The 115,343-nt window shown below is 61.7% G+C and carries 95 protein-coding genes, 2 tRNA genes, 1 other RNA gene and 1 riboswitch (1 of these 99 only partly in view); of the genes, 67 read left to right on the top strand and 31 right to left on the bottom strand.

Annotated elements, in window-relative coordinates; genetic code table 11:
• The 3 genes in view from nudC to ACR30Z_RS01545 are tightly spaced (each overlapping or abutting the next) and all read left to right on the top strand, a layout consistent with a single transcriptional unit that may run on beyond the window.
• Positions 1-845: the 3' portion of an NAD(+) diphosphatase gene (nudC, locus tag ACR30Z_RS01555; RefSeq protein ID WP_434371036.1), read on the top strand. It extends 142 nt beyond the left edge of the window; only the last 845 of its 987 coding nucleotides appear in the window; its start codon lies beyond the left edge, outside the window; the stop codon is at positions 843-845.
• Positions 842-2,974 carry an ATP-dependent DNA helicase UvrD2 gene (locus tag ACR30Z_RS01550; protein WP_144650018.1) on the top strand — a complete coding sequence of 711 codons (2,133 nt, stop codon included), beginning with the start codon at positions 842-844 and terminating at the stop codon, positions 2,972-2,974. The genes nudC and ACR30Z_RS01550 overlap by 4 nt, the downstream gene beginning before the upstream one ends.
• Positions 2,974-3,600 (top strand): M48 metallopeptidase family protein, encoded by a 627-nt coding sequence (locus ACR30Z_RS01545; RefSeq protein ID WP_434371035.1) that lies wholly within the window; start codon positions 2,974-2,976, stop codon positions 3,598-3,600. The genes ACR30Z_RS01550 and ACR30Z_RS01545 overlap by 1 nt, the downstream gene beginning before the upstream one ends.
• A gap of 57 nt (positions 3,601-3,657) precedes the next feature.
• On the opposite strand, the gene ACR30Z_RS01540 is transcribed toward ACR30Z_RS01545, so the two are convergent.
• A complete protein-coding gene (locus tag ACR30Z_RS01540; protein WP_144650015.1) occupies positions 3,658-5,085 on the bottom strand; it encodes a zinc-dependent metalloprotease in 1,428 nt (475 codons plus the stop codon).
• Between the two features lie 211 nt (positions 5,086-5,296).
• Here ACR30Z_RS01540 and ACR30Z_RS01535 point away from each other — a divergent pair, with 211 nt between their 5' ends.
• The 5 genes from ACR30Z_RS01535 to ACR30Z_RS01515 all read left to right on the top strand — a co-directional run bounded on the left by ACR30Z_RS01535 (position 5,297) and on the right by ACR30Z_RS01515 (position 10,901).
• Positions 5,297-6,433 carry a YlbL family protein gene (locus ACR30Z_RS01535; RefSeq protein ID WP_434371034.1) on the top strand — a complete coding sequence of 379 codons (1,137 nt, stop codon included), beginning with the start codon at positions 5,297-5,299 and terminating at the stop codon, positions 6,431-6,433.
• 126 nt (positions 6,434-6,559) lie between these two features.
• Positions 6,560-9,556: a UPF0182 family membrane protein gene (locus tag ACR30Z_RS01530; RefSeq protein ID WP_144650011.1), complete on the top strand. Its 2,997-nt coding sequence runs from the start codon at positions 6,560-6,562 to the stop codon at positions 9,554-9,556.
• A 136-nt stretch (positions 9,557-9,692) separates the two neighbouring features.
• A tRNA-Met gene (locus ACR30Z_RS01525) sits at positions 9,693-9,766 on the top strand.
• Positions 9,767-9,912: 146 nt separating this feature from the next.
• A tRNA-Met gene (locus ACR30Z_RS01520) sits at positions 9,913-9,986 on the top strand.
• A 123-nt stretch (positions 9,987-10,109) separates the two neighbouring features.
• Positions 10,110-10,901 carry a GntR family transcriptional regulator gene (locus tag ACR30Z_RS01515; protein ID WP_144650009.1) on the top strand — a complete coding sequence of 264 codons (792 nt, stop codon included), beginning with the start codon at positions 10,110-10,112 and terminating at the stop codon, positions 10,899-10,901.
• Positions 10,902-11,017: 116 nt separating this feature from the next.
• Here ACR30Z_RS01515 and ACR30Z_RS01510 read toward each other — a convergent pair whose 3' ends face one another.
• Positions 11,018-11,806 (bottom strand): PspA/IM30 family protein, encoded by a 789-nt coding sequence (locus ACR30Z_RS01510; protein ID WP_434371033.1) that lies wholly within the window; start codon positions 11,804-11,806, stop codon positions 11,018-11,020.
• Between the two features lie 99 nt (positions 11,807-11,905).
• A complete protein-coding gene (locus ACR30Z_RS01505) occupies positions 11,906-13,960 on the bottom strand; it encodes a TPM domain-containing protein (protein WP_434371032.1) in 2,055 nt (684 codons plus the stop codon).
• A gap of 319 nt (positions 13,961-14,279) precedes the next feature.
• On the opposite strand from ACR30Z_RS01505, the gene ACR30Z_RS01500 reads away from it, so the two are divergent.
• From ACR30Z_RS01500 to ACR30Z_RS01475, 6 genes are all read left to right on the top strand, one after another.
• Complete coding sequence (locus tag ACR30Z_RS01500; RefSeq protein WP_434371031.1) at positions 14,280-15,899, top strand: trypsin-like peptidase domain-containing protein; 1,620 nt, start codon at positions 14,280-14,282, stop codon at positions 15,897-15,899.
• Positions 15,900-16,131: 232 nt separating this feature from the next.
• Complete coding sequence (locus tag ACR30Z_RS01495; protein ID WP_144650001.1) at positions 16,132-16,935, top strand: electron transfer flavoprotein subunit beta/FixA family protein; 804 nt, start codon at positions 16,132-16,134, stop codon at positions 16,933-16,935.
• 14 nt (positions 16,936-16,949) lie between these two features.
• Positions 16,950-17,903: an electron transfer flavoprotein subunit alpha/FixB family protein gene (locus ACR30Z_RS01490; RefSeq protein WP_434371030.1), complete on the top strand. Its 954-nt coding sequence runs from the start codon at positions 16,950-16,952 to the stop codon at positions 17,901-17,903.
• Between the two features lie 5 nt (positions 17,904-17,908).
• Positions 17,909-18,688 carry a PIG-L deacetylase family protein gene (locus ACR30Z_RS01485; protein ID WP_434371029.1) on the top strand — a complete coding sequence of 260 codons (780 nt, stop codon included), beginning with the start codon at positions 17,909-17,911 and terminating at the stop codon, positions 18,686-18,688.
• A gap of 74 nt (positions 18,689-18,762) precedes the next feature.
• A complete protein-coding gene (locus ACR30Z_RS01480) occupies positions 18,763-19,308 on the top strand; it encodes a gluconokinase (protein ID WP_144649995.1) in 546 nt (181 codons plus the stop codon).
• The gene (locus tag ACR30Z_RS01475) at positions 19,305-20,708 is read left to right on the top strand and encodes a gluconate:H+ symporter (protein WP_144649993.1); all 1,404 of its coding nucleotides are present in this window, start codon (positions 19,305-19,307) and stop codon (positions 20,706-20,708) included. Before ACR30Z_RS01480 ends, ACR30Z_RS01475 begins: the two co-directional genes overlap by 4 nt.
• 82 nt (positions 20,709-20,790) lie before the next feature.
• Here the strand turns inward: ACR30Z_RS01475 and ACR30Z_RS01470 are convergent, their stop codons facing one another.
• The 4 genes from ACR30Z_RS01470 to ACR30Z_RS01455 all read right to left on the bottom strand — a co-directional run bounded on the left by ACR30Z_RS01470 (position 20,791) and on the right by ACR30Z_RS01455 (position 23,886).
• Complete coding sequence (locus tag ACR30Z_RS01470; protein WP_434371028.1) at positions 20,791-21,624, bottom strand: anti-sigma factor; 834 nt, start codon at positions 21,622-21,624, stop codon at positions 20,791-20,793.
• 1 nt (position 21,625) lies between these two features.
• Positions 21,626-22,231, bottom strand: a complete 606-nt coding sequence (gene sigK / locus ACR30Z_RS01465; protein ID WP_144650059.1) for an ECF RNA polymerase sigma factor SigK — start codon at positions 22,229-22,231, stop codon at positions 21,626-21,628.
• 190 nt (positions 22,232-22,421) lie between these two features.
• Positions 22,422-22,889, bottom strand: a complete 468-nt coding sequence (locus ACR30Z_RS01460) for a tRNA (cytidine(34)-2'-O)-methyltransferase (protein WP_144649989.1) — start codon at positions 22,887-22,889, stop codon at positions 22,422-22,424.
• A 52-nt stretch (positions 22,890-22,941) separates the two neighbouring features.
• Entirely contained in the window at positions 22,942-23,886 is a 945-nt protein-coding gene (locus ACR30Z_RS01455; protein ID WP_434371027.1) for a J domain-containing protein, read from the bottom strand.
• Positions 23,887-24,047: 161 nt separating this feature from the next.
• Here ACR30Z_RS01455 and ACR30Z_RS01450 point away from each other — a divergent pair, with 161 nt between their 5' ends.
• From ACR30Z_RS01450 to ACR30Z_RS01435, 4 genes are all read left to right on the top strand, one after another.
• Positions 24,048-24,941 carry a diacylglycerol/lipid kinase family protein gene (locus tag ACR30Z_RS01450; RefSeq protein WP_434371375.1) on the top strand — a complete coding sequence of 298 codons (894 nt, stop codon included), beginning with the start codon at positions 24,048-24,050 and terminating at the stop codon, positions 24,939-24,941.
• Between the two features lie 50 nt (positions 24,942-24,991).
• Positions 24,992-25,669: a hypothetical protein gene (locus tag ACR30Z_RS01445; protein ID WP_434371026.1), complete on the top strand. Its 678-nt coding sequence runs from the start codon at positions 24,992-24,994 to the stop codon at positions 25,667-25,669.
• A gap of 73 nt (positions 25,670-25,742) precedes the next feature.
• Entirely contained in the window at positions 25,743-26,450 is a 708-nt protein-coding gene (locus tag ACR30Z_RS01440) for a helix-turn-helix transcriptional regulator (RefSeq protein WP_434371025.1), read from the top strand.
• 4 nt (positions 26,451-26,454) lie between these two features.
• Complete coding sequence (locus tag ACR30Z_RS01435; RefSeq protein WP_434371024.1) at positions 26,455-27,687, top strand: cysteine desulfurase family protein; 1,233 nt, start codon at positions 26,455-26,457, stop codon at positions 27,685-27,687.
• A gap of 10 nt (positions 27,688-27,697) precedes the next feature.
• On the opposite strand, the gene ACR30Z_RS01430 is transcribed toward ACR30Z_RS01435, so the two are convergent.
• Positions 27,698-28,933, bottom strand: coding sequence for an NAD(P)/FAD-dependent oxidoreductase (locus ACR30Z_RS01430; protein WP_434371023.1), 1,236 nt, complete (start codon positions 28,931-28,933; stop codon positions 27,698-27,700).
• 175 nt (positions 28,934-29,108) lie between these two features.
• On the opposite strand from ACR30Z_RS01430, the gene mnmA reads away from it, so the two are divergent.
• Together mnmA and ACR30Z_RS01420 are read left to right on the top strand one after the other, a co-directional pair.
• Complete coding sequence (gene mnmA / locus ACR30Z_RS01425) at positions 29,109-30,230, top strand: tRNA 2-thiouridine(34) synthase MnmA (protein WP_244296682.1); 1,122 nt, start codon at positions 29,109-29,111, stop codon at positions 30,228-30,230.
• A gap of 94 nt (positions 30,231-30,324) precedes the next feature.
• Complete coding sequence (locus ACR30Z_RS01420) at positions 30,325-31,950, top strand: hypothetical protein (RefSeq protein WP_434371022.1); 1,626 nt, start codon at positions 30,325-30,327, stop codon at positions 31,948-31,950.
• A 10-nt stretch (positions 31,951-31,960) separates the two neighbouring features.
• Here the strand turns inward: ACR30Z_RS01420 and ACR30Z_RS01415 are convergent, their stop codons facing one another.
• On the bottom strand, positions 31,961-32,788 hold the full coding sequence (locus ACR30Z_RS01415; protein ID WP_144649976.1) for a caspase family protein: 828 nt from the start codon (positions 32,786-32,788) through the stop codon (positions 31,961-31,963).
• Positions 32,789-33,034: 246 nt separating this feature from the next.
• Here ACR30Z_RS01415 and ACR30Z_RS01410 point away from each other — a divergent pair, with 246 nt between their 5' ends.
• From ACR30Z_RS01410 to ACR30Z_RS01385, 6 genes are all read left to right on the top strand, one after another.
• The gene (locus ACR30Z_RS01410) at positions 33,035-34,663 is read left to right on the top strand and encodes an ABC transporter substrate-binding protein (RefSeq protein ID WP_434371021.1); all 1,629 of its coding nucleotides are present in this window, start codon (positions 33,035-33,037) and stop codon (positions 34,661-34,663) included.
• Between the two features lie 119 nt (positions 34,664-34,782).
• A complete protein-coding gene (locus ACR30Z_RS01405; protein ID WP_144649972.1) occupies positions 34,783-35,874 on the top strand; it encodes an ABC transporter permease in 1,092 nt (363 codons plus the stop codon).
• A 2-nt stretch (positions 35,875-35,876) separates the two neighbouring features.
• The gene (locus ACR30Z_RS01400; protein WP_434371020.1) at positions 35,877-36,875 is read left to right on the top strand and encodes an ABC transporter permease; all 999 of its coding nucleotides are present in this window, start codon (positions 35,877-35,879) and stop codon (positions 36,873-36,875) included.
• A complete protein-coding gene (locus ACR30Z_RS01395; RefSeq protein WP_144649968.1) occupies positions 36,872-38,578 on the top strand; it encodes an ABC transporter ATP-binding protein in 1,707 nt (568 codons plus the stop codon). Before ACR30Z_RS01400 ends, ACR30Z_RS01395 begins: the two co-directional genes overlap by 4 nt.
• Before the next feature lie 153 nt (positions 38,579-38,731).
• Positions 38,732-39,121 (top strand): chorismate mutase, encoded by a 390-nt coding sequence (locus tag ACR30Z_RS01390; protein ID WP_144649966.1) that lies wholly within the window; start codon positions 38,732-38,734, stop codon positions 39,119-39,121.
• 3 nt (positions 39,122-39,124) lie between these two features.
• Positions 39,125-40,159: a hypothetical protein gene (locus ACR30Z_RS01385; RefSeq protein ID WP_434371019.1), complete on the top strand. Its 1,035-nt coding sequence runs from the start codon at positions 39,125-39,127 to the stop codon at positions 40,157-40,159.
• Between the two features lie 102 nt (positions 40,160-40,261).
• Here the strand turns inward: ACR30Z_RS01385 and ACR30Z_RS01380 are convergent, their stop codons facing one another.
• From ACR30Z_RS01380 to ACR30Z_RS01355, 6 genes are read right to left on the bottom strand one after another with little or no spacing between them, the layout of a single operon-like run.
• Positions 40,262-40,984 (bottom strand): DUF4166 domain-containing protein, encoded by a 723-nt coding sequence (locus tag ACR30Z_RS01380; RefSeq protein WP_144649962.1) that lies wholly within the window; start codon positions 40,982-40,984, stop codon positions 40,262-40,264.
• Between the two features lie 20 nt (positions 40,985-41,004).
• On the bottom strand, positions 41,005-42,297 hold the full coding sequence (locus tag ACR30Z_RS01375; protein WP_144649960.1) for a DUF58 domain-containing protein: 1,293 nt from the start codon (positions 42,295-42,297) through the stop codon (positions 41,005-41,007).
• A 32-nt stretch (positions 42,298-42,329) separates the two neighbouring features.
• On the bottom strand, positions 42,330-43,397 hold the full coding sequence (locus ACR30Z_RS01370; protein WP_434371018.1) for an AAA family ATPase: 1,068 nt from the start codon (positions 43,395-43,397) through the stop codon (positions 42,330-42,332).
• Positions 43,394-44,596: a DUF4350 domain-containing protein gene (locus tag ACR30Z_RS01365; protein ID WP_434371017.1), complete on the bottom strand. Its 1,203-nt coding sequence runs from the start codon at positions 44,594-44,596 to the stop codon at positions 43,394-43,396. Before ACR30Z_RS01365 ends, ACR30Z_RS01370 begins: the two co-directional genes overlap by 4 nt.
• Positions 44,593-45,231, bottom strand: a complete 639-nt coding sequence (locus ACR30Z_RS01360) for a DUF4129 domain-containing protein (protein ID WP_434371016.1) — start codon at positions 45,229-45,231, stop codon at positions 44,593-44,595. Before ACR30Z_RS01360 ends, ACR30Z_RS01365 begins: the two co-directional genes overlap by 4 nt.
• Positions 45,232-45,254: 23 nt before the next feature.
• Positions 45,255-46,514 (bottom strand): hypothetical protein, encoded by a 1,260-nt coding sequence (locus ACR30Z_RS01355; RefSeq protein ID WP_434371015.1) that lies wholly within the window; start codon positions 46,512-46,514, stop codon positions 45,255-45,257.
• A 222-nt stretch (positions 46,515-46,736) separates the two neighbouring features.
• On the opposite strand from ACR30Z_RS01355, the gene mtrA reads away from it, so the two are divergent.
• Genes mtrA through ACR30Z_RS01340 form a run of 3 tightly spaced genes read left to right on the top strand, consistent with a single transcriptional unit; the run spans position 46,737 to position 51,065 of the window.
• Positions 46,737-47,411, top strand: coding sequence for an MtrAB system response regulator MtrA (gene mtrA, locus ACR30Z_RS01350; RefSeq protein WP_144649950.1), 675 nt, complete (start codon positions 46,737-46,739; stop codon positions 47,409-47,411).
• A complete protein-coding gene (mtrB, locus tag ACR30Z_RS01345) occupies positions 47,383-49,350 on the top strand; it encodes an MtrAB system histidine kinase MtrB (protein ID WP_434371014.1) in 1,968 nt (655 codons plus the stop codon). Before mtrA ends, mtrB begins: the two co-directional genes overlap by 29 nt.
• Positions 49,347-51,065: an LpqB family beta-propeller domain-containing protein gene (locus ACR30Z_RS01340; protein ID WP_144649946.1), complete on the top strand. Its 1,719-nt coding sequence runs from the start codon at positions 49,347-49,349 to the stop codon at positions 51,063-51,065. Before mtrB ends, ACR30Z_RS01340 begins: the two co-directional genes overlap by 4 nt.
• A 125-nt stretch (positions 51,066-51,190) precedes the next feature.
• Here ACR30Z_RS01340 and ACR30Z_RS01335 read toward each other — a convergent pair whose 3' ends face one another.
• Positions 51,191-51,739: a hypothetical protein gene (locus ACR30Z_RS01335; RefSeq protein ID WP_434371013.1), complete on the bottom strand. Its 549-nt coding sequence runs from the start codon at positions 51,737-51,739 to the stop codon at positions 51,191-51,193.
• Between ACR30Z_RS01335 and ACR30Z_RS01330 the strand changes: the two genes are divergently transcribed.
• From ACR30Z_RS01330 to secA, 4 genes are all read left to right on the top strand, one after another.
• Positions 51,713-52,186, top strand: a complete 474-nt coding sequence (locus ACR30Z_RS01330; protein WP_434371012.1) for a ComF family protein — start codon at positions 51,713-51,715, stop codon at positions 52,184-52,186. The two genes, ACR30Z_RS01335 and ACR30Z_RS01330, sit on opposite strands and share 27 nt — an antisense overlap.
• Before the next feature lie 143 nt (positions 52,187-52,329).
• Positions 52,330-53,058, top strand: coding sequence for a ribosome hibernation-promoting factor, HPF/YfiA family (gene hpf, locus ACR30Z_RS01325; RefSeq protein ID WP_144649942.1), 729 nt, complete (start codon positions 52,330-52,332; stop codon positions 53,056-53,058).
• A 29-nt stretch (positions 53,059-53,087) separates the two neighbouring features.
• Positions 53,088-54,287, top strand: coding sequence for a winged helix-turn-helix domain-containing protein (locus tag ACR30Z_RS01320; RefSeq protein ID WP_434371011.1), 1,200 nt, complete (start codon positions 53,088-53,090; stop codon positions 54,285-54,287).
• Positions 54,288-54,416: 129 nt separating this feature from the next.
• Positions 54,417-57,158 (top strand): preprotein translocase subunit SecA, encoded by a 2,742-nt coding sequence (secA, locus tag ACR30Z_RS01315; RefSeq protein ID WP_144649938.1) that lies wholly within the window; start codon positions 54,417-54,419, stop codon positions 57,156-57,158.
• Positions 57,159-57,273: 115 nt separating this feature from the next.
• On the opposite strand, the gene ACR30Z_RS01310 is transcribed toward secA, so the two are convergent.
• Positions 57,274-57,696: an Rv3235 family protein gene (locus tag ACR30Z_RS01310; protein ID WP_434371010.1), complete on the bottom strand. Its 423-nt coding sequence runs from the start codon at positions 57,694-57,696 to the stop codon at positions 57,274-57,276.
• Between the two features lie 157 nt (positions 57,697-57,853).
• A complete protein-coding gene (locus ACR30Z_RS01305; RefSeq protein WP_434371009.1) occupies positions 57,854-58,618 on the bottom strand; it encodes a LysM peptidoglycan-binding domain-containing protein in 765 nt (254 codons plus the stop codon).
• A 147-nt stretch (positions 58,619-58,765) separates the two neighbouring features.
• On the opposite strand from ACR30Z_RS01305, the gene ACR30Z_RS01300 reads away from it, so the two are divergent.
• Positions 58,766-59,353: a hypothetical protein gene (locus ACR30Z_RS01300; protein WP_434371008.1), complete on the top strand. Its 588-nt coding sequence runs from the start codon at positions 58,766-58,768 to the stop codon at positions 59,351-59,353.
• On the opposite strand, the gene ACR30Z_RS01295 is transcribed toward ACR30Z_RS01300, so the two are convergent.
• Positions 59,350-59,571 (bottom strand): helix-turn-helix domain-containing protein, encoded by a 222-nt coding sequence (locus tag ACR30Z_RS01295; RefSeq protein WP_144649931.1) that lies wholly within the window; start codon positions 59,569-59,571, stop codon positions 59,350-59,352. The two genes, ACR30Z_RS01300 and ACR30Z_RS01295, sit on opposite strands and share 4 nt — an antisense overlap.
• A 155-nt stretch (positions 59,572-59,726) precedes the next feature.
• Here ACR30Z_RS01295 and ACR30Z_RS01290 point away from each other — a divergent pair, with 155 nt between their 5' ends.
• From ACR30Z_RS01290 to ACR30Z_RS01275, 4 genes are read left to right on the top strand one after another with little or no spacing between them, the layout of a single operon-like run.
• On the top strand, positions 59,727-60,371 hold the full coding sequence (locus ACR30Z_RS01290) for an SAF domain-containing protein (protein WP_434371007.1): 645 nt from the start codon (positions 59,727-59,729) through the stop codon (positions 60,369-60,371).
• Complete coding sequence (locus ACR30Z_RS01285; protein ID WP_434371006.1) at positions 60,368-61,678, top strand: AAA family ATPase; 1,311 nt, start codon at positions 60,368-60,370, stop codon at positions 61,676-61,678. The genes ACR30Z_RS01290 and ACR30Z_RS01285 overlap by 4 nt, the downstream gene beginning before the upstream one ends.
• Positions 61,679-61,736: 58 nt before the next feature.
• Positions 61,737-66,593 (top strand): NAD-glutamate dehydrogenase, encoded by a 4,857-nt coding sequence (locus tag ACR30Z_RS01280; RefSeq protein ID WP_434371005.1) that lies wholly within the window; start codon positions 61,737-61,739, stop codon positions 66,591-66,593.
• Positions 66,594-66,625: 32 nt separating this feature from the next.
• A complete protein-coding gene (locus ACR30Z_RS01275) occupies positions 66,626-68,095 on the top strand; it encodes a sensor histidine kinase (protein ID WP_011775340.1) in 1,470 nt (489 codons plus the stop codon).
• Positions 68,096-68,198: 103 nt separating this feature from the next.
• Here ACR30Z_RS01275 and ACR30Z_RS01270 read toward each other — a convergent pair whose 3' ends face one another.
• Positions 68,199-68,447, bottom strand: coding sequence for a WhiB family transcriptional regulator (locus ACR30Z_RS01270; RefSeq protein WP_003804966.1), 249 nt, complete (start codon positions 68,445-68,447; stop codon positions 68,199-68,201).
• A gap of 340 nt (positions 68,448-68,787) precedes the next feature.
• Here ACR30Z_RS01270 and ACR30Z_RS01265 point away from each other — a divergent pair, with 340 nt between their 5' ends.
• The gene (locus ACR30Z_RS01265) at positions 68,788-69,186 is read left to right on the top strand and encodes a hypothetical protein (RefSeq protein WP_244296678.1); all 399 of its coding nucleotides are present in this window, start codon (positions 68,788-68,790) and stop codon (positions 69,184-69,186) included.
• A gap of 5 nt (positions 69,187-69,191) precedes the next feature.
• Here the strand turns inward: ACR30Z_RS01265 and ACR30Z_RS01260 are convergent, their stop codons facing one another.
• The gene (locus ACR30Z_RS01260) at positions 69,192-73,115 is read right to left on the bottom strand and encodes an FtsK/SpoIIIE domain-containing protein (RefSeq protein WP_434371004.1); all 3,924 of its coding nucleotides are present in this window, start codon (positions 73,113-73,115) and stop codon (positions 69,192-69,194) included.
• Positions 73,116-73,477: 362 nt separating this feature from the next.
• Here ACR30Z_RS01260 and ACR30Z_RS01255 point away from each other — a divergent pair, with 362 nt between their 5' ends.
• The 10 genes from ACR30Z_RS01255 (at position 73,478) to ACR30Z_RS01210 (ending at position 84,732) form a co-directional block, all read left to right on the top strand.
• Positions 73,478-74,062 carry an acyltransferase gene (locus ACR30Z_RS01255; protein WP_434371003.1) on the top strand — a complete coding sequence of 195 codons (585 nt, stop codon included), beginning with the start codon at positions 73,478-73,480 and terminating at the stop codon, positions 74,060-74,062.
• Entirely contained in the window at positions 74,059-75,150 is a 1,092-nt protein-coding gene (locus ACR30Z_RS01250) for a DegT/DnrJ/EryC1/StrS family aminotransferase (RefSeq protein WP_144649918.1), read from the top strand. Before ACR30Z_RS01255 ends, ACR30Z_RS01250 begins: the two co-directional genes overlap by 4 nt.
• The gene (locus ACR30Z_RS01245) at positions 75,150-76,136 is read left to right on the top strand and encodes a Gfo/Idh/MocA family protein (protein WP_144649917.1); all 987 of its coding nucleotides are present in this window, start codon (positions 75,150-75,152) and stop codon (positions 76,134-76,136) included. The genes ACR30Z_RS01250 and ACR30Z_RS01245 overlap by 1 nt, the downstream gene beginning before the upstream one ends.
• A gap of 187 nt (positions 76,137-76,323) precedes the next feature.
• The gene (gene glf / locus ACR30Z_RS01240; RefSeq protein WP_144649915.1) at positions 76,324-77,508 is read left to right on the top strand and encodes a UDP-galactopyranose mutase; all 1,185 of its coding nucleotides are present in this window, start codon (positions 76,324-76,326) and stop codon (positions 77,506-77,508) included.
• Positions 77,505-79,511 (top strand): glycosyltransferase, encoded by a 2,007-nt coding sequence (locus ACR30Z_RS01235; protein WP_144649913.1) that lies wholly within the window; start codon positions 77,505-77,507, stop codon positions 79,509-79,511. Before glf ends, ACR30Z_RS01235 begins: the two co-directional genes overlap by 4 nt.
• 2 nt (positions 79,512-79,513) lie before the next feature.
• Entirely contained in the window at positions 79,514-80,371 is an 858-nt protein-coding gene (locus ACR30Z_RS01230) for an ABC transporter permease (RefSeq protein WP_144649911.1), read from the top strand.
• Complete coding sequence (locus ACR30Z_RS01225) at positions 80,372-81,103, top strand: ABC transporter ATP-binding protein (RefSeq protein ID WP_144649909.1); 732 nt, start codon at positions 80,372-80,374, stop codon at positions 81,101-81,103.
• Between the two features lie 72 nt (positions 81,104-81,175).
• The gene (locus ACR30Z_RS01220) at positions 81,176-83,290 is read left to right on the top strand and encodes a DUF6541 family protein (protein ID WP_434371002.1); all 2,115 of its coding nucleotides are present in this window, start codon (positions 81,176-81,178) and stop codon (positions 83,288-83,290) included.
• Positions 83,291-83,292: 2 nt separating this feature from the next.
• Positions 83,293-83,772, top strand: coding sequence for a GtrA family protein (locus ACR30Z_RS01215; protein ID WP_144649906.1), 480 nt, complete (start codon positions 83,293-83,295; stop codon positions 83,770-83,772).
• Positions 83,773-83,775: 3 nt separating this feature from the next.
• Positions 83,776-84,732: a glycosyltransferase family 2 protein gene (locus ACR30Z_RS01210; RefSeq protein WP_144649904.1), complete on the top strand. Its 957-nt coding sequence runs from the start codon at positions 83,776-83,778 to the stop codon at positions 84,730-84,732.
• A gap of 72 nt (positions 84,733-84,804) precedes the next feature.
• Here ACR30Z_RS01210 and ACR30Z_RS01205 read toward each other — a convergent pair whose 3' ends face one another.
• Positions 84,805-88,101 (bottom strand): chitobiase/beta-hexosaminidase C-terminal domain-containing protein, encoded by a 3,297-nt coding sequence (locus ACR30Z_RS01205; RefSeq protein WP_434371001.1) that lies wholly within the window; start codon positions 88,099-88,101, stop codon positions 84,805-84,807.
• Between the two features lie 365 nt (positions 88,102-88,466).
• Here ACR30Z_RS01205 and ACR30Z_RS01200 point away from each other — a divergent pair, with 365 nt between their 5' ends.
• The 3 genes from ACR30Z_RS01200 (at position 88,467) to ACR30Z_RS01190 (ending at position 91,445) form a co-directional block, all read left to right on the top strand.
• Complete coding sequence (locus ACR30Z_RS01200) at positions 88,467-89,261, top strand: hypothetical protein (protein WP_434371000.1); 795 nt, start codon at positions 88,467-88,469, stop codon at positions 89,259-89,261.
• A 185-nt stretch (positions 89,262-89,446) separates the two neighbouring features.
• Positions 89,447-89,884, top strand: coding sequence for a hypothetical protein (locus ACR30Z_RS01195; protein WP_244296653.1), 438 nt, complete (start codon positions 89,447-89,449; stop codon positions 89,882-89,884).
• A gap of 214 nt (positions 89,885-90,098) precedes the next feature.
• Positions 90,099-91,445, top strand: coding sequence for a neutral/alkaline non-lysosomal ceramidase N-terminal domain-containing protein (locus ACR30Z_RS01190; RefSeq protein WP_434370999.1), 1,347 nt, complete (start codon positions 90,099-90,101; stop codon positions 91,443-91,445).
• A 107-nt stretch (positions 91,446-91,552) separates the two neighbouring features.
• Here ACR30Z_RS01190 and ACR30Z_RS01185 read toward each other — a convergent pair whose 3' ends face one another.
• The gene (locus tag ACR30Z_RS01185; protein WP_434370998.1) at positions 91,553-93,982 is read right to left on the bottom strand and encodes a GH25 family lysozyme; all 2,430 of its coding nucleotides are present in this window, start codon (positions 93,980-93,982) and stop codon (positions 91,553-91,555) included.
• Positions 93,983-94,582: 600 nt separating this feature from the next.
• Here ACR30Z_RS01185 and ACR30Z_RS01180 point away from each other — a divergent pair.
• The 14 genes from ACR30Z_RS01180 to ACR30Z_RS01115 all read left to right on the top strand — a co-directional run bounded on the left by ACR30Z_RS01180 (position 94,583) and on the right by ACR30Z_RS01115 (position 106,046).
• The gene (locus ACR30Z_RS01180; protein WP_434370997.1) at positions 94,583-95,806 is read left to right on the top strand and encodes a CpaF family protein; all 1,224 of its coding nucleotides are present in this window, start codon (positions 94,583-94,585) and stop codon (positions 95,804-95,806) included.
• Entirely contained in the window at positions 95,806-96,660 is an 855-nt protein-coding gene (locus ACR30Z_RS01175) for a type II secretion system F family protein (protein ID WP_434370996.1), read from the top strand. The genes ACR30Z_RS01180 and ACR30Z_RS01175 overlap by 1 nt, the downstream gene beginning before the upstream one ends.
• Entirely contained in the window at positions 96,657-97,598 is a 942-nt protein-coding gene (locus tag ACR30Z_RS01170) for a type II secretion system F family protein (RefSeq protein ID WP_434370995.1), read from the top strand. Before ACR30Z_RS01175 ends, ACR30Z_RS01170 begins: the two co-directional genes overlap by 4 nt.
• A gap of 59 nt (positions 97,599-97,657) precedes the next feature.
• On the top strand, positions 97,658-97,909 hold the full coding sequence (locus ACR30Z_RS01165; RefSeq protein ID WP_144649890.1) for a hypothetical protein: 252 nt from the start codon (positions 97,658-97,660) through the stop codon (positions 97,907-97,909).
• Between the two features lie 125 nt (positions 97,910-98,034).
• The gene (locus ACR30Z_RS01160) at positions 98,035-98,382 is read left to right on the top strand and encodes a TadE family protein (RefSeq protein WP_434370994.1); all 348 of its coding nucleotides are present in this window, start codon (positions 98,035-98,037) and stop codon (positions 98,380-98,382) included.
• The gene (locus tag ACR30Z_RS01155) at positions 98,363-98,890 is read left to right on the top strand and encodes a hypothetical protein (RefSeq protein WP_434370993.1); all 528 of its coding nucleotides are present in this window, start codon (positions 98,363-98,365) and stop codon (positions 98,888-98,890) included. The genes ACR30Z_RS01160 and ACR30Z_RS01155 overlap by 20 nt, the downstream gene beginning before the upstream one ends.
• A gap of 41 nt (positions 98,891-98,931) precedes the next feature.
• Entirely contained in the window at positions 98,932-99,342 is a 411-nt protein-coding gene (locus tag ACR30Z_RS01150; RefSeq protein WP_434370992.1) for a pilus assembly protein TadG-related protein, read from the top strand.
• A 67-nt stretch (positions 99,343-99,409) separates the two neighbouring features.
• Complete coding sequence (gene prfB / locus ACR30Z_RS01145) at positions 99,410-100,528, top strand: peptide chain release factor 2 (RefSeq protein WP_144649882.1); 1,119 nt, start codon at positions 99,410-99,412, stop codon at positions 100,526-100,528.
• A 221-nt stretch (positions 100,529-100,749) separates the two neighbouring features.
• A complete protein-coding gene (ftsE, locus tag ACR30Z_RS01140; protein WP_026540084.1) occupies positions 100,750-101,514 on the top strand; it encodes a cell division ATP-binding protein FtsE in 765 nt (254 codons plus the stop codon).
• A complete protein-coding gene (gene ftsX / locus ACR30Z_RS01135) occupies positions 101,511-102,425 on the top strand; it encodes a permease-like cell division protein FtsX (protein ID WP_434370991.1) in 915 nt (304 codons plus the stop codon). Before ftsE ends, ftsX begins: the two co-directional genes overlap by 4 nt.
• A gap of 56 nt (positions 102,426-102,481) precedes the next feature.
• Positions 102,482-103,897 carry a peptidoglycan DD-metalloendopeptidase family protein gene (locus ACR30Z_RS01130; protein WP_434370990.1) on the top strand — a complete coding sequence of 472 codons (1,416 nt, stop codon included), beginning with the start codon at positions 102,482-102,484 and terminating at the stop codon, positions 103,895-103,897.
• A 74-nt stretch (positions 103,898-103,971) separates the two neighbouring features.
• Entirely contained in the window at positions 103,972-104,442 is a 471-nt protein-coding gene (gene smpB, locus ACR30Z_RS01125; RefSeq protein WP_026540087.1) for an SsrA-binding protein SmpB, read from the top strand.
• Between the two features lie 103 nt (positions 104,443-104,545).
• Positions 104,546-104,914: a transfer-messenger RNA gene (gene ssrA, locus ACR30Z_RS01120) on the top strand.
• Positions 104,915-105,065: 151 nt separating this feature from the next.
• Entirely contained in the window at positions 105,066-106,046 is a 981-nt protein-coding gene (locus tag ACR30Z_RS01115) for a S1C family serine protease (protein WP_434370989.1), read from the top strand.
• 7 nt (positions 106,047-106,053) lie between these two features.
• Here the strand turns inward: ACR30Z_RS01115 and ACR30Z_RS01110 are convergent, their stop codons facing one another.
• A complete protein-coding gene (locus ACR30Z_RS01110; protein ID WP_244296651.1) occupies positions 106,054-106,428 on the bottom strand; it encodes a hypothetical protein in 375 nt (124 codons plus the stop codon).
• A 31-nt stretch (positions 106,429-106,459) separates the two neighbouring features.
• On the opposite strand from ACR30Z_RS01110, the gene ACR30Z_RS01105 reads away from it, so the two are divergent.
• On the top strand, positions 106,460-107,911 hold the full coding sequence (locus tag ACR30Z_RS01105; RefSeq protein ID WP_434370988.1) for an MFS transporter: 1,452 nt from the start codon (positions 106,460-106,462) through the stop codon (positions 107,909-107,911).
• A 19-nt stretch (positions 107,912-107,930) separates the two neighbouring features.
• Here ACR30Z_RS01105 and ACR30Z_RS01100 read toward each other — a convergent pair whose 3' ends face one another.
• The 7 genes from ACR30Z_RS01100 to ACR30Z_RS01070 form a co-directional block, all read right to left on the bottom strand.
• Positions 107,931-108,644: a metal-dependent transcriptional regulator gene (locus ACR30Z_RS01100; RefSeq protein WP_144649872.1), complete on the bottom strand. Its 714-nt coding sequence runs from the start codon at positions 108,642-108,644 to the stop codon at positions 107,931-107,933.
• A gap of 9 nt (positions 108,645-108,653) precedes the next feature.
• Positions 108,654-109,478 carry a class I SAM-dependent methyltransferase gene (locus ACR30Z_RS01095; protein ID WP_434371374.1) on the bottom strand — a complete coding sequence of 275 codons (825 nt, stop codon included), beginning with the start codon at positions 109,476-109,478 and terminating at the stop codon, positions 108,654-108,656.
• A gap of 116 nt (positions 109,479-109,594) precedes the next feature.
• The gene (locus tag ACR30Z_RS01090) at positions 109,595-111,004 is read right to left on the bottom strand and encodes an aminotransferase class V-fold PLP-dependent enzyme (protein ID WP_434370987.1); all 1,410 of its coding nucleotides are present in this window, start codon (positions 111,002-111,004) and stop codon (positions 109,595-109,597) included.
• A gap of 32 nt (positions 111,005-111,036) precedes the next feature.
• Positions 111,037-111,150: riboswitch (SAM riboswitch) on the bottom strand.
• Positions 111,151-111,331: 181 nt separating this feature from the next.
• Entirely contained in the window at positions 111,332-112,144 is an 813-nt protein-coding gene (gene hisN / locus ACR30Z_RS01085) for a histidinol-phosphatase (protein ID WP_144649866.1), read from the bottom strand.
• 54 nt (positions 112,145-112,198) lie between these two features.
• Entirely contained in the window at positions 112,199-113,314 is a 1,116-nt protein-coding gene (gene rsgA, locus ACR30Z_RS01080; RefSeq protein WP_144649864.1) for a ribosome small subunit-dependent GTPase A, read from the bottom strand.
• Between the two features lie 2 nt (positions 113,315-113,316).
• The gene (gene aroA / locus ACR30Z_RS01075) at positions 113,317-114,684 is read right to left on the bottom strand and encodes a 3-phosphoshikimate 1-carboxyvinyltransferase (RefSeq protein WP_208759980.1); all 1,368 of its coding nucleotides are present in this window, start codon (positions 114,682-114,684) and stop codon (positions 113,317-113,319) included.
• 6 nt (positions 114,685-114,690) lie between these two features.
• Positions 114,691-115,206: a DoxX family membrane protein gene (locus tag ACR30Z_RS01070; protein ID WP_144649862.1), complete on the bottom strand. Its 516-nt coding sequence runs from the start codon at positions 115,204-115,206 to the stop codon at positions 114,691-114,693.
• Positions 115,207-115,343 lie beyond the last annotated feature (137 nt).

The following is a 115,343-nucleotide window of genomic DNA, read 5'->3' as shown; positions in this document are numbered from 1 at the left end:
GGGCCATGGTGATTTCCCAGCGCAAGGCGCTGGTGACTGCCGATGGGCTATGGTTCGGCGACGCCGCCCCGCTGTGGAACGCCCTCAAAAGTGGCGATGCCGGTGCTGCCGCCATCTATTTGGGAACAACCCTGACGTCTTCCTCCCTGCAGGAAGGCACCGCCGTTCTGCTTTTCACGGCTGCTGAACCAGTGGACCCGGGGACCGCAACGGTCCCTCTGGATGCCGAGTGGGCGGGCTTCCGGGAGGTCGCCGCCCGTCTTGACGCTACTGACACCGCCTTGTTTATCGAGGCCAGCGCAATCTCCAACTGGCACGCAACCCACACGCATTGTCCCCAGTGCGGGACTCCTACGGACATAGAGGCCGGGGGATGGGTGCGGCGCTGTCCCCAGGACAACTCGGAGCACTACCCACGTACGGACCCCGCCATCATTGTCACAGTGGTGGGACCTGATGGCCGACTCCTTCTTGGCGGCGGGGGACCCCTCGACGCCAAGAACTATTCCACGCTCGCGGGATTCGTCGAGCCCGGTGAATCGCTGGAACAGGCTGTCGTTCGTGAAATAGGGGAAGAAGTGGGTGTCCGTGTGACGGCCTGCCAGTATCTCGGTTCACAGTCCTGGCCGTTCCCCGCCTCGCTCATGCTGGGGTTCACGGCCACCACCGACGACGCCGTTGCACGCCCCGATGGCGTAGAGGTCACCCGCGCACGGTGGTTCAGCCGCGATGAGCTGCAGGCGGCCGTGCTGAGTGGCGAGATCACCATCTCCACGCGTTTGTCCATCGCGCGTTCATTGATTGAGCATTGGTACGGCGGCGTCATCGAAGACCTCCAGCCGTGACAGAAGACATTTTCGACGCCGGGGGCTCGCTTGAGGAGCGCATCCTCGGCGGTTTGGATGAAGAGCAGCGCGAAGTCGCCAGTACCTTGTCGGGCCCTCTATGCGTGCTCGCTGGAGCGGGAACGGGAAAAACCCGTGCCATCACCCACCGCATCGCCTATGGCGTTCACTCAGGCGTGTACAGTCCGCAACGGCTGCTGGCCGTGACGTTCACGGCCCGTGCTGCGGCCGAGATGCGGAGCAGGCTTCGCGATCTAGGCGTTGCCAATGTACAGGCCCGTACTTTCCATGCTGCGGCCCTGAGGCAGTTGCAGTTCTTCTGGCCCCAGGCCATCGGCGGTACGCTCCCAAGCCTTTTGGACCACAAAGCCAACATGATCGCTGAGGCCTCCCGCAGGCTTCGCCTCAGCACTGATCGTGCGTCCATCAGGGATCTGGCCGCAGAAATCGAGTGGGCCAAGGTGTCCATGCTCACCCCAGCGAACTATCTGGAGAATGCTCAGGGCCGTGGAACTCCCGGAGGATTCGACCTCACGGCGGTTTCCCGCGTGTTCCAGGCGTACGAGGACATCAAAACGGACCGCAACGTCATCGACTTCGAAGACGTCCTCCTGATCACGGTCGGCATCCTCCAGGAGGATCCGAAGGTGGCAGCAACCGTTCGTGAGCAATACCGCCATTTTGTGGTGGATGAGTACCAGGACGTTTCGCCCCTGCAACAAAGGCTCTTGGACCTCTGGCTCGGTGGTCGTGATGAACTGTGCGTGGTGGGCGATGCCAGCCAGACGATCTACTCTTTTACCGGCGCTTCGCCCAAGCACTTGTTGGGGTTCAAGGCACAGTTCCCCGCCGCCACCGTCGTCAAGCTCATCCGGGACTACCGGTCCACACCGCAAGTGGTGAAGTTGGCCAACGAACTCCTCGGTTCCCGGCGCAGCGGTGGCCCCGTGGCGGATGCCGCTTGGGCTCCGCCGCTCAAGCTGGTGGCGCAGCGTCCCACGGGTCCGGAACCGCGGTTCATGGAGTGCCCGGATGACGAAGCCGAAGCCGCCGTGGTGGCAGGCCGGATTCAGGAGCTGCTCAACGGTGGCGTCAAAGCCAGCGAGATCGCCATCCTCTTCCGCACCAATGGACAATCCGAGGCCTACGAACAAGCACTGGCCTCAGCAGGCATCGGATACCAACTCCGGGGAGGCGAACGGTTCTTCGCGCGCAAGGAAGTTCGGGATGCCATCCTCCAGCTGCGAGCCGCTACCCGGGCGGTGGCCGAGGGACCCCAGGAAGCATTGGGACAGATCGTGCGGGACATCGTCGCCTCCCTTGGGTACACCGAAGCTGCTCCGCACAGCGGGGGAGCGCTTCGCGAGCGGTGGGAATCGTTGGCGGCGCTGGTTGCCTTGGCCGACGAACTTGCCGTCAGCCGGGGCGAATCCTTCACGTTGGCCGAATTTGTCAACGAACTGCAGGAGCGTTCGGTCGCGCAACATGCCCCCACGGTCCAAGGGGTGACTCTCGCTTCGCTGCACGCGGCGAAGGGCTTGGAATGGGACGCCGTGTTCCTGGTGGGACTGAGCGAGGGCCTGATGCCGATTTCTTTCGCGGACACCCCTGAAGATGTTGATGAAGAACGCCGGTTGCTGTACGTCGGAATCACCAGGGCGCGGGAGCACTTGAATCTTTCATGGTCCACAGCCCGTACGCCTGGTGGCCGGGCCAACCGCAAACCGTCCCGCTTCCTCGACGGACTCCGTCCGGATTCCGTGGCGTCCGCAAACGCGCGCAGCAAGACAGGCCCCACACGTCGCAAAGCTGCCGCACCGGCGTCGTGCAGGGTCTGCGGAAGCATGCTGGGAAGCGGAGCCGAACGCAAAGTCGGTCGCTGCAACCAATGCCCGCCCACCTACGAGGAACAGACGTTTGATGCGCTGAGGCAGTGGCGTTTGGATGAGGCGAAGTCAGCCGACGTCCCGGCGTATGTGGTCTTCACGGACGCTACCCTTACGGCGATTGCCGAGGCCAAACCTTCGTCACTTGAGGAATTGGCCGTCTTGGCGGGAATCGGCCCGTCCAAGCTGGAACGTTACGGCGAAGCTGTCCTGGCTGTCCTTGCTGAGAGCTCTGAACTCTGATGGCGCGCCCACCGGCTGCCGACGCCGGCGTTCCGCAGGTCACCGATGACGGTACCCCTGTAGTCGTGCGGCGATCATCGCGACGCCGCAGGACTGTTGCTGCGTTCTGGGAAGACGGCAATGCAGTGGTGGCCATCCCGGCGAGCTTTACCAAGTCCCAGGAACGTGAATGGGTCCAGCGCATGCTGGCCAAACTGAAGAAGCAAGGTGAGCGGCGGAACGCCCAGGGCAGGCGCCGTCCGGCAACGGACCAAGTGCTTGCCGACCATGCCGCGCACCTTTCCCGGACCTACCTGGGCGGTCGCGCGGTCCCGACGTCGGTCCGCTGGGTTGGCAACCAAAACTCGCGGTGGGGTTCGGCCACTCCGGCGGACGGCACCATCCGGCTTTCGAACAAGCTTCAGCCCATGCCGCAATGGGTCATCGACTATGTGCTTGTTCACGAGCTTGCCCACCTGCTGGTAGCTGGGCATAACGCCGACTTCTGGAGACTTGTCGAGGCCTATCCTGAGACCCAGCGTGCCAAGGCGTTCCTGGAAGGAGTGGCTTTTGCGACGTCTCGGGGCCTCGCGCCGGAATCAGGGCGTGACAATCAACCAGAGTGCGCTGCGGAACTGACTGATTAACCCAGCAACGGCCGCCATGAAGGACGGCCGTTGCTGGAGGACAATTGCGGAACCTGCCTACTTGCTCGGCGAGTCCGGGTCGTTGTCGTCCGTTTCTTTCTCGTCGTCCCGGGAATCCGAAGTCTCAGCATCGTCGGTGGTGTCGTAACCGCCGCTGAGCAGCTTCTGCAGGGCGTCGTCAACTTCGCTGTCACTGGCCTCGGCCAGCCGTCGGCGTTCGGAGAAGCCCTTCGGGTCGTCAAGGTCCTCACCCGTTGGCAGCAAGTCCGGGTGGTGCCAAATCGCGTCGCGGCCGGCGATGCCACGCTCTTCCTTCAGCGTTGCCCACAGGGTGGCAGCCTCCCTGAGCCTGCGCGGACGCAGTTCCAGGCCGACGAGGGAAGAGAACGCATGCTCGGCCGGTCCGCCGGTCGCGCGGCGACGACGGACGGTTTCGCGCAGCGCTGTAGCGGATGGCAGCACCTTGTCGGTAGCTTCCGCGGTCAGTTCGTCCACCCAGCCCTCGACGAGCGCGAGTGCAGTCTCAAGCTTCTCCAGTGCTGCCGTCTGCACGGGAGTGCGTTCCGGCGTAAAGACTCCCTGGGACAGTGCTTCCTGAATTCCCTCGGGGTTGCTGGGGTCCAAGTCCCGGGCCAGGTCCTCTATACGGGACATGTCAATGTGGATGCCGCGGGCGTACGCCTCGATGGCCCCGAGCAGGTGGCCCCGCAGCCACGGGACCTGCACGAACAGCCGTGCGTGGGCGGCTTCGCGTACCGCAAGGAAGAGCCGTACGTCGTTCTCGGGGAGGCTGAGGCCTTCTCCGAATTTGGCGACGTTGGCGGGCAGCAGTGCCATCTCCAGATCTGCCAGAGGGACACCAATATCAGTTGAGCTGACCACCTCAGCCGAGAGAGCGCCGATTGCCTGCCCCAGTTGCATGCCAAAGATCGCGCCGCCCATGTTCTGCAGCATGGAGGAAGCGCCGCCCATCATGGACTTCATTTCCTCGGGCATTTGTTGGGTGAGGGCGTTGGACAGGGCATTGGCGATGCTGTTCGCCACCGGCTCGGTCAGCCGCTTCCATGTCCCCAAGGTGGCTTCCACCCACTCGGCCCTCGACCACGCGCGGCCGATCAGGCCGGTTGCCGAGAGATCGGTAACGGGGTCAAGCCAAAGTTCCGCGAGCCGAAGTGCTTCGTCAACTTCCTTGGCCTGCTGGGCATTGACCGAGGGATCGGTGCCGGCTGCTGCGACCCGGCGTGCATTCTCGTGAGCGAGTTGCCAGTTCACGGGCCCTTCGGAGGTGGAACTCATCATGGCCTGGACCTGGGCGAACATCTGCTGGAGCAGCTGGGGGTCGTTGGGCAGGCCTGCGGCCTTGGCCAGCTCGGCGGGATCGATGTTGCCCATGCCCTGGCCGCCCATCAGGTTCTGCAGCATTTCTGCCAGCGGGTCCTTGGGTGTGTCGTCGTCGTTGGACGGGTTGTTGGGGTTGGAAGTCATGGTGCCGCCGATCGTCGAACTGGCTGGTGATCTCTTTCACCGTACCGCGCGGCCGGAGGGCTGTCTGCCCGGAAGCGGCGCCGTTCGCTGTAGGCAAAGCAGCCTCGCAGCGCAGGACCGCGTAGTGTTGATGTTTGGTATGTGCCGCTGCCGCCCTTCGGCGGGATGAGCCATGGAACCGGTCAAGCAACGCCGGCATAGAGAGGCCTCAATGCTTACTTCACCCAGCCCCGAGGGCTCACTGGACCCGCGTCAAACGCCCGACGCCGATCCCTCCTCCGTGCCGCCGGCGCCTCCCCGGGACAGCCGCTACATGATCATGGTGATTTCGGGGCTGCTGGCCTTGGGCCTCGGCATAGGCGCAGCGGCATTGCCTGTTCCCTACGTTGTTGAGTCAGCGGGACCCACCTTCAATACCTTGGGTAAGGACGGCGACAAGCCGGTGATCACCATCACCGGCCAGGAGTCTTTTCCGGCCAACGGCAACCTCGACCTCACTACCGTCGTGATGACCGGTGGCCCAAAGAGTCCTGCCACGATCTTCGATATTTTTCGCGCATGGTTGGACCCTTCCAAGGCCATCTACCCCGAGGAACTGATCTATCCCAAGGGCACCACGGCTGAACAAACGGTGCAACAGGGCGAAATTGCCATGGAAACCTCGCAGGAGAATGCCGTCGCCGCAGCTTTGCGGCAGCTGGACATCCCCTTTGAGCAGCGGCTGACCGTTGCGGGCTTGTCCGATCCATCGCCGTCAGCCGGGAAGATCCAGGAAGGCGACCGCCTGACGTCCATCAATGGCAAGCCCGTCACGTCCATGAGCGTGATCCAGGCGGAATTGGCAGCGGGGGCCGGTGCCCCGGCCGTCGTCGTTGTGGACAGGGACGGTGCCGCCGTGACGGAAACGGTGACGCCCACCAAGAACCAGGCGGACCGTTACGTCCTGGGTGTTCTTCTCGCCAGCGATTTCACCTTCCCGTTCGATGTCCGCATCTCCTTGGAGAACGTGGGCGGACCGAGCGCTGGAATGATGTTCGCCTTGGGAATCGTGGACAACCTCGAACCGGGGGACCTTACTGGCGGTAAACACGTCGCTGGTACAGGCACTATCACTGCAGATGGAGCCGTGGGACCTATCGGCGGTATTGCCCAAAAGATGATCGGGGCCCGGCAGCACGGGGCCAGCATGTTCCTTGCTCCGGCTGCCAATTGTGCGGATGTAGTGGGCCATGTCCCGGACGGGTTGCAGGTTGTCAAAGTGGAAACGCTGGCCGACGCCACTGCCGCCGTGGAGCGGCTCGGGTCCGGACAGGACACGACTGGCCTTCCCACCTGCACAAACAACTAGACTGGCGAAGGAACTTAGCTTTACTGCCACTCGTGGCATATATGACGGCCTCCGCCATGTCCCAGCGGCAGAGAATGTCAACCACTCGCACACCGACTGTTCACTGACACCAATGAGGTACAGAGTTTGTCCCGTCCCGCCAGCTCCAACCCGCCCGGAAGATCACCGCTGAGACGAGGTGCCCTGACGCCGACGCTCATTGTCGTTGCAGTGGCTGTCGTCGGGTTCATTTTCTTCGCCAATGTGTGGACTGACGTCCTCTGGTACCAGCAGCTCGGCTTTTTCGAAGTTTATATCCGCGAAAACCTCGCCAGGATCATTACCTTCCTGATCGGTTTCGCCATGATGTTCGCGGCCGTGTTCTTTGCCATCAGGATCGCCTACCGCTCCCGGCCCGTCTACGCGCCTGATGCGGAGTCCCGCGACAACCTCAACCGCTACCAGGCACAGCTTGAGCCAGTTCGCCGGGTGGTTATGGTCGGCCTGCCGATCCTGTTCGGGCTTTTTGCCGGCAGCGCTGCAGCCAGTCAATGGCAGAAGGCACTCTTGTTCTTCAACCAAGAGCCGTTCGGCCAGACGGACCCGCTGTTCAACCTCGACATCAGCTTCTACCTGATGTCCCTGCCGTTCCTGGGATTCGTCACCGGATTCCTGATCAGCATCGCGGTTGTAGCCGGTATCGCAGGCATCCTGACCCACTACCTTTACGGCAGTATCCGCCTCATGGAGCGTGGCATCTTCACCAGCCGCGCAGCCCAGATCCACATCGCTGTCACCGGCGCTGTCTTCCTGGTCCTGCTGGGCATCAACTTCTGGCTGGACAGGTACACCACGGTGCAGAGCAATTCCGGCCGCTGGGCCGGTGCGCTCTACACGGATGTCAACGCCGTTGTGCCTACCAAGGCCATCCTCGCCGTGGCGGCCGGCCTCGTGGCAATCCTGTTCATCATCGCTGCGATCATTGGCCGCTGGCGTTTGCCGGTCATTGGTACCGCGATGCTGGTCATTACGGCCATCCTTGCCGGTGGCGTCTACCCGTGGGTTATCCAGCAGTTCCAGGTGCGGCCCTCGGAAAACACCTTGGAGAAGGAGTTCATCGACCGCAATATCAAGATGACGCGGGCGGCTTACGGGCTGGATCAGATCGACGTATCGGCCTACAACGCCACTACTACGGCTACAACAGGGGCCTTGGCCGCGGACGCGCAGACCACCGCCAATATCCGCCTCCTCGATCCGAACCTCATCTCCTCGGCGTTCGCCCAGCTGGAGCAGTACCGCCCTTACTACCAGTTCCCGCAAACGTTGAATGTTGATCGATACATGGTGGATGGCAAAGTCCAGGACACCGTGATCGCCGTTCGCGAACTGAATCCGGATGGCTTGAGCGCCAACCAGCAGACGTGGGTGAACAGGCACATTGTCTACACCCACGGCTACGGTGTGGTTGCTGCCAAGGGCAACAAGTTCACCGCTGACGGTAAACCCGAATTCCTGCAATCAGGTATTCCCTCCAACGGCGTCCTCGGCAATGACACGACGTATGAGCCGCGAATCTACTTCGGTGAGAACTCTCCCGAGTACTCCATTGTGGGCGCACCCGACGGCGCTCCTAACCGTGAGCAGGACCGGCCCGCAGGGCGGGAAGGTGGCGGCGAAACCCAGTACACCTTCAGTGGCAACGGCGGACCTAACGTTGGCAATTGGCTCAACCGCATCCTTTACTCCATCAAGTTCCAGTCCTCGGACCTGTTGCTGTCAGATGGCGTGAACGCAGAATCCCAGATTCTGTATGAACGTAATCCACGGGAACGTGTGGAGAAGCTGGCTCCCTACCTGACTGTTGACGGCAATGCGTACCCTGCAGTCGTTGACGGCCGCGTGAAGTGGATTGTTGACGGCTACACCACCAGCCAGTACTTCCCGTACTCCCAGCCGCAGCAGTTGCAGAACGCCACTGCTGACTCACAGACGAGCGCAGGCCGCACTGTCGCCCTGCCGAACAGTTCGGTGAACTACATCCGTAACTCGGTCAAGGCCACGGTGGATGCCTACGATGGTTCGGTCAACCTGTACGCGTGGGATGACCAGGACCCCATCCTGAAGGCCTGGCAGAAGGTTTTCCCGACTGTCATCAAGCCGTACTCGGAAATGTCGGGCGACCTCATGAGCCACGTCCGTTACCCGGAGGATCTCTTCAAGGTTCAGCGCGAACTTCTGGGCCGCTACCATGTGACGGATCCTGACAGCTTCTACCAGAACAACGACGCATGGAGCGTTCCCAACGATCCCACTGTCTCCGAGGCTGTCAAGCAACCTCCGTTCTACATGTCGCTGCAGATGCCGGACCAGGAAAAGCCAGCCTTCCAGCTGACATCGTCGTTCATTCCGCAGACGGTCAACGGCAGCGCGAGGAACATTCTTTACGGGTTCCTGGCTGCGGACTCCGACGCCGGTAACGTCAAGGGAGTCAAGGGGGAGAGCTACGGAAAACTTAGGCTCCTGGAGCTCCCAACAGATACTCAGGTCCCCGGGCCGGGACAGGCACAGAACAAGTTCAACTCGGACCCCACCGTTTCCCAGGCCCTTAACCTCCTGCGGCAGGGCGCATCCGATGTCTTGAACGGAAACCTGTTGACCTTGCCGGTCGGCGGTGGCTTGCTCTACGTACAGCCTGTCTACTTGAAGTCCACGGGTGAGACGTCGTACCCAACGCTTCAGCGTGTGCTCGTGGCCTTCGGTGACAAGATCGGCTTTGCACCCACGTTGGACGAAGCACTCGACCAGTTGTTCGGTGGCAACTCCGGCGCAACAGCCGGCGATGCTGACAACAATGGCCAAACGCCCGCCACGCCCCCTGGTACTACTGCACCTCCCGCTGGCCCGACCGACGCCAAGGCTGACCTGAAGGCAGCGCTCGACGAGGCCAACAAGGCGATCCAGGATGGCCAGGCTGCTTTGGCAAAGGGCGACTTTGCCACGTACGGTGCCCAGCAGGCCAAGCTGTCCGAGGCCCTGAAGAAGGCACTCGACGCGGAAACCCGCCTGGGTGCAACACCAGCTCCAACCGCGACGCCGGGGACTACTCCCAGCGCGACGCCGTCGCCTTCGCCGAGCAGCTGATAGCCGCAGGCGATTGAAGGGCCGGTACCCGCTCCCGTTGGAGCAGGTGCCGGCCCTTTGCACTTGGGGGGGAGATGCACATCACGTAGCCAGGATTTGGTCTGACATTCACCGGACGGTAGTGTTGTTCTTGCGACGCGGGGTGGAGCAGTTCGGTAGCTCGCTGGGCTCATAACCCAGAGGTCACAGGTTCAAATCCTGTCCCCGCAACTGGAGAAAAAGGTCCGGATCAGTCAAGGCTGATCCGGACCTTTTGTTTTGCCCACAGTGAATTTTCCGTGAAAAGTGATCTGTGGCACCATTGCGGGCAGATGGTCAAAAGCACCCTTTCGGGTGCGGTAGAGTTGTTCTTGCGACGCGGGGTGGAGCAGTTCGGTAGCTCGCTGGGCTCATAACCCAGAGGTCACAGGTTCAAATCCTGTCCCCGCAACTGGAGAGAAGATCCGGATCAGTCAACACTGATCCGGATCTTCTGTTTAACCAGGTGCCGCTGCTGCCGGTGCTAGCATCGAACCCGGATTTGCTGCGGCAAGGGAATGGATGGAACAGCCCAATGGTCAATGACGACTACAAAGACGACTTGGGTCACCTCGCCCTCCAGCGCGACAGCCCGGTTGCCGTGTACCAGCAGGTGGCTGACTTTCTCACAGACCAGGTCAGCCGTTTGGAGCCAGGCTCGCGAATACCCACGGAAGAGTCGTTGATGGACGACTACGGCATTAGCCGCACCACCGTCCGGAAAGCCATTGAAACGTTGGTGGTGAAGGGCTTGCTGGTCCGTAGGCAGGGCAAAGGAACGTTCGTCATGGCCCAGCGTCCCGTAAAGATGCTGAATCGCTTGGCCCCCTTCATGGAGACATTCACTGCGGCGGGAATGAAGACGGTCAAAGGTCTCATCGAGTACAAGTGGATGGAGAAGGACTCGTCAGTTCCGGCCAAGCTGGTTTCTGACGACAACCTGGTCCTGGTGATCCGCCGGTCATATTCCAGTGCAGGCTGGCCCTACGCCATAGCGGAGATTTTCATTCCCTCACATATCGGCCGCCACATCAGCTTGGCCGATGCTGAACGGAACTCCATCTATCAGGTCATCCAGGACAGGACGTCGAAGCCTCTGCAGCGGGCCGAAATCACTGTCACCATGCACGCGCCACCAGAGCATCTCGCCGACGCCCTGAACGTCCGTGGGTTCGCCATGGTGCCGCGCCTGGAGCGGACGACCTTGGGACCGCATGGCGAGGTCTTGGAGTGCACCGTGACGTACTTCCACCCGAAGGGGTTTGAGATTCGCGCCGAAGTGGCAACTGATGCGAGTCCTGGCCACGAATTACCGCCAGGCTCCTGAAGCTGGCCGACGGGGCCTCACCGGAAGGTCAACACCACAAAAAGGGGCCGGATCCTTTTCAGGATCCGGCCCCTTTTGGGTTAGCGGCAGGTCACGGCAAACGGTCTGACCAGCGACTACAGCTTGTCGAAGTCGGCTTCGTCAACCGTTGCGCCACTGGACGTGGGAGCACCTGCGCCGATGGCGGGCTTGGAACCGCCCGATTTGAGTGCTGCGAGGCGCGCCTCAATTTCGGTCTGCTCACCAAGATCTTCCAACTGGTTGAACTGGGCGTCCAGGCTGGAGCTGGCGAGCTCCTGCTGGCCAAGCACCTTTGCCTCTTCGCGGCGGATCTTCTCTTCGAAGCGACCCACTTCGCTGGTGGGATCCATGATGTCGATGCTCTTGAGGGCATCGTGCACCTGGGACTGCGCAGCTGCGGTCTTGGAGCGGGCCACGAGCTCGTTGCGCTTGGCAGTGAGCTGGTTGAGCTTGTTCTTCATCTGATCAAGGCCAGTCTTGAGCTTGTCCACAACTTCCGTCTGGGACGCGATGCTCGGCTCTGCGGAGCGTGCTTCGGACTCGGCCGTCATCTGGCGCTGGATGGCTACCTTGGCAAGGTTGTCGAACTTCTGGGCATCAACGGTATCGCCGGCATTCCGGTACTCGTCGGCCTTCCTTGACGCTGCGAGGGCCTTGTTGCCCCAGTCCTGGGCGTTCTTGATGTCCTCGTTGTAGTCAGCCTGCAGCATCCGGAGATTGCCGATGGTCTGGGCTACGGCGGACTCTGCCTCGGCAATGTTGTTCGTGTAGTCGCGGACCATCTGGTCCAGCATCTTCTGCGGGTCCTCAGCCTGGTCCAGCAAGGCGTTGATGTTTGCCTTGGCGAGCTGAGAGATCCGACCGAAAATGGACTGCTTAACCATGGTGTTGCCTTTCGTCCTGCTCAGTGGTGCCCACTGAAATCAGTGATCAGTTGTTGTACCGCTTCTACACGGGGCATAGACCCCGCCTAGTCTGTCTGGCTAGAAGTCGCCTCCGCCGCCGCCGTCGCCACCCCAGCCACCGCCGTCGAAACCGCCACCGGAATCGCCGCCGCCGCCGAAGAAGCCACCGTCGCCGCCGCCGTCATTGCCTCCGCCGCCCCAGCCGCCTCCGCCGCCGTTCAGGATGGAGTTGATCAGGATGCCGCCCAGGATGGCGCCGCCGAGGCCGCCACCTCCGCCGCCCCCGCCGAACATGCCGCCGCGGCCGTAGCCTTGGTCGGCGTAACCGAACTGGTCCACGTCGGATTGCGCGAGTTGCGCGGCCTGCGCAGCAAGCGAGTGCGCCTGCTGGGCGTAGGTCAGGGCAGTTACGGGGTCATTACGTGAGATGGACAGCGCATAATCGAGGTTGCGCTGAGCCTCTGCCAACCTGGTCCGGGCCTCCGTACCGACGCCGCCGCGTCGGGCCGTGATGTAGTCCGAGGTTGCACTGATTTGCGCTTGGGCCGCCATGATGGTTTGCTGCAGCGACGCCTGGGCACGGCGGGCCTGTTCCTGCTGGTCGCGGATACCGGACAACGATTGGTCCAGGGCCTGATGCGCTGATTCGACGCGGCTGAGGGTGGCGATGGGGTCGATCTTGCCACCCTGGATTTCGGTTTTCACCTGGGCCAGAGCGGCTTCGACGCCGGCCACAGGTCCGGCGAGTTCAGGGTGTTCGCCCGACTGGATCATTGCCCTGGCCTGTGCCAGGTCCTGGCTGGTCTCTGCTACGGCACCCTCCAAGGACGCGCGGGCCTCATCGAGGCTTCCGGCCGTCTTGGAGATGGCATCGATCAACACGTTGGTCTGGTGCAGGCTTTCCTCCGCGGCACGGACGGCCACGGCGGCCAGGCTGTTCTCCCCACCTGCCAGCTTCTCCTGGGCTGCGGCAACCGCGTTCTGCACGAAAGCCAGACGCTCCTTTGCCTGGAGGATGTTGTCGGAGACCTGCGCCAAGGCAGAGTCGGCGTACTTGGCACGCAAACCTTCGAGCGATTGTTCAGCGCTGGCGATCTTGGCGTCCGCCTCCTTGGCTCCAGTGGTCACTGCTGCCAAAGCCTGGGGGGCATTTTTCTCCAGTTCCCGCAGGGAGTCGAAGTCGGCCTTCTGATCACGCAGGGATGCCAAGGCGGCCTCGGAGCGGCGGATGATTTCGCCGAGCCAGCTCCGCTGCTGCTCTTCCGTGTCAGGAATGTGGTCGTCAAGCTGCTGCTGAAGCTTGAAGGACTCGGTCATGTGGCCCTTGGCTTCTTCCAAAGCCTTGGTGAAGTTGCCGATTGCGGAGTCACCGTACTGCGCCTGTGCAAAGCCGAGTTCCTGCTCGCTGGACTTGATGGCGTCGTCCGCCTCGATCAACAGGGAGCCGCTCTTCTGCCGAAGTTCCGGGATGGTCAATCCTGCCAGCGGATCAAGCTGCTCACCCTGGGGGCCATAGCTGGCGCTGACAGCCTTGGTGCCCTTCTTCCGGCGGTTGCGCAGGTAGAGGTAGGTTCCAGCGCCGCCGGCGGCTACTACACCAACCCCTACGAGTACACCGACACCAGCATTTCCGTTGGGTACGGTTCCGCTGCCTCCGCCTGCGGCATCGCCGATGGCAGCTGCTGCGTCGATGACAGCCTGGGCATAATTACCGGCGCGCAGTTGGGGGTCGATGGCCTTGCTGGTGATCGTGTCCCGTTGTGCGTTGGTGATTTTGCTGTTGGCGGGCTTGCTCAGCTGGTACTGGCGCGTATCCGTTGCCACGGCAAGAACAAGCGCGTTCGGCCCGAGCTGCGCCTTTTTTGCCACTTCTTCGGTCCACTGAACCCGATCAGTGGGATTTTCGAACCGCTTGACGAATACGGCATGCAAAGTCATCGCGTGGTCCGTGCCGAGCTTTTGGATGGCCTCCTGGACTTTGGCCTTATCGCCGCCGAGCACTCCGGCGGAGTCCACGATCTTGGTGGTGGGATCCAGCGTTACCGGGCTCTCAGCCCAAGCCGCGCTGGCCGGGAAGGCCAGCAGTCCAGCCACGCCAATGACAGCGAGTACGCGTTTAAATATTGACCGCATGTGCAACCCTTCAGCACGTCTGCGACTGGAACAAGGCGTACCAATCGTCACAGAATGCTCAGCGCCCCCACGCATGGTGTAAAGCCGCAGGTCGCTGTGGCAATTCCTCTTGATTCTATGGTGCACCCCATGGCCCGTCCACAGGGGTGAATATGCCACCAGCGAAATATAGGAGAGAGCAGGATTGTTGAGCCGTTGAGGGTTATTCCAGCGACAGCGCCAGGGGCACTGCATCTTTCAGGAAGCTCCCAGCAAACGTCCGCTTTTGTTCCAGTAAATGGGTACATAGTTGTGGAAGACGAGGACGAAAGGAAGACCCATGACGGAGAACCCAGCGCAGGGCACCGCACCAGAGAACCGCGAGCCACGCGAACCATCTGAGCAGCGGGAAACCACTGGCCAGCATGATGATGCCACCGCCACCCAGCAGCCTGCCTGGACTTCAGGGCAAGACGAGACTTCAGGGCATCACCCAGAGGCTCACAATGCGCCTCAGCCGACGACTCCCTTGCCGGCTTTCCAGCCCCCGGCCGAGCAGCCGAGGCAGCCGCAGTACTACGGCGGCCCGCAGCAGCAGGATCCGGCGCAGCGCCCCAACTACCCCCAGCACCAGCCGTTCTATGGTGGAGGCCATAACCCCGCTGCCAACAACGCAGGTCCGCAGTTCCACAACGCCCAGCATCAGCAGGGCCCGGGTATGCAGCCCGGGCCGGGGCACTCGACTGCGGTGGCGACCAAGCGCAAGCCGGCTTTCGGCGTCGGGACGCTTGTGGCCAGCATGCTTGCGGCAGGCCTGATCGGCGGCGGCGTCGTGGCAGGCAGCAATGCGTTGTGGGACAACCCCGCCCCTGCCGCGTCAACGGGCGGACAGTCCAGCACGGTCATCGTCAACAACAAGGACGATGTCAATGTCATCACCGCAGCGGCAGCCAAGGCCTCGCCCAGCGTGGTGACCATCAAGGCAACCAGTGGAAGCGAAGGCGGCACCGGGTCCGGCATCATTCTTGACGACCAAGGCCACATCCTTACCAACACCCACGTGGTCACGTTGGATGGCGCCACGGCAAACGCCGCGATCGAGGTACGCACCAGCGACGGCAAGGTCCTCAAAGCCACCGTTGTGGGCACTGACCCGCTTTCCGACCTCGCTGTCATCAAGGTCAGCGATGCGTCGGGTCTGGTTCCGGCCACCTTGGGTGATTCCTCCAAAATCAATGTAGGGGACACCGCCGTCGCGATTGGTTCGCCGCTGGGCCTTACTGGCACGGTGACGGACGGTATTGTCTCCACGCTCAACCGGACCATCAGTGTCGCGTCGTCAGCTGTGCCGGAGGGTACTCCCGACGAGAGCCAGGGCGGAGACGAAGGCTTCCAGTTCGCGCCGCCAAACGGCGGCCAGAGCCAGCGGACTGCCAACGAGGGTTCCATCGCCATCAACGTCATCCAGACCGACGCGGCCATCAACCCGGGCAACTCCGGTGGCGCATTGGTCAACAGCAAGGGTGAGGTCATCGGTGTCAACGTTGCGATCGCATCGGCTGGCAGCGGTACGTCCGATTCCTCGGCCGGCAACATCGGTGTGGGCTTCAGCGTCCCGATCAACCACGCCAAGCGTGTGGCTCAGGAAATCATTGATACCGGCAAGGCAAGCCACGGACAGTTCGGTGTTTCGGTCCGTTCGAAGTCGTCCACGGGAAGCGATTCCGGCTTCTCCGTCGGCGCCGAGGTCGCTTCGGTGACCTCCGGCTCGGCTGCCGCGAAAGCGGGCCTCAAGGTAGGCGATGTGGTGACCAAGTTTGGTGACTACACCGTTAGCGACCCCAACCAGTTGACCGCAGCCGTCCGCGAACAACCGGCCGGCGCCAAGGTCAAGGTGACCATCCAGCGAGGTGGCCAGTCGCAGGAGGTCGAGGTAACCCTCGACTCCGCGCAACAGTAGGCAGCAAGACATCAAACAACGACGGCGGGCTGCACCTCCCAGGTGCGGCCCGCCGTCGAGCCGTTCCCGGCGGCGCGGGGGCAACTGAAACAGGGGTTAACGCTGGGAGTGGTTTTCTGCGGACAATATGCTTAGCTAGGACGAGCCCACGCGCTGGGCAATTCACGGCCACGCTGTTGCGGTTGGCCGTCCACAAGCATGGAAGGCTGCTTCGAAGACAGTGGAAGAGACATTGAAGATTGTCGTTCTGGTCAAGCACGTCCCGGACGCGCAGTTCGACCGGCACATTACTGGTCCTGCCAACACAACAGACCGCGATGAGAGCATCTTGTCCGAACTGGACGAGTACGCCCTGGAGGCAGCTCTCCAATTGGCGGAAGAACGCGGTGGACCGAAGGCGGGCAATGAGGTCATTGCCTTGAGCATGGGCCCGTCCGGGGCGGTCAACGCCGTCAAGAAGTCGCTCCAGATCGGCGCCTATTCCGGTGTCCACCTCAGCGATGACGCTCTGGCGGGTTCGGATGCCGCGGCTACCTCGTTGGCTCTCGCTGCAGCGATCCGCCACCTTGCGGCCGATGGGCGCCCGGTAGACCTGATCCTGACGGGCATGGCATCCACCGACGGTGAGACGTCGCTGGTCCCGGCCCAGCTCGCCGAGCGCTTGTCGCTCCCGCAGGTGACCTTTGCTTCCAGCCTTGAGGTCGCGGGAGGTCAGGTGACTGCCCGCCGCGATGCCGGCCACTTCTCGGAAACTGTGGAAGCGCAGCTGCCTGCGGTCGTCTCAGTCACCGACCAGATCAACGAGCCGCGTTACCCCAACTTCAAGGGCATCCTGGCCGCCAAGAAAAAGAAGATTGCCTCGCTGTCACTGGCCGATATCGGCGTGGACGCCTCGCAGGTCGGCTTGGCGGGCTCCTGGACGGTCGTGGAGTCTGCTGATGCCCGCCCGCCGCGCACAGCGGGCACCATCATCACCGACGAAGGCGACGCCGGCATCAAGCTGGTCGACTTCCTTGCCGCACAGAAGCTGCTCTAAAGGGGACTCCAATCATGGCAAATGCACTTGTTTTCATTGACAACCCGGGAGCTTCGCTCAAGAAGAGCAGCCTTGAGCTCCTGACCATCGCCCGCTCGCTCGGGGAGACCGCCGTCGCGATCACCGGCGAGTTGAACGACGACGTCGCATCCACCTTGGGTGCCTACGGTGCCACGACGGTCTTCCAACCGTCGGTGGACGACCTCGACCAGTATCTGGTTGGTCCAAAGGCCGCCTACCTGGCGGCGGCTGTGGCAGCTTCCGGTGCCACGGCCGTCCTGCTCGACAACTCGCCTGAGGGCAAGGAAATCGCGGGCAGGCTCGGCATCAAGCTGAACGCGGGTGTGATCACGGACGTTGTCGGCGTGGAGGCCGATGGCACGGCCCACAAATCGGTTCTTGCCGGCTCCTACAACACCACGGCGAAGGCCAACACTCCGGTAACGGTTCTCTCCGTCAAGGCCAACAACGTTGAGCCTGCACCTGCTGGTGCCGGGGCTGCTCCGGCAACCGCCACGGTGGACGTTCCGACCGACGCGGCAGCGAACTCCGCCCGCATCGCCGCGAGGACCGAGAAGCCCGTGAGCGGCCGTCCTGACCTCAGCGACGCCAGGATCGTCGTGGCCGGTGGGCGTGGCGTCGATGGCGATTTTGGGCCTGTTGAGGAGCTTGCTGACGCCCTGGGCGCAGCTGTTGGTGCCTCCCGGGCCGCAACTGATGCCGGCTGGATCGGACACGACGCCCAGGTCGGCCAGACGGGTGTCACGGTTTCCCCGCAGTTGTACATCTCGGCGGGTATTTCCGGAGCCATCCAGCAGAAAGCCGGTATGCAGACCTCCAAGGTCATCGTGGCCATCAACAAGGATGCCGAGTCGCCGGTGTTTGAAATCGCCGACTACGGCATCATCGGCGACCTCTTCAAGGTTCTCCCGCAGGCCACCGCGGAAATCAAGAAGCGGAAAGGCTGATCCCTTTGCCAACTGACGTACCGTCAGCGAAGAGCCCGTTCGACGCCTCCACGGAGCGCGTTGAGCGGGTGCTTTGTTTTACTGCCCATCCCGACGACATCGACTTCGGGGCTGCGGGGACCATCGCAGCCTGGACGGCAGCAGGAGTCCAGGTCAGCTATTGCATCATGACCGACGGCGACGCCGGCGGCTTTGATCCCGTGGACCGGGAACGGATCATCGAACTGCGGGTAGAGGAACAAGAGCGGGCAGCGGCCCTGGTGGGTGTCACGGACATCCACTATCTTCACGAGCGCGACGGGTACCTCGAACCGACGCACGGCGTCATCAAGCAGGTGGTGAAGCTGATCCGTGAAATCAGGCCCGACATCGTGCTGACGATGCACCCGGAACGGAACTGGGACCGCCTCCAGAAGAGTCACCCGGACCATCTCGCGGCGGGCGAGGCGGTGACTCGGGCTGTCTATCCTGCCGTGGAGAACCCCTTCGCCTACCCGGAACTGGCTGAAGCCGGTCTTGATGCCTTCAAGCTGCCGTGGCTGTGGTTTATCTCCAGCCCCGAGTCACGGGAGAACCACTTTGTGGATGTTTCCGGGCATGTCGACGCCAAGCTCCAAGCCATCCGGGTCCACGCAAGCCAACACCCCGATATCGAGGGCATGGAACGGGTGGTCAGGGCCATGATGCTTGGCAATGGGGAGCGCGCGGGCCTTCCCGCCGGAGCGAGCGCAGAGTACTTCCATGTAGTGGCCGTCAACGGATCCACCACGATCGCCGGCTTCTGACGTTGCCGTGGTGTAACCCGTGTCATATGCTTGATCTCGGTTAAATCATATTTATTCGAGGAAGGCAGACTTTGATGGCGAAGACTGCGCAACAACCCGTACTGGTGATTATGGGAGTCTCCGGTTCTGGGAAATCGACCGTAGCCGGCGTTCTGGCCGGCAAGCTGGGCTGGGACCTCGCCGAGGGCGACGACCTCCACCCGGAGGCGAATGTGGCCAAGATGCACTCGGGGCAGGCCCTCAGTGATGAGGACCGCTGGCCGTGGCTGAACATCATCTCGGAGTGGATCCGGGAGCGTGCTGATGCTGGAGTGCCGGCCATCATTACGTGCTCGGCCCTGAAAAAGAAGTACCGTGACGTGCTCCGGGGCGAAGGCGTCGTGTTCGTCTTCCTGCAGGGAAGCAAGGACAAGATTTCCGACCGTCTCGCTTCCCGGCATGGACACTTCATGCCGCCATCGCTCCTGGAATCGCAGTTCGATGCGCTCGAGGAACCCACGGAGGACGAGAACTACATCTCGCTGTGCGTTTCGGCGTCACCTGCCGAAGAAGCAGACGAGGTCATTGAACGCCTTGATCTCCGCCCCGTTGGCGCAGGCACCGAAACGACCACCCCGTGAGGGCGCTGGAAACCGCGACGCAAGTGCAGGAATGGACCGCGCACGACACCCAACTGCTTGTGGTGGCGGCGCTGGGCATCGCCCTGATTGTGGTTCTGATCGCCAAGCTCAAGCTTCATCCGTTCCTGGCCCTCGTCCTGGGTTCCGCCTTCGTTGGCCTGGCGTCCGGTGTTGAACTGGGCAAGGTCATCACCAACTTCGAAGACGGCGTGGGAGGCGTCCTTAAGGAGGTCGGCCTGCTGATTGCCCTCGGGGCGATGCTGGGGAAGTTGCTGGCCGACTCCGGCGGAGCCAACCGGGTGGTGGACACCTTGCTGGCGAAAGCCAGCGGGAACAAGCTCGTCTGGATGATCACGCTCGTCGCCGTGATCATCGGGTTGCCGATGTTCTTCGAAATCGGACTGGTGCTGCTGCTTCCCGTGATCGTCCTGGTGACCCAGAGATCCAAGATGAAGCTGATGCGAATCGCCATCCCGGCCTTGGCAGGACTGTCCGTACTGCACGGGCTTGTGCCTCCGCACCCGGGTCCGCTCATTGCCATCAGCGCAGTGAAGGCCGAACTCGGAACCACCCTTGGCCTGGGTATCCTCGTCGCGATTCCCACGGTCATCATCTGTGGCCCGCTGTTCTCGAGGCTGGCTGCCCGGTGGGTCCCTGTTGACGCACCAGCAGTAGCAGGTGGCATCGACACCCAGCACGCGGCAGACCTTAGCGAGGTCAAGCGTCAGCCGTCGTTCCTGGTGACCCTGCTGACCATCATCTTCCCCGTCGTCCTGATGCTGTTGAAAGCTCTGGGCGGGATCATCTGGCCGAACCCCGAGACGGCACCCGCGATCCGGATCTTCTTCGACTTCGTCGGCCAGCCCCTGGTGGCCATGACGCTGGCGGTACTCCTGGCCATCGTGACCTTCGGCTACGCCGTGGGCTTCACCGGTAGCAGGATCACGGCCAAGCTGGGTGAAAGCCTGGGGCCGATTGCGGCGATCCTCCTCATTGTGGGCGCCGGTGGCGGTTTCAAGCAGACCCTGATCGGCGCAGGCGTGGGCGACGCCGTCAAGAAGTGGGCCGAGGGCGCCAATATGTCCGTCCTGGTGCTCGGCTTCATTGTGGCAGTGGCCCTCCGGCTTGCCACCGGTTCAGCCACCGTCGCCACAGTCACGGCGGCGGGCATTGTGGCGCCTCTGGCCAGCAGCCTGAGCCCCACGCACGCAGCACTGCTGGCCCTGGCCATCGGGGCCGGCTCGCTGTTCCTGTCCCACGTCAACGACGCCGGGTTCTGGTTGGTTAAGGAACTCTTCGGCCTGACTGTGGGTCAGACATTCAAGACGTGGTCCGTCATGGAAACCCTGATCTCCGTGGTGGGCTTCGGATTCGTGATGCTTCTGTCGCTCGTGTTGTAGCTGCCGGAAATTACCAATAAATATCGACGGCGGCCGTCCCCCTAAGGTGGGACGGCCGCCGTCGAGCTTAAAGCCTTGTTCATCAAGCGTTCAGTGCCACCACCAGGACCGGTGGCGTGGTCGGGGCGGTGGATCCACCGGTGGGTTCCACCGTGATGGCCACCGACGACGCAGAGGACAGGCCCTTGACGACTGCCGGCTTGGAGAGCGTCTGGGCGTCCATGGTGCCCTGCGGGACCGGTGCGGAGCCGTCCTTGGGCAGCGTCCACAGCTGGTAGACCTTGCCATCCGGCGCGGGAGCCACGCCATCCATCAAGACGACGAAGGAGTCCTTGGCCGACGACGCTGAGATGGTGGCCGTTCCGCCACCAGGAACTGCCGCGGACTGTTTCTGGACGTCTTGGGCCTGCAGCACCTGGTTGACGGGATCGTTCTGTGCAGAGACGTACGCACCCACACCGATTCCACCGAGCGCAATGACGGCCGCGGCTGCTGCCCCAACGATCCACCGACGCGCACCACCGGTGCGTTGACGCTCCTCGCGCTTCGCCCTGGCGGCTGCGAGATCGTCGACGGCGGGGGCTGCTGCCGCGGGGGCTACCGGCTCCGCGTCTGTTTGGGCCACCGCATCCTTGGTGATGCGGTCCATGATGTTGTCGAAGAGGGCCGCAGGCGGTTCCTCTTCGGGGGCAAAACTGACAGCCAAGGTCTCGCGCGCTTGGCGCACCCTCTCAAGAAACTCCGGGCCCTCGGGGGCGTCCTTGATGTAGTCGTCGATCATGGCCCGTTCGTCGTCGCTGACGGCGTCCAAGGCATAGATCTCCGCCAGCTCGAGGACGCGGCCCTCGGCGAGGTCTGTTGGGATGTCGTTGGCAAACATTCTGCGGATAAAGCCTCCACCAGTGGTTTCACTCATATCAACCCACCCCCAGGCAGGTCTTCAGGCGTAAGAGTCCATCGCGGATGCGGGACTTGATGGTCGGCACGGCGGCACCGAGGTGCTCAGCGACCTCGCGATAGGTCAGTCCGCCATAGTAGGCGAGGCGAACCGACTCGCGCTGGGTATCCGTCAGCGTACCGAGGCACCGGCTGACGGCTTCAGCCTCAAGGTTGCTGTCGGCCTCATCCGCGACGAGATCCCTGTCCGGGTCCTGGCTTGCTGCACCATACTTGGCTTCGCGGTCCGTGGCGGCCTGCACGGCACGCACACGGTCGATGGCGCGGCGATGGGCAATGGTCATAAGCCACGCCAGGGGGCTCCCTGCGGCGCGATCAAACTTGGCTGCTCCTTGCCACACCTGGATGAAGACTTCCTGGGTGGCGTCCTCGCTGAGGTCAGGGTCTATGAGGACGCGCCGGGCCATGCCAAAGACGCGCCGGGAGGTCAGACGGTAGAACTCGGCGAATGCTTGCTGATCGCCTGCTGCCACGAGCTCGAGCAAACCAGCCAGCTGCGAATTCAGGTCAGTAGCGGTGCCTGTGGCTTCGAAGACCGGGGGGCCGGGATTGTTGGGGGTGTCCATCACCGTCCAGCATATGTCGTCCCGTTTGAAACCGGCAGCACGACAGGCTTGGAACGCATGCGCGGCGGTGCGGCGGCTTGGTGCCATCACCCGGGTCTGCAGCGCGGTCACGTAGGCTCCCTCAATGAATGTCCCAGCCAGGGTCTGTCCCTGCATAAGGTATTCGGTGCTGAGACGCCGTTGGATGGGACTACATCTTGGCGCCCGCGAATCCGTTCTGCCGCCAGGCCTCGAACACGGCGATTGAGGCAGCATTGGCCAGGTTGAGGGATCGAAGCGACGGCTTCATGGGAAGGCGCACGCGTGCGGTGACGTGTGGGTCCTGCTTGAGCCAGTCAGGGAGGCCTACCGATTCCGGGCCGAACATCAGGACATCGCCTTCGCGGTAGCTGATGTCCGTGTAGGAGGTTTCGCCGTCTGAGGTGTAGGCGAAGACACGTTCGGGCTGCAGGGCCGTCCACGCGGCATCGATGTCCTTATGGACCGTGACCACCGCGAGATCGTGGTAGTCCAGGCCGGCACGGCGCAGTTTGGCATCGGAAAAATCGAAACCGAGGGGCTCCACCAGATGGAGCTCTGCTCCCGTGATGGCGGCCAGACGAATGGCATTGCCCGTATTGCCCGGGATTTCTGGGGTGTGGAAGAGGATGCGGAACACTGTCCCATCTTAGTCAGCCCGTGGCAGCGGGCCCGCCGCCTGCAGGCCGGACCTAGTGCATTCCGCGAAGCAGTCGCGCCAGGACCGGGACCACCACGGTGTTTGGCGCCGGACCCGAGCTGAGGAATTGCTTGAGTCCCCGGACCAGTCCCGCACCATTGACTACCTCGACGGTGGTGAGGCTGGACTGGCTTTTGCCGTAGTGGTCGATGACCGGTTCATGGAGGTTGCCGTCGGGACCATGCAGCACCACCCAGCCGGTGACGTTGAGTTCGGGGAAGAGGTCCTGCATGTGGCGGACGATATGCGCCAATTGTGGGGGAGCGACCGAACGGCCGCCATGGCGCAGGGAATGGCCGTCCCAGGCGTACGCACCCTTGGGCAGCAGCATGGAGCCGACCAACGCCAAACGGTAGCCGGACAGGACCGCATGGTCGATGTGGTTGTTGTCCGATGGCGAGCGCAGCCCATTGATCAGGCGGGCAGCGGGAATCGCGGGAAGGACCTGCCGGGTGATGAGCTGGACGGTGCGCATTTCGCGTTGGATGCGGGCTTCGGCGCCGAAGATGCCCCGCTTGCGGGGGAGTCCGTGGACTTGCTGGGCTGCTTCCGCAGCAGTGATGAGGGGGACCTCGTTGGGATCGTCAAAAGCCGGTACGTAGACCGGGGGATCGCCTGCCGTATTGCGCTGGGCCTGGGGTCGTTTGACGTTGGTGGTGGCGGAGGGGCCCGGTGCCGGCGTGCCCGAATAGTCGCCTGGCCGTGCCTGGGTGCGGCCTGAGGTTCCGCTTGCGTACCTGCGATCGTATTCGGCCCTTCGCTGCGGGTCGATCAGGGTTTCATACGCGAGGGTTACCCGCCGGAACGTCTCCGCTTCACCGCCGTGGTCGGGGTGGGCCTTCCGGGCAGCCTTACGGTAGGCGACTTTGATCTCTTTGTCCGTGGCTGTGACGGACACTCGGAGAACCTGATAGTGCGAACTGCTGCCCTCGGCCAAGCATGGGCCCTTCTCTAAAATTTCGGTCCGCTCCGGGAAAGCGCGGTACAGGCAAGTTTATCCAGCCACTATGTGAACGTTGGCACCATGGCTGCTGGTTCCCGGCTGGCATAATTCGGGCTGTGAATCCTCCGGAACCCGTGCACCCCACCAACCCTCCGATGAGGATCGCCTTAGCCATCAACCCCGCGGCTGCCTTCGGCCGCACCAGCAATGCCGGGCACCAAGCCGCAGGCCACTTCCGCGACGCCGGGTGGGACGTCGTCGTCCTTGAGGCGGATGGCTATGACGCCTTGAGGCGGCTTGTTAACGAGACCTTTGCCACCGGAGCCAAGGTTGATGCGTTGGTGGTGGTGGGCGGCGACGGAATGGTTCATTTGGGCGTCAACGCGCTCGCGGGTTTGGACACACCCCTCGGCATTGTTCCCAGTGGGACGGGCAACGACGTCGCCAGGCTGTTGGAGGTGCCACTGAAGGACACCGCCGCCGCCTGCCGCCAAATCATGGCCGCCTTGGAGGCGGGTGGACGCACAATGGACCTCGGCCGGGTGAGTGCGGCTGGCACCAGTACCTACTTTGCCGGCGTCCTCTCTGCCGGGTTTGATGCCGCCGTCAACGAACGCGCCAACAGGTGGCGCTGGCCGCGGGGGAAGAGCCGCTACAACCTGGCGATGTTGAGGGAGCTCGGCTCGTTTCGGCCCATCGAGTACACCGTGACAGCGGACGAGGAGACGTGGCGGCAGCCTGCGCTGCTGATTTCTGTGGCAAATGGCCAGTCCATCGGCGGCGGCATGAGGATCACTCCGGATGCTTTGCCCGACGACGGGTGGCTGGACCTGTTCGTGGTCAAGCCGTTGTCCAGGATCCGCTTTCTCGCGGTGTTTCCCACAGTGTTTGCCGGAAAGCACACTACCCACCCTGCAGTGGAGATCAGGCGCGTCCGGAACGTGCGGCTGGAAGCAGCGGGCGTGGTTGCCTATGCTGACGGCGAGCGCATCGCTGAGCTGCCGGTCGTGGTCGACATTGTTCCGGGTGGCCTCAGGGTTCTTGCCTAGGCGGATAGACTCGATCGCGTCAGAAGGCGGCAGCAAACAGGCAAGGAGCAATGGTGGCGGGCAACGTTCGACGACGCTTGGCTGGGTTTGCGGCCATGGGAACCGCAGGCGTCGTACTCGCTGCGTGCAGCGTTAATGTTCCGGACCCTGCGGCACCGAAACCTTCGCCGTCGGCATCCACCCTCGCGACGCCGACCATCACCCCGGGGCATGACGCGGCTGCCGTGGCGGCGAAGGACTTGCCGCTGTCAGCTGGAGGAACGCTGGCTCCGGGGGAGCCGGTGACGGTGTCCACCAGGTTGGAGGAAGTGCCGGGTTGGTCTTTGGTCCACTCCGCACTGCAAGGCGAGGTCCGGTACAAGAAGACGGACGGGTGCACCTTCGCTGCCCGGGTGAGCGTGAACCAGGAGCCGCTGGTTGTTACGGGCGATGATGTCGCTTCCACCAAGGAACTTTTCCATTACCTCGACGCGGGCATCGCGCTGGAAAACCTGAAGCCTTCCTCGCTGCGCTGGGGACAGGAAGCCAACCAGCCGCAACACAGCGTTGAGGTTCTGGGCCTGGTGTCCTCTGCTGCGTCAGGCGGCAACGCCGCTGTCGTCTTGGCCAGATTATTCAGCGCGCCGGCATCCTCTGTGTACGTCTCGGTGGCTTGCCCGGATGACGTCGCCCTGGCCAAGGCCCGCACTGAGGTGGAGGCCCAGCTTGTAGTGGTCCCCCCAAGCTAGACCAGTGCGGGATCGGTGGCCTGGCGGCCTGTGATTAAGCAAAGGGTCTTGTTTTTAGAGATACCCTTGCTCCATGAGCGCATTGGGTCCTGCCTGGCTCCAAAGACTCGCGGCAGTCGCTTCACTGCATGACGCCCACCGCAGGGCGCTGTTCACCTACGTCCGCGGTGCTGATGATGCTGTAGGGCGCGATGAAGCTGCCCTTGCGTTGTGTATGCCTCGCAGTACTGCGTCCTTCCATCTTGACCGGCTTGCACGGGACGGCCTATTGCAGGTTGAGTTCAGGAAATCGACGAAAAAGGCGGCGGGGCCGGGTTCAGGTCGTCCTGCCAAGCTCTACAAGCCGGCCCTGGACGAAGTAGGAGTATCGGTCCCCGCGCGCCATTATGATCTCGCAGGCGATCTCATGGCCACAGCCATCCTGCGATCGTCTGCGGGAGGGGTTCCCGTAGTGGAGGCGTTGCTGCAGGTTGCGGAGTCCAAGGGGCGGGACGCGGGACGTCCCGGCGACCTCATGGGCGCCTTGGCTGACCTCGGTTACGAGCCCTTGCCGGATTCCGCCGGGGGATACCGCCTGATCAACTGTCCTTTCCGCCGGTTGTCGCGGGATCACGCAGAAGTCGTCTGCTCCATGAACGGCGCGTTCCTGAGGGGAGCGGCGGAAGCATCCGGACTGGACCCGTCCGTTGTCGTCCCTCATGCGTCCACTGGGCATTGCTGCGCACGTATTGCCGCTGTGGGGGACGGGCCTCAGTCCTGGGCCTCGGCGTCGGTAGAATAACAAGGTGCCTGTATACCTTGACCACGCTGCCACGACGCCCCTCTCGGCTGAAGCGCTTGCCGTGATGACGCGCGAGTTGGCTCGGACGGGCAACCCGTCCTCGCTGCACGGTGCCGGTCGTCGGGCCCGGCGGGCTGTGGAGGACGCCCGGGAGACGTTGGCTGCCGCAGCTGGGGCGCACCCCTCCGAAGTGATTTTCACCTCAGGCGGGACCGAAGCGGACAACCTCGCGGTCAAGGGCCTGTTTTGGGCCCGCCGCGACGAAAACCCGCGGCGGACCCGCATTCTCTGCTCCGCCGTCGAACACCATGCGGTCATGGACACCGTGGAATGGCTGGAGCGGCACGAAGGAGCGGACGTCGTGTGGCTGCCTGTTGACAGCGAAGGAACAGTTCGGCTTGAGGTCGTTCAGCAGGAAATCGACAAAGACCCTGAGTCAATTGCCCTGATCACCGTCATGTGGGCCAATAACGAAGTGGGCACCATCCAGCCGATCGCGGACATCGTTGACCTGGCAAGGCCCCACGGGATTCCGGTCCACTCGGATGCCGTTCAGGCTTTCGGTTCAATACCGTTGAATTTCCGCGCGTCAGGCCTTGCGGCAATGTCCGTGTCAGGGCACAAGCTTGGTGGCCCCGTGGGCGTTGGAGCGCTCCTCCTTGGCAGGGCCGTAAAGCTGACCCCGGTGCAGCATGGCGGCGGGCAGGAGCGCGATGTGCGCTCTGGCACCCTGGACACTCCGGCCATTGCGGCCTTCGCCGCGGCGGCCGAAGCCGTCACCGCACATTTGCCGGAGGAGCGCGAACGACTCGGCAGGCTGCGCAACCGGCTCATCGACGGAGTCCTGGGCTCGGTTCCGGACGCCGTGCTGCGGGGTGCGCCCGCTGACGGGCGGTTGCCCGGTAACGCCCACTTCACATTCCCCGGCTGCGAAGGCGATTCGCTGCTTTTCCTCTTGGACCTTGCGGGCGTTGAGTCATCCACTGGGTCGGCATGCACAGCCGGTGTGCCCAGGCCCTCGCATGTCCTGCTTGCCATGGGCCTGGACGAGGACACGGCCCGGGGAGCCCAGCGCTTCACCCTTGGCCACAGTTCCACGGATGCCGATGTGGATGCACTCCTGAAGGCCCTTCCCGAGGCCTGCTCCAGGGCCCGGCAGGCGGGCATGGCGGGTCATGAGTCTTCCATCCAGACGGCGGCAACGGTGGCACGGCAAGGGTCGGCAAGCCTCGAATAGAGTGACGCCGCTAGGCCTGTAACAATTCCTCCAGCGGCACGCCGGGATCCGAAAGCTGTTCAACACCTACGCGGACACGACCGGAAATCAAGGCTTTGATGGGCTTTTGGACGCGGCGTTGATTGACGCTCATCCCGGCAACTACTTCGCCCTCCCTCACCCAGAAGGCAATGAAGCTGCCGTCAGCCAACGAGCCACGAATCAGCGGCGGTATGCCGACGGTCAACGATGGAAACCCTGAGTATTCCATGCTCACGCTGAACTGGTCCGTATAGAAGTACGGCACCACATCCAATTGCGCGTCCTGGCCCAGCATGGACTTTGCGGCAACCTTTCCGCCGTTGAGCGCATTGGCCCAGTGTTCGCTGCGATGGTGCTCGCCAGTGAAGGGATGGAGGGCGTTTGCCACGTCCCCCGCTGCCAGCACATCCGGGGCGCTGGCGTTCAGCCCCGCATCCACCAGGATTCCATTCTTGATGGCCAGCCCGGCTGACTCCGCGAGCGCCATGTCCGGGATGACTCCAACGGCCACGATGACGACGTCGGCGGGCAGGGTTTCGCCGCTATCGGTTCTTACTGCCGTGGCCCGGCCGTCCTTGCCCACAATCTCGGCTGCGCTCGCGGGGAGACGAAAACTCACGCCCTGTGCCGTGTGGAGCTGCTGGAAGAATTCGCCGAGCTCAGGGCCGATGGCGGCGCTCAAGGGAATGTCCTCCAGACCCAGCAGCGTGACCTGGTTGCCGTAGGTCCGTGCTGCTGCGGCCAGTTCCATGCCGATCCACCCTGACCCGATCATGACCACCGAGAGGCCTCCGCCCTCCAGGAGCGACCGGAGACGCAGGCTGTCTTCGTAGGTTCGGAAGGTCATGACGCCCTCAAGGTCCGCGCCGGGGAGCGGGATTCTACGAGGTAGTGCACCAGTTGCGATGAGGAGCTTGGAGTATCCGATCTTCCGGCCGCTGGCGAGCCTGACCGTGTGGTCCGCCGGGTCAATCCCGGCGGCCGGGCTGCTGAGGAGGAGTTCGACGTCGTTCTCCTGGTACCAGTCTTCCCCTACCACCGCTACGGAGTCTTTGTCTGCTTTGCCCAGGAGGAATTCCTTGGACAGGGGCGGGCGAATGTAAGGGATCCTGTCTTCTGCCCCAAGCAGGGTAACGGGCCCCGCGTAGCCGTCACCGCGGAGGGTCTTCGCGGCGGTGGCACCGGCCAGCCCTCCGCCTATGATCAGCATTCGTTCTTGTGCCATGTCAGCTCGATTCTAAAACCAGTAGTTTTGACTTTAGAAGCGTGAAAGCTCGCGGTCAAGGGATTTAGCACAGGCGTAGCACCGCAGGCTAGAATGGATGGGCACCCCGGCTGTTCTGAGTCGGAATCGATGCCAGCACCCACAACAGAAAGCCAGCATGCGAGTACTTGCAGCAATGAGCGGCGGAGTGGACTCCGCCGTGGCCGCCGCCCGCGCCGTAGAGGCCGGACACGACGTCGTCGGAGTCCACCTTGCGTTGTCGCGCATGCCCGGCACCCTGCGCACGGGAAGCCGGGGTTGCTGCACCATCGAGGACTCCCGCGACGCGTGGCGCGCCTGCGACGTCCTGGGAATTCCTTACTACGTGTGGGACTTCTCGGAGCGCTTCAAGGAAGACGTCGTCCAGGACTTTATTGACGAGTACGCCGCCGGCCGCACACCTAATCCGTGCATGCGATGCAACGAACGGATCAAGTTCGCCGCCCTGCTGGAAAAGGCCATTGCACTGGGATTCGACGCTGTGTGCACCGGCCACTACGCCAAGGTCATCGAAGACGCTGACGGCAATCGCGAACTCCACCGCGCAGCCGACTGGGCAAAGGACCAGAGCTACGTTCTTGGCGTCCTCACCCACGAGCAGCTCAAGCACTCGATGTTCCCCCTGGCCGATACCCCGTCCAAGGCGGAGGTCCGCGCGGAAGCTGAACGGCGTGGTTTGTCCGTGGCCAACAAGCCGGACAGCCACGACATCTGCTTCATTTCCGACGGCGACACCCGCGGCTGGCTGGCCGAAAAGATCGACATGACCACTGGCGACATCGTGGACGAGACAGGCGCCAAGGTAGGCGAGCATCCCGGCGCCAACGCCTTCACGGTGGGGCAGCGTCGCGGGCTGAAGCTGGGAACTCCCGCGGCCGACGGCAAGCCCCGGTTCGTCCTTGAAATCCGTCCGAAGGAAAACAAGGTTGTGGTTGGTCCGGAAGCACTGCTGGCCATCGACGAGATCCGCGGCATCAAGGTTTCATGGGCGGGGTTGCCCATTGCCGAGGTCGCCACAGGCGCGGAGTTCGACTGCCACGCTCAGGTCCGGGCCCACGGCGATCCCGTTCCGGCAGTTGCTTACGTGGAAGCTGTCATGGATGAAGAGGGCGTGGAGCGGGCCGAACTGGTGGTGACGTTGACCGATCCCTTGCGGGGTGTGGCTCCTGGCCAGACCGTCGTCCTTTACCAAGGGAGCCGCGTCCTGGGGCAGGCAACCATCGATGCTGCCCGATCCCTGCAGAGGGTAGCCCTCTAAGGAGCCATTGCCTCCATCTTGCAGCCCCTCCATACTGGGTTAAGCAGCGCTTCCGCTGCGGTGTTTGGGGTCCGCATTCGGGACGGCGATGACTGTGGCGTTTCCAAAAAAGAGCCCGGGAGACATCAAAGCCGGGCAGATGGTCTCGGTGACCGTCCTGGCAGAGGGGCCGATCGGCTCTGCCGGGGCACCTCCGCTGACAGCGCAGGTCCGGATACCGGTGGAACGGTTGCGGCGTGGACCCACCGGACACCGCTACGCAATCCACATCCGGAAGTGGCGGGGGACCAGTGTGTCTCCCGTGACCTTGACACAGCAGGGGGATCCTTGGCACCTGGTCTCGGAACCGCCGCCGTCGGACCTCCGCGAGCTCCTGGACGACACGCGCTTCCTGGCCCAGCACGTCTACGGCGTGGCGATGAGCACGCTGGATATTTTTGAGTCCACGCTCGGCAGGCGCATGCCATGGAATCCGGAAGGCCGGGTGGTTCTCAAGGCTCGGGACCTGATCACTGCCACCGATACCGGATACGAACGGGGAACCAACGTCATCAGGTTCGGATCCGTGGATCGGATGGGCTACAAGGTCCCCACAGCCCTGTACCGGGATATCGTCGCTCACGAGGTGACGCACGCGATCTTGGACGGATTCCGCCCCGCATGGGCTGACCACATGGCCACCATGGAGCAACTGGCCATGCATGAAGCGTTGGCCGATACCGTGGCAATTCTTTCGGTCTTCTCTTCCAGGGAAGTCGTTTATCGGCAGCTCGAAGCTGCCGCAGGGGGCTTCGAAGCGGGCCAGATAGTGGATGACTCCATCCTGATGCGTTCCCTGTTTGACTTTGCGCGCGACCTTTTCGCCCGCGGCCCCCTCCGGGAGCCCTTTGTGGGTGCGGTTCCTGAAAACTGGCAGTCACTGCCCGAGCCTCACGCTCGGGGTGCCGTGGTTGTCGGAGCAATACTCAGGGCTGTCCAGCGCCTGTGGTCGGAGAGGAATGCACGCTTCGGTGACGGCCAGGGGCTGCAACAGAAGGCAGAATCGGGCTCCATCGTGGCCATCCGGGTACTCCGCATGGTGATTCGGGGACTGTCCTATATGCCGCCCGTCGACGTGTCGTGGCGGGATCTCCTCAGGGGTATCATTGCTGCCGACCTGGACATGGTTCCCGAAGATACCCACGGCTACCGCGATGCGCTGCAGTCGGAGTTCTCGGCCATCGGCATCCGACGGGTCTCCATGAACAACATCAGCGGTGTGGACACCTATCAGGGACTTCGGTATCCAATACGACTTTCGGCGCTTGGTTCGGACCCCCAGGAGGTCCAGCGGTTCGTCTGGGAAAACCCGCGGCTCCTGGATGCGGCGCGCCTTGAGCGGAGGACGCCCCTGAGTTCCACGCGTGTGCGCACTTCCGAGCGGGTATCCCCGGACGGCTTCATCATTTCGGAGATTGGTGCTTCCTTCATCCAAACTGTTCGCATGAGCCGGCGGGAAGCGAATGTCCGCCTTGGCTTGACGACGCGGCGGGACTATGTGGACATTCGTGGGGGAGGGCTGCTGCGGTTCGACGCCGGTGGCCGGCTGGTCTACGCCGCCCTGAAGCCGGTGATGGACCGTGAACGCCAAAGGCAATTGTTTGGCTCCGATCAGAACCACGATGCGGAGGAAGCTGCGTCGTCGGGAGTGCGGGACAAGTTCCACGGCACCGGAGACTAGAAAAGAATAGTCAGGCTCCCCACGCCGCTTTGCGTGCGGCCCTCGAGGCTTCCAATTGCGCCACTTGGTCGAATCCGCCGGCCTTCAGTCCTTTACTGACCTGCTTCAGGATGTCTGCCCGTCCCAAGGTGCCATCGCCCCGCAGGGATTTGACGAAGTGATAGGTGAATGCGCCGTTGTACCGGCCCTCGATCAAGGCATCGGCTGCGGTTTGGTCGGACCTGCAGGCGGCCATCAGTACCGGTGTCGACAACTTCGCCGCCTTGACGATGTCCCGCAGCGTCCGGGTCTCCAGGTCCTCGTTTGCGATGACGGCCCGTGGCGTGGGTGCCGGAAGGAAGCGTGGCCGCCGGCCAGGAAGCAGGTCCAGGGACTTCAACCCGGTACCGCTATGGCAGGTGTCCAGCACCACATCCATGAGGACCCCGTCGGGCAGTCGGGCGAAAACCGTTGCCAGTTCGTCGTCCGAGATCACCGTGTCCGGATCCCATGCATCTCCCGCGTTGTTGATGTCGTAGCATGCGAAAGCCTCATCGAGGCTGTCTTCCTCGTCGCCGCCGACGTCGGGAATCTGTGTTCCATGGCTGGAGAAGGTGAAGACGATGTGCTGCAACTTACCGGCGACTGCGGCGTCCACCAATTTGGTGACTTCCGCCAAGACCGTCTTCTTCACTGCTTTGGCATCCCTCAACACCGTGATCCCGGCCGCTGGGAAGCCGTAGCTTTCCTCCAACAGGGCTGCCAAGTCCTCGGCATCATTGACGCAGCCTTGAAGCCAGCTGGACTGCGGAAGGAACTTGAATTTGTTGATCCCTACACAGAGGGCTGCCTTGTCCATGTGCCTGTCCTTCGAACTGTGATCCAGCGATTGAACACCCTTAATAACGATATTCCCGAGCCTTCTACCGGGCAATGGTCCACGAGCCCCACGTCGAAGCTACTGGAAAGTAAATTTTGTGTCTCAAATCACTAAATGGTGGGTTCGCAGCCTTCTAAGTCTGGTTGAATCGAGGCACTAAGAGTGTGCGTCGTCACAAATATCCCACGGCGGCGCGCCGAATCCATCGAACAGAAGGTTCACCAGATGGCACTGAACAAGAAGGCCCTGCACGGCGTTATCGCGCTGGCGGGCATTTCCGCGCTCGCCTTGACGGCATGCACGGGACCGTCCGGCGGCGGCTCATCGTCCGCCCCGGCCGCCGCAGGCCCCATCGCCTACGGCACTACTGATAAAGTCACGTCCCTGGACCCTGCAGGATCCTATGACAACGGTTCATTCATGGTGATGAACCAGATCTACTCATTCCTCCTGAACTCCAAGCCCGGTGGAGTCGAGCCCGTACCGGACCTCGCAGAGTCGTCGTCATTTACGGCTCCCTCCGAATACACGGTCAAGCTCAAATCAGGGTTGAAGTGGGCCAACGGACACACGCTGGACTCCAAGGACGTTAAGTTCTCCTTTGACCGGCAGGTAGCCATCAACGATCCCGCCGGCCCCGCGTCGCTGCTGACCAACATCGAGAGCGTCACCACGCCCGACGCAACCACGGTGGTGTTCAAGTTGAAGAACGCCAATGACCAAACCTTCAGCCAGATCCTCAGCAGCCCTGCCGCACCGATCGTGGACGATGAAGTCTTCCCGGCCGACAAGGTCCTGTCGGATGACGAGATCATCAAGGCGAATGCGTTCTACGGGCAGTACACCATTGACAGCTACAAGAAGAACGAACTTGTCAGCTTCAAGGCCTTCGCCGACTACCAAGGCGTTTTGGGCAAGCCGGCCAATGATGCAGCCACCATCAAGTACTACGCCAGCCCCACCAACCTGAAGCTGGAAATCCAGCAAGGAGCGATCGACGTTGCCTTCCGCAGCCTGAGCGCCACCGACATTGACGATCTCCGGAAGGACTCCAAGGTCAAGGTCCTCACCGGGCCCGGTGGCGAGATCCGCTACATCACGTTCAACTTCGACACCATGCCGTACGGAACAAAGGCAGCGGGAGCGGACCCTGCAAAGGCACTCGCCGTTCGCCAGGCCGTGGCCAACCTCGTTGACCGTCAGGCGATCGCCGACCAGGTTTACAAGGGCACTTACCTGCCCCTCTACTCCAACGTTCCGAGCGGATTCCTCGGCGCCAACGAGTCGTTCAAGGACGCCTATGGTGACGCCGGAAAACCGAGCCTGGACAAGGCCAAGAAAGTCCTGACGGATGCCGGCATCACGGAACCGGTCGCACTGAACCTGCAGTACAACCCCGATCACTATGGCGGATCATCCGGAGACGAATACGCCATGGTCAAGGAGCAGCTGGAGAAGTCGGGTCTCTTCACAGTGAACCTGCAATCCACTGAGTGGGTCACGTACAGCAAGGCCAGCCGCGCCGATGAGTATCCCTTGTTCCAGTTCGGTTGGTTCCCGGACTTCAGCGATGCTGACAACTACCTCACGCCGTTCTTCCCCGAGGGTGGCTTCCTCAAGAACCACTACAACAACCCGACGGTGAACGAGCTCATCGCCAAGCAACTGACGGATGCTGACAAGACCAGCCGCGAGTCTGCCATCAAGGATGTCCAAAACGCCCTGGCCAAGGACATCTCCACCCTGCCCCTTCTTCAGGGAGCTCAAGTGGCGGTGGTCGGAAGTGGCGTGAACGGCGTCGAGAAGACGCTGGATCCGTCCTTCAAGTTCCGTCTCGGAACTATTTCCAAGTAAATACGCCCGGGGGAGGCGGGACACTGATCAGGTGTCCCGCCTCCTTTGCTGACCACGGCTGTGGTCAGCACGCATGAGACAACCCCGCGTAATCCACGGGCAGGAAATGCAGGTAACAAATGACAACACTTATTGAGGTGCCAGAGGCGGAGCCCGGCATCGTTGCTCCCAAGAGCAAGTCCAAAGCCGGGGGAGGCCTCGGCAGATACATCGTGGTCAGGTTCTTCCTGATCATTCCAACGGTTTTTATCCTTGTGACGCTGGTCTTCTTCCTGATGAGGGTCATCGGCGATCCCATCACGGCATCGCAGGGGGGACGTCTGCCCCCGGACGTCCTGGCCCAGAGAATCCATGACGCCGGCTACGACCGGCCGGTCCTGGTCCAGTACTTCGAATACCTTGGCCAGCTCATCACCGGCAACTTCGGTACAACCATTACCGACCGCCGTCCCGTGGTGGAAGTACTGACCACGTTCGGCGCGGCCACCTTGGAGCTTTCCATCAACGCGCTGATCGTGGCGCTTGCAGTGGGCATCCCGTTCGGACTCATCGCTGCTCAACACCGGGACAAGACTCCCGATGCCCTCTTGAGGTTCTTCGCGATCCTTTGCTACGCCACTCCCGTCTTCTTCTCGGGACTGCTGCTCAAGCTGACCTTTTCCGTGTGGCTTGGCTGGTTCCCGGTAGCAGGCCGCGCCTCCACTCGGACGGAGTTGGCCATGAGTGCCCTTGCCGCGCCGTCAGGTATTTACTGGTTGGATGCGCTGCGCAGCGGAAACTTCGCGGCGCTGGGAGACATCGCCGCCCATGCAGTCCTCCCGGCCATCGCCCTGGGTTTGCTCACCGCGGGTGTGTTCCTTCGCCTGGTGCGCACCAACGTCATTGGGACGCTCGGGAAGGACTACGTCGAGGCCGGGCGCTCCAGGGGTGTCAGTGAGTTCCGCCTGGTGACCAAGCACGCCTACAAGCCGGCGCTCATCCCCATCATCACTGTCATGGGCCTGCAGATCGCACTGATGCTCGGCGGCGCCATCCTGACGGAAACCACGTTCGAATGGAAAGGGCTGGGGTATCAACTCGTGCAGTATCTGAACGCCAGGGACTTCGTGGCCGTTCAGGGCATCGTTGTGTTGCTGGCGATCATCGTTGCCGTCACCAACTTCATCGTGGACATTATCGCCGCGCTCATCGACCCCCGAGTGAGGTACTGACCATGAGCACTCCTGCACTGACGCCGCCAAGGCAGCCGCTCTTCTCCCGGCTCCCGGTGGTCTCGCACCTTAAGAAGAGCGTGGGCCTCCAGCGAGGCATGCTCATCGTGGGAGTAGTCCTCAGCGGACTATTTATCCTCACCAGCATCTTCGCTCCACTGCTCGCACCGTACGGCTACTCCCAGCTCAGCGACGGGTCGGGATCCTTCCCCACCCAGGAGGCTCCAAGCGGCAAGCACCTCCTGGGCACCACTGTGGGCGGCTACGACGTCCTGTCGCGAGTCATCTGGGGTTCCCAGACGGCCCTGACGGTCATCGTGGTGTCCGTGGTCATGTCCCTCTTCCTCGGCGTTGCCCTCGGCCTGCTCAGCGGATACTTCGGCGGTTGGCTGGACCGGGTCCTGGTTGTGGTGGCGGACGCTATTTACGCCTTCCCCACCCTGCTCCTGGCGATCGTCATTTCCATTGTCATCAGCAGGGGACAATCCAGCTTCTGGGGCGGCATCTTTTCTTGTGCTTTCTCCATCACCGTGGTGTTCGTACCGCAGTACTTCAGGGTGATTCGTGCTGAGACCATTCGCCTCAAGGCCGAACCGTTCGTCGAGTCGGCCAAGGTCCTGGGGGCGTCCAGCCTGCGCATTATCGGACGGCACATCTTCAAGAACGCCACACGAACCCTGCCGCTCATGTTCACCCTCAACGCCTCCGAGGCGATCCTTACGCTGGCCGGACTGGGCTTCCTGGGCTTCGGCATCGAGCCGACGTCCGCCGCCGAGTGGGGATTCGACCTCAACAAGGCGCTCGCTGATACCTCCTCCGGCATTTGGTGGACAGGCGTCTTCCCCGGCATCGCGATCGTGCTCACCGTTCTTGGCCTGACGCTGGTGGGCGAAAGCATCAATGACCTCAACGATCCCCGGATCAGGGGACGCAAGCGCGCCGGTCGAACCCCGGCAGCACCAGTAACGCAGTCAACACCTTCAGAGGCAGGTAAGCCATGACCACCAACCTCGGACACATCTCCGACGACGCCGGTTCCGCCCAGCCTGTCCTCACTGTTGACCGGCTGAAGGTCACCTTCGCAACCGATGGTGGTGACGTCTACGCAGTGCGCGACGTCAGCCTTGACGTCAAAGCCGGTGAAGTCCTTGCCATCGTGGGGGAGTCGGGCTCCGGCAAGACAGTGACGGCCAAGACCATTCTTGGCCTGCTCCCGGAAACGGCCATCAGTTCCGGCGCGGTGGTCATCAACGGCAACAACGTGATCAGCGTCAGCAAGTCCACGCTCCGAAAGATCCGCGGGCGCGACGTCGCCATGGTGTTCCAAGAACCGTCCACAGCCCTGAACCCGGTGTTTACGGTGGGCTGGCAGATCGCCGAAGGTATCCGGGCGCACTCAACGGACGGGCACCGCGTCTCCGCGAAAGAGGCCAAAAAACGGGCCACCGAGGCACTGCGCAAGGTGGGAATCCCTGATCCCGAAACGCGGGTTAACTACTACCCGCACCAGTTCTCCGGCGGCCAGAAACAACGTGTGGTCATCGCTGCCGCGCTCGCCCTGAACCCCGGGCTGATCGTGGCAGATGAGCCCACAACTGCACTGGATGTCACAGTCCAAGCCGAAATCCTGCAGCTCCTCCGCGACCTCAGGGACAACTATGGGACATCGATTGTGCTCATCACGCACAACATGGGTGTGGTTGCCGACCTGGCTGACCGCGTCGTGGTGATGTACCAGGGCGACGTAGTGGAGGAAGCCCCGTCAAGGACCCTCTTCGCCGAACCTCGGCAGGAGTACACCAGGAAGCTCCTGGCAGCCGTGCCGCACCTTGGCCGTCATTCGGCCTCGGAGGGTGCCCGGGGCCGGCTCCACCAGGACGGCCAGGTCCTGGTGGAAGCCAAGAACCTCACCATCGAATACCCGGGGCGGTTCGGCAGGAACGGTTTTAAGGCCGTGGACAACGTCAGCTTCACGGTCTCGGAGAACGAAGTGTTCGGACTCGTCGGGGAGTCCGGCTCCGGAAAGTCCACCATCGGCAGGGCCATTGCAGGACTGACGCGCACCACGGGTGGCAGCCTGAAGGTTCTTGGCTACGAGATGCTGGACTTCAAGGAGCGGTCGTTCCGTCCACTGCGGAAGGACATCGGCTTCGTTTTCCAGGACCCGGCGGCGTCGTTCAACCCGCATCTCACCATCGGTGAGTGCGTCGCCGAGCCGCTCATCATCCACACCAAGCCCAGCGCAGCTGAGGCGAGGAAGAAGGTTGGTGAGCTGCTCGAGTCAGTCCAGCTGCCGGCGTCGTACGCGCAACGCTACCCGCACGAGCTCTCCGGCGGGCAGCGGCAGCGCGCCTCCCTGGCGAGGTCGTTGGCGCTCAACCCGCGCCTCCTGATCGCCGACGAACCCACGTCCGCACTGGACGTTTCAGTGCAGGCCAAGGTCCTGGACTTGTTCAAGGACATCCAGGAGCAGTTCGGCTTTGCGGCGCTCTTCATCAGCCACGACCTCGCGGTGGTGGATATGTTGGCCCACTGGGTTGGCGTGCTGTACAAAGGCCAGCTGGTGGAGCAGGGGATCGGCAACCACGTGATGGGTTCGCCCCAGCACGACTACACCAAGCGGCTGATAGCTTCGCTGCCGGTTCCAGACCCTGACGAACAAGCACGACGGCGGGAAGCGCACCGCGCGCTGCTGCGCGGCTAGGCCGCCTTCGGAAGAAGCGAAGGTGCGTCCCTCTTTGCGAGGGGCGCACCTTTCTGTGCTCCGGGAAACTGCCCTCGAACTTCTCGCGCTACCACCCCTCCACCGGCAGGTAACACCCACGACGGTAACGCCCCACACCATAGACTGGGATGCATGACCGAGCAGAACAACGCCCTTCCCCATGACGTCGATTCCTTCAACCCGGCAGCGAGCTCCTTGGCCGGCCACGTGGACCGTGCCGTCATGGAGGAACTGCTGTCCATCCGGTCCAGCATTGACAACATTGACGCCACACTGGTCTTCCTCCTCGCCGAGCGGTTCAAGGCCACCCAGAAAGTTGGAATCCTCAAGGCCACCCACAAGCTTCCTGCGGGCGACCCGGGCCGGGAATCTGCCCAGATCGCACGGCTGCGCCGTCTCGCGGAAGATGCGCACCTTGATCCTGCCTTTGCGGAGAAGTTCTTGAATTTCATCATCAGCGAAGTGATCCGCCACCACGAGGCCATCGCCGAGGATCACCAGATCTCCAGCCAGCAGGCGTGATCCGTGTCGCCTGAGAACGACCTGCGCGCCAGCGCCACGGCCCTGGGGCCGTGGCCCGGCAGCGATCCCGCGGAAGCAACCCGGATTATCCGGGGAGAGTTGGGCGATCCCCATCTTCCTTTCCTGCCCGAACTTCCCGATCGGGGGATAGGTTCGGACGCCGTTGGCCGTTCGGGCTCCCTGCTGGTGGATTTGGCCATCGATGTGCAGCCCCACGGCTGGCGCTTGGTGGACAGGCCGGGCAAGGATGCCCAACGCGCCCACTCGGCCCTCGCAACGGACATCAACATCCTGGCCGACGTCGCCGGCATGGAGGACGTGTCCGCGGGTGAACTAAAAATTCAGTTGATGGGACCCATGAGCCTTGCCGCGAGTCTTCACTTGCACAATGGCGAACGAGCCCTCCTGGATTACGGCGCCCGCCGCGACATCGCCGAGTCCTTGGCTGCGGGGGTCGCGGAGCACCTCCGCCGGATCTCGGCAGCAGTACCGGGCGCCGGAATAGTGGTTCAGATCGACGAACCGGAGATCGCCTCCGTCATGGCCGGGACCATCCCTACCGCGAGTGGTTACCGCACGCTGCGGTCCATCCCGGGTGAGGAAGTGACAGGAGCATGGCGACTGGTGATCGACGCACTGCAGGCCGCGGGCGCCTTCGAGACCGTTGTGTCCGTACCGGAGATCGAAGCGCCCATCGAACGGATTTTTGCCGCAGGTGCGGACGGCATCGCTGTCCCGCTCAAAGCCCTGACCACCCGCCAGTGGGAGCTGCTCGCTGCCGGTGTCGAAGCCGGGAAACGGGTGTGGGCCGGTGCGATGCCAACCTGGGTTGGGCAGGCGCAACTGCCACGGACCGGGGACGTCGTTGAAAGCATCTGGAAGCCGTGGCGCCAGCTGGGCCTGCCGGCATCGGGGCTCTCGGGAATCCGCGTCACGCCATCTACAGGACTGGCACACCTCAAGCCCTCAGCAGCCACGGACATCCTGACCAGGCTCACGCAAGTGGCCGATGGACTGGACCAGCTGGCTCAGGGCTGACCGGAACCAGGCTGACGGGAACCAGGGCTGACCGGAACCAGGCTGACGGGAACCAGGGCTGACCGGAACCAAGCTGACGGGAATAAGGCTTATTGGGTGAGGCTAGATCCGCTTCTCCCAGCGATCCGGTTCCGCGTACCGGGGGAGCGTCGTTCCGGGTGCGGCCCCTGGAAGGTAAGGTGCCAGCCTGTAGTCGAAGCGTCCGGCATACACCAGCACCAAACCGATTTGCGGCTGAATGACCTTGACCTGGATGCGGTGCTTTCCCTCGTCCTTATCCCACCACTGCTCGGCATAGGCCCGGGCGTCCAGGGCTGCCGGCAAAGGAATGCGCAGCGGACCCAGGAAGAGGCGGCTCTCCTTGGAAACACCACGAAGCCGGCCCTCAGCGGTGACACTGACGTCCAAATCCGTCACCAGCCGCCGATAGCGGCCTACGTGATCCACTAAACGGGCCGGTTCGCCGCCACCTTGGTCGTGCTGGGTCGTGATGGCGCTGGTCGTATCGTGGAACAACCTTGTCCCGGATGGGAAGTAGATCTCCCTCCGGGCAGTCAGGGCCGGACGCCCGAAAGGATCCACGTGGGCATGGTTCTCAATCCGGAACGGGATGCCCTCGCCATATTCGGGAAAGAAAGCCTCCTCACCTCCAGTAAGTGCCAGCAGGGGGCGCAGCCATTTCTGCCGGCAACCCACAACGTCGAACACTCCTTCGCCGATCCCATAGGATCCTGTACCTGCCGCCAGCGAAAAGTACTCCTGGAGCTCCGGCGCCAGCTTGGAGAAATCATCGCCGAGTGCCAGCCGATAGATGGGGGCGTTCATGGCAGTCCTTCCTGAGGAAACTAGAGTCGACCGGCTGCTTTGAGCCGGATGTAGGTGTCGGCCAGAAGGGGCGGCAGGTCAAGTGGCTCGGCGTCCACCACTTCGGCTCCGAGCTGCCGGAGCTGTGCCATGACTGCAGCACGTTCCAGCAGCGCACGCTCGGCAGCCGCTGCCCGAAAGACTTGGCTTGCCGTGGTCCGCTGCTCCTTCATTTCCTTGAGCAACGGATCCCGTACCGATGCAACCACCACCACGTGCAGGCGGGACAATTGCGCCACCGTGGGGAGCAGACCTTCTTCGGGGGCGCCGCCGTCGAGCGCCGTCAACAGCACCACCAGCGAGCGGTGCGCCGAGACGGTCCGTACCTGCCCCGGGATCTGCTGCCAGTCCAGTTCTATGAGTTCGGCTTCCAAAGGGGCCATGGCCTGGACCAGTTGTCCCAACAGATTGCCTTTCGACGCCGAATCGACCCGGGCGCGAAGCCTCCGGTCATAGGCCAGGAAGTCAACGCGGTCCCCGCCCCGTTCAGCCAGCACAGCGAGCAACAACGCAGCCTCAATGCCCGTGTCCAGCCGTGGCTCGTCCTCAATCCTGGCGGCTGCTGTTCGGGAAGTATCGAGCACAATGACCACCCGGCGGTCACGCTCCGGACGCCAGGTTCGCACCACTACTGACGTGCGGCGTGCGGTGGCACGCCAGTCGATGGAACGGACGTCATCGCCGCGGACGTAGTCCCTGAGGGAGTCGAACTCTGTTCCCGCGCCGCGGATCTGGACCGCGGCCCGGCCATCCAGTTCCCTGAGCTTCCGGAGCTTCGAGGGCAGGTGGCGCTTCGAGTGGAACGGTGGAAGGACCCGCAACTGGCCCGGGAGTACGCGTGTTCGCTGTCTGCCCGCAAGGCCCAACGGCCCCAGCGAGCGGATGGTCACGTGCGGGCTTGTGAGATCACCACGACGCCGCGGAACCAAGGTCACCGTCATCCGGCGACGCTCGCCGGACGGGACCACCAAGGACTGGGCAGGATTGACGGCGCCTGCGGACGGCTGCCACCCATCCCTGACTTGAGCCCGCAGCTTCCGCCCGGTGCCGTTGGTGACACTCAGCTCGGAATCCACGCTGCTCTCAAGCGTCACATTTCCTGGCTGCTTTCGTTCCAGTGCGAGCTTCGCCGGCGAGGCTGCCGCCACGAGGTCAACCATGAGCACCAGCAGCAGGCCAGCGACCACCAACAGGACGGTGCTCCACGCAGGAAGCAGCACCAACGGCACCAATCCCGCCAGGGCCAGCACTACAAAACGACCCGTGATGTACATTCAGGCCACCTTGGCCGTGGCCGGTAAAGAGCTCACCGAGGCACCGGGACGGATGCGAGGATGCTGCCCAGGACGTCGTCCACCTGGATACCATCCATCTGTGCTTCCGGCCGGAGCCCTACCCTGTGCCGAAGGCACGGCAACGACAACGCCTTGACGTCGTCCGGAGTGACGAACGACCTGCCGGACAACCACGCCCAAGCCTTGGAGGTGTTGAGCAGCGCGGTGGCTCCACGGGGGGAGACACCGAGCTGGAACGACGGCGCAGTCCTTGTGGCACGGACAATGTCAACGATGTACGCGAGGATTTCAGGGGCCACAGTCACCTGCGCTACCGCCGCCTGCGCAGCGGAAAGTTCGACGGCGCCAGCCACCGGCCGTACGCCGGCTGCGGCGAGATTTCGCGGATCAAAGCCACCGGCATGGCGACGAATGACCTCGATTTCCTCCGCCCTTCCGGGCAGCGGCATGGTCAGTTTGAGGAGGAACCGGTCAAGTTGGGCCTCCGGCAGGGGATAGGTTCCTTCATATTCCACGGGGTTCTGCGTGGCCGCCACGATGAAAGGACTCGGCAACGGGCGGGACACACCATCGACCGACACCTGACGCTCCTCCATGGCTTCCAGGAGGGAGGCCTGCGTCTTGGGCGGGGTGCGGTTGATCTCGTCCGCGAGCATGATGTTCGTGAAGACTGGACCTTCCCGGAAGGTGAACTCGGAGGAGTGGGAGTCGTAGACCAGCGACCCCGTGACGTCTCCCGGCATCAGGTCGGGAGTGAACTGGACGCGTTTGGTGTCCAAGCTCAAGGCAGTGGACAACGCCCTCACCAAGAGAGTCTTTGCTACGCCAGGTACGCCCTCCAGGAGGACGTGACCGCCGCACAAAAGGGCAATGAGCATGCCCGTGACGGTGGGATCCTGGCCGACGACAGCCTTGCCCACTTCGGCCCGGACATTCAGCAGCGACTGTCGTGCCGGGTCTTCAGCGGCGTGACCGTGGCCGTTCTCCGAAGCGCTGCTTCCTTGCTGCGTCCCCTGGGGCGTCGTACCGCCCGCGTAGTGGCTGTTGCTGTCCGTATAGCTGTTCGGCTGGCTGCTCATCGGGCGGTCGCCTCCTGTTCCATTCGTTCGATGTGTTGGGCCCACTGAACCAGTTGCCCTTCGGTTTCGGGCGTGAGGTCGATCAGGACCGACCGTACTTCAGAGGCCGGCCGCCCCAAGCGATGGGCAGTAGCGTCCACGATTGCTGCCCTGGTGGCGTCGGCGCCGAGATTGAAATGCCGGGCAAGACGGGTCAACGTTCCAGCCCGCAGGTTGTCGGCGGCCCTTCCCACAGACCGTGAGTCCTGGTAAAGGCGAGCCCTGCCTTCCGCAGTTTCAGCGGCCTTGACCACGACGGGGAGGGGCTCGAAAACGAGAGGTCCCATTCGCCGGCCACGCCACGCAATGGCCAGCACCGCCACGAGGGCCAACCACGGACCGGCGAAAGCCAACCACGGGGGTGCCAGTTCGCTGAGCGTCGGAGTGGAAGTCGTCGCGGAGACGTCTTCAACACCCGGGATATACCAAACCAGGTCGCGGTTGTTGCCCAGAGTACGCAAGGTAATGGCTGCGTTTCCCTCTGTTGTGAGGTGCTGGTTGTCCAGCAAGTCCGTGCTACCGAGGACAATGACGCGCCCATCGGACGACGCCGCATACAGGCCCGGTCCGTTGCCGCGGGGGGAGTAGCAGACCACGGGCCCCGAATAAACGGAACCTTGCGCGGAGACGCTTCCTGCTGCCTCGGCGTCTTCCTGCCCACAGGCAGGCTCCATGACCCTGGTCGCTTCGGGAACCACGCCACCCGGCCGGAATTCCGGACCAAGCCCGTTGAGGGTTCTGAGCCTCGGCTTCACCACCACCACACGGTCTGCAGCAGCCGTGAGGTCCTCCACCTGTGATTGATCCAGGAAGCCCTTGGGGTCGTAGAGGAGGACTGTGGCATTGTCTTTGCCTGACAACGCAGACAGGGTGTCCTTGAGGGTGTCCGTCGGCGCGATGGACACGCCTTGGCGCCCCAGGATTTCGGCTACGGCCATGGCGCCATCCGGGGCTGGATTCCGGGCGGACAACGGCCGTGGGTCCTTGGCGCCGGAGACACTGGCGATGGCGAGATAGGTCACCAGGCCAGCCAGCAGGGCGCCGATCCCAATCCAGACCAAGTGTTTACGGAACCAGGCCGTGAAACCCTGCATCGAGGATCGTTCGGGAGGCGCCGTATCGTCCGGACGGCGTGTTGTGTCCATGAGGGGTGTGGTCATCGGGGCACCGCAAATCTCTCCTGCGCCTGTCCCGCGAAATCGGGTTTCATTGCAAGCAGGTCGGTGTCCAACTGCCGGAGTCTCTCGTAGTCGGCCTTCGTCGCGCCCTCTTCGCCGTAACGCACGGCATCGAAGAGACGGGCGGCGTCATCCAACCGACGTTGTGCAGCACCAAATACCTGCCCCAACTGTCCGGCGGCCTCGTCTGCGGTCCTCCCGGCCCGGACGTCAATCACGTCACGCTCTTCGGCTGAGCGTACAAGAGCGCGAAACTGATCGACGACGGCGGCCGGCCAGTCGCCGTCGTCAGCTGCAGTTCCCGCTCGTCTCCGGTATCCGTCAGCATCGACGGTACTGTCATCCCCGTAAATGTCTGCGTGCGGTGTCTTTCGTCGTGCGTTCAGCCGAGGCCGGACCACAAAGATGGCCACGATGATGAGTGCCACGGCCAGGGCCACAATCATGGGAACAGCAAGATTGGGCTCTGTCCCTGTTCCGTCGCCCTCCAGGGATGCAAGCCAGTCGAGGAAGTCCCGCCACAGTTGGTCCAGCCAGCCGGGCTGCGCGTCAGGGTATTGGGATTTTGATAACTCTTCTGCTGCCCAGCGCCGCGCTTCGTCTCGGTCGGGCGTCACGGGCGGTTCCATCGGGGCTGCCCTCATGCCGGAGGTCGCTGCCCGGGGACACTGGGCGGAAAGTGGCCGCCGTGAGGAGGCCAGGTGTCGTTTCGGGGCAGGCCGGACGGAGCGCCCGGTATTCCATCCGGATCTGCGCCTGTTTCCATCAGCCGCATCAGCTCAACATCCAAGCCGTCCCGACGCATCCGGAGGTCCATGTAGAGCAATGCGGAAACCGAGGACTGGAAGGCGAACGTCACAGACCCCACCAGGGCTCCGATAGCAGTGGAGATCACCGTAGTGACGACCAAGGTGGAGGCGACCGTCTCCGGGTCCGGGTGGGGTGCCATCACCTGTCCGATGGCGGCAGCGGCCAAGGAAGCCGGGATCTGGACGATCTGGGCAATGATTCCCACCATGATGGCGACCACCAGGGTGATCCCGAAGATGCGCCACCAATTGTTTCTGGTCAAGTGCCAGGAGCGGAGCAGTCCGTCGTACACGCCGGTCCGTTCCACCACAATGGCTGCCGGCGCCAGCATCAATTTCAAGGCAATCCAGACGAAAAACACTATGGAACCCAGCCCCAGGGGAAGGACTACCAGCAGCGCGGCGGGACCCATGGCCGTAAACAGCAATACCGCGATCCCGATCACTGCGGCTGCCGCGAGCAACCCACCCAGCGTCAGCAAAACCGCAACGCCCAGCAGCGGCCAGATGCGCCGGCCGGCGAGCTTCCACATCTGCTTGAAGCCGGTCCTTCGGTTGAGGACGGCACGGGCTACCGGTACTGCCAACACGCCTTGGAGGACAGACCCAAGAAAGCCGATCAGAACAGAGACCCCCAAGGTTCCGGCCATGATGGCAAGGAAGGGGCCCATGGCTTCGGTGAATTCGGCCTCCGAACTCACGTTCTCAAGGGACATGGACAGCTGGAACATTCCCACGGTGACGATGCCGATGAAAACGGCCCCGATGGCTTGAACGATCAGGGCGGAGCCAAACATTGAAGCGGCATTGCGACGGATCGATTGGAAAGAGCCGTCCAGGATTTCGCCGAACTGCAAGGGACGCAGGGGAATGACGCCCGGCTTTGGGGGAGCGACGTAGAGGGGCTGTCCGTAGGGAGGTCCGGAAGGCCACCCTGGAGCGGGTTGGCCCTGGCTGTACTGCCCGCCACCTTGCGGGGCCGCCCATCCCTGGGGTCCACCCCACTGCGGCTGGTTGCCCCACTGCGGTTGGTTGGTCCAACCGGGCTGACCACCCGACGATGGATTTTGGCCGTGCTCTGGCTGTGACACCGATATCCTCCCCATGAGACCCGGCCCGCCGACATCCGACGTCCCCCTACGGACCTTCGCACCCAGCCTATAGTCCCGCCGTCGTCCCTCATAGCCCACCGACCGACCGTCCTTCCCGGCGAACCCAGGCCGGGGTGCAGTACGGTGGAAGTGCCCTTGGGGCGCCATGCCGGGCGCCGTGCCCAACGGGACAAAGACTTGGTGATAAGGGAATATATAACTATGAAGGCACGCATTCTGGTAGTTGACGACGACGAAGCACTCGCGGAGATGATTGGCATCGTCCTGCGCAATGATGGCTTCGAGCCGGTGTTCTGCGCAGATGGCGGCCAAGCCCTGGAAGTGTTCCGCTCTTCCAAGCCTGACTTGGTGCTTCTGGACCTCATGTTGCCAGGCTCCGACGGCATCGAGGTGTGCCGGCAGATCCGTGGCGAGTCGGACGTTCCCATCGTGATGCTCACGGCAAAGTCCGATACCTCGGACGTGGTCCGCGGTCTGGAATCCGGCGCGGACGATTACGTGCCCAAGCCCTTCAAGCCTGCTGAACTGGTGGCGCGAGTCCGCGCCCGACTGCGGCCGGGCGAACAGAAGGCCCCTGAAACTCTGCGTATTGCGGACGTGACCATCGACGTCGCAGGTCACTTGGTGACCCGCGGTGGCGAGCGAATCTCGCTGACACCGCTTGAGTTCGATCTCCTGGTGGCCCTGGCGCGGAAGCCTTGGCAGGTTTTCACCCGTGAGCTGCTGCTTGAGCAGGTGTGGGGTTACCGCCACGCCGCCGACACACGATTGGTCAACGTTCATGTCCAACGTCTGCGCTCCAAGATTGAACGCGATCCGGAAGCGCCCGAGGTCGTTTTGACGGTGCGTGGTGTCGGATATAAAGCAGGTTCCTGAGTCTCCGGTCGGCAAGTCCGGCACGGCAGGCAACGACCCCACTTCCAAGGGTTCTGAAGCGGCCGGTGTCCAGCAGGAGGCACCGGCCCCGCCAACGACCCCCGAAGCATCCCAGGAACAGTCTCGCCGTCAGGTCCGTAACCTGCCTTGGCTGGTTACCCGCGCGCGGATCTGGACGCGTCGCGGTCTTATTTTGGTCCTTCGGGTGTCGCGTCTGGTCGCCATCGGCGTCCGGCAGATCCGGCCGGGCCTGCGCTTCCTGTGGCGCTCCCTGCTTCGGCGCTGGCGGCGGTCCTTGGAATTCCGTACGGTCCTCACCACTTTGCTGTTGGCGGTGACGTCTTTCGCCATCGTCGGTGCATACCTCTCCAACCAAATCGCCAATAACCTCTTCCAGGAGCGTCTGGCCCAAGCTGAGTCCGAGTCGCGTTATAACGTCAAACAGGTCCAAGACACTTTCGACGGCGCGCAGGTCACCGACCAGTCCAGCGTCATCACCCTGGTTTACGACACCCTGACTGCCGTGGAGGGCAGGGGCTCAGTGATCCAACGCCGCTACGTCTTTGAAGCGAAACCGGAACAGACCAAACCCCGAAACCGCTGGGTCGAGTCCCGTGCCTCGGACCAACTGACAGTCCGTGTCATCCCACCTGAGCTGCGGAAGGCTGTCCAAGAGGGTGGCAAGCAGCAGTTCTGGGCCTCTACCCAGTTCCCGGTAGGAAACGAGGACCGCCCCGGGATTGCAGTGGGAAACCTGGTCACCTTCAACGGGACGGCCTACGAGCTCTACCTTATTTACGATCTCAACACAGCCCAGCAAACCCTGGATGAAATCCAGAACGTCCTGTGGGCAGGTGGGGCAGCCCTGGTCCTGATGATCGGCGCCATCGCCTGGTACGTGACCCGTAACGTCGTCAGCCCCGTCAGCCATGCTGCCGTGGTTTCAGAAAAACTCGCGGCTGGCCAACTGCAGGAACGCATGGTGGTCAAGGGAGAAGACGAGGTCGCCAGATTGGGCGCCTCCTTCAACCACATGGCCGCCAGCCTCCAGGAACAGATCACCCAGCTGGCCACGTTGTCGCAGATGCAGCAACGCTTCGTTTCCGATGTGTCCCATGAACTGCGGACTCCGCTGACCACCGTTCGCATGGCAGCCGAGGTGCTCTTCGAGGCACGCGAAGACTTCGACCCCATGAACAAAAGATCCGCAGAGCTCCTTTACCACCAGGTGGAGCGCTTTCAGTCCCTGCTGTCGGATCTGCTGGAAATTTCGCGCTTCGACGCCGGTGCTGCTGTTCTGGATGCGGAACCACAGGACATCTTCCAAGTGATCTCGCATGTCATCGACGGTGCAGCACCGGTCGCAGCAGAGTACGGCTCGGAAGTCCGGTTGAACGCCCGGCAAAAGAGCATCGTGGTGGAAATGGATTCCCGAAGAATCGACCGTATCCTCCGCAACCTGCTCCTCAACGCCTTGGAGCACGGGGAAGGCAAACCGATCCACATCTCTGTCGCGGCCAACCACGATGCCGTGGCGGTATCAGTCAGGGACCACGGAATCGGTATGAGCCAAGCTGAAGCAGCCCGGGTATTTGACCGCTTTTGGCGGGCAGATCCTGCGCGGGCCCGGACTACCGGAGGCAGCGGATTGGGCCTTTCCATCGCGGCCGAGGACACCAAATTGCACAACGGATGGCTCCAGGCCTGGGGTCGCAAGGGATCCGGCTCCAACTTCCGCTTGACATTGCCGCTCCGTCAAGGAGGGACCATTGTGAAGTCGCCTCTACAGCTTGAACCGGCAGACATCGAATTTCCTGGCTCGCCGAGCGAACGCCAGATGCTGGTACTGGGAACAGGGCCGGGAGGCGCCCCGCACCAGTCCCACGCCGACGGTGGGAAGCCCTCGACAACTGGAAACGAACCTGGGGAGGTGTCATGAGCAAGGGGCGGACCCGGCGGATGAAGGCCTTCGTGGCGGTTTTAGCTGCGCTGGTCTTCCTCCTCGCATCCTGTGCGCAGATTCCACGCTCCGGTCCCGTGGGCAAGAGCAAGGACGAAGGCGCCGGGAATCCCAACGCGCCTGTCTTCTTTCCGGCAGCCCCTCGGGCCGGGTCCAGTCCCGAGACGGTCATTGAGGACTTCTATATGGCCGGCAGCGGCTACGAAGACGACTATCCTGTGGCACGTCAGTTCCTGACACAAGCACAGTCGGTGACGTGGAAGCCAGACAAGCGAGCCATCGTTTTCCGTGAGGCCCAGGTGGTCAAGTCAGCCGTGGAAAATGAGTACCTCTTCGAACTCGATCTGGCTTATTCGGTGGATGCCGACGGCGTTGCAACCCAGTTTCCGCCGGGCACCAAGGAGACCATTCCGCTGACGCTTGAGCAGGTCGAGGGAGAATGGCGCATCTCGAAGGTTCCGGACGGTACAGCCATCGCGGAGGAGACATTCAAGGTCATTTACGGGGCGAATCCCATCTATTTCTATGACCCGACCTTTACCTACGCGGTACCCGACTACAGGTGGTTCATCAAGAAGAACACGGTGAAGTCCATGACAAGTGCACTGCTTGCCGGTCCGGCACCCTACCTAAGGGGTGCGGTCGTCAGCGCTTTCCCCTCGGGGATGAAGCTCGCGCGGGAATCCGTTCCCGTTGTTTCCGGGGCAGCACAGGTGGACCTCTCCGCCAAGGAACTGTTTGACGCCTCTGCGGAGGACCGCCAGAGGATGCAAAACCAACTGGCGCTGACTTTCCGGAGCCAGCCCGACGTCATCAACGTCCAATTGCGCGCAGATCAGGACTTGGTACGGGTTGAAGACAACGGCACGGTGTTGCCACCCGTGCTGGACAAGACTGTTCCCGCACGCCAAATCGCTGTAAACAACGGCGATCTGGTGCGGTACGAAAATAACAGGGTCACCCCCCTCCCGGACATACAGTCGGTGGCCGGACTGGGACCACACTCACCGGCAGAGTCGCCGGTGTCGCAGACTGCTGCATTCCTGAACGGTGACCGGACCACGCTCTACTCCATTGAGCCTGGACAGCCAGCACGTCAACTGACCACCAGGGCCACTCTCACGGGTCCTTCCTTCAGTCCCCACGACTGGGTGTGGACTGCGGGTCCGGGTGCCAACGGGGCAGCGGAAATAGTTGCCTACAAGCCCACCGGCGTAGCACCGGGCATGGCAATTCCGAATGTCACCATCACGCCTTCCTGGCTCTCCGGCCGGACAGTCAAGGACTTCCGGGTTTCCCGTGAAGGTACGCGGGCGTTGGTTATCTCCCAAGCGAATGGCAAGACGACGGTCCAGATCACAGGGATCGTCCGCAACCCGGACGGCGTTCCCAAGGACCTCACAGCCCCCATCACGCTGCTCAGCACAGGCGCAGCCGACCAGGGTGTCTGGGTCAACGGCTCCACAGTGGCCGTTATGTCCGGTTCGGCTACGGCGACAGTTGTGCCGGAGCTGCTCTCGCTGGCGTCGGGAGAACCGCAACAGTTGGCACCTTGGGACGGGTTGACGAGCATCAGCGCTGGAAATGGCTCCGAACAAATTTACGGCCAAGCCGAGGCCGGCATCTTCCAACGCGTTGGAAACGGCTGGGAGCTCCAGCTGAAGGGGCCCACAGAACCAGCTTTCCCCGGCTGATTTCGCCGAGCAGTTCACCTTTGTTGTCCACATAGTGTCCGTTGTGCCTTCTTGTGGGACGGCTCCTCGGTCAGGCTGACAGCATGACTTTCTCCGCTCCAGGCGCGTGGCTTCGTCAACGCTGGCTACATCAACGCTGGTTCCCTCATCGCGTCGACCCCGATCTTCATGCACCCGAGCCCGCCAGGGCTCGTCGTCGTGGGGTAGATCAGCGGCGTTCGGCGCGGCTCGTGGCCGGGGTGCAAGGGGCTGTGGGTGATCTGGCCTCCCTCTTGGTTCCAGTTGAGTGCGTCTGCTGTGGGGTTGAGGACACGGCGCTCTGCGGCGGATGCGCCAAACGCATACGGCAGCTGTGCAAGCAGCCTTTCCGTGCAGAGCAGGAATCGCCCGCGCTGGTCGACGTGGATGGCACGGCGAAGATCGGGGTGGTGGCCGCGGGGGCCTACCGGGATGAACTGGCACAGTGCCTGCTGTCCTTCAAACATCTTGGCCAGTGGCGCTTGGCCGGCGTTTTGGCGCCATGTCTCAGCAAAGCCGTGGAAGCCGCCACAGGTGGTCAGTCCGGATATTGCCTCGTCCCCGTGCCCACCAGTGGCAGGGCATACCGTGCACGCGGATTCAGTCCGGTGCACCTCCTGCTCCGCTGTATGCACCTTCGCCGGCTGCAGCCGCATTGCCCGAGTTTTGACGTACTGGCAAAAACGGAGGATCCACCCCTGGCCTGGCTGGCCCGTGGGGCACGCCTGCCCTGGGCAGTCGGGCAAATGAAGGCTTTGCTCTCTGCTGTGCTGCTGGACCGTGACACCACGGGTCACACGGGCGGCCAAAAGGGGCTGGGAAGGGGCGAACGGGCCAACAGGGTCCGAGGATCCATGCACGTGAGGGGGCGCCGGATCCAGGAACTGCGTGGGAGGCGGTGCATCCTTGTTGATGACGTACTCACCACCGGGGCTACTCTCGCTGAGGCAGCGAGGGCAGTGACAGCCGCTGGGGGACTCGTCTGCGGCGCTGTGGTGCTCGCGGCCACGAGGCCACCAGCCTACGCTTCATTCGCTGCCGGGCACGACCCCCATGAAGTCCTTAAGACTCAATCAAAAAATAAGTGGCTAAAGGATGAATAACCGGTGGCGATGAACTAACGTCGGTTGTGGGTACCAAGAACAGATGTACCTGTCGATAGCGGCTCGGAAAGGGGCTCGACTGTCCGTCAGACAAGCCCCCAACAGCGCCGTTGTCGTGTCACCTGAGTTATTTGGAGGGCACCATGGAGTTCATGATCAGCGGACGAAATCTCACAGTTTCTGACCGCTTTCGCGAATACGCCGGCGAGAAAATCTCAAAGATTGAATCGCTGGGGGATAAGGTCCAGCGAGTCGACGCCAAGGTTTCCAAGGAAACCAACCCCAGGCAGACGCCGGGCCAGCTCACCGTAGAAGTGACCGTCCTGGGCCGAGGCCCCGTGATCCGTGCCGAGGCCACAGCCGCTGACAAATTCGCTGCCTTCGATCTCGCGTACAACAAGCTGCTTGAAAGGCTTCGTCGGGCGAAGGACCGGAAAAAGGTGCACCACGGCCGCCACACACCTAAGGCCGTGCGGGAAGCTACGGCAACCCTTGAGCCAGCCAGCGCCAGTGAGCCGCTTTACGTCGAAGCCAGCAACCACCAGGAGCCCGCCCCGCAACCGGATGAGCGGTCTCCCTACGACATCGAAAACGACATTCCGGCAGGCGATTCACCCGTCCTGATCCGTCGGAAGGTTTTCCCCGCAGCATCCCTGACGCTGGATGACGCTGTGGACAGCATGGAACTTGTGGGCCACAACTTCTACCTGTTCCTGGACAAGGAAACCAACGCGCCATCGGTGGTATATCGGCGCAGTGGCTGGACTTATGGTGTGATAACGCTTGACTCCACCTGCGAGCCCGGCGAAGAGGCTGTGGAAGAGAAGATCCACGCGTATCGCTCTGACGATCAGGCCGCAACCGCCAAATAAGGCCTCATTTCCTGCATGAAGGGACTTCAATGACCGCTTCGCTGAGCCTCTCACAGGCACGGCGGATCGCATTGGCAGCTCAAGGATTGGCAAAGGTCCGGCCCACCGGTCCCGTGACTCCACGGGTGGTGGGCCGGACCTTTGCCCAACTCCAGCTTGTCCAGATCGATTCGGTTAACGTGGTGGCACGGAGCCACTACCTTCCATTCTTTTCCCGGCTGGGCAATTACGATCCCCAGATCCTCCAGACAATGGCGGGCCGAAAACCACGCAAAATGATGGAGTACTGGGCGCACGAGGCAAGTTTCATCCGCCCTGAGCTGTTCCAGGATCTGTTGCAATGGCAAAGACGGGCGTGGGTTGGAGCCCACCACCTTGACCCAGCGGAACGCCTTGACATGGAAGATCGCATCCTGGCGACCCTCAGAACCGGGCGCCCGATGACGGCGTCGGAAGTTACTGCCAAGCTTGGCCATGACGGCCAAGCCGAGAGTGACAACTGGGGTTGGAACTGGAACATCGTCAAGCGCGTACTGGAGCACCTCTTCGAAGAAGGCAGGGTTTCTGCCGCGTCGAGGACACCGCAATTCGAACGCAAGTACACGTTGACCTCAAGGGTTGTCCCAGCGACGCCGGTAGAGGTCGATGCTGAAGCGTCCCTTGACCGGCTGATCGACGCAGCCGCTCAAGCTCACGGCATTGGGACGGTCCGGTGCTTTTCGGACTACTTCCGGACGCCACTTAAAGCCGGATCGGAGTCAGTCGACCGTCTTGTCCGGGCAGGCCGTCTCGAACCGGTTTCAGTGCGCGGATGGGAACGGGACGTCTTCAGACATGTCAACGCCAAGCTGCCACGAAGAGCCGAAGGTCGGGCGCTTCTAAGCCCCTTTGATTCCTTGGTCTTTGAGCGGAGGCGCTTGGAAGAGTTGTTTGGGTTCCATTACCGCATTGAGATTTACACTCCTGCCGCCAAGCGTCGATTCGGCTACTACGTTCTGCCGTTCCTGCTGAGGGAGTCCATCGTTGCGAGGGTGGACCTGAAGGCAGACCGGCTGGCGGGAAAGCTGCTGGTGCGCTCGGCGTACGGCGAGGTGGACGCGCCGGCGGATACCGCCGTCGAGCTTGCCGCTGAACTTGAGCTCATGGCAGAGTGGCTCGGCCTGCAGGAGGTCGCGGTGTGGCCCGTGGGCGACCTCGCCGAAGCACTCTCCGAAGCGGTCTCCATTTGATCTGGCCGCCCGGCCGCCTACATGGAGTTGGTCAGTCCGCTCAGAGGTGAACACGGCCACGTGGCGTTAGTCTCTCCCGTAGACTGAAACAGCCAGAATTCGGCAGCATGAGACTGGGAGCAATTTCACGTGGCATCACTAATCGAAAAACTTCTCCGCACGGGTGACAAAAAGACACTCAAGCAACTGCGGAACTATGCCGATTCCATCAATGCCCTGGAAGACTCCTTCAAGTCGTTCTCGGATGCCGAACTCCGCGAGGAAACGGACCGGCTTCGGTCCCGCCACCAGGACGGCGAAACCCTGGACGCCCTTCTTCCTGAGGCTTTCGCTGCCGTGCGGGAGGCGTCCTCACGTACTTTGGGCATGCGTCACTTTGATGTCCAGCTCATGGGCGGAGCCGCACTCCACCTCGGCAACATCGCGGAAATGAAAACGGGTGAAGGCAAGACCCTCGTCGCCACAGCGCCGGCCTACCTCAACGCCCTCACGGGCAAGGGCGTTCACGTCGTCACGGTTAACGACTACCTTGCCGAGTATCAGTCAGAGCTCATGGGCCGCGTCTACCGTTTCCTTGGCCTCACCAGTGGCTGCATCCTGTCCAACCAGGACCCCACAGTGCGCAGGCAGCAGTACGCAGCCGACATCACCTACGGAACCAACAACGAATTCGGCTTCGATTACCTGCGGGACAACATGGCATGGGATGCGGGCGAACTCGTTCAGCGCGGCCACAATTTCGCTATCGTGGATGAGGTCGACTCCATCCTGATCGATGAAGCGCGGACCCCGCTGATCATTTCCGGCCCGGCCCAAGGCGACACGAACCGCTGGTACAGCGAGTTCGCCAAGGTCGTCCTTCGCCTGCAGCCTGAGGTCGACTATGAGGTTGACGAGAAAAAGCGAACCGTGGGAGTGCTTGAAGCCGGCATTGAAAAGGTGGAGGACTACCTGGGTATTCAAAACCTTTACGAATCTGCCAACACTCCGCTGATTGGATTCCTCAACAACGCAATCAAGGCAAAGGAACTGTTCAAGCGGGACAAGGACTACGTCATCCTGGACGGCGAAGTCCTTATCGTAGACGAGCACACTGGTCGTATCCTGGCCGGACGCCGCTACAACGAAGGCATGCACCAAGCCATTGAGGCCAAGGAAAATGTCGAGATCAAGGCTGAGAACCAGACTCTCGCCACCGTGACTTTGCAGAACTACTTCCGCATGTACTCGAAGCTTGCCGGCATGACCGGTACCGCTGAGACCGAAGCCGCAGAGTTCATGAGCACTTATAAGCTCGGTGTGGTTCCTATTCCGACCAACCGTGACATGCAGCGCATCGACCAGTCTGACCTCGTCTATAAGAACGAGGTAGTGAAGTTCGACGCCGTTGTCACGGACATCGCTGAGCGCCATGAAAATGGTCAGCCAGTTCTGGTCGGTACCACGAGCGTTGAAAAGAGTGAGTACCTGTCCAAGCTTTTGGCCAAGGAAGGCATCCGTCACGAGGTCCTGAACGCGAAGAACCACGCACGCGAAGCATCCATCGTGGCACAGGCAGGGCGGAAGGGTGCGGTGACTGTCGCAACCAACATGGCCGGCCGCGGTACGGACATCATGCTGGGCGGCAACGCCGAATTCACGGCGATCGCCGAACTGGCCAAGCGCGGGCTGGATCCCGAGGAGAACTCTGAAGAATACGAAGCCGCTTGGCCCGAGGCACTGGCCGCGGCAAAGCAAGCGGTCAAGGATGAACACGAAGAGGTCCTGAACCTCGGCGGCCTCTACGTGCTCGGTACGGAGCGCCATGAATCGCGCCGCATCGACAATCAGTTGCGCGGTCGGTCGGGGCGTCAAGGCGACCCGGGCGAATCCCGTTTCTATCTTTCACTGACCGACGACCTCATGAGGTTGTTCAATTCCGGGGCAGCGGAGCGCCTGATGAACAGTTCCGTGCCGGATGACGTTGCACTTGAGTCAAAGCTTGTCTCACGCGCCATTGCATCGGCACAAGGCCAGGTGGAGGGTCGCAACGCCGAACAGCGCAAGAACGTCCTGAAGTACGATGACGTCCTTAACCGTCAGCGTGAAGCCATTTACGGAGACCGTCGCCGGATTCTTGAGGGCGATGACCTCCACGAGAAAGTCCAGTATTTCCTGGAAGACACCATCAACGCCCTGATTGAGGCAGCAACAGCTGAGGGAACGGGTGACGACTGGGACTTCAACCAGTTGTGGGCCAACCTGAAGACGTTGTACCCGGCTACGGTCACGGCCGAGGACATCATCGAGGAAGCGGGTGGCAAGTCCAAGGTCACGGCAGAATTCCTGAAGGATGAGATTCTCTCCGATGCGCGGCTTGTGTACCAGGCCCGCGAAGAAGCCATTGGTTCTGAAAGCATGCGAGAACTCGAGCGCCGTGTTGTTCTGTCTGTCCTCGGGCGCAAGTGGCAGGAACACCTCTACGAGATGGACTACCTCAAAGAGGGAATTGGTCTCCGTGCCATGGCGCAACGAGATCCGCTGGTGGAATATCAGCGCGAGGGCTTCGTGATGTTCCAAAGCATGATGGAAGCTATCCGTGAGGAGAGCATCGGTTTCCTGTACAACCTTGAAGTTGAGGTGACGCCTGCTGAAGACGTTGTGGTGGCCGACGATTCTGCCGCGGGCGCGCACACAGAACACCATGATCCCCAGATCCGGGCCGCCGGCCTGCAAGCGCCGGAGAGGCCGGCACAGTTGCAGTACACGGCACCTGGAGAAGACGGGGCCACCCAGACGCGCATCGAGGGTCGCGCTTCCGGCCGGTCCGGGAACCCCGCCAAGGCTGCAAACCAGGACCAGCGCAAGCAGGCAAAGAAAAAACGGCGCTGATCCGTTACCGCAGCACGAACATTGAAGAAGGGCGAACCCCGGACGTCACCGTCCGGGGTTCGCTTTTTCTTCGAGCCATTCCCTATTCCAGCCGCAGCCACGCTGCTAACGTCGCCTAACCGATTTCCAGCGCGGTCACTCGCCAAACTCCGTCAAAACGTTCCAGCCGCATGGCCACGGCGCGGCACCGTTGTTCCTCCGCGACGACGATGCTGGCCTCGCAAATGGTGTCCGATATTGAACAGGCCCGAACCGAACGAACCATAGGGCTGCGATGCGGCTGCGCTTGCCCCCGGACCTTGGCTGCGTGTTTCCGGGTGAGGGCCGCCCGATGTTGGAGCGACACGTAACAATCAGGTTCAAGTGATCGCGAAAGCTGCTGCACCGGGCGGGTGCCGGCAAGAACCTCCAAGGCAGCCTGCGCGATACTTCTGGCTACGAGCCGAACGTCGACGTCCGACCCATTTGAACCATAGACGGCGATGGTGCGTTTTACCGCTTGGCGCTTTGCTGGTCGGCTTGCGGTGGCAAGGATCATGGTCATACCTCTGGCATTCACTACTTGAGCTGAAGCGTGGGGGCGCTTTGCTCGGGCTGCTAATGCTGGGATGACGCTGGGATTGACTTTGAGGCGTAAACGCCGCCCCTGAGCGGGTGGCGTTCAACGAATTTGAGGACCAAGCGGCCCTGAACTGTTAGGCGGGTAAAGGCGGCCGTAGGACCTGCCCCGGAAGCAGGACTGATGGGTCACTGCCGATGGTGTCGCGATTGACCTCGTACCACTTGGGCCAGGTCACTGCGACATCCACATCAGTAGCGAAGGGGCCCAGCCGCGCAGAGGCGATAGACCAAAGGGAGTCGCCGGCTTTGACGATGACGCTGGTTTCGTTCGGAGTCGCTTGACGGGATGAAGGACGGCTGAGCAGCCCGGGATCAACCACGGGGGAGCTGGGTTTCCAGCGCGGATCAAGCTCCCGAATCTCGGCATCCCCGTCAACGGAGGCTTCAGCGGCTTCGGTTGTATTGAGGGAAGTTCGCTTCCACGCCGCGTGGACATGGTCCAAAGAATGTGCCGGGGGAGGCTGCCATCCTGGGTCCGGCGAGGTGGCCGCTTGTGCCATGCCGGCGCCTAGAAGGTTCAGGCTCATTGCTGCCACGACAAGCCGCATCATGAACGCGGGGCTGAACTTTGAGAGGATATCGGCTGTCCGGCTATATCCGACACGACGCAGTACCGAGGCGATGAAAGCAATTGCCAGGGAGATTGCCCACCACGTAACCATCGTGGTTCCCGCAGCGCTGGCCACGAAGCCGATCAAGTGGTCAAAGGAGAGGCCTTGCCTGTGACGCTCTGCCGAAAGCCATTGGCCAAGCAGGACGTTGCCTGCAAACACCAAGAGAACTCCGAGTCCGAGAACTGATACGGCCAGGGCAGCGTCGCTACGCAGGTTACGTCCCATTCAAGCCCCCAGCTATTGTTTGATGCGGTTTGATGCCGTTTGATACATCTGTCTCATTTTGAGCATAAATGGCTCCTCTTGTCCAATTCCTGTATGTCTGCCCCGCCTGATTGGCTTCGCGTCCATTCTGAAGCCTAGTCTGAGCACATGAGATGGAACTCTCTCTTTGATGACTTGGAAGCACAATTTTCTGCTGAACGTGCTTTAGCGTCAGAATCCGAAATAGCCGAGCGGGCCAAGGTTGAACTTGCGGGCATCGAGGTCGGCGATCGTCTCAGGGGTGCCGTCGGCGCGGCGATCAAAGTGCTCCTGGTGGACGGCATCGTGCTTCGCGGGGAACTGGGCCACGTCGGAAGCGAATGGCTGGTACTGACTGAGGGCGCCCGGCAATGGCTGATTCCCTTGGCTTCGGTAATCTCATACCAAGGCTTGGGGAGGCTGTCACTGAAGCCCCTGACCCGGACCCGGCAGTCCCTCGGTATCGCCAGCGCCTTGCGGGCGCTCTCCAGGGACCGTGCTGAACTGGTCATTCACTTGACGGTCCGGACAGGAGATGGCCATAAGCTTCGGGGCGTCATCGACAGGGTGGGGCGGGATTACTTTGACTTGGCCGCGGTGCTGAATGGCGAGGCTCGACGGGTCGGCAACGTGGCCGAAGTCGTGACCGTGCCGTTCGGCTCGATTGCTGCCATCTGCTCAGACGGCGGCCTGGGGCTACAGGGTGGCGGGTACTAAGGCTGGTTCGCCTTTGCCTTGGACTCTTCGATCATCCGACTGGCTTCGGCGTAGCGGTCCTGAATGTACTGCTCAAGCATCGTCTCCTCGATGCGCCATTGCCCTCGTCCGCCCACCTGAATGGCTTTCAACTCACCGCTTCGAACCAAGGCATAAGCCTGGGGCGAATTGATTTGGAGCTGTTCGGCGACATCCGCCAGTGTCAGGAATCGGGGCATGGGTCCATTTTGCCATCGTTGCCGCTTATTGGGGTACTTATCCACAGTTTCAGCCCATTTGGAGTTGCTTGCTTTTGCCCTGCCCGAAGCGCCAGTAAGAATGAGGAGGCAGGTCCGTTGGCCGTGCCGTATCTCTTACCGGGGGAGCAGGAAAATTGGGTCCGAGTGCAACCGTAGCCGCCGCTAGATTGAAGAAACCTTCATGGAAGGACCCGCGGCTGCTGATCGGGATTCTGCTGGTTTTGGTGTCCATTGTCGGCGTCATTGCAATAGTTGGAACTGCCGATAGGACAACTCAGGTTTACGCAGCCCGCGAGGACATCGCGGTAGGCCAGCGCGTCACCAAGGCAGACCTTTCCGTTGTCAACGTCCGCCTGGACGACGTCGAGTCCGGCTACCTCACCGTCGAAGGTGGCCTCGATGAAGGCAAAGTCGCACTCCAGAGGGTGGCAAAAAACCAGCTGGTACCCCGCGAAAACTTGGGTATGGCGGATGCGCTGAACCGAAAGCCCGTTGCCATTTCCCTGGAAGAAGAACTTCCCGCACAGGCTGTTCCCGGTGCCCGGGTGGATGTCTGGGTCGCCATGCCGGGTTCGAACAGTTCGTTTGATAAACCGCAACTGCTGCTCCCGGGCGCGGAAATTGCCCAGGTGACAGAAGGGTCCTCGACCCTGGGATCGTCAAGAACGACTGTGGTGATGGTGCTGGTGACGGATGAACAGATGCCCAGGATGCTTGGAGCGCAAGCCAACAAAGCAAAAGTTTCCGTCGTTTGGAACCCTGCGGGCTTGGTTCGATGAGTATTCCCGTCATCACCGTTGGCCCGGCGCAGGAAGCTGTAGTGGGCGGTCTGGAACGTCTGCACGGCCCAGTCACCGTGGTCCGCAGGTGTTCAGAGCTTGCTGAGCTCATGGCTGCCTGCCAAAGCGGCCTCGCCATGGCGGCCGTGGTAGCCGAAGGGGGCGAAGAGCTCACCACCACGTTGGTTGATCGGCTTGGGGCGGTCGGTGTCTCCATCGTAGCTTTGACGGATGATCCCGCAGAAGTGCGGCGCTTGCACGCAATCGGGGTGGTTGCCGCTGCTACGGCAATTGATCCGGCGGACCTTGCTGCCAAGATCTCCGACGCAGTTGCTCGGGAAGGCCACCGTAATCGGCTGGGGTCCGGTCGCGATGCGGGTTTCGCGGATTCAGGGGCTGAATTGCTACTGCTGCCTGCAGCCAAAGTCGTCGAGGAAGAGACCGGCGGTTCAGGCCGGATCATCGCTGTCTGGGGACCTACTGGTGCTCCGGGGAGGACCCTGCTTGCTGTAAATATCGCCGCGGAATTGGCAGCCGAAGGTGAATCGGTGATCCTTGTGGACGCTGACAGCTATGGGGCCAGCGTGGCGGCTTCCCTAGGTCTACTCGATGAGTCCGCCGGGCTGGCCCAGGCGTGCAGGCTCGCGGATCAAGGCCTGCTCGACGCCGATGCGCTAAAGGCGGTTGCTGCCCCTGTCTTTACCAAAGGTGGAGCGTTCCGGGTACTCACCGGCACAACGCGAGCTGATCGCTGGACCGAACTCAGGGCGGCTGCGCTCTCTCAGGTCTTGGAGAAGGCCCGGCAAGTGGCCGACGTCGTAGTAGTCGACGCAGGTTTCTGCCTCGAATCAGACGAAGAGTTGAGTTTCGACACCATGGCTCCCCGCCGCAATGCGGCGACACTGCGCAGCTTGGAGATGGCGGACGTTGTGTTCGCTGTGGGAGCGGCGGATGCCGTTGGTGTGCCCAGGCTGGTTCGTGGCTTGGCAGAACTTGAGGTTGCCGTTCCCCAAGCGTCGCCTCGTGTAGTACTGAACAAGGTGAAGCGGTCGGCCGTAGGCCATTCGCCCAGTCAGCAGCTGCAGGATGCTTGGGACCGCTACGGTCCGGGAGCGGGTATAGACGCGTACCTTCCGGCCGATTCGTCGGCCTGCGATGCCGCATTACTGTCAGGTGCGGTCCTGCTGGAAGCCGCACCAGATTCTGCGCTTCGAACTGCCATCGCTAATTTGGTCTGTGCGCCTGTCCAGCGAAATGCCAATTCTTCTAGGCGAACTACCAGAGCTTTGCGTCTCCTTAAGCGCTAGGCTCGCCATGTGGGCTGCAGAGTCGCAGCAATTAACATTGTGATGGAGGCGTTTGTCGATGTCGTCAGGATCCAGCGTGGAGGATCGGTCCGATGCAGCAGTTGTCCGTGAAGGGTTCTTCGGTGACTACTATGAGCATCTCGCGGAGGAGGATTCCCGTGCGTACTCGCCTGACCTTCTGATATCGCGGGCAACGAACCACAGGAGCGTGGCCCAGTCGCGGCGGCCTGGAAATGCCATCGTGGAGATTACCCCCGAAGCCGACCGCAGTGTCGTCTATATCGTCACTGACGACATGCCGTTTCTTGTGGACTCTGTCAACGCGGAACTCGTTCGCCAGAACTGTGCGATCCGATTGGTGATGCACCCGTTGTTCGTGGTCGCACGTGATCGGGTTTCGGGGGAACTGAGCAACATCTCGAGGGTTCCATCCAACGTTGGAATATCCAGTGGCGATACCGCGGCTCTGCCCAGCGTCGCCCACCTGCTCGGTGACGGCGACAACGCCTCTCATATGGAGTCGTGGATCGCTGTTGAAATTGACCGCGTCAGCGAGGATGCCCGCGAGCAACTGATCAGCGGACTGCAGCGCGTCCTCGGCGACGTCAGGGCCGCGGTGGAAGATTGGCCGAAGATGCGCAGCAAGGCACTGGAACTTGCTGAAGCTCTGGGCGGAATTTCGCACCCGGAGCAAGTCGCCGAACTCCGACAGGCCCAAGACCTCCTGCGGTGGCTGGATAACGGCAACTTCACGTTCCTTGGGTATCGGGAATACGACCTCGTGGATGAAGACGGCGAGGACGTATTGCAACTTCGCGAAGACAGTGGCCTTGGGCTGCTCCGCGCCGGGGACACCACGCGCCAGGTGCAACACCTCACAGATGCCGGGCGGAAGCGGGCAAGGGAGAAGCGTGCCTTGGTCATCACCAAGGCAAATTCCCGCTCTACCGTCCACCGACCCGCTTACCTCGACTACATCGGCGTCAAGAGCTTTGACGCACAGGGCAATGTGAATGGTGAGCGACGTTTCATCGGGCTGTTCGCTACCAGTGCCTACACCGGATCTGTCCGCAGCATCCCGATCGTTCGCGACAAAGTGGATGCTGTACTCCGTAACGCCGGATTCCCGATCGACTCCCATTCGGGCAAGGACCTCCTGGGCATCCTCGAGACGTATCCCCGAGACGAGCTGTTCCAGATCGAGATACCGGATCTTGCTGCCACAGCCACCGGTATCCAGCGTCTGCAGGAACGCCGTCGAACCAAGCTGTTCCTTCGCCCGGATATCTACGGCCGGTTTATGTCCGCGGTGGTGTACTTGCCTCGCGACCGCTACACCACCAGCGTCCGCCTCCGGATAGAGCAGGAACTCCGCGAGACATTCCAGGCCGAAAGCATTGACTACGAGGCACGAATTACCGAGTCGGCCCTGGCACGCGTGTTCTTTAGGATCAGGCTGCCCCGTGCTGCCGAACTGGCGGACGTCAACGTTGAGGATCTTGAACACCGGCTGATGCGCGCGTCGAGGTCCTGGAGCGAGGGCATCGCCGAGGTTCTCCGGGAGCACCGTCCGATCGAGGACGCGGATGTCCTGTCTGCGCTTTGGGCAGAGGCGTTCCCTGCTGGCTACCGCGTGGACTACGAAGTGGAAGACGCGCTGGAAGACATCGAGCGCTTCGAGAAATACGGAGCGCAGGCGGAACGCGCCGGGGGAGCCCACAAGCAGGTTAAACCTGGTGTCCATGTGTATCTACCAGAAGGTGCAGGCGAAGCCTTGGAGGAGGATGCCCGCGTCAAGCTCTACTTGATGGAGCCCAAAAGCCTGAGCCAGATTCTTCCCTATTTCCACAACCTTGGTCTTGAAGTGTTGGACGAGCGGCCCTTCGAAATCGAGACCGCTGATCACCGCGACTTCTTCCTGTACGACCTCGGGCTCAAGTACCCCGCAGGTGTGGATCCTCTCGCTACCGGCGGCCTCTTGGGCGATTTCTTCGGCGCTGCCGTCACGGGGGCTGTCGAATCGGACAACTTTGATCGCCTGGTACTCCGGGAAGGCATGCACTGGCGTCAGGTAGTGGTTCTCCGCGCGTACGCCAAGTACATGCGACAGATGGGGAACACCAACTCCTTCGGATTCATCGCCGATACGCTCCTGGGTAACCCGGACGTCGCACGTGGGCTCGTTGAACTCTTTTCTGCTCGCTTCGACCCCTCCGTGGGAGAGGACGAACGGCCTGGACGCCAGGCTGCAGCACAGGCAGCGCTCACCGAATCCATCGAGCAAGTGGCCACTCTGGATGCGGACCGGGTGCTGCGAACCTTCGTGAACCTCATCGAGTCGACGCTGCGCACCAATTACTTCCAGAACAAGGAGTACCTCAGCTTCAAGCTGGATCCAACGTCAATTGACGGGCTGCCATTCCCACGTCCGATGTTCGAGATCTGGGTCTACTCTCCGAGGGTGGAGGGCGTGCACCTCCGCTTCGGAAAAGTCGCCCGCGGTGGCCTTCGCTGGTCGGACCGCAGGGAGGACTTCCGCACGGAGATCCTGGGCCTGGTCAAGGCGCAGACAGTCAAGAATGCTGTCATCGTTCCTACCGGCGCCAAGGGTGGATTCTTTGCAAAGAAACTGCCCAACCCCGCGGTAGACCGGGCGGCCTGGATGGCCGAAGGAATCGAGAGTTACAAGACCTTCATTCGGGGTCTGCTGGATATTACCGACAATCTCGTGACGTCCGCGGAGGGCGAAAGGCTTGTACCGCCGTCGGACGTTGTTCGGCACGACGGGGACGACTCCTACCTCGTGGTGGCAGCGGACAAGGGCACAGCCACATTCTCCGATACTGCGAACGGGTTGGCCGCTGAATACGGCTTCTGGCTCGGCGACGCATTTGCCTCTGGCGGGTCGGTTGGTTATGACCACAAGGCAATGGGCATCACTGCGCGGGGAGCATGGGAATCAGTTAAGCGGCATTTCAGCGAGCTCGACCTCGACACCCAAACCGAAGAATTCACGGTGGTGGGCGTCGGCGACATGTCAGGCGATGTCTTCGGCAACGGCATGCTGCTTTCCCGCCATATCCGACTCCTGGCGGCGTTTGATCACCGCCATATTTTCCTTGATCCTGCACCTGATGCCGCATCATCGTTCGCAGAGAGGCAGAGGCTTTTTGAGCTTCCCCGGTCGTCGTGGGATGACTACGACCGCACACTCATCAGCGAAGGCGGCGGAGTCTACGCTCGCCAGGCCAAGGCGATTCCGGTCTCGGACCAGGTACGCAAGGCGCTGGGCCTGCCTGATGGAACTACGCAACTGAGCCCGCCTGAACTTCTTCGCGCCATTCTGCTGGCACCGGCAGACCTCCTCTATAACGGCGGCATCGGCACCTACGTGAAGGCCAGTACCGAAACCCATGCGGTCGTAGGCGACAAGGCCAACGACGCCATTCGCGTGGATGGTCGTGACCTGCGGGTCAAGGTTGTCGGAGAAGGCGGAAACCTGGGATTGACGCAGCGGGGACGTATCGAGGCCGCCTTGCAAGGGGTCATCCTGAATACTGACGCGATCGACAACTCAGCCGGCGTGGACTGCTCCGACCACGAGGTCAACATCAAGATCTTCGTTGACCGCATGGTAGCCGCAGGCAAGCTGGAACCCACCGAACGGGCTTCCTTCCTGGCCGACATGACCGACGAAGTTGGACGACTTGTCCTCCAGGACAATATCGACCAAAACATCCTCCTCCTTAACGACCGGACTCGTGTTGCGGACTGGAGCCCGAGCTACGAGCGCCTCATGGATTGGCTGGAGAAGTCTGCCGACCTCAAGCGTGATCTTGAAGCCCTGCCGACCACAGAAACCCTGCGGTCGAGGTTGGAGCAGGGCCAAGGCCTGACGTCTCCCGAACTTGCAGTACTGGCCGCTTACGCGAAGATCGAGTTGGGTGCGGCGCTGCGCGACAGCAACCTCGCCGACGATCCTTGGTTCGCGGACACCATCCGCAACTACTTCCCAAAGCAATTGCGGGAGAAGTTCGACGCGGAACTGGATACTCATCCGCTGCGGCGGGAGATCATCGCAACTGTCGTCGCCAACGACATCATCAACCTGGGTGGCATCACCTTCGCCTTCCGAGCCATCGAAGAAACATCAGCCAATGAGGTTGCAGTGGCGAAAGCCTTTGTGGCACTGCGCGAAATCTACGATCTCGATCCGATGGTCGCCGAGTTGAACGCCCTGCCGGCTTCATTCCCGACTGAACACTGGAGTGAAGTCCACCTCGATATCCGCCGCCTGCTCGATCGCGCGGTGCGGTGGGTCTTGGGCCAGGGAATGGCGTCGAAGCCTATTTCCGAGGTCGTGGAATCATTCAAGCCGATGATGGCACCGCTCCGGGCCAAACTTCTTGAATATCTGCGTGGTGAAGACAAGGTCCGCATCACCGGCTGGCTGGATAAGGCGCGGGGATGGGAACTGCCGGAACACCTGGCGCACCGGTGGGCGGAGCTCTTTGAGAGCTACGCACTCTTGGACATCGCGCGGATTGCCCAGACCGGGAGCGACAGCGTCGAGGACGTTGCACACGTGTATTACACAGTGTTCAACCGCTTCCACGTAGATTCGCTGCTGGAACGGATCAGCTCGCTACCGCGGGACGACCGCTGGCAGGCGTTGGCGCGTGCGGCACTTCGGGATGACTTGTACTCGACAGTGGCAGACATGACTACTTCGGTGCTTGAGTCGACCGAGGCCGGCGCCGTAGCCGAAGATCGCCTTAAGGCATGGGAAGGCCTAAATGCCGAGCAACTCGGACGGGCAAAGACCATGTTCGATGAGGTCAACGCCCTGGAAGCCGACGACATGGCTTCACTGTCGGTAGCATTAAGGCTCTTGAGGTCAATCGTTCGACGCTAGGGTTTGCTCCCGGCGTCGCAAATGGAGGTGCAGTGGCAATCTTTACAGACCCCATCAGGGAACACGCTGATTTCGGGCCTGGAGATGCCGAATGGCTGCACCTCCTCGTCGGTGACTGGCAAATGGTCGCAGACTTGGCTTTCGCGGACCTCGCATTGTGGTTTCCGCACCCGGAGTTCGGATATATCGCCCTCGCCCACGTCCGTCCGTCGACATCCCACACGGTGTTCCACGCGGACTTCGTGGGTGAGGGCATCCGGTCTGATCTGCGCCCCCTTGTGGATAAGGCATGGAACAGCCGATCGATCGAACGCTCCAGCGAAACGAGCTGGAGCAGCGAGATGGCGTTGCGTGTAGAGGCTGTTCCCATGGTGCGTAACGGCAGAACGCTCGCCGTAGTGACGTCCCATATGGACTTGTCCAGCTCGCGCATGCCATCCAGGCTGGAACTAACGTATCGCCAGTGTGCGTATGACCTCCTGCGCATGGGAACCCTGGGACTGTGGCCTGATTTTGCTTCTCCGACGGGTTCCCGGCGGGGGGCGCCGCGCGTTGGCGACGGACTCATCAGGCTCGACGCTGAGGGCATCGTGCAGTATGCCAGCCCCAACGGTGTGTCTGCCTTCCGCAGGCTCGGTGAAGTTGAGTCCTTGGAAGGCCGCTCTCTGGCGGAGGTTACAGCAGGGCTGCTGAAGGACCGCAGGATGGTGGACGAGACTCTGCCATTGGTTGTTACCGGTCGCATGCCCTGGCGCAGCGAGATTGAGTCACGAGGCGTCAGCCTCTCCTTGCGCGCCATTCCGTTGCGCGACGAACAGCACCGTTTTGGAGCTCTCGTTCTGTGCCGTGATGTCTCAGAACTGAGGCGTCGAGAGATGGAACTTGTGACCAAGGATGCAACAATTCGGGAAATACACCACCGGGTGAAGAACAATCTCCAGACAGTGGCTGCCCTCCTGCGGATGCAATCCCGGAGAATGGTCAGTGACGAAGCGAAGCAGGGACTGGAGCAGGCAATGCGGCGCGTGGCCACTATCGCGCTCGTGCACGAAACACTCTCCCAAGGGCTCACGCAAAGCGTTGATTTTGATGAGCTCATAGGACGTCAATTCCGATTGTCCGCGGAGGTGGCCTCGCCGTCCCAGCAGGTACGTACGGAGCGTTCGGGTCTGTTCGGTGAGTTACCGAGTGACTTCGCCACGCCTCTGGCTTTGGTGATCAACGAACTTGTCACCAACGCTGTTGAGCACGGACTGGAGGGGCGCACTGGAACGGTGTGGTTGTTGGCCGACAGGGCCGATGGAGACGGAAACGACGAGTTCCTCACAGTAACCATTGCAGACGACGGCGTTGGTCTGCCGGACGGACAGTACACCGAGGGCTTGGGGTTGCAGATCGTCCGCACGCTGGTGACCAGTGAGCTTGGGGGATCCATTCAGTGGAGTCCCCGCGAGGGAGGCGGAACCGCCGTCGAAATCGTGCTGAACCTGGCCCGTGCGTAGGTTTGCGGGTTCCCTGATGGAGTCGGCAGGACCCTCCGGAAGCAGGGTTTAACAAAGGAAAGGCCGCGGACCGTATGGTCCGCGGCCTTTCCTAATCCGTGTTCTAGGAAGCGCGGCGTGCGCGTGCGGCACGGCGCTTGAGCGCACGACGCTCGTCTTCACTCATGCCGCCCCACACACCGGCGTCTTGTCCGGACTCCAGTGCCCACTGAAGGCAGGTGTCCACGACGGGGCAGCGGCGGCATACGCTCTTTGCTTCCTCGATCTGCAGAAGTGCTGGTCCCGTGTTGCCGACTGGGAAGAAGAGCTCCGGGTCCTTGTCGAGGCAGGCTGCGCGATTACGCCAATCCATGCTGATCAGTCACTCCATTCGTGAGAACTAGAAGGGCCTTTTGTGAAAACATTCACGAGAGGCTCCAAAGGAAAGGGGCCCGCATGGGCCCCCTTGGTCGTCTGAGTCAAGCGTTTCATGTTAACGCCTTGTAAACAAGGGGTGTTAGTGGTCGAAATGCCCGGAATCCGTGAGCGATGCATCACATCAGCCGCCAGTGCCCTCACTGCTAGATGACTATGTCCGGTAGTGTGCCAGTGTGTCAAGACCTCCTGTAAACCCTGCCCAATCCGCCTCCGGACCAGACGGAAATGACGGTTCCCACGTGCAAGGGAGCCCGGCGTCCGACGGTTCACATGGCATGCGCCGGCCGAACGGAATCACCGTCATCTCGGTTGTTGTTCTCCTTGAGGCCCTTGCGCTTCTCAGTGCCGCAGCATGGTACGCATTCGAACTCCTGACGGGGGCTCCCGTGCTGACTTTCTGGGGCGCCGTCTTTACTCTGGGACTGCTGCTTGCCTTTTCGGCATGGTTGTTCGCCGTGGGCCATTTCCTCTTCCGTGGATACCGATGGACGCGGGCGGCGGCACTGGTGGCACAGTTGTTTGTCCTCACCATCGGATTCCCTACTATGACCGGCGGGCTCGTGTGGCAGGGGTTGGCGATGATCGTCCCGGCATTGGCAGCGATCATCTTCCTCTTCCAAAAGGACGTCGTGGCTTTTGCGTCGCGCACGGGCGGTACTTCCGGGGCACTTTAGCCATGTCAGCCGTCTTCCTCGGACGCCGTGGGGGACGGCGGCCACACACCCGCCGTGAGCACTGCCTGAAACGGCGTCACCTCCGCTCCATTCACGACGAAGCCGCGACCGGGGCGTCCTGCGCGGTCAAGCTCCAGCCTTACGCCGAGCAGATCTCCGTCGTGGGCCGTTTGCGGCGCCAGGATCAAACCCACCCTGGAATACTGCACTTCCCTGACCAAAGGCAGATTCTGCATCAGTGATGGCCCTACGGTGGCGGTAAGAACGATTCCCCGGACCTTTCCGGCCAAGGCGGCAAGGGCTTGACGGCCTTGAACGTCCAAGCAATCGGCATCGTCCACTAACAGGACACTGTTAGTGTCCAGATCTCCCGCTGCAGCTTCCTGAGCAACGGATGCCCAGAAGGGGCCTGGGAGAGCTGCGTTTGGAGGGAAGACCCATCGCACCGAGGAATTCAAGCTCTGAAGAGATCCCAGCACGGTGCTTTTTCCGGAGCGTCGGCTACCGAGGACAAGGCTCACACCCTGCGCCGGAAGCGGTAGGGACATTGGAAGAGCTTCGTCGCCTCCAAGCCCGATCCACAGGCGGCACTGCGACTTTCCGGCCGACGTGCCGTCAGTAAGGTGGGTCTGAAATACCTGTTCGCTAAGAAGCTCGGGAAGTGGCCTTACTCGAAATGGTGGAGCGGCCGGCAGGAGACGGGCAAAGGGCCAGGCCTCAGAGTCCGGAGCCTCCCTGAACTGCGCCACAACGGTGCTCCCGTCAACTATGGTTCCCGTGACGGCAGCGCGCCCGGGAACGGCTTCCATCCCCGGAAGGCGTGGCCAATGAAACCGAGACTCGTCGGTGGACCCGTACGGAAAATAGGCTCGATTCTGAACAGCGGCAAAGAATCGTGAGCCGACGAGTTCCCGCTCGCCCGAAATCAGCACGGTGATGCCGACAGACCGACCGTCGCGGACGATGTCCAGGAGGCTCCCCTCCGCCCATCCGAAAGGCCCCGCCCTGAGCGCGGTTGCCCATGAGCACCACCCGGCTACCACCAGGACCAGCGGTGAGTGTTCTCCTTCGACCTCACCCACAGTGTGGCGGCGCGCCAATTCCGCGGCGAGTCGTTGCAAGACACGCGCGGCGCTGGGCAGTTGGTGCAGTCCCGCGATGGCGCCGATTCGTCCGTGTTCAACGAAGTCACCGAGTAATCCTGTGGCGTCCAGAATATAGAGGTGCGGCTGGGGACCTTGGGTCGCCAGCATGGCAGACACGGCCCTGAAGCAATTCTGCATGCCACTTGAGGCGCTGCCGATCATGGCCAGGTGTCCGTGTCTTGCAGGCGACCACAACAGCGGTTCCACCACCTGTTGCGCTGGCTTGTCGGCCAACCCCAGCGGCCCGACAACCCATGGTGAGTCTGTGTTTGATCGCACTTGGGCTTCCGGGGCCGGGAGATCCTCATTCCAAGGAATCTCAGTGGCCAACGGGGGAGCTACAGGGCGCCTGGGGAGAGGCTTGCCGAGGCGCTGCCAGGCTCCATTGACCGCCGAAACAACCCACTTTGCACTACCATCCGAGGATGCGTCGTGACGGCCGGCCCGCCCTGCCTCATCGGGGCGTCGCTGCAGAACCTGCAAGGCAGTCTGTACGGGGTGTTGCCTCCTGCCATGCGTCTCGCCGGCCATGGGGACACCTTCAATGGAGGCGGTTTGAAATTCTTCGGCGTCGCTCGAGGCCCTGGCTAGAAATGCCCTGCCCGGAGCCTCGACCGGTATGGAGGCCGCGGCTTTGGAGCCAATGATGTCCACGGACTCCACGTCCGATTGAACACGGAGGGCAATGCTTGACGTTACGTTTGCCCGGATATCTGCAGTTAATGCCCCTTGGGGCCGTTGCGTCGCCATCACCAGGTGGATGCCGAGTGAACGTCCAATGGTGGCAACCCGCATAAGCTCGCGAAGCGCACTGGGAGCTTCGTCAACCAGCATCCGGAACTCGTCGATTACCAGTACCAAATATGGGACGTTCGGATCTTTGCTCGAAGCCATGTGCTGGTACTGAGAGATGTCCGATACTTGTGCCGCTGCAAACAACTCCTCGCGACGCCTGATTTCCCCTCGGAGTGACGCAAGGGTTCGGTCCAAGTCGTGCTTGCCGAGATCCGTCAGTAGGCCAACGCAGTGCGGCAGCCCAGCAAGCGGCCCTAACCCTGACCCGCCCTTGAAATCAAAGAACATGAACGTTATACGCTCCGGAGAATCGACCAACGTCATCGAAGCCACCAAGGTTCGAAGGAGTTCGGACTTTCCGGAGCCTGTTGTTCCAGCGACCAGCAAGTGCGGCCCATCATATTTGAAGTCAAAAGCCACCAAACCGTGGCGTCCCTTGCCAAGCACAGCCGAGAGACCGTTCGCTACCGCGGTAGCGCCCCAGCGGCGGAGGATCCTTCGCGGGCCTGTTGGAAGCAAGTCCGGCAGGGAGCATTTGTCTGGAATGACGTGGCTGAGCTCGGAGCCTTCATGGCAGGCAGTGGCCGCCATGTTCCGGCAAAACGCGTCAAAAACTTCACAGGGTACGAGGTCCGGTATGAAGGGCCGGCGCTCGCCGTCCATCTCCATGTGGCCTGTCGTCCCCGCATCCCCAATCTCGATAACATGCCCGGGCTGCTCGGAAGAAGGAAGATGCTGTATTACCTGCCACCCGGCGACGCGTGCGGATGCCAGGAGCGAGGACGTGGGCTGAGTTTCGTCACTCGTCGGCTCGTTCACTATGACGAGCCTGCCAGGCGGACTGCCGCTGCGTTGCAAAAGGGCAGCCAGGGCCACCGTCGGAGTGCTGGCGAGGGTCACACGCGAAAGGAATCTGGCGCTCAAGGGCAGTCTCTCGATCTGCCCGAGGATAATGATGGACGTCCCCGCCGAGGCCGGGTAGCTTACAAGCTGCATCACCATGAAACGAAGCAATGCATCCACATAAGCAGCTTGACCGCGGATTACCACCAGCTGATGCCGTGGATCCAGATTCACCGCCGCGAACCCAATAGGCGGCGGACGGAAATGCGGATCGTCTGGAGCCAGCCGAACGTTTGCCAAAGCCCGCGTGGTGCCAAGCCGGAGCCACACTCCGGGATCCCCAGGGCTCACGCCCACAGCAGTAGCGGCAGTTGGAGTGGGAAGGACTTTGCCCTGTGAGGTCTCTTCGGCTGCAGCGCCCACAGCGGCTCGGCGGTGGGTGTCCATCACTATGTCCGCGGCAGACGGCGATGACCGGCGTCGCCGCTCGATATCGACTTGCACCGACTTCGCGACGGCCAGGCTGAGATCCCGGCGGCTCTTCCGGCCAGCGAATAATGGGACAAGCAGGCCGAAAGCCGATATGGCAGTGAACCCCAAGTACGCCCACATGCCTGTTACCACGGCAAGACCTATGCCGGCAGCGAGCGGGAGTCCCGCTGCCAAAGCCATCGAGAAGCGATGACCAGGGCTTCTTGTGTGCTGTACCTCAAGTGGTTCTTCCACGGAGCGACCGGCATCGGCTGAGATCTGCGGCAACGGACCGGCATCCGTGAAGACAGTGAAAGTGGAGTTGCCACACCGAATCCGTGAATCGGAAGCCAACTGTTTTTGGTGCGTGGGCCGGTCATCTATGAAAACAGGGTTCGCGCCCTCGATGTCGCTCAGCGTAACTGCAGTGCTGGAAACCTCCAATACGGCGTGTTCCCTGGACATACCTGGATCGGCAACCCGAATGTCGGTGGAACCCCTGCCAATTCGGAATCGGCCGCGGTGAATCCTGAAGACTGACCCGGCACCCGGGCCTGAATGGGCCAGCAGCATCAGGCGAACGGGGCCGGCCTCCGGGTGGCTTGGCGGCGCACCACCATCGACCACGACAGCGCCCGACACGAGCGGTGGCAGGCCAACCGTAAGTGTTGACAAATCCAGGCCTTCCACAGACAGAGGTCCCGTCCCGCGTGCTTCTTCAAGGAGTGACTGAAGGTGCAGGCCTGATGTGCCGGTTGATACTGCGATGGTCAATTCTTCCGGGGCTCCGCTTGCTGTTGCGGCGGGACCCCGTACCAATGTGCACTCCAAGGTCATGGATGTTCCCTCTCTCCTTCACGAGCCGCACCACCGACGTTATGGGCTTGGCCGCTGAACCGCTCCACCTTGCGTGGTGTATGTGGACAACTTGCGAAGCACTCGGCCACACCCCGGCTTGACGCCGGGGCATGGTGTCTCAGCTAAGATGAATCTCGTTGTCGCGTGTGCTCAATGAGGAAGGACCTTCACCGGTGATAATGGTTGCAGAGAGCGCCGATGTTTCAGACAAGGCGGTAATTGGTGATGGATCAAAGATTTGGCATCTGGCCCAGGTCCGCGAGCAGGCCGAATTAGGCGTCAATTGCATCGTGGGACGCGGAGCCTATATCGGCACCGGGGTCAAGATGGGGGACAACTGCAAAGTCCAGAACTATGCACTTGTTTACGAGCCCGCGGAACTGGAAGCCGGTGTCTTTATCGGCCCGGCCGTCGTGCTGACGAATGACACCTACCCCCGGGCAGTCAGCCCGGATGGAAGCTTGAAAAGTGCGCACGACTGGGAGCCCGTCGGCGTCACCATCCGTGAAGGTGCCTCTATCGGCGCCCGCGCAGTGTGCGTAGCCCCCGTGACCATTGGGCGGTGGGCCACAGTTGCCGCCGGAGCTGTAGTAGCCAAGGACGTCCCCGATTTTGCCCTGATGGTCGGGGTCCCGGCGAAGCGCCATGGTTGGGTTGGCAAGGCCGGTTTCCCGCTTCAGCGCAGTGGCGACAACTGGGTATGCCCCGAAACCGGCGCCGTATATGTTGAACAGAACGAAATCCTTCGAGAGGTAGAGGCATGAGCCCCGAATTCATTCCCCCCGCCAAGCCCATCATCGGCGAGGAGGAGCGCAAGGCAGTAGATGCCGTGCTGGCCTCCGGTCAGCTCGCCCAGGGTTCGGAGGTAGCGAGTTTCGAGCAGGAATTCTCGCAGGTCCTCCTTGATGGCCGGGCCGCTGTTGCTGTCAACTCCGGAACTTCCGGTCTGCATCTCGGTCTATTGGCTGCTGGGATCGGTCCCGGCGACGAAGTCATCGTTCCGTCGTTCACGTTCGCTGCGACCGCCAACTCAGTGGCACTCACGGGCGCAACTCCGGTTTTCGCTGATGTGGACTTGGACCATTACACGCTGGACCCCGCTTCCGTGGAGTCAAAAATCACAGACCGCACTGCGGCCATCATGCCGGTTCACCTTTACGGACACCCCTTCAACGTTGACGCCATCGGTGCCCTTGCTGCCAAGCACGGCGTCAAGGTCTTCGAGGACGCAGCCCAAGCGCACGGCGCTGCCGTCAACGGTCGCAAGGTGGGCACTTTCGGCGACTTCGCCATGTTCAGCCTTTACCCCACCAAGAATATGACTTCCGGCGAAGGAGGCATGGTCAGCACGGGCGTCGCGGACGTCGAACGCCGCCTCCGGCTGCTGCGCAACCAAGGCATGGAACGTCAGTACGAAAATGAGCTGGTTGGCTTCAACTGCCGTATGACCAACATCCATGCGGCCATCGGCCGAGTGCAGCTGACCAAGGTTGAAGGCTGGACCAGGACGCGCCAGGAGAATGCGGCGTTCTTCGATGCAAACATTGAAGGTGTCATCACTCCCAAGGTCGCTGAGGGCTACGAGCACGTCTACCACCAGTACACGATTCGCATCGCTGAGGACCGTGACGGATTCGCCAAGGCCCTTCGCGAGGAGTACAACGTCGGCTGTGGCGTTTACTACCCCATCCCCAACCACAGGCTGGCTCCCTTCCAGACCTCGGACGATCTTCCTGTCACCGAAGAGGCCGCAGCGAGCGTGCTGTCCCTTCCGGTCCACCCGTCGCTGAGCCAGGATGACCTTGACCGGATTGTTGCCGCGGTCAACGCCATCGCGAAGGCAGGAAGCTAGTGGCAAATCTGCGTGCCGGCCTCATCGGGTTGGGCATGATGGGACGCCACCACGCTCGCGTTATCCGTGAGCTTGAGGGTGTTGACCTGATTGCTGTCGCTGACTCCTTTGGCGACCCCCACAACGTCGCCGATGGCCTGACAGTCTTCAATACTGTTGAGGAACTGATCGCCCAGGGCATAGACATGGCTGTCGCCGCCGTGCCGACGATCCTGCACGAGGAGGTTGCGCTTCAGCTCGCTGAAGCGGGTGTTCACTGCCTCGTGGAGAAGCCGATCGCCAACGATTCAGCGTCGGGCCGACGGATCGCCGAGGCTTTCGAGTCCAAGGGCTTGATTGGCGCTGTCGGGCACATCGAACGGTTCAATCCGTCGCTGCAGAGCCTGAGGGAGCGGCTGGAGAACGGCGACCTGGGCGAGGTATATCAGATCAGCACGAGGCGGCAAGGACCATTCCCTGCTCGCATTGCCGACGTGGGAGTGGTCAAGGATTTGGCGACCCACGACATTGATCTCACGGCGTGGCTGGCACAGAGCAACTTCGTCAATGTCGTTGCCCACACCACCTCCCGCAGTGGCCGGGAGCATGAGGATATGGTTACCGCCATTGGCCACCTCAAGAGCGGCGTTGTGACGAACCACATTGTCAATTGGCTCTCACCCATGAAGGAACGCACCACAGTGGTTCTCGGTGAACGCGGAGCGTTCATTGCAGACACGATTTCCGCCGACCTCACCTTCGTCGAGAACGGTACGTTCCAGACAGATTGGGATTCTGTCGCGGCGTTCCGCGGCGTTTCCGAGGGATCCTCCACACGCTTCGCTTTGGCGAAGCGCGAGCCCCTCAAAATGGAACACGAAGCCTTCCGCGACGCGGTCCTCGGGAAGTCGCTCAACATCGTCACGATGGCTGAGGGACTCGAGACTCTGAGGGTTGCGGAGGCCGTTTTGGCATCCGCGGAATCCGGCTCAGTCATCACGCTCTGACTCAGCCTTAGCGAGTAGGGCATGAGGGGGAGGCTGGCCGCTGGCCAGTCTCCCTCTGCCATTTGTCGAGGTGCCCCTTAGCCGGGCAGCGGCGTCCCCCGATACAGGGAACGCGCGCCACGTCGGGTAGCCTTGACCAGTAGACGTGGGCATTTCTGTGCCCGCACGCCAATACACAGGAGAGTTTGTGAACGCTGATCTCGTCGTCGTCGGCTCGGGTTTCTTTGGCCTGACCATTGCAGAACGCGCCGCTACCGAGTTGGGGCTGAAGGTCGCGGTGCTTGATCGCCGCCACCATATTGGAGGAAACGCCTACAGCGAAAACGAGGCCAAGACTGGAATCGAGGTGCACCGCTACGGCGCTCACCTCTTCCACACCTCGAATGAACGCGTTTGGGAGTACGTGAATCGCTTCACCAAGTTCACCAGCTACCAGCACAAGGTCTACACCAGCCATAAAGGCGAGGTGTACCCGATGCCCATCAACCTGGGCACCATCAACCAATTCTTCCGTTCGGCAATGAGCCCAACCGAAGCAAAGGCTCTTATCGCCGAACAAGCCGGTGAACTGGCCGGCACCGATCCGCAGAACCTCAATGACAAGGGCATTCAGCTCATCGGACGCCCGCTCTACGAAGCGTTCATCAAGCACTACACAGGCAAGCAGTGGCAGACGGATCCAAAGGACTTGCCAGCCGAGATTATCTCGCGCCTACCGGTTCGTTATAACTATGACAACCGGTATTTCAATGACACCTACGAGGGTCTGCCGGTTGACGGTTACACAGCATGGATCGAACGCATGGCGGACCACCCGAACATCGAGGTCATCCTGAATGCCGACTTCTTCGACGACGGCGAGTACGGCAGGTCCTCGGTCCTCGGCCAGGTGCCGGTCATCTACACCGGCCCTGTGGACCGCTACTTTGACTATGCCGAAGGTGACCTTTCGTGGCGCACCATCGACCTCGAAGAAGAAGTCCTTCCCATCGAGGACTACCAGGGGTGCGCTGTCATGAACTACCCCGACGCCGACGCCGCCTACACGCGTATCCACGAGTTCCGCCACTTCCACCCCGAACGCGACTACACCAAGGACGCGACCGTCATTATGCGGGAGTTCTCGCGCTTTGCGGAAAAGGGCGACGAACCGTACTACCCCGTCAACACTTCAGACGACCGCCAGAAGTTGCTGGCCTACCGCGACCTCGCTCGTGGCGAGAAGTCGGTCCTCTTCGGCGGCCGGCTCGGAACGTACAAGTACCTCGACATGCACATGGCCATCGGTTCCGCCCTGTCCATGTTTGACAACAAGATCAAGCCGCACTTCACCGGCGGCGCCAAGCTTGAAAGTGGGGGAGTGGACGCATGACGGCTACTACAAACGAAAGCCAGGAGATTGCCATGACTGCCACGACGGACGCTCCTGCTTCGACAGGCGAAAACCTGCGCATCGTTCAGCGCGTCATTTTCCCAGCGAACCGCGACCTCGACACGCTCCCGCTCTACGTTGACCCCGACACCAACAAGGTGAAGAAGGAAGATGGCGGCAGCACCGCCGTCGTGCAGGCTGTCGGCATGGCCCGCAAGCTGCACCCGGAAGACATCCTGGACCGAGGCTCCGTGCAGGTGCGCCGCGGCGAACGTCTTTCCTTCGGCTCTTACTTCAATGCCTTCCCTGCCAGCTACTGGCGCAAATGGACTGTTGCTACAAAGACCGTCCTGCATCTGGAAACAGAGGGCGAGGGAACGGTCATTGTCTACCGCTCCAATGCACGCGGCGCCTCCCAACGCGTGGACTCGATCCTCGTTGAAGGCACGGCCAGCAACGACTTTGAGTTGACGCTTGCTCCCTTCGGTGACGGTGGTTGGTACTGGTTCGATCTGATTGCCGGCGGCGACGGCATGACGCTGACGGGCGCCCACTGGGCCGTTCCCGACGAAGGCCGCCCGCAGGGAAAGGTCACTCTGGGTGTTACCACCTTCAACCGTGCGGACTACTGCCTCGAAACCATCAAGTCAATTGATGCTGATGCAGGGCTGCGCGAGATCCTCGCCGAACTGATCATCGTGGACCAAGGCAACAAAAAAGTTGCCGATGAGGCCGGATTCGACGCCGTCGCAGAGTCAATGGGTGACCAGCTGCGAATCATCAACCAAGGCAACCTTGGCGGCTCGGGCGGCTTCGCCCGCAATATGTACGAAATGGTCGTCTCCGACAAGAGCGACTACGTCATGCTGCTGGACGATGACATCGAGCTTGAAACTGAAGGCGTCATGCGCGCAGTAGCGTTTGCTGACCTCTGCCGAAAGCCCACCATTGTCGGTGGACACATGTTCGACATGTACAACAAGTCAGTTCTTCATGCCTATTCGGAGGTCGTCAACTTCTACCGCTTCCTCTGGGGCCCGGTTGAAGGGCTCGGCAACCACGATTTCTCTGCTGCTGGTTTGCGCTCGACGCCGCAGCTGCACAGGCGTTGGGACGCGGACTACAACGGTTGGTGGATGTGCCTCATCCCAAAGACCGTGGTGGAAACAATTGGCCTGTCCCTCCCTGTCTTCATTAAGTGGGACGACGCAGAGTACTCCCTCCGCGGCCGTGCCGCTGGATTCCCCACCGTCACCCTTCCCGGCGCAGCGGTTTGGCACGTGTCCTGGGCTGACAAGGACGATTCTGTCGACTGGCAGGCCTACTACCACGAGCGCAACAGGCTTATCGCGACGCTCCTGCACTCGCCGTTCCCCAAGGGCGGACGTATTCTGCGCGAAAGCCTGAACACAGACGTCAAGCACCTGGTTTCGATGCAGTACTATCCTGAACAGGCCCGCATCATGGCACTGCGTGATGTCCTGGCCGGACCGGGCAATCTTCACCAGCAACTGCCCACCACCATGCCGAAGCTCCGCGCGATGCGTGAGGAATTCCAGGATTCGCAGGTCAAGACTGATCCCGGTGCCTTCCCGGAGGTCTTCCGCAAGCGCCCGCCGAAGAAGCCACAGTCCTACAAGCAGCCCGGCGCACTGGGCCTGCTTCCGTGGGCTGTGAAAACTGTCCTGAAGCAAACGCTGGCTCCGGTCCGCGATTCCGCCAAGGAAAACCCTGAAGCTCAGGTCGCCCACCAGGACGGCAAATGGTGGAGCCTGGCTCACTTGGACAGCGCCGTAGTCTCCAACGCCGACGGCACGGGGGCTTCATGGCATCTCCGCGATCCGAAGTTGGCCCGTCAGTTGGTGGTCGAATCGGCCAGGCTGCATGCCCAGCTCTTCTCGAATTGGGAGACCCTCCGGGCCCAGTACCGTGAGGCGCTTCCGGAGATCACCTCGATGGAATCGTGGCGGAAAACCTTTGAAGCTTCGGAGCCCAACAAGTAGCGATGTCAAACTCCACTGATACTTATGCTGTTCCCGGGGTGGGTGCCGGACTGCTGGATGTCTACCGGCGCCGGTACCTCCTCAAGCTGATTGTCCGCAAGGAACTCCGTGTCCGCTACCGCGGTTCGGTGCTGGGTTTGGCGTGGTCGTACGTCAAGCCGCTGGTGCAGTACGTGGTGCTGTTCTTCGCCCTCGGCATTGTCCTGCGGGTTGGGGACCAGATACCCAACTACGCGCTGTACATGTTCTCCGGCGTCATCGTCATCAACTTCTTCTCCGAAGCATTTTCGAATGCGACGCGGTCGATTGTGTCGAATGCAGCTCTGGTCAAAAAGATCTACCTCCCGCGTGAGCTTTTCCCCGTGGCGTCAGTCTGGGTAGCGGCGGTCCACTTCCTGCCGCAGTTGGTCGTCTTGCTCGCCGCGGCACTGCTAAGTGGTTGGCATCCGGATGTCATGCAGCTCTTTGGTGCCCTGCTGGGGTTCATCATTGTGGCAGTCACAGCAACGGGCCTCGGCTTGTTGGCCGGTGCCATCAATGTCTTCTTCCGGGATGCCGAAAACATCGTGGACATGTTGATGATGATTGTCACGTGGACTTCGCCGGTCCTGTACTCCTGGACCATGATCCGCCGGCTGGCAGAACCTTGGGTCCTGACCATCTATCAGCTGAACCCCATTACCGTTGCCGTGGAACTGTTCCACTGGGCGTTTTGGTATCCCACCGTCGATGCATCCGTCGAACTGCCGCCTCATCTCCTGGTGACTGGGTTCGTCGGACTGGGCATGGCGGCATTGTTCCTAGTTATTGGCCAGATCGTCTTCCGACGGCTCGAGGGCCACTTTGCGCAGGAGGTCTAGATGGGCGCTGCAGTAATCGTCAAGGGCCTGAAGAAGACCTTCAACCTCCGCCATTCCCACTCCCTGAAGGAGACGCTCGTCTGGCTCGTTAAGGGCCGGAAGGGTGACCTGACCAAGAAGTTCGATGCCCTGCACGACGTCAGCTTTGAGATTCAACCGGGCGAGACCGTAGCCCTGTTGGGCTTCAATGGCTCGGGCAAGTCCACACTGCTGAAGCTCATCTCCGGTGTCATCCTCCCCGATCAAGGAACCGTGCGTACCAAAGGCAGGGTAGCCGGACTGATCGAGGTGGGTGCGGGCTTCCACCCAGACCTGTCGGGGCGTGAGAACGTCTACCTCAATGCCGCCATCCTGGGGATGACGGAGCAGGAAATTCACGAGAAGTTTGACGACATCGTCGCCTTCTCCGAGATTGAGCAGTTCATTGACACCGAAGTAAAGTTCTACTCTTCGGGAATGTTCCTCCGGCTTGCCTTTGCAGTAGCCGTCCACACACAGCCGGATATCTTCCTCGTCGACGAGATCTTGGCCGTGGGTGACGAACCCTTCCAGAGGAAGTGCCTGGCCAAGATCAAGCAGCTCTCTGACGAAGGGCGAACCCTGGTGGTGGTCAGCCACGATCTCGACATGATTTCGCGAATCTGCGACAGGGGAGTCGTACTGTCTTCCGGCACCGTGCAGTTCGAGGGACCCGCCGACCAAGCTGTGGCTTGGCTGAGGGAACGCAACTAACCGGCATTCAATTGCAAGAGTCGTCTGTCAACGGATGGCTAGTGGAAGCATCTAAGAAAGGCGATCGTAGGAATGGGTATCGGCCCGCTGCTGTTGTGTGTACTCCTGATCGTTGTGTTGTGGTGGGGCCCAGGCTGGATTCTGGGCGAAGCGTTGGGCGTTCGCCGTGTGTTGCTGCCCGTGGTGGCACCTCTGCTTGGCATGGGCGTGTTGACGGTTATTGGCGTCATGGGCGACGCGCTGGGACTGAGTTGGCAGCTGCTTCCGGTGATGGCTGTCCTGCTGGTGCTGTCCGGCATCCTCTTTGGGCTGAGGATGGCCTTGAAGCGCTACTTCCCTGACAAATTCGATGCGCCGATCCGTACGCAGCCAAGCATCTTCGGCAAACACCGTTTCGCGGGCTCGTGGTGGATCCTTCTGGCGGGTCTGATTGCCGGCGGCGCTGTGGCTGCCGTGTCGTGGATCGTTGGTACAGAAGGTCTCCTTGGAATCAACCAGGACTGGGACATTCCGTGGCATGCCAACATGATCCGGTTGATCTCGGTGAACCACGAGTGGGATCCGAGCATTGCGGGTAACTTCGCTTACTACGACACCACTATTCCTGAGGCTCCCATCCGGAGCTATCCGATCGCCTTCCATGCAGTGTTGTCATTGTTCTGGCCAATGAGCGGCGTCAGCATTCCCGTCTTCCTCAACGTCTTCGTCCTGGTGATGATGGCAGTGCAGCTGCCATTGAGCACCATGGCGCTGACCATGCTTGTCACCCGCCGGCCGATTGCTGTAGCCGCAGCCGCCGCTGTTTCTGGCTGGTTTACGGTGTACCCCTACGATCTCCTGTGGCGCGGTCCGCTGATTCCGTTCTTCGCTGGCATGTTGCTGGTGGGTCCCTTTGCGCTGCTTGCGGTGAAGGGCGCCGTGGAGCGGCAAAAATTCTGGATCCCCGGTATTGCCTTTGGGGCGGTGGGTTTGATCGCCGTTCACCCATCACTGGCCTTCGTCGTGCTTCCCGTGCTCCTCTTCTGGATGCTGTCGGCCTTGGTGCGTCGCAAGGGCAGAATTCTGGGCATCACGGTTTACCTGGCGGTCTCCGGCGTCTTTGCAGTTGTCCTTGGATGGCCGATCATCGCCCAGATGTTGAAGGAATCCGAGCGCGTATCCAAGCAGGTGTGGGCTGCGGACACCGACCGCAACGGAGCTATCCAGAACGTCATCTTCCTGAACCACGGGTCAATGGCCATGCCCATCCTGACGGCTCTTGTAGCCCTTGGGTGCCTGGCCGTCGTGCTGAGGATCCGCATGTGGTGGTACTTCGGTCCCGTGCTAGCCTTCGCTTTCCTGTCGGTCTACACCATGGGCACTGATAACCCGCGGTTCATGACCCTGACGGCTCCGTTCTACGACGACCAGTGGCGCATCTTTGGCATCCTGGTGATGCTTCTGGTGCCGCTTGCCGGTTTGGGAGTGGCACAGTTGGCGGAAGCAATCGCTTGGCTGATCGGAAGGATCCGCAACAGGACCTCGGCTTCCCGGGATGACGGAAACAGGACGTCCAGGCGGCCCAGCCATGTGGTGACAGCCGTAGCTGCAGCCGCGGTGCTCTTGATCAGTGGCATCGCAGCCATTCCGTACTTCAAGCAAAACGCCCAGCGGATCAACATCAACACGAAGGTGGATGGGGCGACGCTGAGCGCATCGGAAGTGGGCCTCCTGAGCAAAATTGATCAATACGTGCCGCAGGACGCCACGGTGCTGAATGACTCGTGTGACGGCTCGGTTTGGATGTACGCCCTCGGCAACCGTATGCCGATGATCCGTCACTTCGAGATCCTACCCACGAACAGGCAGCTGCTTGTCCTTCAAAAACTCCCGGAGCTGGCCACGGATCCTGCAGTACGCGAGGCCGCTTCAGAGCTGGGCATTGAGTGGGTCTATATTGCAGATGGCAGGATCCGGGCATGGGACGAGCCCAAGGCAGGGCTTACCCAGCCTGACGCCATTCCATACCTTAAACTCGTGGTGCGCGAAGGAAACGCCGCTCTCTACCAGATCGATTGGTCCCAGTTGCCTGGAGGGAAAGAGGCCTTCGACGCGGCCGCCAAGGACCGCCTTCAGCTTGATGGCGTTTCGGGAATCCTTGAGAACAGGAACCCGGATGGGATAGCCCCGCTAGGAAGGATCTGCTGATCATGAAGAATTTCATCCGGAACTTCCTGGCTTCCAGCTTGTTCAAGTTCCTGCTGGTAGGCGGATTGAGCTTCCTTGTGGACCTTGGTCTTCTGGCCCTCTGCTTCCAGGTTTTCGGCTGGCCGTTGTGGCTGGCCACAGGCGCCGGGTTCTGGGGAAGCTTCTTCTTCAACTACTTCCTGCAGCGCCACTTCGCTTTCAATGGCGGTGGAACGGCGCTGGGCGGAGTCCTTCGATATTCGGGCCTCCTGGCCTTCAACACGGTTGCCGTCATGGGAATTGTTGAGCTTTTCCAATTCCTGGGTGCCGGATACGTCGTGGGCAAGGTCGTTGCGACAATCGTGACGATGGGATGGAACTACTTCATTTACAAGCACTGGATCTTCCCGCAAAAGAAGCAAGCGAAGAGCGAACAGCCAGATGGCCAGTCGGGTACCGACACGCCAACACAGAAACTCACACCTAACAGCAGCGAAGGATAATCGATGTATCGAGGCGTTCGAATTGCCGCGGTAGTACCGGCCTATAAAGAAGAAAACCACATCGCGCAGGTCATCGAAACGATGCCTGATTTTGTTGATGACATCGTCATTGTTGATGACTGCAGCCCTGATGATACTTCGGGTGCCGCCCTCCGCGCCGACGACGGCCGGGTCACCCTAATTCGGCACGAAGTCAATCAGGGTGTGGGCGGCGCTGTCTTGACAGCCCATAAGGCCGCCATGGAATTGGGCTCCGACATCAACGTGGTCATGGCCGGTGACGCCCAGATGGACCCCGAGTACCTTCCCCAGCTCCTGGATCCGGTAGTGGATGGCTATGGCTTCGCCAAGGCTAACCGTTTCTTCTCGGGTGAGTCTTTTGCTGGTATGCCGGGTTACCGCATCTTTGGCAACATTGTCCTGTCCTTCATGACGAAGCTCGCTTCGGGTTACTGGCACATTTTCGATCCGCAGAATGGCTACACAGCAATCCGGACGGAAGTCCTTCGTCGCCTGCCCATGAACAAAGTGGCAGCACGATACAGCTTCGAGAATGACCTGCTGATTCACCTGAATATCCTCGACGTTCCGATCGTGGATGTTCCGATTCCTGCCGTCTATGGAAACGAAGTTTCCAGCATTAAGCTGCGGAAGGTCATTCCCGAGCTTCTGGCGATGCTCTTCGGCGGTTTCTGGCGCCGTGTGTGGTGGAAGTACATGGTTTGGTCCTTCTCTGCAGTTGCGCTGCTGCTGATCGCGGGTCTTGTCCTTATTGTCATGGGCTTGGTTGCCGGAATCTGGGTCCTTGCAGCTAGTGTCGGATCTCCGACTGCGGGTTCGGTGATGTTGGCTGTGGTGCCCTTTGTGCTGGGCGTTCAGATGCTGTTGGTGTCACTCCAACTGGACATCCAAGCCAGTCCGGACAGGCCCACCATGCATCCCATGAAGGAACGCACCTAGCAATTGCTGTAGAGGCTTGCATGGAGGAAGAGCCCGGACGCCAAGCGTCCGGGCTCTTCCTTTTGCTATCCCTTAGGGAAGGGAAGTGAAGCCTCCCCAGCCCCAGCCCACCTGGCTGCGGGAGAGCCATCCGGATGTTCCATTACCGGGGTACAGGAAGAGGTTGCCACCGGCGTCACGGGCGAGCACGTCATTCTTGCCGTCCCCATTGAAGTCGCCAGGGCCCAGGATAGCGGTCATCCCGCTCCAGCCACTCCCAACCTGAACCCGGTTGAGCCACCCGCCCGTCCCATTGCCGGGATAGAGCCAGAGGATGCCCGAAGTGTCCCTGGCCAGGACATCGGTCTTGCTGTCGCCGTTGAAGTCGCCAGTGCTCAAGATAGCCGTCATGGCGTTCCACCCCGTGCCGATCTGAGCGCTGGAAGCGAAGCCGCCTGTGCCATTCCCGCGGTAGAGCACCAGGGCTCCTGCCGAATTCCTGGCCAGGACATCCGCCTTGCCGTCACCGCTGAAGTCGCCCGGTGCGAGTATCAGGGTCATGCCAGCCCAGCCTGTCCCGGCCTGGACCCTCGCTTGGAGGCCCCCTGTTCCATTCCCGGGGTACAACCAGAGGACGCCGTTGGTGTCGCGGGCCAGGACATCGCTCCGTCCGTCACCGTTGAAGTCCTTGGTGGGAACGATGGCATTCAACGAGTTCCAGCCTGTGCCCAGAGACCGTTGGGTAAGCCACCCTCCGGTACCGTTGCCCGGATACAGCCAGAGCGTGCCGCCGTTGTCGCGCGCCACGACGTCGTTCTTGGCGTCGCCGGTGTAGTCCTTCCAGGTGTTGACCGGGGGCGCCGTCACTGTGTACGCCTGCGTGACGATGGCTGAACTGTTGTTGGACGCATCAACTGCGAAGTACTTCAAGGTCATGGCCGTTGTCAGCGTTATGGCCGTGGAGTACTTGTTGGCTGCAATCGCCGTCGGATTCGTGCCGTTGGTTGTGAAGTAGATACTCGATCCTGGTTCGTTGGCCGTGAGCGTGATCTGCTGGTTGGCAGGGTAGCTGCCCGCGGGCGGCGCCACTGCTACCACCGGGGGCGTTGTGTCCAGGACGGTGTATGCACGGGTAGCTACCGCAGAGGCGTTTCCGTAGGCATCGACCGCCAGGGCCTTCACGGTGGTGTTGGCATTCAGGGCAAATGCTGCGGTGTACGCCTTGGTGGTTCCCGTGGCGGAAGTGGCGGGGTTTGTGCCATCCGTTGTGTAGAAGATGCTCCCGGCTTCATTGGATGACATTGTCACCAGTTGGCCCGAAGCGTAGGCGCCGGCGGCGGGATTCACGGTCAAGGTGGGTGCCGTGTCGTCCCGGATGTACGTCTGTGTCGCAACGGCTGAGGTGTTTCCCGCGGTGTCCCGCGCGAAATACTTCAGGGTCATCGATGTCAGCGGTATCGGGCCGGAGTAGACAGGGCTGGAGGCCGTAGGCGTCGTACCGTCCGTGGTGACGAAAACGGTGGCTGCCTCATTGACAGACAAGGTAATGGTCTTGTTGGCCCCGTATGTTCCTCCGACAGGATCGACTGAAACAACCGGAGGTGCCGTGTCGGCTGCGAAGACAGTCACGTTCCTGGTAGCCGTGGATGTGTTACCGGCGTTGTCCCTGGCTTCCACGGTGAAAGTGGCAGGACCACTTGGAAGATCCGCATAGGCCTTGGGCGACGTGCATGCCGTGAACGCGTTGGAGCCAAGCTTGCACCTGAACCCTGCAATGTCCGGGGATGAGGATGTGAAGGCAAAGGAAGGCGCGATGCCCACCGTTGCTCCTTCTGCCGGGGAGGTGACCGAAACTTGAGGCGCAGTCAGGTCGGCGGTTACCGTCACCGATGCCAGCGCACTGACGTTGCCGGCCATATCCGTGGCCCGAACCCTAAGCACGTGCTGGCCTGCTGTTGCAAGGTTGAATACGTACCCGTTACTGCATGCTGTGAACGTGGTGGTGGAATCGACCGAGCAGGCCAAAGTGGAATCCGCGGCCGAAGTGACACCCAGGACTGGCGACCCGTTGACAGTTGCCCCGGCAGCGGGTGACGTGATCACCGGTGCAGCGGGGGCGGTCAGATCCACCGTGAATGTCCGCGAGACGGGAAGGCCTGACGGTGCGGCCCGGACGGAGAACGTGTAGGCGCCGTTGGCCAAAGCCGTTGACGGCGTGAAGGTGCCGCCTGTGCAGACCTGCCACACCGGCGTCGCGGTGCTCAACTGGAGGCTGCACTCAAGGGCTCCGCCTGGCGGCGTGGACGCTACTGCGAACGTGGGCGTCGAATCGTTGGTGAAAGCCGGGTTGGCGGCTTGGGTTCCGTTGGCCGCCGTCGGGCCGCTGACGATGGACGGCACCACGCCGCCCAAAGTGAGTAGCCTGCCGCGTTCTGCGGGCTTCGCAGGTTCGAGTTGTCCCGGATCTTCCATCACCAGCAGCTTGCCGTCTCGCATGGTCAAGCCGCCCACTTTGCTGAAGCCGAGGGCCCACTGGTTGTCCACCGTGTCCGTGCTCAAGTCAATGCGGGAGATGGTGTCCTTGCCTGCGTCGGCGGTGGTGGTTCCACCGCCGGTACCGGTGTAAAGGACCAGGGGAGACTGCCAGTCGTAGTAGATCGCCGTCGGCTTGCCGACGTTATAGAGCGGTGCGGGTACGAAATTGGTCAACACACCGTCATCGGGTGCCGTGAAGACGGTCAACCCGGAGGTCTCGGCGACATACACCACAACGTTGCCTGCACTGTTGCGGTGCGTGGCAGCCAAGCTGAGGGAACTCGAGTTAACGGATGCGATGGACTCGATGCTCGGGTGGAGAGCTGTTGGGTTTACGATCTTGACGATTGACCGCGCATTCGCGAAGGACAAGTAGATGTTGCCGTCCGGGCCGTCACTAACGGCGTTCGGACGAAGATCGCCGTCAAAAATAGTCAGCGCGCCGTCGTAGTCGAAGACGCCTTCGTCGGGATTCCACAGCGCGCGTACGACGTCTGAACTTCCGACGGCGGCATCCGGAATGAACGCGATTTCGTCGCCATCGCCGTGGCTGGCAGGAGACGGATCAATCATCGCTGGAGTTCCAGCCAAGGCCGGCCCGCTTCCGTGACCGGTAAGGGTGCCTCCCAAGCAAGTGTTGGTTTCCAGGCCTCCAGGCGTTGAACCGGAAGCCTCCGTCACCCGGCAGAAGCCTGCACGTGCATCCGAAACCCACAGCCTGCCATCCGGGTCCACCAGTGTGCCCGCGGCCTTGGTGAGGCCAGTAGCCACTGTCTGGCGGGCTTGGTCTGCGAATGCCGGGCCGGCCCCGAGCACACCGGTCAGGGCCGCCGTAGCCAAGCTGGCTGTGGCCAATGCTGCAGTGACTTTGTGACGATGCCGTCCTCCAACGAGTCCGCTCCAGGCAGAGGTATGGGAGGTTTCATGAGAGGTTCTTGAGCGACCGGCGAAGGCAAGACATGCCAAACCAAGCTGAAGAACACTGCGATTGCGCGTGTCCACCGAGGGATCCCCACTTCATTCGGATGCTCCCCAGCTCCGCATGCATTGGTTATTCGCCCCACGCCGTTTCCGGCTGCGTCTTAGTACATCTTCCCCCAATTTTCACATTTGTCACTACTGAAATTATTTAGGCTGCTCATGTGGCTCGCATATCCGTCGGGTGGGCCGACATCTTGACCGCGCAACAGCGGCCCCCCACGATTGAGGTGGAGGTCACAATGCGCAGACTAATTCCGATGGCAGCATCGATGATCATGCTTGTGGCTGCCTGCTCGGCTCCATCGCCGCAGCCATCCGCCGGAACCAGTTCGCCGGCCACCAGCAGCGCCGGCGCAACCGCGCAACCCAGCGGGTCGCCGTCGGCAGGTCCCGGAGATGGCACGCCAGGGGCCGTTACGACCCCAGGTGACGATGAACCTGGCCGCTACGCTTACCTGTGCACCAGCCTCGATGCCTCGCCCGAAGTGCAGTTGTCGAGCCTCGCCGAAGTATGGGCTGCAAATAACTACACGAGAATGGCTTCCTGCGAGGTCACCTTCGCGGGGCCGGAACCCTTCGAGGCCACGCCCCGTGAGGCAGAAGCAATTTCGACAGCTGAACCGCAGGGAGCCGGCACGGATGATGGCCTGGCTACCATGCTGGACGTCCTCCGATTGTGCACTCGGGTGAGCGACGAAACCGGGCCGGGCGGATTCGAAGAGGCAAACCGAGGAACATTGCTGGCCGCTGCCGCGTTTTGTCCCGATGCGCCTCAAGGAAAAATCATCGCGGGCTGGGCGCAAGGCGCGAGGGTGGGAGACGGCAGCCATGCCGTGGGTGAAGCTCTGGAGCCAGGCGGCGTGCAGCTGGTAAAGCCTGGTCCGGCGGCCAGCGAATGCACCTGGTCCGTCACGCGTTCGGATGGTTCCGTGGTTGCTGATGGGGGATTGGCTGAGGCGGGCCAAATGGTCGCTGTGGAAGCCGGCCAAAACTTTACTAGTGACAAATGCGGAATTTGGGGGAAGATGTACTAAGACGCAGCCGGAAACGGCTTGGGGCGAATAACCAATGCATGCGGAGCTGGGGAGCATCCGAATGAAGTGGGGATCCCTCGGTGGACATGCGCAGGCGCAGTGTTCTTCAGCTCGGTGTGGCAACAATTGCCTTGGCCGGTTGCTCAGGAACCAAAGTAGATACTTCCCAACCTTCCGCACTTGATATGGCGCCTGTTGTCGCGAACGACGACAAAGTCCCCATGGAGCGGCCGGAACCTCTGATCCGTTATCAGTTCACTTGCACGGCGGCCGACGGCAGCTTGATAGGCAAGTTCTCAAGCCTGGAAGAAGTCTGGGCATCAACGAGATACATGCACATCACCGATTGCCAAGTGGCATATGTCGGAAGCGGGCCACAGGTGCTGACTCCCGAGGAAACAGCTGCAGTCAACACCGCCGTGGCAGCAGGTGCTCCACCCGGCCAGGCATCGGAGCTATGCCTGCGCATCGTCAGGGCATGCACCCGTACTGATCACAGAACGCTGGCTGCTTCGCTCGCAGGCTACGGGGTGCCAGTGGTGAAGGGCGCACTGACGCTGGCACCATTGGCCCCGCAGGCCGCACTCTTCACCCGATGGCTCAAGACTGCAGCGGTGGGTTAGTTGCCATCGACCGGGTGTGCGCTGCCGTGAATTTCTGACAAAACGCACCGTTTGAGAGGGCGACATCCGTCCTTTCCAACCGCACTAAATGGTGGGACCGCATGGTCTAATGAAGGTGGTCTCACGTATTGGCTGTTCATCGTATTCGGGACACGGACTTTGTTTGGAGGCAAACGAAGATCACCCGTTGCGCACAATCAAGGAGTGATCTTTTATGGCGTTTCGAATTGGAACTGCAAGCGCTGACATAACGCCGTCGCTGAGCACCAATCCGTATATGGCTGGGTACGGTTCTACGGACGGCGGACGCGAGGCCACCAGCAGTTCACCTTTCGAGCCCTTGTATGCCCGGGCCATCCTCATCTGGGAAGACGCCCATCCCCACATCATCATCAGCCTTGATGTCCTAGCGCTGCCGAGGTCAATGCACCAACGGATCCGCGACAGGATCATCGACCTTGCGGCTTGGACCAGCAGCGACATCCTGATCCAGGCGACACACACGCACAATGGTCCCGCTTTGATTGACACCCTGCATCCCTTCATGGCCTACGGATTGTCTGACCTGGGCTTGGTGCGTTCCTACAGCGCTGACCTGGAGGACACCATCGTGAATCTCGCGCAGGAAGCCCTGGACGCGGACGAAACCGCGGTGACATTCGACTACAAAGTCTCGACCCAGAATTTTTCGGCGAACAGGGTCGGCTTGCCCTACACGGAGACAGCAGTGCCCATCCTGGTGGCCCGGCGTGGAAACGGTACACCCGCGGCAGTCATCTTCAGTTATGGTTGCCACCCGATCAGTGCAGGTTTGCGCACGCTGTTCGATGGAGATTTCGCTGCCGGCGCCTGCAATTACATTGAGAACCGGAACCCGAATTGTTTCGCGATGTTCGTGCAAGGCCCGGCCGGTGACCAAGATCCTGGGGGAGTCCGCAGCTGGGAACTCAGGGACCAGCATGGGGATGCGCTTGGTGCGACCGTCCACTCAAACATGCAGTCTGCGGGGCGTGCGCTCAGCGGTCCCATGGTTACCCGCTACCAGGAAGTCCAGCTGCCGTTGGACATTACACCCACTGCGGGGAACCTCGCCGCAGTGCGTGCTGCCTATGTTGCCCGGCTCGCGAATCCCAACGGCCAGCCGCAGTGGTACCAGCGGCACGCGCAGGTCATGATTGGGCGCATCGACAGCAACAGTTACGATACTGCCGTTCCGTCGCCTTTCCAGGTATGGAAATTCAACGGCAGCCCACAGTTGAAGATCGCCATGATCGGTGGTGAACTCGTCAGCGGTTACGCGGCCTACTTCCGAAACCGCAATGGCGGAACGAACGGGATCATTGTGGGCGGTTATGCAAATGAATCATGTTGCTATATCCCCAGTAATGAATTCTTTCCGCCCTTCATGCCCCTTGGAAGCTACGAAGGAGGGTGGGAACCCGATTTCCCGGGAATCGCAGGCGGCTCCATGACGGTATACGGGCATCTGGCGCATTTCAAGGGCGGCACGAATGGCGTAGAAACCACTCTCATCAACGCCATGAATTCACTGCTCGCGTAGTCACGTAAAACCGCAGGTTGAAAGCTGCGAAGCAGTGAGGGCCTGTCCCCGGAAAAGACCGGGGACAGGCCCTCACTGCTTCGCAGGACAGGCTTTTCAGCCTGGCGCTATTTTGCTGCCGGGGCGAGGATGGTCAGGCCGTTCCAGCCAGTACCTATGCGGGTCGCCGTCCCCCAGGACTTGTTGGTTCCCACTGGGTAGTATCGCAGTTCCCCGATGGTGGTCCGGGCGATAATGCCGCTGGAGCCGGCTCCGGCAAAGCCTCGAACCGCCCCGAAGCTGGAAATGACATTCCAGCCCGTACCAACCACACTCGCTGCTTCCTGCACGAAGTTGCCAGTGCCATTGGAGCGGTAAAGCTTCAGGTCGCCGGTGCTGTTCTTTACCAGGAGGTCGGCATTGGAGTCTTTGTCGAAATCCATTTGAACGATCTCCAAGCCTGTCCAGCCCGTGCCAATGGCAACACCCGTGGAAACAGTCTTTCCGGAGGGGTTGTTGAAGTAATACAGCCGGCCCGTGGAGTCATAGCCCACGATGCCGGGGTGGGCGTCTGCCTTCTTCCAGGTACCGACGCTCAGAGTCCAGCCCTTCCAGTTGCTGCCAAGGGATATCGGCGATCCAAAGCCACTGCCGTTCCTGCCGGGGTAGACGTTCAACCGGCCGTCGGACCACTGCGCCACGATGTCCAGCGCGCCGTCCCCGTTCCAGTCCGTCACGAATCCGGCTTTGAGGCCCGCCCAGCCGGTTCCGATCAGGTCTTCCGGCATGAGCGCCGTGGCACCAGTGCCGGGGTAGCGGTAGAGGTTGGCGTCCGGTCGGACGGCCAGAAGGTCCTCTTGGTCGACGCCGAGGGTTGTCTCCACATCAAGGGCGGCACCGCTGATCAGGCTTGCATCGTTCCAGCCCAAACCAATGAGGCTGCGGTTGCCCCATGTCCCGGAGCCCGCAGGGTAGTAGTAGAGATCACCGTTCGAGGCCCGGGCATGCAGCCCCTGGGAGTCCGCTCCGGTGAAGTTTATCGAGGAGCTCACGGACGTCATGCCTCCCCAACCGGATCCGATCACCCGTCCAGGCTCGTTGAAAAAGCCGCCCACGCCATTGGATCGGAACAGCCGGAGGGTGCCGTCCGCGGTCCGGGTGACGATGTCCTGGTTGCCGTCACCGTCGAAGTCGATCTGGTTGAGTTGGTGGCCGCTGAAGCCCGTGCCGATCAGGACCCCGTTCCCGAGTCCACCACCGCCGCTGTTCGGGTATCTGTACACGTTGCCCAGGTAATCCTGACCTATGACGCCGGGATACCCGTCCTTGTAGTTCCACCACCCTACGGTCAGGGACATTTCCTGCCAGCCGGAACCAACTTGGATGGGAGCATAGAAACTGCCTCCAGGAGCGCCGCGGAACACCTTCAAAGTGCCGTCGGACCACTGGGAGAGGATGTCCTGGACGCCGTCCTGGTTCCAGTCCACGACGTACAGCGCTTTGGCCCCGGCCCACCCTGAACCTATCGCGACAGGGCCGGTGATTCGACCGGTCCCGCTGGCAGGGAATGCGTCCAACCGTCCGGCCGGGGTGGTGGTAAGAATGTCGGCTGCTGACTTGATGGACGGGTTTGATGGGTAGGAGACCCCCCGGGCGAAAGTCCTCAGCTGGTCGTAGCTGCCATTGAAGATGTTGGAATCGCCCTCGAAGGGGCCAGTGCTGCTGTACTGCCACATTGTGTAATTGCCCCAACTGGCCGGCATTGATCCCGGGGAGTTTGTTGGGTTGTTCCAGTACGAGGCGATCCACAGTGGGTAGCTTCCGAACGTGGAGTTGCCCACGCACGTGTTCCACCAGTCCGTGGTGCTGTAGATGACGGGGAACCGGCCGGTCAAGGCCTTGACCGTGTTGCCGAAGTCGGCAGCCCACTGTCCCAGCTGCGCTTTGGACATGTCGTAGCACGTGTTGCCGAAGTAGAAGCCATTGATGGTGCGTCCGGCGTAGGGGTTGTATTCAATGTCCAGCACAGGCGGGAGCGTATAGCCGTCGGCCGTCCAGCCACCGCCGTTTGCTACGAAGTACCTTGCCTGGTCAGCGCCAGAAGACCAATTGGGAATGGCAAAGTGGTATGCGCCCCGCACCATGCCAACATTGCGTGAGCCGTTGTACTGCTGCGTGTAGTTTTCGTTGAGGTAGTAGTTGCCTTCGGATGCCTTGACGTAGGCCCATCGGGATCCCTGGTTCCACTGGCTCTGCCAATTGACGTTGCCCTGGTGGGCGCTAACATCCTGTCCAGCAATGCCGATGCTTGGGCGCCAGTGTCCGGGGTCAGCGGCCATGGGAACCGCTGACGTGACCGCATTTCCAATGGCCCGCGCACCAGAAGGGGCCGACGCGCTTTTGTCCTGCTTCGCGGCCAAAACCCTGGGGGACCTTTGGCCCATTTCGGCACCGCCGGCTGGGATGGCTGCCCGCATGGCCGCCTTCATGGCCTCGGCGTCCGGGGCGTTGCCCGGCATCGACTTTGTCGCGGGGAGCTGCGCTTCGGGTTCACTCAAGGGTCCCGAGGCAGGCACGGGCGCATCTGCGGGAGAGGACTCGACGGCGGTCGGCGGCGCTTGCTGCTCGGGCGCCTGCGTTTCGGGAAGGGTAAAACTGCCGTTAGGTAAGGGATCGGTACTGTTCCCGGCGGGCCGAGGTCCTTGTGATGGCGTTGATACCTGTGTGTCCGAGGGCGGGGCAGGTCGCGGTCCAGTGGTCTCAGCCCACGCAGGAGCTCCGATGCAGCTGCCCGCAACGAGGGCGATCGTGAGCGCTAGGCCTGCCCGTGCCAGCGGGATGCGGCGGACCGGGTCAATTGAACGTCTTTTCATCTTCACATCCGGCCCTGTACCGCGGCTCAGCGGCGCATGGTGTGGCTTGCGGACAAGCTCCGGGGCGGGCGCCTGCGCATGGGACCAAAGGCCAGCTCCTAACGGCCTTTACCCTAACATCCTGAAACTGGAGTGACTAGTGGGATGGAGGTTGCTGACGTGACTGGTGATCCGAGGTTATCCACATCTCTTGAGAAGCAACTTGAGGCTGATAAGTGGCTCGCTTAGCGTGAATGACTCGAGATGCGCCTCTCGTTTACGGGTTCTAAATCATTTGGGGGAGATGTGGATGCTGTAGGGATCGTCGAAGGCGAGGTCCGGGAGCTCATCCGACGCCGCGGGCTTGATCCGTTGGAACAAGCTGCGGATGTCCGGCGCCTTGTTGAGGCGGCGGTCAACGACTACGACGAACGGACGCTTCTGGGCCCGCTTCCGCCGCTGGGCCACCTTGAGACCGCCCGACGACAAATTTTCGATGCCGTGGCGGGGTATGGGCCACTCCAGCCACTCCTGGATGATGCCGGGATCGAAGAGATATGGATCAACGCTCCGCACGAGATCTACGTTGCCCGTAACGGTGAGTCCGAGCTGACGGCCATAAGTCTCAGCGAGCAGCAGGTTCGCGACCTCGTTGAAAGGATGCTGAAAAGCTCGGGCCGCAGGCTGGACCTTTCGTCGCCCTTCGTTGATGCGGCCCTGCCGGACGGGTCCAGGTTGCACGTGGCGATTCCAGACATCACCCGGAAGCACTGGGCCGTCAACATCAGAAAATTCATCTCGAGGGCAAGCCGGCTGGAACACCTCGTGGACATGGGAAGCCTGACGCCTCAGGCCGCCAGATTCCTGGGTGCGGCAGTGGCCAGTGGGCTCAACATCCTCGTATCAGGTGCCACCCAGGCCGGGAAGACCACCATGCTGAACTGCCTGGCTGCGAATGTCGGTTCCCGGGAACGCGTCATCACGGTGGAGGAAGTCTTCGAATTGCAACTTCCTCTACGTGATGTGGTCGGGCTGCAATGCCGCCAGTCCAACCTGGAGGGGGAGGGCGAAATTCCGTTGAGGCGGCTTGTTAAGGAAGCACTGAGGATGAGACCGGACCGGCTGGTGGTTGGCGAGGTCCGCGAAGCGGAGAGCCTGGACATGCTGATTGCGCTCAATTCCGGGCTTCCCGGAATGTGCACCGTTCACGCCAACTCCGCCCACGACGCCGTCACCAAGATCTGCACGCTCCCACTGCTGGCAGGAGCGAATATTTCCAGTGCCTTCGTCGTCCCCACTGTCGCATCCTGCATCGACCTCGTAGTGCACTGTGCCCGGCACTCCACGGGCCGGAGGCAGGTGACAGAGGTACTGTCGCTGGGCCGACGCGTCGAAAACGGGATCATCGAGTCTTCAATAGTGTTCGGAATGGTCGCCGGACAGCTCCAGCCCCATGCCAACTCCATGCCGGCCGCGGAAAAATTCTCCCGTGCAGGTTTTGATGTTGCTGCGCTCCTGGAGTTGAACTGATGGCGCCACTGTTGGGGATTATATGCGGGCTTGGGGTGTTCCTCGTGTGGTGGTCAGCGTGGGAGCAGCCGTCTTCAGCCACCAAGGCTAGTAAGCCTCGACGCCTTGACCTCCTGCTGGTGTCCGCAGGAATTGAGAAGGTCAGCGGCGGTGGACTGCTTGCTACATGTGCGGGTTTGGGCGTCTTTTCACTCCTTGTGTTCTACATCTTGACGGGATCGCCGCCGGTGTCCGTGTGCTTCGGGCTCTTTAGCTCCTGGATTCCTTTCGCGGCTGTGCGTTGGAGAGCGCGGAAGCGGCGGGCGGCACTCCGCCTCCTGTGGCCGGACGTTGTTGACCATATGCGTTCCGCCATTCGCGCAGGTCTTGCCTTGCCGGAGGCACTGATCCAACTGGGTCACAAGGGGCCGGAGGAACTGAGGCCGTTGTTCCTGGACTTTGGGGCAGATTACAGATCCGGTGGTCAGTTTGACGCTGCCCTGAACAAGCTCAAAGATCGCCTGGCAGATCCCGTCGCGGACCGCATTGTGGAGGCACTTCGAATGACCCGCGAAGTGGGAGGTTCGGACCTCGGACGCATGCTCGGAACCTTGGCCGAATTCTTGCGTGACAGCGCGCGGACCCGGAGTGAGCTGGAGGCCCGGCAATCGTGGACCATCAATGCGGCGCGGCTGGCTGTAACGGCGCCATGGATCGTCCTGATGGTGATGGCCAGCCGGCCGGAAGCAATGCTGGCCTACAACTCCGGCATGGGAGCCATGGTGCTGCTCGGTGGCGTGTTGGTCTCAGTCGTCTGCTATTCCGTCATGCTTCGCGTTGGTGCGTTGCCTGAGGATGAGCGGATCCTTCGATGAGTACTTCCACCGCGTTTGCAGTCCTGTGCGGATTGCTTCTTGGAGCGGGCAATTGGTTGATCCTCGCGCGACTGCCTTTCATGCGGAGGCCGACATTTTCGGACCGCATCGAACCACAGTTGAAGGCCCGGAATCTGGAATCGCGCCTTCTGCGCGCCCCAACACATAACTTGACGCCGTTTGGACCGCTCGAACGGATAGTCCGTCCTATCTTCCGCGATGCAATGGCTTATCTACCCCGCGTCAACGTCGGGTCCGATGCCTTGGGGAGAAGGCTCGCGCGTGCCGGGTCGTCGAAGTCGACTCTTGATTTCAGGGCAGAGCAGCTTCTGTGGGCAGGCGCGGGTTTTGTGCTCGCATTGTTCTTAGTAGCCGCTGGCGCAGCTTCTGGGCAATTCAACCCAGCGGTGTCATTGGTTTCCGTCATGGGCAGCGCGTTGGGCGGTTACCTGCTCCGCGATTATGCGCTGGGTCAGCGGATCAAGCAGCGGGAAACAAGAATGCTGTCCGAATTTCCAAGCCTTGCCGAACTTATGGCGCTCGCGGTTGCCGCCGGAGAAAGTGCCATGGGTGCGATGGACAGAGTTAGCCGCAGCTCACACGGCGAGCTCTCCAAAGAATTCGCCATCGTCTTGGCGGACGCACGCTCCGGGAAGCCGCTGGCAGAGTCCCTTCAGGCCTTCGCTTCACGGGCCGAGCTGCCTCCGCTGGTCAGGTTCTTCGACGGTCTGGTGGTTGCCGTCGAACGCGGGACACCCTTGGCCGATGTTCTGCGGGCGCAGGCTGCGGATGTCCGTGACGCCGCAAAACGCGAGCTCATGGAGTCGGCCGGTCGAAAGGAGATCGCCATGATGGTGCCGGTCGTCTTCGGCGTGCTTCCACTCACGGTTCTCTTCGCAGCCTTTCCGGCCATATCCGCTTTGGAATTGAGTCTTTAGTGCCTCATCAAGAATCCACGAACCACCACTAACTGGTACCACACACGTTGAGGAGAACCATGAAACGAATCACGAAACGAATCACGAAGCACGCGCCAGCCGCATTCATCCTGCTCCTTGGCTGCGGCTGGTGGCTCCTGACGATGGCAACGCGGAGGGCGCCCTTGACGGAAGAACGTGAGCGCGGCGATGTACCAGGCTGGGTGATGATCACATTAATGTCAGCTGTCCTCGTTGCCGCGCTTCTTGCGCTGGCCACGCCAGCTTTGGAGGGCCTCTTCAACCAGGCAATAGACATGGTGGGCAAGTAGGACACTCGGCGGGCAGAACCCGCGTTTCCTGCCACTGTTCCTCCACCGCACTGAGTTCCCATCCTGCGCAGCGGGGAGCCAAGGGTGAACCACGGCCGGTACTTACCAAAGAACATGGCTCTGCGGTGGTCGACTTCGTCTTGGTCGGGGCGCTGCTGACCTTGTTCTTCTTGTCGATTGTCCAACTCATGCTGGTGCTGCATGTAAGAAACACACTCATCGATGCTGCAGCCTCGGGAGCCCGCTACGGAGCGCTGGCCGACCGCACTCCTCTGGATGCCAAGGCGCGAGCCGAAGACTTGGCTGGACGGTCGTTGAACGGCGATTTTGCCCGGGATGTCACCTCAATCCAGGTGTCCGTCGATGGCATTCAGACCCTGGAGGTGACAGTGCGGGCACCCATGCCTGTGGTGGGGCTTCTTGGTCCCGGCGGATTGTTGGAGGTGAAGGGACATGCCGCTCTCCCGGGCTGATGTGCTCAATCCACTTTTGGACACTTTGAAGGGGAGGCTGCGTATCGCACTGTGCCTGCGCAGCGGTTCGACGGAAAAGCCCAGCACCTGCGCCCGGACATCCAATGCGCAAAACGGAAGCGCCGTGGTGGAGTTTACGTTTCTGGCGCTACTGCTCATGGTTCCCGTGGTCTATTTCATAGTGACAGTGGGCCAGGTTCAGGGCGGGTCTCTTGCTGTCGTCGGAGCAGCGGACCAAGCAGCAAAGGTCTTCGTTACCCAAGGCGATCCCGCCAACGCGAGAACCGCGGCAGAGCAAACCGTTTTGGTGGCGCTGAGGGACTACGGCTACACGCGGGAGCAAGCCAGCATGGATATCACCTGCGATCGATCGGATTGCCTGTCTGCAGGAACAATGGTCACGGTGACTGTGTGGTTGGATGTTCCGTTGCCCTTGGTTCCCTTTGGAGACCTGAGAGCCAGCCGGCTTAGTGCCTCGGCAGCGCAGGTCGTTGGGCGATTCGCATGACGATGTTTCGGCCAGCTGACCAGTCCAGTGAAGAGGGACAGATGACGGTTCTCATCGTGGGTTTCGTTGTGCTGGCGCTCCTCCTGGCCGCTGGTGTGATGGCTGCTTCAGCCGTCTACCTTGAACACAAGAAGTTGCTGTCCTTGGCCGATGGAGCTGCGCTCGCCGCCGCCGACTCATTCATGGTGGCGGACATCGGTGGAGGCGGCCAGCCTTCCACCTCGCTGGTGGACGAACGGGTGCTGACTGCAGCGGCCTCCTACCTCACCAGCAGCAATGCCTATGCCCGCCACGACCAGTTGAGCATCGGGGCTGGAACTGGAAGCGAGCCGGGAGGAACATCGGTGGTTGTACTCACCGCCGTCGCGCATCCGCCAGTGGTCAGCATCCTGTTGCCGGAAGGGATCATGGTCGAAGCCAGGTCCACCGCTCGGTCCAGGCTGACGCAGTGATCGTCGGGCAATCATTTCGACGTCCGCCGTCAGGGGAGCGCGGTGGATAGCGTACGCTGGGATGACCATGGCTGAGATAGATTTTCCCGCAGAAATCCGCGCACTTCGCGCAACTTACAGCTCCATCGAGAACGTTACCGATGTTGATGCCCTCAAAGCTGAGATCGCTGAACTGAGCGAGCAGGCAGGAGCCCCGGACCTCTGGGACGACCCCGCTTCGGCCCAGGTGGTGACGTCGCGGTTGTCGCACCGGCAGTCCGAAGTAGAGCGGCTTTCTAAGCTCGCTTCCCGGATTGACGACCTCGAAGTCCTCGTGGAACTCGGCCAGGACGAGGGCGACGACGCTTCGATGGAGGAAGCAGCGAAGGAATTGTCCTCCATCCGTAAGGCGTTGGCGGAACTCGAAGTGGTCACCCTGCTCGCGGGCGAATATGACGAGCGAGAGGCTGTAGTCACTATCAGGGCTGGAGCCGGCGGCGTTGATGCTGCCGATTTCGCAGAGATGCTGATGAGGATGTACCTGCGATGGGCCGAACGCCACGGCTATCCGACCACCGTCATGGACACGTCCTACGCCGAAGAAGCCGGCTTGAAGTCCGCCACTTTCGAAGTGAAGGCTCCTTACGCCTTCGGCACCTTGAGTGTCGAAGCCGGTACCCACCGGCTGGTTCGTATTAGTCCCTTCGATAACCAGGGGCGCCGCCAGACATCCTTTGCAGCGGTTGAGGTCATCCCTTTGATCGAACAGACAGACTCCATCGAGATTCCCGACAACGAAATCCGCGTTGACGTTTTCCGCTCCTCCGGCCCCGGTGGCCAGTCGGTCAACACCACGGATTCCGCCGTGCGGCTCACCCACATCCCCACGGGCATCGTGGTATCCATGCAGAACGAAAAATCGCAGCTTCAGAACCGTGCAGCCGCCATGCGCGTGCTTCAGTCCCGCTTGCTGTTGGTCAAAAAGGAACAGCAGGACGCTGAGAAGAAGGCCTTGGCCGGAGACGTCAAAGCGTCCTGGGGCGATCAGATGCGCTCATATGTGCTGAATCCGTATCAGATGGTCAAAGACTTGCGGACGGAACATGAGGTGGGCAACACGTCAGCTGTATTTGACGGTGAGATCGATGACTTCATCGACGCCGGCATTCGCTGGCGTACGGGCAACCGGAACGCAGCAGCGAACTAAACGCACCAGTCAACTACACCCACCAGCCGCGCGGGGGAGTCGTCGGTGGGCAGGCCGGCAAGTGATCCCGGATTCTGCGACACGCCCCTGAAACCCCCGGATGTGCGGCATACCCGTGCGTATAGTCGAGTGGCCGGTGCTCTCACTTCCCCCATCGAAAGCCCGCGCTCCGGCTGTTGGACTGGGCGACTATGTCATGTCCGGCGGGGTTCAAAAGGGCCATGATCAGATTTGAGAATGTCACCAAGGTCTACGAGCAGAATGCCCGACCGGCGCTCGACTCTGTGAGCCTTGAGATCAACCGTGGTGAATTCACCTTCTTGGTGGGCGCCTCGGGCTCCGGCAAGTCCACGTTTCTTCGGCTGATCCTGAAAGAAGACAAAGCCTCCTCCGGTTCCGTCTACGTCGCTGGCCAGAACGTTGCCAACATTTCAAGTTGGCGTGTCCCCAAGCTCCGGCGCGGAATCGGTGTGGTTTTCCAGGACTTCCGGTTACTCCCGCAGAAGAACGTTTTCGCCAACGTAGCTTTCGCCATGCAGGTGATCGGCAAGAGCCGCTCCATCATTCGCGAAACAGTTCCCGAGGTTCTGAAGACGGTGGGCTTGGAGGGCAAGGAACGCCGCATGCCCCACGAACTCTCAGGCGGTGAGCAGCAGCGCGTGGCCATCGCGCGCGCCGTCGTCAATCGTCCTGGCATCCTGCTGGCGGACGAACCGACCGGAAACCTGGACCCCATCACCTCGATGGGAATTATGGGAGTCCTGGACAAAATCAACCAGAACGGCACCACGGTGGTCATGGCAACCCACGACGACGACATCGTCAATGAAATGCGCCGCCGTGTGGTGGAACTAAAGAACGGCAAGGTCATCCGCGACGAAGCCAAGGCGCTCTACACGTCGATGATTCCGGTGGTCGGCGAATCGCGCCGGCTCAGGGACGCCAGTGGCGAAGAGCTCGACCGCGCGCAGGGGGCACAGCTGTGAGGCTTCTGTTTATCCTGGGGGAAATCGGCAGCGGTCTGCGCCGCAACCTGTCCATGGTAATTTCCGTGGTGCTTGTGACATTTGTTTCCCTGACGTTCGTTGGCGCTGCTGGGATGCTGCAGATGCAGATCAACCAGATGAAGGGCTACTGGTACGACAAAGTCCAGGTTGCTGTGTTCCTCTGCAATGACGGCTCGACGGCGGTGGGTTGCGCTTCCGGGCCGGCCACCCAGGAGCAGCAGGACAACCTTGAGGCCATGTTGGAATCGCCGGCGGTCAAGCAGTACATCAACGACTTCCAGTTCGAATCCCAAGCCGAGGCCTACACCCACTTCAAGGAGCAGTTTTCCAATTCACCGATTGTGGATTCGGTGTCGGAAGACCAGTTGCCGGCCTCGTTCCGCATCAACATGAAGAACCCCGAGAAGTACCAGATCATCAGCGAGACGTTCTCCTCCCAGCCGGGTGTCGAAATGGTCTCCGACCAGAGACAGGTTCTTGAACGCATCTTCTCCTGGATGAACGGCGCCTCCGTAGCAGCCATGGGCGTGGCGGCGGTAATGATCTTCTGCGCGGTTCTGCTCATCACCACCACCATCCGCCTATCGGCGTTCAGTCGACGACGGGAAACCGGGATCATGCGACTGGTGGGCGCATCGAAGACGGTCATTCAGCTCCCGTTCATCCTGGAAGGCGTTATCGCAGCCGTCGTCGGGGCGCTGTTGGCATCCACCACGCTCTGGCTGATGGCTCATTTCTGGCTCAACGGCGACCTGTCGAAGCAATTCCTCAACACTCCGTTCATATCCTCCACGCAGGTCCTGGTGATTGCACCGGTGCTCATAGCCCTTGGTGCGGGTTTGGCCGGGATATCCTCCTTGTTGACGCTCCGGCGTTACCTCAAGGTTTAGCCATGAAACGCCGGATTCAACGAACAACCGTGCCGATAAGCGAAAAAGGACTCCTGATGACCACGTTGGACCCGAACTCCCTGCGCCAGCGTCTTGCGTCGGGGCACGCTCGGATATTGGGTGCCGTTCTTGCCGTCGGTCTGGCTGTCAGTCTCCTGTCGGGCGCCCCGGCGGCGCAGGCCGACAATCTGGAGGACCAGCAAGCCGCGCTCGAAGCAGAAGCGGCCCGTGTCCAAGCCTCCCTTGAATTCGTCGACGCCAACATCGCAAAGGCCGCAGGGGACCTGGTGATCTACCAGGGACGCCTCCCGGGGGCGCAACAGGCCCTGCTCGAGGCACAGGGGCGAGTTGCGAGTGCGGTCAAGGAAGTCGAAGCCTTGGCAGCAAGGGTTGAGTTGGCCCAACAGAACAAGGCCAAGATCACCGAGCAGTTGGAAAGCGATAAGCAGAAGATTACGGACACCAAGAAGCTGATCGGGCAGATCGCTTCCCAGGCCTATAAGTCCGGTGGCGTTCCTACGAATATCGCCCTTTTGTTCGGGTCCAGCGAGTCCGGCAGCCTGACGGAGTCCATGGACTTGGCTGACCAGGCCATGCGGAGCCAGAACGCCGCGATGACCAAGCTGACCCAGCAGAATGCCACCAACGTGAACTCCCAGGCAAGGCTCGTAGCAGTCGAGGAAGAGATTCAGGACCTGAAGGCGAAGGCGGACGCTGCGCTGGAACGCGAAAAGTCAGCCAGGGACGAGGCAGCAAGCAAGAAGGCCGAAGTCGACAAGCTGATTGAAGATACCACCCGCCTCAATGGGCAGCTGCAGGCCGCCAAGCCGGGCATCGAAGCGAACCTCGCCCGGGTGAAAGCGGAGCAGGACTCAGTGGCAGCGGAAATTGTTGAACGCGACCGTAAGCTCAGGGAAGCTTGGGAGGCAGAGCAGCGCCGTCTTGCCGAAGAAGCGGCTGCGGCGGCCGCCGCAGCAGCAGCGGCAGCCGGGCGGCCTGCGCCCCCGGAACAGCCGTATGTTCCACCGGCAGCTGGATCGCCATCAGCCTTTGGGCTGCGTCACCCTTTCGCCAGCTATGTGCCCATCACTTCGGGGTTTGGCTGGCGGGCGACACCGCCAGGCACCATCGACTTCTACGGTACGGGTGGGTATATGCACACCGGCATTGACTTCGGTGCAGCGTGCGGTACTCCCGTTTATGCGGCTGCCGCCGGGGAAGTCTTCAACTCGGGATGGAACTCTGCCGATGGCGGTGGCTGGCGCGTGAAGATCTCCCACGGCGTGGTGCAGGGAAACTCGCTGACCACCATTTACTACCACAACAGCAGCATCGTGGTGGCGAACGGCCAGCGGGTCTCGGCCGGGCAGCTCATCGCGTACTCGGGGAGCACCGGCAACTCCACAGGTTGCCACGCGCACTTCGAAACCTGGCTGAATGGTTCTGCCCAGGATCCCATGAACCTTCTCTAGCGTTGAGTCAGCGCGGAGGTGTCTTCGTGCTGGCGTACACTAGTTGAAATCCGCATCTAACAAGGAGTTCTACCGTGCCCAAGGAAAGTGGCCGTAAGGTAGTGGCCACCAATCGGAAGGCCCGGCATAACTACCATGTCCTGGATACCTATGAGGCTGGCATTGCCCTCATGGGAACAGAAGTGAAGTCCCTCCGCGAGGGGCACGCCTCCATGGTCGATGGCTTCTGCACGTTCTACAACGACGAACTATGGATGGAGGGTATCCATATCCCCGAGTATCACCAGGGGAGCTGGACCAACCATGCCGCGCGCCGGCGTCGTAAGCTTTTGCTGCACCGCGAAGAACTGGACAAGATTTCGCAGAAGATCCGGGAATCCGGATTCACCGTGGTTCCCCTCCAGCTGTATTTCCTGGACGGCAGGGCCAAGGTGGAGATTGCCATAGCCCGCGGTAAGAAGGATTACGATAAGCGCCAGACCCTCCGCGAGCAGCAGGACAAGCGCGAATCCTTGCGTGAGTTGCGGGAACGCAATCGACGCTAGCAGCATGCGGGGCTGCTCCTGGGAATGACTTACCCGGCGCATGCGTTATGATAAGTAGTCCGACATGAACTCAAAGTTCTTGCCGGGTTTGGTAACAAAATACGGGGATGATCGGTTTCGACGATGTTAGTCGCGACAGGTGAAGCGGGCCGAGGATGCAGAATTATCTCGTAAACGCTGTCTGCAAACCAATAAGTGCCGAATCTAAGCGCACTGACTTCGCTCTCGCTGCCTAAGCAGTAAGACAGTCCGTCAGCCCGGGGTTGCTGTCGCCCCGGATCCTGGCGTCATTTAGATAGCCACTGCTGTTTGCCTTCGTCATTGAGGTAAACGGGACTCTTAGATGACTGGGCCCGGATCAGCCACCTGTTTGCAGGATGGCTGGGGCCGAGAAAATCCGACGCAAACTGCGCCCGGAGAAGCCCTGACAAAACGACATCGGACGGGGGTTCAATTCCCCCCATCTCCACCTGGGAAAGCCCCTGGATCTTCAAGATCCGGGGGCTTTCTTTGTGCCCGGAAGCAGAAGCGTTCACCCACGGCGTACCCGGATTTGGACTACCGGACCGGGCCTGGCGGTTGTAGTGGCTAGGCACGGAAAAGCGGGCAGCAGGAGGCAGGCGATGAGCACAGAGCCACAGTTCGAACAGCAGGACCAGGATGACGATCAAGTCCTGGATGCCTACTCACGAATCGTCATTCGCGTGGCTGAGTCCGTCACGCCCCATGTTGCCGCCATCGAGATGACCAGTTCCCGCCGCCGAGGAGGAGTACGCGTGGGAAGCGGGTCGGCTGTTGTATTCACGGGTGATGGTTACATGCTGACCAACGCCCATGTGGTTGCGGGTATCCAGTCCGGCAGGGCCGTGTTCGCCGACGGCAAGCACACCGATGTTGAGCTGGTAGGCGCAGATCCTTTGTCCGACCTTGCAGTGGTCCGGGGCCTCAAGTCCACCCCGCCACCGGCCTCGTTGGGCAATGCCGATACCTTGCGAGTGGGCCAGTTGGTGATCGCCGTCGGCAACCCACTCGGGTTGGCGGGCTCCGTGACGGCCGGCGTGGTGAGCGGCCTGGGGCGCTCCATACCTGTCCGGGCAGGTGAGCATCGGCGTGTCATCGAGGACGTCATCCAAACGGATGCGGCACTGAATCCCGGCAATTCGGGAGGCGCGTTGGCCGATACCCAGGGCCGCATCGTCGGAATCAACACGGCCGTGGCAGGTCTTGGGCTGGGACTGGCAGTGCCAATCAACACAACAACTCAACGGATTATCGCCTCATTGCTGAAGCACGGCCGGGTGCGTCGCGCCTATCTGGGCCTGGTCAGCACGCCAATACCGCTCGATGCGAGTGCTGTGGTGCGTACAGGTCAGAAGGAAGGTCTACGCGTGGTGGAGGTGATTCCGAATTCGCCGGCAGAACTATCCGGACTCCAGCCAGGGGATCTGGTGCTGCGTGCCCAAGGCAGGGCCGTCTCCAGCGCGGAATGCCTCCAGAAGCTGCTGTTCGGGGAAGCCATTGGGGAACCATTCCCTTTGACGGTGCTGCGGGAAGGAACAACGCTCCAACTCATCGCAGTACCTTCTGAGATGAGCCAGCAGTGACGGCAGGCTAGGCCTGGTTTTCTGGAACGTCCACAACGCCGACGAAGCGGCTGCCCACCCCTTCGTACTCGCTGCGGACTTCGCCGAGGAACAGTGCGGGGAGTTCGCTGTTGCGGTGTGTTCCGCAGAAGACGAAGGAAAACTCAGGCCACCATTTCTTGGGGCGTACGGCCTCGGAGTAACCGCACACAGCGCATGTGAGGTGGACCCAGACGGGTCGCTTGCCGGTGCGGTTTGCTCGGGACTGCGCCAACCAGGCAGGGGGATTGTCCTGCATCTCCCTGAGGTCGGCCTCGGAGAGGCGGGACGGAATACCGTGGCGTTGGGCCATTTCCATCGAGATATCAAGGGCCAATGCGGCATCACGTCTGCTAATCACCATTCAACGATACGGGACTTCCCCGGCGTAGGCTGTGCACATGACTGACTCAGTGGCCCTCCCGCCGAGTACCCCGCTCCAAAAGCGTGTCCTTGTGGTGGCGATCGTGGCGTCTTTCATCGCCATTCTGGACGGTTTTGTGGTGAATCTCGCACTTCCAGCCATCGGTCGGGAGTTGGGTGGAGGCCTGGCTATCCAGCAGTGGGTGGTGGACGCCTACCTGCTGACGCTGGGTGCCTTGATCCTGGTGGCCGGCTCGTTGTCCGACCATTTCGGCAGGGCTCGAATCCTCGAATGGGGACTGGCTGGATTCGCTGTTACGTCGGTGATGTGCGGGCTGGCGTGGACGGGTGAAATCCTGGTGGTGTCCCGGGCTTTGCAGGGAATCGCCGGCGCCCTGCTGGTGCCGAGTTCGCTGGCTATGATCATCACGTCGTTTTCGGGGCCAGCGCAGTCGAAGGCGATCGGGCAATGGTCGGGGTGGACCAGTGCGGCGGCCATCGTGGGCCCGTTGATTGGTGGCGTCGCCGTGGACCTGCTTTCCTGGCGGGTCATTTTCTTCATCAACGTCATTCCCGCCGTTGCCATTTGGCCCATGCTTGCCGGTCTGCGGTCATCCGACGCCGCGCGGGACAGGAGCAAGAGGATCGATTATCCAGGTGCCGTCCTTGCCATGGTTGGCTTGGGCGGGCCTGTCTATGCGTTCATCGAACAGGGCCGCATGGGCTGGAGCAGTGCTCAAGTGTGGGGGCCCCTGGTGGTCGGGGTGGTGGCCATGGTTCTGTTCCTGTGGCATGAAGCCAGGACTGCAGAGCCCATGCTGCCGCTCAGGCTGTTCACCATCCGCAACTTTGGTTGGGGGAACATCGCAACTTTGGCCATTTATGCAGGCATCTCGCTGGGTTTCTTCGTGCTGGGCATCTATCTGCAACAGGTGGGTGGCATGGGTGCCACGCTGGCAGGCATGGCGCTGCTGCCGGGGACGGTCATTCTGATGCTGAGTGCGTCCTATTTTGGTGGTTTGGCGGGCAAATACGGACCCAGATGGTTCATGACTGTGGGGCCGTTGCTGTGCGGTGCGGGCTTCCTGATGTCCTTGTCTGTTCAGGAACCGCTCAACTACTGGACCCAGGTGTTGCCGGGCCAGATTGTCTTCGGCATCGGCTTGGCAACCCTCGTGGCGCCCCTCACGGCCGCAATTCTTGGTGCCGTCCCACCTGAGGAGGCGGGAATCGGTTCCGCGGTGAACAACGCCGTGGCCCGTATCGCCGGTCTCATTTCGATTGCCTTCGCGGGTGTGATTGTGGGGCCCGTCTTTACCCGGCAAGGACTCTACAATGCTCTGGTGGTCACCGCTGGACTGTTCCTGATCGGGGCGGTGGCATCCGCCGTCGGGATACGAAACCCGCCCCGCGAGGCGGCCGCCCCTGTCGGCGAACCGGATGCAGCGTCCGACGACGGCGGTCCAGCCGAGCAGCGCAGCTGACCTTGGGTGGGGGCACCGGTCAGCGGGCGGGAAGGACGCAGCCTTCGTGCGTCTCGATGCTTTGGACCCAGAGAGCCGAGGTGACTTCGTCCGCGAGGTCGAATTCACGACGTTCGGGGCCGCTGCCGATCCGGACCACCAGCGCCCCGCCGAAGGGCTTGCGTCCCACCACTTCCACTGGTGCGTCAAGCGCGATCTCCTCCGCAGCCAAGTACCGGAGGAGGTCGGGGTTTTCGTCGCTGATCCGGGTGATACGGCCCGAGTGGCCCTGGTCCAGTTCGATCATGCGGTAGGCATGCGGCAGGTCGACCGTGCCATCGGCGGACGGAATCGGGTCCCCGTGCGGGTCGCGGACCGGATGGCCCAGCTTGGCGGACATGCGTTCGATGAAGGTATCTGACACCGCATGTTCCAGCATTTCGGCCTCGTCGTGGACTTCGTCCCAGCTGTAGCCGAGTTCATCCACCAAGTACGTCTCGATGAGACGGTGCCGGCGCACCATGGACAAGGCCAGGCGCATGCCTTCGGGCGTCAGCCTGATGGCGCTGTACGGCTGGTGGTCAACCAGACCTTGGTCCTTGAGCTTGCGGACCATTTCCGACACCGACGAATTGGCGACGCCGAGTCGCTGGGCAAGCTGGGAGGACGTAATCGGCTTGTCTTGCCACTCCGTGTAGGAGTAGATGACCTTGACGTAGTCCTCAATCGAGGAGGAGGGCGTACTGGTCTTCACACACCAAGCCTACCGTGGCGTGGCAGGGTGGATCTTGAACGCCCGCCACGTCTGCGTCATGTACGGCACCTGGACTGTTTCGCCCGGTGTGTGCCCGAGGTGGTCGTAAAGGTACCACTCGAGATTGCCCATGACTTTCGCCCGGGTGGCCTCGTTGGCACGGAGGTAGTAGCTGCGGGACTTGGTCAGTTCCATGATGTCTTCCGGCGACAAAGTGTCCTGCCACAGGGTGAGGTGGCTTTCCAATCCTTCGAACTCCGGTCCGATGACTGGCCGGAAGCCCGGTTTATGCACGTCTCCTGCGTGCATAATGCGGGAAAGGCGATGAACCCACGGAACAGCTGTATCCAACTGGTTCCAGACCAGGCCCAAGACCCCGTGAGGCCGTAGGATCCGGGCGATTTCCGTGCTCGCTGCGAGCGGCTCGCACCAGTGCCACGCCTGGGCAACGCTGACGACGTCGAATGCTGAGTCCGCCAGCCCTGTTGCCTCGGCTGTTCCCTCCAGCGCGTTGACGCGGGGGTAGGCCTTTCGCAGTTGCTCCAGCATGTCCGTGGAAGGATCGACGGCGGCCACCTCAAGTCCGTGGCCGACCAAGAGCGCGGTGAACTTGCCGGTGCCTGCGCCCAGGTCCGCGGCTGCAGTGGCTCCGTCGGGAAGGATCCAGTTCAGCGAGTCCAACGGATAGCCTGGCCGCACGCGATCGTAGTGCTCCCCGCCGTCCTGGAAACTCCGGCCGAGTTCCTGCCGGCGGGTGGCGTGGAGTTTGGGACCACGCGGTCCAGCGGGTCCGGGAATGCCGGCGGCACCGCTGGCGGCGCCCGGGGAACGCAGGGACACGCGGAACTCCTTCACAGGGTGGCCAAAAGGTACCCTACGAATTTACCGCAGCAGCTGGAATCGTTGGGGCTCGGTTCCTTTAGTCCACAGTCTTTTAATCCACAGTCCTTCTAATCCACAGTGCAGGGAGCAGCGCCTGCCGTGCCGGGAGTGTTCGGTGCCCACTCAGGGTAGCTGCGGTGGTCGTTGGCAGGCACCCACCGGCCCTCGTCCACCACATAGTCCCAACCAAGTCCGTCCCGCTTCAGTCCTTCGATGCCGGCCAGCAGCCTCGTGGCGTCCTCCAACCGGGAGCCGACGCCGAAGCTGGCACGCAGGGAACCGGAAGGGAGCCCAAGCCGCTTCAGGAGGGGATGGGCGCAGAAGCGGCCATCGCGCAGGCCTACGCCGTGTTCTGCCGCCAAGTAGGCGGCGACCAAACCGGCGTCGAATCCTTCCACGGAGAAGTTGACCACGCCGATGGTGTCCTCGGAGTCGCTGAAGATCCGGTGGACTGTTACGCCGTCGATCGCTTCGAGGCCTTCCACCAGGTAGGAACGGATAGCAGCCTCGTGGGCGTGCCAGGCTTCCTGGTCCAGTCCTGCGAGGACCTGCGTGGCACGCGCCAGGGTTGCCGCTCCCAGGACGTTGGGGGAGCCGCCCTCATGCCGTGCAGGGCCAGTGGCCCAGCTGACCGAATCCAGGCGGGCCTCGCGAACCGCGCCGCCGCCTGCCAGGTGGGGAATGCCGGAGTCCAGCCAATCCGGGCGACCCACCACGACGCCGGCGCCGAACGGGGCGTAGAGCTTGTGTCCGGAGAACACAAGGTAATCGACGTCTGCCTCCGCGATGTTGATCCGTCGGTGCGGTGCCAACTGGGCGGCATCCACCACGATCCGTGCACCGTGCTCGTGGGCAAGGGACGCAAGCTGGGCGATGGGAAGGATCTCGCCGGTCACGTTCGAGGCGCCGGTGACGGCGAGCAGGCTGACTCCACCCTGGGCAAGTTCCGCGCGGAGCTTGTCCAGCGTGGCAGCCAAGGTTGTGGCGGCGACAACGCTGCGGTGCGGGACTCCCTGCCAAGGGAGCAGGTTGGCATGGTGTTCGATGTCCAGGTAAAGGACCTCCCCGACGGGTTGGCCGTCCGTGTGCGGGAGGCATCCAGCCAGGAGGTTCAGCGAGTCCGTGGTGTTCCGCGTGAAGATTACGGAGTCGTCTGCCCGACCGCCGACGAATTCACGGACGATGTTCCGCGAATTCTCGTACACCGAGGTGCTGATCTGTGAGGCGTAGCCCGCACCTCGGTGGACACTTGCGTAGTAAGGAAGGATCTCGTTGAGGTGCGCCGAGACAATAGTCAACGCAGGAGCCGATGCCCCGTAGTCAAGGTTGGCGTAGCGGACGTGCCCGCCTTGAATCAGCGGCGCCTGCAACTCCGCGCCGGTGACAGCGGCAAGGGGGCGTGCGGCAGCTCCTGCCTCTGCCGTGGTTTCTGCAGCGAAGGACGGAATGATGTTGGAGTCGAGCGTGACAGTGCTCATGGGACCTCACTCAAGAGGGACCCCCATAGGGGGATCCGCGCTTGCCGCATCCGTTCCGGACCGGCCGGGTCGTCACCCGGGGCACCCCACCGCGAATGGAGGGTTGCCGGCCAGCAAACCGGGGTTTAGCGCTGGCACTCGTGACCTGTAAAAAAGGCTACGGCACGTCCGGCGGGCCATCCAAAGCCGCTGCCGATTATTAAGGCCTTTGTTACGTTGAATGCGAATCACCCCACTGACCGAATAAAAAACGGCGGACGGCCACAAAAGGGGCCATCCGCCGTCGAAAATTCCGATACCCGCCGTGTGGGGGGAGGTGGGGACAAATCAGAGAAGGTCGTCCAAGCCGGGGTTGAGACGCTTGAGGACCTCAGAGTGCAGGATCGAGTTGGTAGCCAGCGCGTTGCCGCCAAACGGGCCGTCTTCGCCTTCCAGCGACGTGAAGCGCCCACCGGCTTCGGTGACAATGGGAACCAAGGCTGCCATGTCGTAGAGGTTCAGTTCAGGTTCGCAAGCAATATCCACTGCGCCCTCAGCCACCAGGCAGTAGGACCAGAAATCGCCGTAGGCGCGTGTCCGCCAGACATCCTCCGTGAGGCCCATGAATTCGTCGAGGTTGCCGCGTTCCTTCCATCCGGACAGGCTGGAATATGACATGGAGGCATCGGCCAGCCGCGTAACGTTGGAAACTTTGAGCCGGGTCGCGGAAGCAAGGGATCGGCCCATGTAGGCACCCATGTCCTTGGCGGCCCACCACCGCTTGCCCAAGGCGGGTGCACTCACGACGCCAACCACGGGTTCCCCTTCATCCACCAGTGCGATCAACGTTGCCCACACGGGAACGCCGCGGACGAAGTTCTTGGTCCCGTCGATGGGATCGATAATCCAGCGGCGTGAGCCGTGACCGCTGCTGCCGAACTCTTCGCCGAGAACGGCGTCGCGGGGGCGCGACCGTGACAATTGACCTCGGATGGCTTCTTCGGCGGCCTTGTCGGCATCCGTGACGGGTGTGAGGTCGGGCTTGGTCTCGATCTGGAGGTCCAGCGCCTTGAAGCGATCCATGGTCTGGGCGTCGACGGAATCAGCGAGGACGTGGGCCAGCCGCAGGTCATCGTTGTAGGTGGAAACGGGATGGGTCATGCCACCAAACTATCCTGAAACGTTCGCTCCGGTGGGGACGTGAAGCGGCAAGGATCAGTTGACGGTGCCCAGTTCCTTGGCCTCTTTTGCTTCCAGGCGCGGATCCGCACCCAGCAACCGACGCAGGGATGCCAAGCGGGCCACTCCGGACGGTCCGGCATGGCCTTCATTAACCCAAGGATCCAGCCCGCAGTTGATGGCGGTGGCGTCGTGCTTGCAGCCACGGTCGCAGGACTCCGTGCCAGGCTCAAGATCCGGGAAGGAATGCAGGATCCGGTCGGGGTCCACGTGGGCCAGGCCAAAGGAGCGGATACCCGGTGTGTCGATGATCCAACTGCCCGATGGAGCATCGGCAAGCTTGAGGGCCAGCGCCGATGACGAGGTGTGCCGGCCACGGCCCGTTACTGCATTGACGCCCCCCGTGGCTCGCTCGGCTCCCGTCAGGGCGTTGACCATGGTGGATTTACCCACACCGGAGTGCCCGAGCATGACGGTGACTTTGCCACCAAGGTGGGAGCGGAGCTGGGAGACGGCGTCCCTGTCCAGTCGGGCGGATAATCCGTCATCCGAGCGGGCATCGATGCCACCGGCTTCGGAATCCGCCGTACGGCTGATGATCACGGGGAAGTCCAGGCTGAGGTAGTTGGCGAGCAGCTCGGCCGGATCTTTAACGTCTGCCTTGGTAATGAGCAGCAGCGGCTCGATGCCGGCGTCGTACGCCGCCACCAGAGCACGGTCGATGAATCCCGTGCGCGGTTCAGGGTTGGCTGCTGCCACCACAATGACGAGTTGGTCCGCGTTGGCCACAACCACCCGTTCGATGGGGTCGGTGTCGTCAGCGCTGCGGCGCAGGAGCGTCTTGCGGTCCTCTACGCGGACCAATCTCGCAAGAGTGTCCGGCGACCCCGAAACGTCTCCCACCAACGCCACGAAGTCGCCGGGAACGACGGGGTTGCGCCGCAGTTCACGGGCGCGCGCGGCGATAACGATGCGCTCGTTGGCGGAGTCTTCTCCCACGATTGCCCGGTAGCGTCCGCGGTCCACCGTGATGATCCGTCCAATCACGGCGTCATCATAGCTGGGGCGGTCCTTGGTCCTGGGGCGTGAGCCTTTTTTATTGGGACGGATCCGGACATCGGACTCGTCCCAGGAGCGTGCGTCGCGGCCCATGGTCAGTTGCTGGCCTCGCTGGTGCCGGCCGACTCAAGCATTCGTGCCCACATCTCCGGGAACTCCGGCATGGTCTTGGAAGTGGTAGCGATGTCTTCAACCTGGACACCTTCGACGGCGAGCCCCAGGATGGCGCCGGCCGTAGCCATGCGGTGGTCTGCGTAGCTGTGGACCACGCCGCCGTGCAGGGTTGCCGGGCGGATCACCAGGCCGTCTGCGGTCTCCTCGGCATCTCCGCCGAGGCGGTTGATCTCGGCCACCAGTGCCGCCAGCCTGTCGGTTTCGTGCCCACGGAGGTGGGCAATGCCGGTCAAGCGTGACGGGCCCGTGGCCAAGGCGCACAAGGCGGCTACCGTTGGAGCAAGCTCGCTGGTTTCGTCAAAATCCGCACCCTTGATCTCGTTCCCGCCGGTGACCGTCAGCGTCCCGTCGTCAAGGGTCACGGTTGCGCCCATGGCCGCAAGGATGGTTCGCCACAGATCACCCACCTGCGTGGTACCGGTGGGCCAGTTGGGAATGCGGACAGTGCCGTGCGTGGCCAGTGCGGCGGCCAGGAAGGGGCCTGCATTGGAGAGGTCTTGTTCGATCCGTTGGTCAAAAGCCTTGATGGGCCCGGGGGAAACCCGCCAGTGGTTGGGGACGGAGTCGTCCACGGTGACCCCGACGCTGCGGAGTACCGCCACGGTCATGCTGATGTGGTCAAGGCTCGGAACCGGCTTACCTACGTGCTCCAGGTGCAGGCCTTCAGTGAAACGGGCCCCCACCAGCAGCAAGGCGGAAACGAACTGTGACGACGCACTGGCATCGATGACCAGGTGGCCGCCCCGGACCTCGCCGGTGCCCTCAACCGTGAAAGGAAGGGCCGACGGCGTCCTGCCGCCTTCAGCCGCGACAGGAACACCGAGGGCGATCAGGGCTTCGATAATCGTTCCCATGGGCCGGTTGCGAGCGTGGGGATCGCCGTCGAAGACGGTGGAGCCATTCCGCAGCGCTGCCAGCGGTGGAACGAAACGCATAACCGTGCCGGCCAAGCCGCAGTCGATGGCCGTCCCTGCGCTGGAAGCGGCCGGATCCAGTGGTGAGATTTCCAGATCGGGACCGTAATCACCGTCGCCCGGAACCTCCGTGACGGTGGCACCCAACTGACGGAGGGCTTGGATCATCAGGGCGGAATCACGTGAATGAAGCGGAGCCCGAAGGCGGGAGGGGCCATCCGCCAAAGCCGCCAGCACCAGGAAACGGTTGGTCAGGGACTTTGAACCGGGTACCGTCACCGTGGCATCCACCGGCCCCTTGGCGTAAGGAGCCGGCCACAAGGGGAGGGCGGCGGCCGTGTGTGGTTCGGTGTTAGCGGCGGTGGTACCTGTCATGCTTCCTTATGCTCCAACTGCATTGTCAACGGCCTTGCGTACTGCTTTGTCTGCTCGCTTGATCTGTTTGCCTGTGACCTTCTTGGCATCTGCTGCCAAATGCTCTGCGCGCCAGGCAATGCTTGGGCGCCCTTCGGTGTCAACAGCGGCAAGCAGAACGCCACCGGTCAGGGAGATGTTCTTCAACAGCTGCGCCTTGCGGGCGTGGCGGCCTTCTTTGGTGCTGATGTCGGCAGAACGCCATTCGACGTAGGAGTTCAGTGCGGAGGTCACAGCGAGCACCGTGGCTGCGAAGCGGGAGAGCTTGCCGAGTCCGAGCAATGCTCCGGCACCCAGCTGGGCACCGCCGAGGACGCGCGCGAGGGTTTTCTCATCCGCCTTGAAGGGCAGGGACTCCGAGGCCCGGCGAAGGACGGGGGAGAGCTGCTTGGCAGTGTCGTCCGCGTTCCTGAGCTTGTCCAGACCTGCGACGACGAAGCTGGACGCGAGCATAGGTCGCGCGAGAAAACGGATAACTGACATGTCTTGCCTCCTGGGTGGCTTGCCACACTGTTCGATGAGTGTTGTGTTCACGGGGTGCAGTCTGCTCTAGTCTTGCACCTTTGCGGAATATTTACCCAGCGGCAGCCGTTGTGAGTTTCAGGTGCGGTGGAGACCGG

The sequence above is a fragment of the Paenarthrobacter sp. FR1 genome (assembly GCF_051106045.1).
Taxonomy (GTDB): Bacteria; Actinomycetota; Actinomycetes; order Actinomycetales; family Micrococcaceae; genus Arthrobacter; species Arthrobacter nitroguajacolicus_A.
Note: the sequence above shows the minus strand (reverse complement) of the source record. Positions and strands in the feature narration are given on the sequence as shown.

What these genes read in the sequence shown, in the direction of transcription:
- ACR30Z_RS01215 (WP_144649906.1), top strand. Translation starts at nt 83,293, where the DNA reads ATGAAGAATTTCATCCGGAACTTCCTGGCTTCCAGCTTGTTCAAGTTC.
- ACR30Z_RS01320 (WP_434371011.1), top strand. Translation starts at nt 53,088, where the DNA reads ATGACCGCTTCGCTGAGCCTCTCACAGGCACGGCGGATCGCATTGGCA.
- ACR30Z_RS01150 (WP_434370992.1), top strand. Translation starts at nt 98,932, where the DNA reads ATGACGGTTCTCATCGTGGGTTTCGTTGTGCTGGCGCTCCTCCTGGCC.
- aroA (WP_208759980.1), bottom strand. Translation starts at nt 114,684, where the DNA reads ATGACAGGTACCACCGCCGCTAACACCGAACCACACACGGCCGCCGCC.
- ACR30Z_RS01410 (WP_434371021.1), top strand. Translation starts at nt 33,035, where the DNA reads ATGGCACTGAACAAGAAGGCCCTGCACGGCGTTATCGCGCTGGCGGGC.
- ACR30Z_RS01405 (WP_144649972.1), top strand. Translation starts at nt 34,783, where the DNA reads ATGACAACACTTATTGAGGTGCCAGAGGCGGAGCCCGGCATCGTTGCT.
- ACR30Z_RS01270 (WP_003804966.1), bottom strand. Translation starts at nt 68,447, where the DNA reads ATGGATTGGCGTAATCGCGCAGCCTGCCTCGACAAGGACCCGGAGCTC.
- ACR30Z_RS01115 (WP_434370989.1), top strand. Translation starts at nt 105,066, where the DNA reads ATGAGCACAGAGCCACAGTTCGAACAGCAGGACCAGGATGACGATCAA.
- ACR30Z_RS01230 (WP_144649911.1), top strand. Translation starts at nt 79,514, where the DNA reads ATGTCAAACTCCACTGATACTTATGCTGTTCCCGGGGTGGGTGCCGGA.
- ACR30Z_RS01505 (WP_434371032.1), bottom strand. Translation starts at nt 13,960, where the DNA reads ATGCGGTCAATATTTAAACGCGTACTCGCTGTCATTGGCGTGGCTGGA.
- ACR30Z_RS01305 (WP_434371009.1), bottom strand. Translation starts at nt 58,618, where the DNA reads ATGGGACGTAACCTGCGTAGCGACGCTGCCCTGGCCGTATCAGTTCTC.
- ACR30Z_RS01540 (WP_144650015.1), bottom strand. Translation starts at nt 5,085, where the DNA reads ATGACTTCCAACCCCAACAACCCGTCCAACGACGACGACACACCCAAG.
- ACR30Z_RS01510 (WP_434371033.1), bottom strand. Translation starts at nt 11,806, where the DNA reads ATGGTTAAGCAGTCCATTTTCGGTCGGATCTCTCAGCTCGCCAAGGCA.
- ftsE (WP_026540084.1), top strand. Translation starts at nt 100,750, where the DNA reads ATGATCAGATTTGAGAATGTCACCAAGGTCTACGAGCAGAATGCCCGA.
- ACR30Z_RS01175 (WP_434370996.1), top strand. Translation starts at nt 95,806, where the DNA reads ATGGCGCCACTGTTGGGGATTATATGCGGGCTTGGGGTGTTCCTCGTG.
- ACR30Z_RS01235 (WP_144649913.1), top strand. Translation starts at nt 77,505, where the DNA reads ATGACGGCTACTACAAACGAAAGCCAGGAGATTGCCATGACTGCCACG.
- ACR30Z_RS01300 (WP_434371008.1), top strand. Translation starts at nt 58,766, where the DNA reads ATGAGATGGAACTCTCTCTTTGATGACTTGGAAGCACAATTTTCTGCT.
- ACR30Z_RS01285 (WP_434371006.1), top strand. Translation starts at nt 60,368, where the DNA reads ATGAGTATTCCCGTCATCACCGTTGGCCCGGCGCAGGAAGCTGTAGTG.
- ACR30Z_RS01070 (WP_144649862.1), bottom strand. Translation starts at nt 115,206, where the DNA reads ATGTCAGTTATCCGTTTTCTCGCGCGACCTATGCTCGCGTCCAGCTTC.
- ACR30Z_RS01190 (WP_434370999.1), top strand. Translation starts at nt 90,099, where the DNA reads ATGGCGTTTCGAATTGGAACTGCAAGCGCTGACATAACGCCGTCGCTG.
- ACR30Z_RS01220 (WP_434371002.1), top strand. Translation starts at nt 81,176, where the DNA reads ATGGGTATCGGCCCGCTGCTGTTGTGTGTACTCCTGATCGTTGTGTTG.
- ACR30Z_RS01155 (WP_434370993.1), top strand. Translation starts at nt 98,363, where the DNA reads ATGCCGCTCTCCCGGGCTGATGTGCTCAATCCACTTTTGGACACTTTG.
- mnmA (WP_244296682.1), top strand. Translation starts at nt 29,109, where the DNA reads ATGAGCGGCGGAGTGGACTCCGCCGTGGCCGCCGCCCGCGCCGTAGAG.
- ACR30Z_RS01250 (WP_144649918.1), top strand. Translation starts at nt 74,059, where the DNA reads ATGAGCCCCGAATTCATTCCCCCCGCCAAGCCCATCATCGGCGAGGAG.
- ACR30Z_RS01415 (WP_144649976.1), bottom strand. Translation starts at nt 32,788, where the DNA reads ATGGACAAGGCAGCCCTCTGTGTAGGGATCAACAAATTCAAGTTCCTT.
- ACR30Z_RS01375 (WP_144649960.1), bottom strand. Translation starts at nt 42,297, where the DNA reads ATGTACATCACGGGTCGTTTTGTAGTGCTGGCCCTGGCGGGATTGGTG.
- ACR30Z_RS01380 (WP_144649962.1), bottom strand. Translation starts at nt 40,984, where the DNA reads ATGAACGCCCCCATCTATCGGCTGGCACTCGGCGATGATTTCTCCAAG.
- rsgA (WP_144649864.1), bottom strand. Translation starts at nt 113,314, where the DNA reads ATGGGCCGCGACGCACGCTCCTGGGACGAGTCCGATGTCCGGATCCGT.
- ACR30Z_RS01090 (WP_434370987.1), bottom strand. Translation starts at nt 111,004, where the DNA reads ATGAGCACTGTCACGCTCGACTCCAACATCATTCCGTCCTTCGCTGCA.
- ACR30Z_RS01395 (WP_144649968.1), top strand. Translation starts at nt 36,872, where the DNA reads ATGACCACCAACCTCGGACACATCTCCGACGACGCCGGTTCCGCCCAG.
- ACR30Z_RS01225 (WP_144649909.1), top strand. Translation starts at nt 80,372, where the DNA reads ATGGGCGCTGCAGTAATCGTCAAGGGCCTGAAGAAGACCTTCAACCTC.
- hisN (WP_144649866.1), bottom strand. Translation starts at nt 112,144, where the DNA reads ATGACCCATCCCGTTTCCACCTACAACGATGACCTGCGGCTGGCCCAC.
- ACR30Z_RS01370 (WP_434371018.1), bottom strand. Translation starts at nt 43,397, where the DNA reads ATGAGCAGCCAGCCGAACAGCTATACGGACAGCAACAGCCACTACGCG.
- ACR30Z_RS01280 (WP_434371005.1), top strand. Translation starts at nt 61,737, where the DNA reads ATGTCGTCAGGATCCAGCGTGGAGGATCGGTCCGATGCAGCAGTTGTC.
- ACR30Z_RS01335 (WP_434371013.1), bottom strand. Translation starts at nt 51,739, where the DNA reads ATGCGGCTGCAGCCGGCGAAGGTGCATACAGCGGAGCAGGAGGTGCAC.
- ACR30Z_RS01340 (WP_144649946.1), top strand. Translation starts at nt 49,347, where the DNA reads ATGAGCAAGGGGCGGACCCGGCGGATGAAGGCCTTCGTGGCGGTTTTA.
- ACR30Z_RS01430 (WP_434371023.1), bottom strand. Translation starts at nt 28,933, where the DNA reads ATGGCACAAGAACGAATGCTGATCATAGGCGGAGGGCTGGCCGGTGCC.
- ACR30Z_RS01365 (WP_434371017.1), bottom strand. Translation starts at nt 44,596, where the DNA reads ATGACCACACCCCTCATGGACACAACACGCCGTCCGGACGATACGGCG.
- hpf (WP_144649942.1), top strand. Translation starts at nt 52,330, where the DNA reads ATGGAGTTCATGATCAGCGGACGAAATCTCACAGTTTCTGACCGCTTT.
- ACR30Z_RS01535 (WP_434371034.1), top strand. Translation starts at nt 5,297, where the DNA reads ATGCTTACTTCACCCAGCCCCGAGGGCTCACTGGACCCGCGTCAAACG.
- ACR30Z_RS01450 (WP_434371375.1), top strand. Translation starts at nt 24,048, where the DNA reads ATGAGGATCGCCTTAGCCATCAACCCCGCGGCTGCCTTCGGCCGCACC.
- ACR30Z_RS01500 (WP_434371031.1), top strand. Translation starts at nt 14,280, where the DNA reads ATGACGGAGAACCCAGCGCAGGGCACCGCACCAGAGAACCGCGAGCCA.
- ACR30Z_RS01545 (WP_434371035.1), top strand. Translation starts at nt 2,974, where the DNA reads ATGGCGCGCCCACCGGCTGCCGACGCCGGCGTTCCGCAGGTCACCGAT.
- ACR30Z_RS01110 (WP_244296651.1), bottom strand. Translation starts at nt 106,428, where the DNA reads ATGGTGATTAGCAGACGTGATGCCGCATTGGCCCTTGATATCTCGATG.
- ACR30Z_RS01400 (WP_434371020.1), top strand. Translation starts at nt 35,877, where the DNA reads ATGAGCACTCCTGCACTGACGCCGCCAAGGCAGCCGCTCTTCTCCCGG.
- ACR30Z_RS01330 (WP_434371012.1), top strand. Translation starts at nt 51,713, where the DNA reads ATGCACCTTCGCCGGCTGCAGCCGCATTGCCCGAGTTTTGACGTACTG.
- ACR30Z_RS01200 (WP_434371000.1), top strand. Translation starts at nt 88,467, where the DNA reads ATGCGCAGACTAATTCCGATGGCAGCATCGATGATCATGCTTGTGGCT.
- ACR30Z_RS01255 (WP_434371003.1), top strand. Translation starts at nt 73,478, where the DNA reads ATGGTTGCAGAGAGCGCCGATGTTTCAGACAAGGCGGTAATTGGTGAT.
- ACR30Z_RS01440 (WP_434371025.1), top strand. Translation starts at nt 25,743, where the DNA reads ATGAGCGCATTGGGTCCTGCCTGGCTCCAAAGACTCGCGGCAGTCGCT.
- ACR30Z_RS01170 (WP_434370995.1), top strand. Translation starts at nt 96,657, where the DNA reads ATGAGTACTTCCACCGCGTTTGCAGTCCTGTGCGGATTGCTTCTTGGA.
- ACR30Z_RS01295 (WP_144649931.1), bottom strand. Translation starts at nt 59,571, where the DNA reads ATGCCCCGATTCCTGACACTGGCGGATGTCGCCGAACAGCTCCAAATC.
- ACR30Z_RS01265 (WP_244296678.1), top strand. Translation starts at nt 68,788, where the DNA reads ATGCGCCGGCCGAACGGAATCACCGTCATCTCGGTTGTTGTTCTCCTT.
- ACR30Z_RS01195 (WP_244296653.1), top strand. Translation starts at nt 89,447, where the DNA reads ATGGCGCCTGTTGTCGCGAACGACGACAAAGTCCCCATGGAGCGGCCG.
- ACR30Z_RS01515 (WP_144650009.1), top strand. Translation starts at nt 10,110, where the DNA reads ATGGTCAATGACGACTACAAAGACGACTTGGGTCACCTCGCCCTCCAG.
- ACR30Z_RS01165 (WP_144649890.1), top strand. Translation starts at nt 97,658, where the DNA reads ATGAAACGAATCACGAAACGAATCACGAAGCACGCGCCAGCCGCATTC.
- ACR30Z_RS01470 (WP_434371028.1), bottom strand. Translation starts at nt 21,624, where the DNA reads ATGAGTGAAACCACTGGTGGAGGCTTTATCCGCAGAATGTTTGCCAAC.
- mtrA (WP_144649950.1), top strand. Translation starts at nt 46,737, where the DNA reads ATGAAGGCACGCATTCTGGTAGTTGACGACGACGAAGCACTCGCGGAG.
- ACR30Z_RS01490 (WP_434371030.1), top strand. Translation starts at nt 16,950, where the DNA reads ATGGCAAATGCACTTGTTTTCATTGACAACCCGGGAGCTTCGCTCAAG.
- ACR30Z_RS01130 (WP_434370990.1), top strand. Translation starts at nt 102,482, where the DNA reads ATGACCACGTTGGACCCGAACTCCCTGCGCCAGCGTCTTGCGTCGGGG.
- ACR30Z_RS01210 (WP_144649904.1), top strand. Translation starts at nt 83,776, where the DNA reads ATGTATCGAGGCGTTCGAATTGCCGCGGTAGTACCGGCCTATAAAGAA.
- ACR30Z_RS01390 (WP_144649966.1), top strand. Translation starts at nt 38,732, where the DNA reads ATGACCGAGCAGAACAACGCCCTTCCCCATGACGTCGATTCCTTCAAC.
- sigK (WP_144650059.1), bottom strand. Translation starts at nt 22,231, where the DNA reads ATGGACACCCCCAACAATCCCGGCCCCCCGGTCTTCGAAGCCACAGGC.
- ACR30Z_RS01310 (WP_434371010.1), bottom strand. Translation starts at nt 57,696, where the DNA reads ATGATCCTTGCCACCGCAAGCCGACCAGCAAAGCGCCAAGCGGTAAAA.
- ACR30Z_RS01480 (WP_144649995.1), top strand. Translation starts at nt 18,763, where the DNA reads ATGGCGAAGACTGCGCAACAACCCGTACTGGTGATTATGGGAGTCTCC.
- prfB (WP_144649882.1), top strand. Translation starts at nt 99,410, where the DNA reads ATGGCTGAGATAGATTTTCCCGCAGAAATCCGCGCACTTCGCGCAACT.
- ACR30Z_RS01445 (WP_434371026.1), top strand. Translation starts at nt 24,992, where the DNA reads ATGGTGGCGGGCAACGTTCGACGACGCTTGGCTGGGTTTGCGGCCATG.